This window comes from Achromobacter sp. GW823-FHT04E03, assembly GCF_058796095.1.
Map to the genome: position 1 here is coordinate 111,279 of NZ_JBXAIJ010000001.1, position 113,656 is coordinate 224,934.

Annotated in this window: 104 protein-coding genes (2 of these 104 only partly in view); 68 read left to right on the forward strand and 36 right to left on the reverse strand. The window is 66.4% G+C overall.

All coding sequences use genetic code 11. The features are described 5' to 3' along the window. The 7 genes in view from AC1RHV_RS00525 to AC1RHV_RS00555 are tightly spaced (at most 56 nt apart) and all read right to left on the reverse strand, a layout consistent with a single transcriptional unit that may run on beyond the window. Positions 1-573, reverse strand: the beginning of a protein-coding gene (locus AC1RHV_RS00525) for an MFS transporter (protein ID WP_175163930.1). 780 nt of this gene lie to the left of the window's left edge; 573 of the gene's 1,353 nt are visible here — the first part of the coding sequence; it begins with the start codon at positions 571-573; its stop codon lies beyond the left edge, outside the window. Positions 574-626: 53 nt separating this feature from the next. Then, positions 627-1,295: a maleylacetoacetate isomerase gene (maiA, locus tag AC1RHV_RS00530; RefSeq protein WP_119449485.1), complete on the reverse strand. Its 669-nt coding sequence runs from the start codon at positions 1,293-1,295 to the stop codon at positions 627-629. A 12-nt stretch (positions 1,296-1,307) separates the two neighbouring features. Continuing rightward, positions 1,308-2,342 (reverse strand): fumarylacetoacetate hydrolase family protein, encoded by a 1,035-nt coding sequence (locus AC1RHV_RS00535; protein WP_119449486.1) that lies wholly within the window; start codon positions 2,340-2,342, stop codon positions 1,308-1,310. Positions 2,343-2,398: 56 nt separating this feature from the next. Next, positions 2,399-3,358, reverse strand: coding sequence for an MBL fold metallo-hydrolase (locus tag AC1RHV_RS00540; RefSeq protein WP_054456584.1), 960 nt, complete (start codon positions 3,356-3,358; stop codon positions 2,399-2,401). Between the two features lie 32 nt (positions 3,359-3,390). After that, on the reverse strand, positions 3,391-3,972 hold the full coding sequence (locus AC1RHV_RS00545; RefSeq protein ID WP_054456847.1) for a VOC family protein: 582 nt from the start codon (positions 3,970-3,972) through the stop codon (positions 3,391-3,393). 17 nt (positions 3,973-3,989) lie between these two features. Next, on the reverse strand, positions 3,990-4,196 hold the full coding sequence (locus AC1RHV_RS00550; protein WP_054456585.1) for a hypothetical protein: 207 nt from the start codon (positions 4,194-4,196) through the stop codon (positions 3,990-3,992). After that, complete coding sequence (locus tag AC1RHV_RS00555; RefSeq protein WP_192351974.1) at positions 4,171-5,871, reverse strand: FAD-dependent oxidoreductase; 1,701 nt, start codon at positions 5,869-5,871, stop codon at positions 4,171-4,173. Before AC1RHV_RS00555 ends, AC1RHV_RS00550 begins: the two co-directional genes overlap by 26 nt. A 148-nt stretch (positions 5,872-6,019) precedes the next feature. Here AC1RHV_RS00555 and AC1RHV_RS00560 point away from each other — a divergent pair, with 148 nt between their 5' ends. From AC1RHV_RS00560 to AC1RHV_RS00575, 4 genes are all read left to right on the forward strand, one after another. After that, the gene (locus AC1RHV_RS00560; RefSeq protein WP_119449488.1) at positions 6,020-6,829 is read left to right on the forward strand and encodes a helix-turn-helix transcriptional regulator; all 810 of its coding nucleotides are present in this window, start codon (positions 6,020-6,022) and stop codon (positions 6,827-6,829) included. Positions 6,830-6,885: 56 nt separating this feature from the next. Continuing rightward, complete coding sequence (locus AC1RHV_RS00565) at positions 6,886-7,110, forward strand: LysR substrate-binding domain-containing protein (RefSeq protein ID WP_225588708.1); 225 nt, start codon at positions 6,886-6,888, stop codon at positions 7,108-7,110. A 162-nt stretch (positions 7,111-7,272) separates the two neighbouring features. After that, positions 7,273-7,458, forward strand: a complete 186-nt coding sequence (locus tag AC1RHV_RS00570) for a type II toxin-antitoxin system HicA family toxin (protein WP_119449491.1) — start codon at positions 7,273-7,275, stop codon at positions 7,456-7,458. A gap of 55 nt (positions 7,459-7,513) precedes the next feature. After that, complete coding sequence (locus AC1RHV_RS00575) at positions 7,514-7,933, forward strand: type II toxin-antitoxin system HicB family antitoxin (protein ID WP_054456849.1); 420 nt, start codon at positions 7,514-7,516, stop codon at positions 7,931-7,933. Between the two features lie 83 nt (positions 7,934-8,016). Here the strand turns inward: AC1RHV_RS00575 and argH are convergent, their stop codons facing one another. Then, a complete protein-coding gene (gene argH / locus AC1RHV_RS00580) occupies positions 8,017-9,435 on the reverse strand; it encodes an argininosuccinate lyase (RefSeq protein ID WP_054456589.1) in 1,419 nt (472 codons plus the stop codon). A 135-nt stretch (positions 9,436-9,570) separates the two neighbouring features. Between argH and AC1RHV_RS00585 the strand changes: the two genes are divergently transcribed. The 3 genes from AC1RHV_RS00585 (at position 9,571) to AC1RHV_RS00595 (ending at position 13,534) form a co-directional block, all read left to right on the forward strand. Next, positions 9,571-10,920, forward strand: coding sequence for a mechanosensitive ion channel family protein (locus AC1RHV_RS00585; RefSeq protein ID WP_119449493.1), 1,350 nt, complete (start codon positions 9,571-9,573; stop codon positions 10,918-10,920). A gap of 90 nt (positions 10,921-11,010) precedes the next feature. Next, positions 11,011-13,068 carry an NAD(+) synthase gene (locus tag AC1RHV_RS00590; protein WP_054456590.1) on the forward strand — a complete coding sequence of 686 codons (2,058 nt, stop codon included), beginning with the start codon at positions 11,011-11,013 and terminating at the stop codon, positions 13,066-13,068. 127 nt (positions 13,069-13,195) lie between these two features. Continuing rightward, positions 13,196-13,534: a P-II family nitrogen regulator gene (locus AC1RHV_RS00595; protein ID WP_013393295.1), complete on the forward strand. Its 339-nt coding sequence runs from the start codon at positions 13,196-13,198 to the stop codon at positions 13,532-13,534. A gap of 117 nt (positions 13,535-13,651) precedes the next feature. On the opposite strand, the gene gspF is transcribed toward AC1RHV_RS00595, so the two are convergent. Beyond that, entirely contained in the window at positions 13,652-14,857 is a 1,206-nt protein-coding gene (gene gspF / locus AC1RHV_RS00600; RefSeq protein WP_059374497.1) for a type II secretion system inner membrane protein GspF, read from the reverse strand. A gap of 176 nt (positions 14,858-15,033) precedes the next feature. Here gspF and gspD point away from each other — a divergent pair, with 176 nt between their 5' ends. Together gspD and gspE are read left to right on the forward strand one after the other, a co-directional pair. After that, complete coding sequence (gspD, locus tag AC1RHV_RS00605) at positions 15,034-17,391, forward strand: type II secretion system secretin GspD (RefSeq protein WP_054456591.1); 2,358 nt, start codon at positions 15,034-15,036, stop codon at positions 17,389-17,391. Next, the gene (gene gspE, locus AC1RHV_RS00610; protein ID WP_175163913.1) at positions 17,388-18,815 is read left to right on the forward strand and encodes a type II secretion system ATPase GspE; all 1,428 of its coding nucleotides are present in this window, start codon (positions 17,388-17,390) and stop codon (positions 18,813-18,815) included. The genes gspD and gspE overlap by 4 nt, the downstream gene beginning before the upstream one ends. A 3-nt stretch (positions 18,816-18,818) precedes the next feature. Here gspE and AC1RHV_RS00615 read toward each other — a convergent pair whose 3' ends face one another. The 11 genes from AC1RHV_RS00615 to AC1RHV_RS00665 form a co-directional block, all read right to left on the reverse strand. Then, positions 18,819-19,205, reverse strand: a complete 387-nt coding sequence (locus tag AC1RHV_RS00615) for a type II toxin-antitoxin system RelE/ParE family toxin (RefSeq protein ID WP_492299599.1) — start codon at positions 19,203-19,205, stop codon at positions 18,819-18,821. Between the two features lie 8 nt (positions 19,206-19,213). Next, a complete protein-coding gene (locus tag AC1RHV_RS00620) occupies positions 19,214-19,516 on the reverse strand; it encodes a type II toxin-antitoxin system Phd/YefM family antitoxin (protein ID WP_192354156.1) in 303 nt (100 codons plus the stop codon). A 72-nt stretch (positions 19,517-19,588) separates the two neighbouring features. After that, positions 19,589-20,341 (reverse strand): type II secretion system protein N, encoded by a 753-nt coding sequence (gene gspN, locus AC1RHV_RS00625; protein WP_492299600.1) that lies wholly within the window; start codon positions 20,339-20,341, stop codon positions 19,589-19,591. Between the two features lies 1 nt (position 20,342). Then, positions 20,343-20,930: a type II secretion system protein M gene (locus AC1RHV_RS00630; RefSeq protein WP_492299601.1), complete on the reverse strand. Its 588-nt coding sequence runs from the start codon at positions 20,928-20,930 to the stop codon at positions 20,343-20,345. After that, positions 20,927-21,937, reverse strand: a complete 1,011-nt coding sequence (gene gspL / locus AC1RHV_RS00635) for a type II secretion system protein GspL (RefSeq protein WP_492299602.1) — start codon at positions 21,935-21,937, stop codon at positions 20,927-20,929. Before gspL ends, AC1RHV_RS00630 begins: the two co-directional genes overlap by 4 nt. Continuing rightward, positions 21,916-22,860 carry a type II secretion system minor pseudopilin GspK gene (gspK, locus tag AC1RHV_RS00640; protein ID WP_175182102.1) on the reverse strand — a complete coding sequence of 315 codons (945 nt, stop codon included), beginning with the start codon at positions 22,858-22,860 and terminating at the stop codon, positions 21,916-21,918. Before gspK ends, gspL begins: the two co-directional genes overlap by 22 nt. Continuing rightward, positions 22,857-23,462 carry a PulJ/GspJ family protein gene (locus AC1RHV_RS00645; protein ID WP_175213206.1) on the reverse strand — a complete coding sequence of 202 codons (606 nt, stop codon included), beginning with the start codon at positions 23,460-23,462 and terminating at the stop codon, positions 22,857-22,859. The genes gspK and AC1RHV_RS00645 overlap by 4 nt, the downstream gene beginning before the upstream one ends. A 2-nt stretch (positions 23,463-23,464) precedes the next feature. Next, on the reverse strand, positions 23,465-23,866 hold the full coding sequence (gene gspI, locus AC1RHV_RS00650) for a type II secretion system minor pseudopilin GspI (protein WP_492299603.1): 402 nt from the start codon (positions 23,864-23,866) through the stop codon (positions 23,465-23,467). Continuing rightward, positions 23,853-24,341, reverse strand: a complete 489-nt coding sequence (gene gspH / locus AC1RHV_RS00655) for a type II secretion system minor pseudopilin GspH (protein ID WP_175213208.1) — start codon at positions 24,339-24,341, stop codon at positions 23,853-23,855. Before gspH ends, gspI begins: the two co-directional genes overlap by 14 nt. After that, a complete protein-coding gene (gene gspG / locus AC1RHV_RS00660) occupies positions 24,313-24,741 on the reverse strand; it encodes a type II secretion system major pseudopilin GspG (RefSeq protein ID WP_492299604.1) in 429 nt (142 codons plus the stop codon). Before gspG ends, gspH begins: the two co-directional genes overlap by 29 nt. 133 nt (positions 24,742-24,874) lie before the next feature. Further along, positions 24,875-25,309 (reverse strand): general secretion pathway protein GspC, encoded by a 435-nt coding sequence (locus AC1RHV_RS00665; protein WP_125472210.1) that lies wholly within the window; start codon positions 25,307-25,309, stop codon positions 24,875-24,877. 211 nt (positions 25,310-25,520) lie between these two features. Between AC1RHV_RS00665 and AC1RHV_RS00670 the strand changes: the two genes are divergently transcribed. Genes AC1RHV_RS00670 through AC1RHV_RS00680 form a run of 3 tightly spaced genes read left to right on the forward strand, consistent with a single transcriptional unit; the run spans position 25,521 to position 29,935 of the window. Next, positions 25,521-27,527, forward strand: coding sequence for an alkaline phosphatase family protein (locus AC1RHV_RS00670; RefSeq protein ID WP_492299605.1), 2,007 nt, complete (start codon positions 25,521-25,523; stop codon positions 27,525-27,527). An 18-nt stretch (positions 27,528-27,545) separates the two neighbouring features. Then, positions 27,546-27,728 (forward strand): hypothetical protein, encoded by a 183-nt coding sequence (locus AC1RHV_RS00675; RefSeq protein WP_054456602.1) that lies wholly within the window; start codon positions 27,546-27,548, stop codon positions 27,726-27,728. 35 nt (positions 27,729-27,763) lie between these two features. Continuing rightward, positions 27,764-29,935 carry a phosphocholine-specific phospholipase C gene (locus AC1RHV_RS00680; RefSeq protein ID WP_054456603.1) on the forward strand — a complete coding sequence of 724 codons (2,172 nt, stop codon included), beginning with the start codon at positions 27,764-27,766 and terminating at the stop codon, positions 29,933-29,935. Between the two features lie 3 nt (positions 29,936-29,938). Here the strand turns inward: AC1RHV_RS00680 and AC1RHV_RS00685 are convergent, their stop codons facing one another. After that, positions 29,939-30,841, reverse strand: coding sequence for a LysR family transcriptional regulator (locus AC1RHV_RS00685; RefSeq protein ID WP_054456604.1), 903 nt, complete (start codon positions 30,839-30,841; stop codon positions 29,939-29,941). A gap of 93 nt (positions 30,842-30,934) precedes the next feature. Between AC1RHV_RS00685 and ggt the strand changes: the two genes are divergently transcribed. The 5 genes from ggt (at position 30,935) to AC1RHV_RS00710 (ending at position 37,933) form a co-directional block, all read left to right on the forward strand. After that, complete coding sequence (ggt, locus tag AC1RHV_RS00690; protein ID WP_492299606.1) at positions 30,935-32,563, forward strand: gamma-glutamyltransferase; 1,629 nt, start codon at positions 30,935-30,937, stop codon at positions 32,561-32,563. Between the two features lie 35 nt (positions 32,564-32,598). Continuing rightward, positions 32,599-34,110 carry an ABC transporter substrate-binding protein gene (locus tag AC1RHV_RS00695; RefSeq protein WP_346547020.1) on the forward strand — a complete coding sequence of 504 codons (1,512 nt, stop codon included), beginning with the start codon at positions 32,599-32,601 and terminating at the stop codon, positions 34,108-34,110. A gap of 126 nt (positions 34,111-34,236) precedes the next feature. Beyond that, a complete protein-coding gene (locus tag AC1RHV_RS00700) occupies positions 34,237-35,181 on the forward strand; it encodes an ABC transporter permease (RefSeq protein ID WP_054456607.1) in 945 nt (314 codons plus the stop codon). Next, positions 35,178-36,056, forward strand: a complete 879-nt coding sequence (locus AC1RHV_RS00705) for an ABC transporter permease (RefSeq protein ID WP_054456608.1) — start codon at positions 35,178-35,180, stop codon at positions 36,054-36,056. Before AC1RHV_RS00700 ends, AC1RHV_RS00705 begins: the two co-directional genes overlap by 4 nt. Positions 36,057-36,073: 17 nt before the next feature. Continuing rightward, positions 36,074-37,933 carry a dipeptide ABC transporter ATP-binding protein gene (locus AC1RHV_RS00710; RefSeq protein WP_492300772.1) on the forward strand — a complete coding sequence of 620 codons (1,860 nt, stop codon included), beginning with the start codon at positions 36,074-36,076 and terminating at the stop codon, positions 37,931-37,933. 67 nt (positions 37,934-38,000) lie between these two features. Here the strand turns inward: AC1RHV_RS00710 and AC1RHV_RS00715 are convergent, their stop codons facing one another. Further along, positions 38,001-38,642, reverse strand: a complete 642-nt coding sequence (locus AC1RHV_RS00715) for a LysE family translocator (protein ID WP_492299607.1) — start codon at positions 38,640-38,642, stop codon at positions 38,001-38,003. 151 nt (positions 38,643-38,793) lie between these two features. Between AC1RHV_RS00715 and AC1RHV_RS00720 the strand changes: the two genes are divergently transcribed. Continuing rightward, complete coding sequence (locus AC1RHV_RS00720) at positions 38,794-39,330, forward strand: YaeQ family protein (RefSeq protein WP_119449507.1); 537 nt, start codon at positions 38,794-38,796, stop codon at positions 39,328-39,330. Positions 39,331-39,343: 13 nt separating this feature from the next. Here AC1RHV_RS00720 and AC1RHV_RS00725 read toward each other — a convergent pair whose 3' ends face one another. Continuing rightward, positions 39,344-40,450, reverse strand: coding sequence for a hypothetical protein (locus AC1RHV_RS00725; RefSeq protein WP_492299608.1), 1,107 nt, complete (start codon positions 40,448-40,450; stop codon positions 39,344-39,346). After that, positions 40,443-41,072 carry a hypothetical protein gene (locus AC1RHV_RS00730; protein ID WP_175182117.1) on the reverse strand — a complete coding sequence of 210 codons (630 nt, stop codon included), beginning with the start codon at positions 41,070-41,072 and terminating at the stop codon, positions 40,443-40,445. The genes AC1RHV_RS00725 and AC1RHV_RS00730 overlap by 8 nt, the downstream gene beginning before the upstream one ends. Before the next feature lie 117 nt (positions 41,073-41,189). On the opposite strand from AC1RHV_RS00730, the gene AC1RHV_RS00735 reads away from it, so the two are divergent. The 14 genes from AC1RHV_RS00735 (at position 41,190) to AC1RHV_RS00800 (ending at position 56,668) form a co-directional block, all read left to right on the forward strand. Further along, positions 41,190-42,896, forward strand: a complete 1,707-nt coding sequence (locus tag AC1RHV_RS00735; protein WP_492299609.1) for a GGDEF domain-containing protein — start codon at positions 41,190-41,192, stop codon at positions 42,894-42,896. Between the two features lie 62 nt (positions 42,897-42,958). Then, on the forward strand, positions 42,959-43,756 hold the full coding sequence (locus tag AC1RHV_RS00740; protein WP_054456615.1) for a GntR family transcriptional regulator: 798 nt from the start codon (positions 42,959-42,961) through the stop codon (positions 43,754-43,756). Between the two features lie 17 nt (positions 43,757-43,773). Next, entirely contained in the window at positions 43,774-44,979 is a 1,206-nt protein-coding gene (locus AC1RHV_RS00745; protein ID WP_119449510.1) for an ABC transporter substrate-binding protein, read from the forward strand. 2 nt (positions 44,980-44,981) lie between these two features. Continuing rightward, a complete protein-coding gene (locus tag AC1RHV_RS00750; protein ID WP_013393327.1) occupies positions 44,982-45,854 on the forward strand; it encodes a branched-chain amino acid ABC transporter permease in 873 nt (290 codons plus the stop codon). A gap of 2 nt (positions 45,855-45,856) precedes the next feature. Beyond that, on the forward strand, positions 45,857-46,828 hold the full coding sequence (locus AC1RHV_RS00755) for a branched-chain amino acid ABC transporter permease (protein WP_119449511.1): 972 nt from the start codon (positions 45,857-45,859) through the stop codon (positions 46,826-46,828). Then, on the forward strand, positions 46,821-47,576 hold the full coding sequence (locus AC1RHV_RS00760) for an ABC transporter ATP-binding protein (protein ID WP_119449512.1): 756 nt from the start codon (positions 46,821-46,823) through the stop codon (positions 47,574-47,576). Before AC1RHV_RS00755 ends, AC1RHV_RS00760 begins: the two co-directional genes overlap by 8 nt. After that, positions 47,573-48,283 (forward strand): ABC transporter ATP-binding protein, encoded by a 711-nt coding sequence (locus AC1RHV_RS00765; RefSeq protein ID WP_119449513.1) that lies wholly within the window; start codon positions 47,573-47,575, stop codon positions 48,281-48,283. The genes AC1RHV_RS00760 and AC1RHV_RS00765 overlap by 4 nt, the downstream gene beginning before the upstream one ends. 2 nt (positions 48,284-48,285) lie before the next feature. Continuing rightward, complete coding sequence (locus AC1RHV_RS00770) at positions 48,286-49,554, forward strand: 3-isopropylmalate dehydratase large subunit (RefSeq protein WP_492299610.1); 1,269 nt, start codon at positions 48,286-48,288, stop codon at positions 49,552-49,554. Continuing rightward, complete coding sequence (locus AC1RHV_RS00775) at positions 49,551-50,051, forward strand: LeuD/DmdB family oxidoreductase small subunit (protein WP_054456621.1); 501 nt, start codon at positions 49,551-49,553, stop codon at positions 50,049-50,051. The genes AC1RHV_RS00770 and AC1RHV_RS00775 overlap by 4 nt, the downstream gene beginning before the upstream one ends. A 10-nt stretch (positions 50,052-50,061) precedes the next feature. Further along, the gene (locus AC1RHV_RS00780; RefSeq protein WP_054456622.1) at positions 50,062-51,732 is read left to right on the forward strand and encodes a hydantoinase B/oxoprolinase family protein; all 1,671 of its coding nucleotides are present in this window, start codon (positions 50,062-50,064) and stop codon (positions 51,730-51,732) included. After that, positions 51,729-53,777, forward strand: coding sequence for a hydantoinase/oxoprolinase family protein (locus AC1RHV_RS00785; protein ID WP_492299611.1), 2,049 nt, complete (start codon positions 51,729-51,731; stop codon positions 53,775-53,777). Before AC1RHV_RS00780 ends, AC1RHV_RS00785 begins: the two co-directional genes overlap by 4 nt. 11 nt (positions 53,778-53,788) lie before the next feature. Then, positions 53,789-54,397, forward strand: a complete 609-nt coding sequence (locus tag AC1RHV_RS00790) for a cysteine hydrolase family protein (protein WP_054456624.1) — start codon at positions 53,789-53,791, stop codon at positions 54,395-54,397. Further along, positions 54,394-55,791, forward strand: a complete 1,398-nt coding sequence (locus AC1RHV_RS00795) for an FAD-dependent oxidoreductase (RefSeq protein WP_310534488.1) — start codon at positions 54,394-54,396, stop codon at positions 55,789-55,791. Before AC1RHV_RS00790 ends, AC1RHV_RS00795 begins: the two co-directional genes overlap by 4 nt. Before the next feature lie 13 nt (positions 55,792-55,804). Next, the gene (locus AC1RHV_RS00800) at positions 55,805-56,668 is read left to right on the forward strand and encodes an isocitrate lyase/PEP mutase family protein (protein WP_192354167.1); all 864 of its coding nucleotides are present in this window, start codon (positions 55,805-55,807) and stop codon (positions 56,666-56,668) included. A gap of 10 nt (positions 56,669-56,678) precedes the next feature. Here AC1RHV_RS00800 and AC1RHV_RS00805 read toward each other — a convergent pair whose 3' ends face one another. Then, on the reverse strand, positions 56,679-57,299 hold the full coding sequence (locus AC1RHV_RS00805) for a chorismate--pyruvate lyase family protein (protein WP_054456627.1): 621 nt from the start codon (positions 57,297-57,299) through the stop codon (positions 56,679-56,681). Between the two features lie 278 nt (positions 57,300-57,577). Between AC1RHV_RS00805 and AC1RHV_RS00810 the strand changes: the two genes are divergently transcribed. The 9 genes from AC1RHV_RS00810 to AC1RHV_RS00850 all read left to right on the forward strand — a co-directional run bounded on the left by AC1RHV_RS00810 (position 57,578) and on the right by AC1RHV_RS00850 (position 67,261). After that, a complete protein-coding gene (locus AC1RHV_RS00810) occupies positions 57,578-58,468 on the forward strand; it encodes a nitrilase family protein (RefSeq protein WP_054456628.1) in 891 nt (296 codons plus the stop codon). A 39-nt stretch (positions 58,469-58,507) separates the two neighbouring features. Further along, positions 58,508-59,674, forward strand: a complete 1,167-nt coding sequence (locus tag AC1RHV_RS00815; RefSeq protein WP_054456629.1) for a substrate-binding protein — start codon at positions 58,508-58,510, stop codon at positions 59,672-59,674. Positions 59,675-59,727: 53 nt separating this feature from the next. Then, positions 59,728-60,561 (forward strand): branched-chain amino acid ABC transporter permease, encoded by an 834-nt coding sequence (locus AC1RHV_RS00820; RefSeq protein ID WP_054456630.1) that lies wholly within the window; start codon positions 59,728-59,730, stop codon positions 60,559-60,561. Next, positions 60,554-62,383 (forward strand): branched-chain amino acid ABC transporter ATP-binding protein/permease, encoded by a 1,830-nt coding sequence (locus tag AC1RHV_RS00825; protein ID WP_192327404.1) that lies wholly within the window; start codon positions 60,554-60,556, stop codon positions 62,381-62,383. Before AC1RHV_RS00820 ends, AC1RHV_RS00825 begins: the two co-directional genes overlap by 8 nt. Beyond that, positions 62,380-63,096, forward strand: a complete 717-nt coding sequence (locus AC1RHV_RS00830; protein ID WP_082401195.1) for an ABC transporter ATP-binding protein — start codon at positions 62,380-62,382, stop codon at positions 63,094-63,096. The genes AC1RHV_RS00825 and AC1RHV_RS00830 overlap by 4 nt, the downstream gene beginning before the upstream one ends. 61 nt (positions 63,097-63,157) lie before the next feature. Continuing rightward, positions 63,158-64,321: a transporter substrate-binding domain-containing protein gene (locus AC1RHV_RS00835; protein WP_125473069.1), complete on the forward strand. Its 1,164-nt coding sequence runs from the start codon at positions 63,158-63,160 to the stop codon at positions 64,319-64,321. A 2-nt stretch (positions 64,322-64,323) separates the two neighbouring features. After that, positions 64,324-64,959, forward strand: coding sequence for an ANTAR domain-containing response regulator (locus tag AC1RHV_RS00840; RefSeq protein ID WP_054456633.1), 636 nt, complete (start codon positions 64,324-64,326; stop codon positions 64,957-64,959). Between the two features lie 33 nt (positions 64,960-64,992). Further along, positions 64,993-66,492 carry a M81 family metallopeptidase gene (locus tag AC1RHV_RS00845; protein WP_492299612.1) on the forward strand — a complete coding sequence of 500 codons (1,500 nt, stop codon included), beginning with the start codon at positions 64,993-64,995 and terminating at the stop codon, positions 66,490-66,492. A gap of 37 nt (positions 66,493-66,529) precedes the next feature. After that, on the forward strand, positions 66,530-67,261 hold the full coding sequence (locus AC1RHV_RS00850) for a pseudouridine synthase (RefSeq protein ID WP_054456635.1): 732 nt from the start codon (positions 66,530-66,532) through the stop codon (positions 67,259-67,261). Between the two features lie 67 nt (positions 67,262-67,328). Here the strand turns inward: AC1RHV_RS00850 and AC1RHV_RS00855 are convergent, their stop codons facing one another. After that, positions 67,329-68,234: a LysR family transcriptional regulator gene (locus AC1RHV_RS00855; RefSeq protein WP_054456859.1), complete on the reverse strand. Its 906-nt coding sequence runs from the start codon at positions 68,232-68,234 to the stop codon at positions 67,329-67,331. A gap of 255 nt (positions 68,235-68,489) precedes the next feature. On the opposite strand from AC1RHV_RS00855, the gene AC1RHV_RS00860 reads away from it, so the two are divergent. From AC1RHV_RS00860 to adeC, 3 genes are read left to right on the forward strand one after another with little or no spacing between them, the layout of a single operon-like run. Next, positions 68,490-69,686 carry an efflux RND transporter periplasmic adaptor subunit gene (locus tag AC1RHV_RS00860; RefSeq protein WP_054456636.1) on the forward strand — a complete coding sequence of 399 codons (1,197 nt, stop codon included), beginning with the start codon at positions 68,490-68,492 and terminating at the stop codon, positions 69,684-69,686. Between the two features lie 16 nt (positions 69,687-69,702). Beyond that, on the forward strand, positions 69,703-72,885 hold the full coding sequence (locus AC1RHV_RS00865; RefSeq protein WP_054456637.1) for an efflux RND transporter permease subunit: 3,183 nt from the start codon (positions 69,703-69,705) through the stop codon (positions 72,883-72,885). Continuing rightward, positions 72,882-74,351, forward strand: a complete 1,470-nt coding sequence (gene adeC, locus AC1RHV_RS00870) for an AdeC/AdeK/OprM family multidrug efflux complex outer membrane factor (RefSeq protein WP_054456638.1) — start codon at positions 72,882-72,884, stop codon at positions 74,349-74,351. The genes AC1RHV_RS00865 and adeC overlap by 4 nt, the downstream gene beginning before the upstream one ends. 67 nt (positions 74,352-74,418) lie before the next feature. Here adeC and AC1RHV_RS00875 read toward each other — a convergent pair whose 3' ends face one another. Continuing rightward, a complete protein-coding gene (locus AC1RHV_RS00875; protein WP_013393352.1) occupies positions 74,419-74,670 on the reverse strand; it encodes a GlsB/YeaQ/YmgE family stress response membrane protein in 252 nt (83 codons plus the stop codon). Positions 74,671-74,792: 122 nt separating this feature from the next. After that, entirely contained in the window at positions 74,793-75,407 is a 615-nt protein-coding gene (locus AC1RHV_RS00880; RefSeq protein ID WP_119449524.1) for an SCO family protein, read from the reverse strand. A gap of 247 nt (positions 75,408-75,654) precedes the next feature. Here AC1RHV_RS00880 and AC1RHV_RS00885 point away from each other — a divergent pair, with 247 nt between their 5' ends. Further along, entirely contained in the window at positions 75,655-76,407 is a 753-nt protein-coding gene (locus AC1RHV_RS00885) for a class I SAM-dependent methyltransferase (RefSeq protein ID WP_175213221.1), read from the forward strand. A gap of 50 nt (positions 76,408-76,457) precedes the next feature. On the opposite strand, the gene AC1RHV_RS00890 is transcribed toward AC1RHV_RS00885, so the two are convergent. The 4 genes from AC1RHV_RS00890 to AC1RHV_RS00905 form a co-directional block, all read right to left on the reverse strand. Further along, positions 76,458-78,524, reverse strand: coding sequence for a M3 family metallopeptidase (locus AC1RHV_RS00890; protein ID WP_492299613.1), 2,067 nt, complete (start codon positions 78,522-78,524; stop codon positions 76,458-76,460). A gap of 142 nt (positions 78,525-78,666) precedes the next feature. After that, the gene (gene folD, locus AC1RHV_RS00895) at positions 78,667-79,518 is read right to left on the reverse strand and encodes a bifunctional methylenetetrahydrofolate dehydrogenase/methenyltetrahydrofolate cyclohydrolase FolD (RefSeq protein ID WP_042793255.1); all 852 of its coding nucleotides are present in this window, start codon (positions 79,516-79,518) and stop codon (positions 78,667-78,669) included. Next, the gene (locus tag AC1RHV_RS00900; RefSeq protein ID WP_054456641.1) at positions 79,515-80,141 is read right to left on the reverse strand and encodes a response regulator transcription factor; all 627 of its coding nucleotides are present in this window, start codon (positions 80,139-80,141) and stop codon (positions 79,515-79,517) included. The genes folD and AC1RHV_RS00900 overlap by 4 nt, the downstream gene beginning before the upstream one ends. Then, entirely contained in the window at positions 80,138-81,892 is a 1,755-nt protein-coding gene (locus AC1RHV_RS00905) for a PAS domain-containing sensor histidine kinase (RefSeq protein WP_013393358.1), read from the reverse strand. The genes AC1RHV_RS00900 and AC1RHV_RS00905 overlap by 4 nt, the downstream gene beginning before the upstream one ends. A 350-nt stretch (positions 81,893-82,242) precedes the next feature. Here AC1RHV_RS00905 and aceE point away from each other — a divergent pair, with 350 nt between their 5' ends. Genes aceE through lpdA form a run of 3 tightly spaced genes read left to right on the forward strand, consistent with a single transcriptional unit; the run spans position 82,243 to position 88,419 of the window. After that, the gene (aceE, locus tag AC1RHV_RS00910; protein WP_059374398.1) at positions 82,243-84,951 is read left to right on the forward strand and encodes a pyruvate dehydrogenase (acetyl-transferring), homodimeric type; all 2,709 of its coding nucleotides are present in this window, start codon (positions 82,243-82,245) and stop codon (positions 84,949-84,951) included. A 12-nt stretch (positions 84,952-84,963) separates the two neighbouring features. Continuing rightward, positions 84,964-86,625: a dihydrolipoyllysine-residue acetyltransferase gene (gene aceF, locus AC1RHV_RS00915; RefSeq protein ID WP_492299614.1), complete on the forward strand. Its 1,662-nt coding sequence runs from the start codon at positions 84,964-84,966 to the stop codon at positions 86,623-86,625. 12 nt (positions 86,626-86,637) lie between these two features. Then, the gene (gene lpdA / locus AC1RHV_RS00920) at positions 86,638-88,419 is read left to right on the forward strand and encodes a dihydrolipoyl dehydrogenase (RefSeq protein WP_119451923.1); all 1,782 of its coding nucleotides are present in this window, start codon (positions 86,638-86,640) and stop codon (positions 88,417-88,419) included. 93 nt (positions 88,420-88,512) lie between these two features. On the opposite strand, the gene AC1RHV_RS00925 is transcribed toward lpdA, so the two are convergent. Beyond that, positions 88,513-88,707, reverse strand: a complete 195-nt coding sequence (locus AC1RHV_RS00925; protein WP_192354175.1) for a YjfB family protein — start codon at positions 88,705-88,707, stop codon at positions 88,513-88,515. A 92-nt stretch (positions 88,708-88,799) separates the two neighbouring features. Then, positions 88,800-89,654, reverse strand: a complete 855-nt coding sequence (locus tag AC1RHV_RS00930; RefSeq protein ID WP_492299615.1) for a hypothetical protein — start codon at positions 89,652-89,654, stop codon at positions 88,800-88,802. 277 nt (positions 89,655-89,931) lie between these two features. Between AC1RHV_RS00930 and AC1RHV_RS00935 the strand changes: the two genes are divergently transcribed. From AC1RHV_RS00935 to AC1RHV_RS00970, 8 genes are read left to right on the forward strand one after another with little or no spacing between them, the layout of a single operon-like run. Beyond that, entirely contained in the window at positions 89,932-93,339 is a 3,408-nt protein-coding gene (locus tag AC1RHV_RS00935) for an O-linked N-acetylglucosamine transferase family protein (RefSeq protein ID WP_192351994.1), read from the forward strand. After that, positions 93,336-94,106, forward strand: a complete 771-nt coding sequence (gene rfbF / locus AC1RHV_RS00940; protein WP_054456648.1) for a glucose-1-phosphate cytidylyltransferase — start codon at positions 93,336-93,338, stop codon at positions 94,104-94,106. Before AC1RHV_RS00935 ends, rfbF begins: the two co-directional genes overlap by 4 nt. Continuing rightward, a complete protein-coding gene (gene rfbG / locus AC1RHV_RS00945) occupies positions 94,103-95,164 on the forward strand; it encodes a CDP-glucose 4,6-dehydratase (RefSeq protein ID WP_306653273.1) in 1,062 nt (353 codons plus the stop codon). The genes rfbF and rfbG overlap by 4 nt, the downstream gene beginning before the upstream one ends. Before the next feature lie 60 nt (positions 95,165-95,224). Continuing rightward, positions 95,225-96,541: a lipopolysaccharide biosynthesis protein RfbH gene (rfbH, locus tag AC1RHV_RS00950; protein WP_054456649.1), complete on the forward strand. Its 1,317-nt coding sequence runs from the start codon at positions 95,225-95,227 to the stop codon at positions 96,539-96,541. A gap of 1 nt (position 96,542) precedes the next feature. Further along, a complete protein-coding gene (locus AC1RHV_RS00955; protein WP_192351995.1) occupies positions 96,543-97,112 on the forward strand; it encodes a dTDP-4-dehydrorhamnose 3,5-epimerase family protein in 570 nt (189 codons plus the stop codon). Continuing rightward, on the forward strand, positions 97,109-98,017 hold the full coding sequence (locus tag AC1RHV_RS00960; protein WP_054456651.1) for an NAD-dependent epimerase/dehydratase family protein: 909 nt from the start codon (positions 97,109-97,111) through the stop codon (positions 98,015-98,017). The genes AC1RHV_RS00955 and AC1RHV_RS00960 overlap by 4 nt, the downstream gene beginning before the upstream one ends. 32 nt (positions 98,018-98,049) lie before the next feature. Then, a complete protein-coding gene (locus tag AC1RHV_RS00965; RefSeq protein ID WP_225590236.1) occupies positions 98,050-98,514 on the forward strand; it encodes an acyltransferase in 465 nt (154 codons plus the stop codon). A 21-nt stretch (positions 98,515-98,535) separates the two neighbouring features. Further along, the gene (locus tag AC1RHV_RS00970) at positions 98,536-100,080 is read left to right on the forward strand and encodes an alpha/beta fold hydrolase (RefSeq protein WP_054456653.1); all 1,545 of its coding nucleotides are present in this window, start codon (positions 98,536-98,538) and stop codon (positions 100,078-100,080) included. 211 nt (positions 100,081-100,291) lie between these two features. On the opposite strand, the gene AC1RHV_RS00975 is transcribed toward AC1RHV_RS00970, so the two are convergent. Further along, on the reverse strand, positions 100,292-101,422 hold the full coding sequence (locus AC1RHV_RS00975) for a flagellin FliC (protein WP_054456654.1): 1,131 nt from the start codon (positions 101,420-101,422) through the stop codon (positions 100,292-100,294). 406 nt (positions 101,423-101,828) lie between these two features. Beyond that, the gene (locus AC1RHV_RS00980) at positions 101,829-102,584 is read right to left on the reverse strand and encodes an RNA polymerase sigma factor FliA (protein WP_054456655.1); all 756 of its coding nucleotides are present in this window, start codon (positions 102,582-102,584) and stop codon (positions 101,829-101,831) included. 431 nt (positions 102,585-103,015) lie between these two features. Between AC1RHV_RS00980 and flhD the strand changes: the two genes are divergently transcribed. The 12 genes from flhD to cheZ all read left to right on the forward strand — a co-directional run. Further along, positions 103,016-103,339 (forward strand): flagellar transcriptional regulator FlhD, encoded by a 324-nt coding sequence (gene flhD / locus AC1RHV_RS00985; protein WP_013393369.1) that lies wholly within the window; start codon positions 103,016-103,018, stop codon positions 103,337-103,339. Positions 103,340-103,371: 32 nt separating this feature from the next. After that, positions 103,372-103,953: a flagellar transcriptional regulator FlhC gene (flhC, locus tag AC1RHV_RS00990; RefSeq protein WP_192351997.1), complete on the forward strand. Its 582-nt coding sequence runs from the start codon at positions 103,372-103,374 to the stop codon at positions 103,951-103,953. A gap of 118 nt (positions 103,954-104,071) precedes the next feature. Beyond that, a complete protein-coding gene (gene motA, locus AC1RHV_RS00995; RefSeq protein WP_054456657.1) occupies positions 104,072-104,947 on the forward strand; it encodes a flagellar motor stator protein MotA in 876 nt (291 codons plus the stop codon). Positions 104,948-104,958: 11 nt separating this feature from the next. Further along, positions 104,959-105,948: a flagellar motor protein MotB gene (motB, locus tag AC1RHV_RS01000; RefSeq protein WP_054456658.1), complete on the forward strand. Its 990-nt coding sequence runs from the start codon at positions 104,959-104,961 to the stop codon at positions 105,946-105,948. Positions 105,949-105,950: 2 nt separating this feature from the next. Then, on the forward strand, positions 105,951-106,331 hold the full coding sequence (locus AC1RHV_RS01005) for a response regulator (protein WP_054456659.1): 381 nt from the start codon (positions 105,951-105,953) through the stop codon (positions 106,329-106,331). Positions 106,332-106,360: 29 nt separating this feature from the next. Further along, positions 106,361-108,481, forward strand: coding sequence for a chemotaxis protein CheA (gene cheA / locus AC1RHV_RS01010; protein ID WP_119451935.1), 2,121 nt, complete (start codon positions 106,361-106,363; stop codon positions 108,479-108,481). Between the two features lie 16 nt (positions 108,482-108,497). Beyond that, entirely contained in the window at positions 108,498-108,998 is a 501-nt protein-coding gene (gene cheW, locus AC1RHV_RS01015) for a chemotaxis protein CheW (RefSeq protein WP_054456661.1), read from the forward strand. 90 nt (positions 108,999-109,088) lie between these two features. Next, entirely contained in the window at positions 109,089-110,792 is a 1,704-nt protein-coding gene (locus tag AC1RHV_RS01020; protein WP_119451937.1) for a methyl-accepting chemotaxis protein, read from the forward strand. Between the two features lie 8 nt (positions 110,793-110,800). Next, on the forward strand, positions 110,801-111,658 hold the full coding sequence (locus AC1RHV_RS01025; protein ID WP_054456662.1) for a CheR family methyltransferase: 858 nt from the start codon (positions 110,801-110,803) through the stop codon (positions 111,656-111,658). 19 nt (positions 111,659-111,677) lie between these two features. After that, on the forward strand, positions 111,678-112,736 hold the full coding sequence (locus tag AC1RHV_RS01030; protein WP_013393378.1) for a protein-glutamate methylesterase/protein-glutamine glutaminase: 1,059 nt from the start codon (positions 111,678-111,680) through the stop codon (positions 112,734-112,736). 50 nt (positions 112,737-112,786) lie between these two features. Continuing rightward, a complete protein-coding gene (cheY, locus tag AC1RHV_RS01035; protein ID WP_013393379.1) occupies positions 112,787-113,176 on the forward strand; it encodes a chemotaxis response regulator CheY in 390 nt (129 codons plus the stop codon). Between the two features lie 8 nt (positions 113,177-113,184). Then, positions 113,185-113,656: the 5' portion of a protein phosphatase CheZ gene (cheZ, locus tag AC1RHV_RS01040; RefSeq protein WP_054456663.1), read on the forward strand. 161 nt of this gene lie beyond the right edge of the window; 472 of the gene's 633 nt are visible here — the first part of the coding sequence; it begins with the start codon at positions 113,185-113,187; its stop codon lies beyond the right edge, outside the window.

The window sequence follows — 113,656 nt, forward strand, 5'->3', positions numbered from 1 at the left end:
CACGCCGGTGGCGACGATCATGCCCAGCGGTACGCCGATCTGGGGGAAGGCGCCGAACAGCGAACGCCGGTCGCGCGGCGCGTGCTCGACCGCCATGAGCGCCGCGCCGCCCCATTCGCCGCCGGCGGAGAACCCTTGCAGCACGCGCAGCGTCACCAGCATCACCGGCGCCCAGATGCCGATCTGCGCGTAGGTGGGCAGCACGCCGATCAGCGCGGTGGACACGCCCATCAGGATCAGCGTGGCCGCCAGCACCCGCTTGCGGCCGTAGCGGTCACCCAGATGGCCGCAGACGATGGCGCCCAGCGGCCGGAACAGGAAGGCCACGCCCACCGTCGCGAAGGACAGGATCAGCGACAGCTCGGGATTTTCCTTGGCGAAGGGCGCGAAGAACAGCGAACCCAGCACCAATCCCGCGGCCTGGACGTAGATGAAGTAGTCGTACCACTCGATGGCCGAGCCGACCAGGGTGGCGGCCAGTACCTTGCGGTCGTCGGCGCTGACCAGCGGGCCGGATGCGGACCGGCGGGCGGAAGCGACGGCGGCGCCGTCGGCGGGAATTTCTGTCTGCATGGTTGTCTCCGTGGGGGAATGCGGCGATTCAGCTTCTTATTGGGAGGCGTTGCCTAGGCCGCGGCGCTCTGCGGCGCGTCGGGCTGGTTTTCCGGACGGGCCGCTACGAACGCGGGCAGGCTGGCGCAGGCCTGGACGATGGCGCGGACCCGTTCGAAGGGCGTCAGGTCCGCGCCGTAGCGCAAGGCGTTGTAGACCTGCGGGATCAGATAGCACTCGACCAGCGTGGGCGCGGCGCCCAGCGCGTAGCCGCCGTCCTGCGCCACGGGCAGCGCCGCCTCGAAGGCCTGGAAGCCCTCGGCGCACCAGTGGCGGTACCAGTCCTGGATCTGTTCGTCATCCGCGCCGAACTGGGCGCGCAGGCGCTTGAGCGCGCGCAGGTTGTTGAGCGGATGCATTTCGCAGGCGACCAGTTGCGCCAGCGCGCGGGCCTGCGCGCGCAGCGCCGGATCGGCCGGCAGCAGCGGCGCGCCGGGATGCCGCTCGTCCAGGTACTCGATGATGGCCAGCGACTGCTGCAGGCGCAGGCCGTCGATTTCCAGCATGGGCACCAGGCCGAAGGGCGCGAGCGAGCGGTAGGCGGGCTGCTGGTGCTCGCCCTTGACCATGTGCCAGGTGACCTGCCGGTAAGGCAGGCCTTTCAAGGCCAGGGCGATGCGGACCCGGTAGGCCGCGGAACTGCGCCAGTAGCTGTGCAGGGTGAGGGCAGGCGTATCGGCCATGGCGGTCTCCGGTCAGGCAGCGGCGGGCTCAGAAGCGTCGGCCGATACGGTGCCAGGCAAGGGGCGCGTGCCGGGAATGCGCACCTGCTGGTCGATGTCGCCGAACAGGCTTGCGCCCGCGTCGTCGCGCATGCCGATGCACACACGGTCGCCATGCTTGAGGAAGGGCGTGCGCATTTCGCCGTCGCGCAACTTCTCCCGCACGCGCGCCTCGACCAGGCAACACACGCCGGCCGCGTCGCTGGCATTCGAAATGGTGCCGCTGCCCACCAGCGTGCCCGCGCCCAGGCGGCGCGTGCGGGCCGCGTGCGCGATCAGTTCGCCGAAGTGGAACTGCATTTCCTCGCCCGCCTGGGGCCGGCCGATCTGTTGGCCGTTGAGCCACACCTGCATGGCGCGGTGCAGCTTGCCGCCGCGCCAGTAGGGGGCGAGCTCATCAGGCGTGACGAGCACGGGCGACAGCGCCGAGGCGGGCTTGCCCTGCAGGAAGCCGAAGCCCTTGGACAGCTCTGGCAGCACCACGTTGCGCAGGGTCACGTCGTTGACCAGGCCCAGCAGCACGATGTGTTCGAGCGCCGTGTCGGCGTCCACGCCCAGCGGCACGTCGTCGGTCACCACCACGATCTCCGCTTCCAGGTCCACGCCCAGTTCCTCGCTGGCGGCGGTGATGTCTTCGCAGGGGCCCATGAAGTCATCCGACGCGCCCTGGTACATCAGCGGATCGGTCAGGAACGAAGGCGGCATCTCGCCGCCGCGGGCGCGGCGCGTCAGCTCCACGTGGTTCAGGTAGGCCGATGCGTCCAGCCATTGGTAGGCGCGCGGCAGGGGGGCGGCGCAGCGGGCGGGGTCGAAGGGGAGGCTGGCGCCGTCGCCGGCGTTCAACGATTCGTATTCGGCCTGCAGCAGCGGCGCGGCGCGGGCCCAGTCGTCCAGCGCCTGCTGCAAGGTGGCCGCGATGTGCGGCACGGCGCGCATGCGGGTCAGGTCGCGGTTGACGATGGCCAGGACGCCGTCGCGGGCGCCGTTGGTCAGGGTGGCGAGTTTCATCTTCAGGTACTCCGTATCGGATAGGCAGGCCCGCGCCGGGGCCTTGTCGTGCGGGATCAGGCGGTGAGTTCGGCCCACATGTCGCGGTCGCGCTGGGCGGTCCAGACGCGCGGATCGGCGATGCCGCTGGCCTCGTCATAGGCGCGCGAAACATCGAAGGGAATGGCGTGTTCGTAGATGACGACGTGACCGAACTCGGGGTCCATGACGCGGCGCGTGTCCTCATAGACCTGCTTTAGGCTCTTGCCTTGCTCCACGCCCTGGCGCGCGCAGCCGTACAGCGTTTCGACCCAGCTGCGCGTGTAGCCGATGGCTTCGCGGCAGGCGGCGGGCGTGGTCAGCGCGGGGCCGCGGCCCGGCACCATCTGGCGCGGCTCCAGCGCCTGCAGGGCGTCCAGCGTGGCGGGCCAGTCGGACAAATAGGCATCGCCCGTGTACACGCCCGCGTTGAATTCCACCAGGTCGCCGGAAAAACAGATGCCCTGCGACGGAATCCAGACGATGGAGTCGCCCCGGGTGTGGCCGGCGCCCAGATGCAGCATGCGCACTTCGAGGCTGCCCAGGAACACGGTCAGTTCGCGCTCGAACACCACGGTGGGCCAGGTCAGCCCGGGTATGGTCTCGGCGGACTGGAACAGCCGCGGGAAGCGGCCGATCTCCGAGTCCATGTCGGCTTGGCCGCGTTCGACGATGAGCTCATGCGTGCCGCGGCTGGCGTACACGTTGGCTGCGCCCTCGGCGGCGAAGGCCGACGCGCCCAGCACGCGCACGGCGTGGTAGTGCGTCAGCGCCACGTGGCGGATGGGCTTGTCCGTGACGCCGCGGATCGCGCGGATCAGCGCCTGCGCCATGGCCGGCGTCGCGGTCGCGTCGACCACCATCACGCTGTCGTCGCCGATGATCACGCCCGAGTTTGGGTCGCCGTCGGCAACGTAGGCGTAGGCGTTGTCGGACAGGCGTTCGAAGGAGATCTTCTTTTCCGCCAGGTCGGCCTGGGAGGCGAAGGGTTTGCTCATGGTGTTCCTTTAATGAATGGAAAGTGGGCGGTTCAGCTGGCGTGGGCCTGGCCGCGCTGCTGGCTGCTGGTGCCGGTGGCGCCGGGCATCAGCCCGGCGGCCTTGTCGCGGGTCCAGGCGGCCAGGTCGTCATGGGCGCTGCGGCGCTTGCGGGCCACGTAGTCGTCCACGGGCAGGCGCAGGGTCAATTCGAGCCGGATGCCGTTGGGGTCGAAGAAATAGATGGAGCGGATGAAGTGGTGGTCGGTCGGCCCCACCACGTCGACGCCGTGGGACAGCAGTCGCTGGCGCATCCCTTCCAACTCGGCCTCACCGCGGATTTCCATGGCGAAGTGGTTGACCCAGCGCGGCGTGGCGGGATCGGGCTGGCTGAGTCCGTTGTCGCCCAGATCGAAGAAGGCGATGTGGGAGCCATCGGCGAATTCGAAGAACAGGTGCACGAAGGGGCAGTGCTCGCCCGTGGAGGGCACGCGTTCTTCCTTGACCACGTGCACCAGCGGCAGGCCCAGGATGTCTTCGTAGAAATGCCGGGTTTCTTCCGCGTCGCGGCAACGCCAGGCGAAGTGATGCAGGCCCTGGATGGCGGGGCAGGCAGGGGGGTGTTGCAGCGTCATGGCGCCGTCTCCGTGGTTCATGGAATGTTCAAGGCGGGCGAACCGGGCTGGCTCGCCAGCATCTCGTCGACCGCCGCCTGCACACGGGCCGCGTCGTCCACGGCTTCGATGAGCAGAAGCGACAGCCGGGCCAGGCTGTCGCGCTGGGCCGCGGGGTCGGGCACGTTGGTCAGTGCAATGAGGCGCTCGAGCAGGTCGTCAAGCTGTTGCTGGGATAGCGGCATGGCTGGCGCCTCCGGTTGAGCGGTAGAGGCCGCGGGCCTCGGGCAGGGATTCGGGACAGGCGCCGGGCGCATCCAGCGCCGCGCTGATCCAGGCCTGCACGGCCTGGGGATCGCGCGTCTCGGGCGTGGCGGCGGCCATGACGTGCTGGTCGGGGCGCAGCAGCCAGGCCTGGCCATCCAGCGTCTGGCCGAGCTGGTGCGCCAGAGCCGCGCGTCCGCGTTCATCGCACAGCGGTCCGACGGCGGCCCAGCGCAGCAGGCCGTCGTCGTCCTCTACGCCGGCCGGCAGGGCATCGCCGAACACCAGGACGGTGAACCAGGGGCCAAGCAACCCGTGCAGCGTCAGGCCGTCGCTTTGCCGCAGCACCACGTTGGGCAGCGCGCGCCCGGCCAGGACGTGCGGGCCGCAAGCCAGCGCAGATTCGGGATAGATGGCCGGCATGCACAGGCGGCCGGTGTTGATCATGCGGGCGGCGACGGCGTGGCGCGGCGCCAGGTCGATGATGGCGTCGCGCCACAGCGCGGCCGAGCGGGCCGCGCCCGGGTAGACGAAGCGCGAGGAGCGGCGCGCCTGGCGGATGTTCTCCATCGCGGCGTGCTTGCGCTCCACGCTGTAGGTGTCCAGCAGGGAGTCGCCCGCGCGGCCTTGCAGCAGCAGGGCCAGCTTCCAGCCCAGGTTGTCGGCGTCCTGGATGCCGCCGTTGCCGCCGCGCGCGCCGAAGGGCGCGACCAGGTGGGCCGAGTCGCCTGCGAACAGCACGCGGTCGTGGCGCAGGCTGTCCAGGCATTCATGGCGGTAGGCCCAGACGCCGTGCCAGGCGATGTCGAATTCCACGCGTTCGCCCAGCAGGTCCCACACGCGCTGGCGCATCGCCGCGTCCGTTGCCGCCTCGGCCGGGTCTTCGTCCGCGCGCAGTTGGAAATCCAGCCGCCAGGTGTCATCGGCCATCTTGTGGCGCCAGACCGCGCGGCCATGGTTGCTGCGCGCGTCCAGCCAGGTCCAGCGTTCCTCCGGCCAGGTGGTGTCGCGCAGCACGATGTCGATGATGATCCAGCGGTCCTCGGTCTGGTCGTAGACCCGCGGACTCAGGCCCAGCATGCCGCGCACCGCGCTCTTCGCGCCGTCGCAGGCGACGACCCATTGCGCGCGGCACAGATAGACGCCGTCGGGCGTCTCCACCTGCAGCGTCGCCGGGCCGTCCGCTTGCGGTTCGATGCCGGCGACGCGGTTCAACCAGCGCAGCTCGGCCAGCGGCTCGCGCATCAGCGCGTCCACCAGGAAGGCTTCCAGGTAGTACTGCTGCAGGTTGACGAAGCCGTTGTGGCGCATGTCGGGCTGGTCTTGCAGCGTGAATGAGGCCACCGCCATGTCGCGGCACAGCACGCGGCCCACGTTCCAGCGCACGCCCTTGCCGACCACGTCGCCGGCCATGCCGAGCCGGTCGAAGATGTCCAGCGTGCGCTGCGCCCAGACCATGCCGCGCGAGGCCAGGCCACGCACGCCGACGGTGTTGTCGTCGTCCAGCACGACCACGGGGATGCCGCGCCGCACCAGATCCAGCGCCAGCGTCAACCCGGTCAATCCGGCCCCCACGACCGCCACCGGATGCGGATCGCGGCGCGGGCGGTCCATTTCCTCGGGCCTGACGTATGGATAGATGGGAAGCTCTTTCATCGTTTTCCCTAGTTCGATGTGGTTTGTTGCAGGCCCCACTCTAGGAGCGCCGCGCGGGTCCGTCATGTCCTCACGGAAGAGGACATCGCGGCGGCGGGGGATGACCTTAGAATCGGGAAAACACGCGCAAGCGGGGGAAAACGACACCATGGAAGAGACAAACAACCCTATGCCCGCGGGCGGGGGGCCGGACCGTTGGGCCGAGTCCGCCGTCATGGACCTGGGCGGTCCGATGTTCCATGCCGCGCTGTTGCTGGCGTTGCGCGAAACCGTGGCCGCCGACCACGTGTCGCACGTGTTCTACGGCCACGAGGGCTCGGTGCAGTATTCGTCGGCCGCCAGCCTGCTCAACCAGTCCCTGATCGAATGGACCACGAATGTGTTCGTGGACAACGAGTTCTACCGGCGCGACCCCAATTACGGCCTGCTGCGCGACATGGCGTGCCGGCCCGGCCACCATCCCGACCTGGTCGTCCAGACCGCGTCGCCCGAACGCATCGCGGATGACGAGTACCGCCGCGTATTGTTCGAGCGCCCGGGCTTTGCCAGCAAGATTTCGCTCATCGGCTGCCGCGACGAGGGCATCAGCTACCTGAACCTGTATTTCTCGCACGCCCATTCGCCGGACGTAGCCGAACTGATGCGCGGGCGAGCGCCCCTGCTGATCGCGTTGGCGCGGCGTCATCACCAGTTGTGCCGCGCGGAAACGGACGCGCCGCGCGCGCCGTCCTGGTGCAGCGGACTGTCGCTGCGCGAGATCCAGGTGGCGGACTTGCTGCGCCAGGGCCATACGGCGAAGGAAGTGGGGCGCGAACTGGGCCTGTCGCCCACCACCGTGGTCACCTACAAGAACCGCATCTTCAAGAAGAACAACGTGGCCAGCCTGAAGGAGTTCCTGATCAAGGCGCCGGCCGCGCGCGCCGTGCCGGCCTGTATGCCGGAGGCGGGCGGGCGCTGAGCGTCGGGGCTGCTGCTGCCGGGTTTCGGCGCCGGCTCGCGGGCGTCGGGTAGCGCTTGCCCGCGGCCCAGGTCGACGCCGTCGCCGCCGGCTTCGGCATCGCGCAACTGGCGACCTGGCTGGCGGCCGACGCCTTGCGCGACGGTCGGGTGGTCGAGGTGCTGCCGCAATTGGCCACCGAAGGCCTGCCGCTGTACCTGGCGTGGCCGCTGGGCAAGCAGTTGCTGCCCAAGGTGGATGCGGTGGTGGAAATGCTGGGGGAGTCGCTCAGCATCGTGTAGCGGGCGGCCGCAATATCGTTTGGTCTGAGAAAGTGACGGCCCTGCGCCGCGCTGTTCCTACGTCTTCTACGCTCATGGTGGGAGGAGGACGGCTCAAGTAAACAGTTCTGTTTATTTATTCAACATTTTTGTTTATGCTCAATCAGGCCGTGACCATCGGTCATGAAATACAGCGAATTCAAGAGATGGCTGGAACGACAAGGGGCAGTGTTTGTGCCGCATAAGTCAGGCAGCAGCCATTACCGGGTTACCTTGAACGGCGTGACCACTATCTTTCCACATCATGGGTCCAAGGAAATGGGCAAGCATCTGGAAAGCGAAATCAAGAAACAGCTCGGTTTGAAATGACGCCGTGCGTCACGTGGATAGCCTTGCCTGGCACATTCATCAAACGGAAGCCCAAATGCTGACCTATCCCTATACCCTGACTCGCGACTCCAACGATACGTGGCTAGTCCGGTTTCGCGATATTCCAGAAGCGCTAGCCGTAGGGCAGGACGTCGATGAGGCGGCAATCAACGCCGAAGAGGCGCTCGAAGCTGCGCTGGAGATCTACTTCGAGGCGCGTCGCCCCATTCCCATGCCCTCCAAACCTGCCAAGGGCCAGGCGTCAGTAACCTTGCCCGCCTTGGTCACCAGCAAGGTTTTTCTGTCGAACGAGATGATTCTTCAGGGGGTGCGCAAGGCCGAGTTGGCGAGGCGCATGGGGGTTCACATGCCGCAAGTGGACCGGTTGCTCAACGTGCGACACGCATCCCGGATCGAGCAAGTCGAATCCGCTCTCGGGCAGCTTGGGCGCCGCCTGGACGTGTCGATTGCCTGAGGCTGGCAAGCCTGCAAGTCCCGCATGTCAATGAAAATCGGCCCCGCTAACGGGGCCGATCATCTTGCATCGGAAAACCAGGCTTACTCCGCCGTTTCCTGCAGCACGCGCCGGGCTTCCTCGGCCACGCGCTCGGGGGCGGTGCCGCCCACGTGCTTGCGGGCCGCGACCGAGCCTTCCAGGGTCAGGACCTGGTGCACGTCGTCGCCGATGCTGGCGTGGTAGGCCTTGAGTTCGTCCAGCGACAGGTCGGCCAGGTCGCAGCCGCGCTGTTCGCAGTCGCGCACGGCGTGGGCCACGACTTCGTGGGCGTCGCGGAACGGCACGCCGCGCTTGACCAGGTAGTCGGCCAGGTCGGTGGCGGTGGCGAAGCCTTGGAGGGCGGCGGCGCGCATGTTGTCGGCCTTGACCTTGATGCCGCCGGCCATGTCCGCGAAGATCGTCAGCGTGTCGCGCACGGTGTCGACGGTGTCGAACAGGCCTTCCTTGTCTTCCTGGTTGTCCTTGTTGTAGGCCAGGGGCTGGCCTTTCATCAGGGTCAGCAGGGCGACCAGGTGGCCGTTGACGCGGCCGGTCTTGCCGCGGGCCAGCTCGGGCACGTCGGGGTTCTTTTTCTGCGGCATGATCGAGCTGCCGGTGCAGAAGCGGTCGGCCAGGTCGATGAAGCCCACGCGCGGGCTCATCCAGAGCACCAGCTCTTCGGACAGGCGCGAGACGTGCGTCATGATCAGCGCGCCGGCGGCGCAGAATTCGATGGCGAAGTCGCGGTCGGACACGGCGTCCAGCGAATTGCGGCACACGCCGTCAAAGCCCAGGGTCTTGGCGACGCGCTCGCGGTCGATCGGGTAGGACGTGCCGGCCAGGGCGGCGGCGCCCAGCGGCAGGCGGTTCACGCGGCGGCGGCAGTCGGCCAGGCGCTCGGCGTCGCGGCCGAACATTTCGGCGTAGGCCAGCAGGTGATGGCCGAAGGTGACGGGCTGGGCGACTTGCAGGTGCGTGAAGCCGGGCATGATGGTGCCGGCGTTGTCCAGGGCCACCGTGGCCAGGGCGTGGCGCAGCTGGCGCAGCAGGTCCAGCAGGTTGTCGATTTCGGCGCGCAGCCACAGGCGGATGTCGGTGGCGACCTGGTCGTTGCGCGAACGGCCGGTGTGCAGGCGCTTGCCCGCGTCGCCCACCAGTTCCACCAGGCGCTTTTCAATGTTCAGGTGGACGTCTTCGAGGTCGAGCAGCCATTGGAAACTGCCGGCGTCGATTTCGGACAGGATCTGTGTCATGCCGCGCTGGATGTCGGCCAGGTCCTGGGCGCCGATGATGCCCTGGGCGGCCAGCATGTCCGCGTGCGCGAGCGAACCCTGAATGTCGTAGCGCGCCAGGCGCTTGTCGAAATCCACGGACGCCGTATAGCGCTTGACGAGTTCGGAAACCGGTTCCGAGAACCGGGCGGACCAGGCCTGCGCCTTGTTGGCGAACTGGTTTTGATCGGGGGAGGGAGTGTTTGCCATGATGGGCGGAATTATAGGCCCTGGCGCGCAAGGCCGCGCCGCCGGGCGCGGGTTCCGCGGGGGCGAACCCTCCGGCCCGGCCTTTGTCGGATAATCCTGGATTAGTTTCAAGACCTTAGAGCAGGAAGAGAGTCTATGCCCCTGGAATGGGAAGAGCTGGTCACCCAATTGGATACCCATCTGCCGCGCGAAGCCTGGGCGCAGACGCTGATCGGAATCGCCGCGCTGATCCTGACGGCGCTGTTCGTCCAGTGGGTCGTGGCCCGGGTCGTGCTGTTGCTGGCCCATCGCGTGCTGGTGCTGAGCGGCCGGGGCGACTGGGACAAGGCCCTGCAACGCCGCCGGGCATACCAGAACCTCTGGTACGCGGTGCCGTTCGCCGTGGTGTCGCTGGGCATAGGCCTGGTGCCGCACGTCGAGCGGGCGGTGACCATCGTCGGCCGGCTGGCGCATGCCGGCGCCTGGATCTGCGTGTTCGTGGCGTTTTCCGGGGTGCTGAGCGCCTGGCAGGATACCTATTCCGCCACCACCCGGGCGCAGACCCGTTCCATCAAGGGGTATATCCAGATCGGCAAGCTGATCCTGATGGCGGTATGCACCGTTTTGGTGCTTTCCATCCTGATCGACCGCTCGCCGCTCTGGATGATTTCCGGCCTGGGCGCGCTGTCCGCCGTGTTGCTGCTGGTGTTCAAGGACACGCTGCTGTCGCTGGTGGCCAGCACCCAGCTGACCAGCAACGACATGCTGCGCATCGGCGACTGGATCGAGATGCCGCAATCGAACGCCGACGGCTTCGTCAAGGACATCGCGCTGCACACGGTCAAGGTGCAGAACTGGGACAACACCGTCACCACGGTGCCCACCTACAAGCTGTTCTCGGAAAGCTACCGCAACTACCGCCACATGTTCGAATCGGGTGGACGGCGCATCAAGCGCACCGTGCGCATCGACTCGGCCAGCGTGCGCTTCCTGACCGACGACGAGGCGCAGCGGCTGATGCGTTTTCGCCTCTTGCATGACTACCTGCAGGCCAAGACCCACGATATCGCCCAGGCCAACCAGACCATGGGCGAACTGGCCAGCGTGCCCGCCAACCGCCGCCGCCTGACCAATATCGGCACCTTGCGGGCCTATGCGTTGGCCTATCTGAAACAGAATCCCGAGGTCCGCCAGGACATGGCGATGATGGTGCGCATGATGGAGCCCACCTCCGAAGGCATCCCGGTCGAGGTCTATTGCTTTACCGCCGTCACCGCCTGGGTCGAGTACGAGCGCATCCAGGGCGACATCTTCGACCATCTGCTGGCCATCCTGCCCGAACTGGGCCTGCGCCTGTACCAGCAGCCGTCCGGCGCCGATATCGGCGCAATGGGCGTCCACCTGCGCGAAGGCGCCTTGCAGGCCGCCCTGGCGGGCGAAGGCGGCCGTCCGGGCCTGGCCGCGCCGTCGGAACGCGGCCTGACCGACGAGAAGATGCCGCGCTAGCGGACAGCAGGCGCGGCAAGGCGTGGGGGCGGGGCCGGCGGGTGGCCCCGTGAGATAATCCAGGCGTTGAAATCCCTGGCGATAGACCCGATGTCGAACCCGTTCTTCAACCTGTATTCCCACGGCTTTGCCCGGGTGGCCGTCGGCGTGCCCGAATGCAAGGTCGCGGACCCCGCCTTCAACGCCGCCCAGACCATCGCGCTGGCGCAGCAGGCCGCCCAGGGCGGCGCGGTGCTGGCGGCGTTTCCCGAGCTGGGCCTGTCCGCCTATACCTGCGACGACCTGTTCCACCAGAAGGCCCTGCTGGACGAATGCGAAGCCGCGCTGGCCCAGGTGGTGGCGGCAACCGCTGAAATGGACATCGCCGTCGTGGTCGGCGCGCCGTTGCGCGTGGCCCATCAGCTGTTCAATTGCGCCGTGGTCGCCGCCGGCGGCCGCGTGCTGGGCGTGGTGCCCAAGAGCTACCTGCCCAACTACGGCGAATTCTACGAAGCGCGCCAGTTCAGCGCCGGCGATTGCGCCACCGCATCCGAGATCCGCCTGCTGGGGCAGACTGTGCCGTTCGGGTCCGAGCTGGTCTTCCAGATGGAAAAGCTGCCGCTGTTCCAGTTCCACGTCGAAATCTGCGAAGACGTCTGGGTGCCGATCCCGCCGTCTTCCTACGCCGCGCTGGCGGGAGCCACCGTGTTGGTGAACCTGTCGGCCTCCAACATCGTGGTCGGCAAGTCGGAGTACCGTCACCAACTGGTGGCGCAGCAGTCGGCGCGCTGCCTGTCGGCTTACATGTACACCTCCGCCGGGCGGGGCGAGTCGTCCACCGACATGGCCTGGGACGGCCAGGCGCTCATCTACGAAAACGGCGAACTGCTGGGCGAATCCGAACGCTTCCTCGGCCATTCCCACCTGCTGTTTGCGGACGTGGACCTCGAACGCCTGTCGCGCGAACGCATGCGCCAGACCACATTCGGCCAGTCCGTGCGTCGCCACCAGGACGAAGTCCGCAAATTCCGCAGCGTGGCGGTCCCCGTGAATCCGCCGCTGGAAGACGCCGAGCTGCCGCTGGAGCGGCGCGTGGCGCGCTTTCCCTATGTGCCGGCCGACCCGCAGCGCCGCGACGCCCGCTGCAAGGAGGTCTACAGCATCCAGGTCCAGGCCCTGGTCCAGCGCCTGTCGGCCAGCCGCATGTCCAAGGTCGTCATCGGCATTTCCGGCGGGCTGGATTCCACCCATGCGTTGCTGGTCTGCGCCAAGGCCATGGACGCGCTGGACCTGCCGCGCTCCAACATCCTGGCCGTCACCATGCCGGGCTTCGCCACCAGTTCGCGCACGCTGCAGCAGGCGCGCAAGCTGATGGAGGTGGTGGGGTGCACGGCTTCCGAGATCGACATCCGGCCCAGCTGCCTGCAGATGCTCAAGGACCTGGGCCATCCCTATGCCGACGGCAAGCCGGTCTATGACATCACCTTCGAGAACGTGCAGGCCGGCGAACGCACCAACCACCTGTTCCGCATCGCGAATTTCAACAACGCCATCGTCATCGGCACCGGCGACCTGAGCGAGCTGGCCCTGGGCTGGTGCACGTACGGCGTGGGCGACCACATGTCGCACTACAGCGTCAATGCCAGCGTGCCCAAGACGCTCATCACCCACCTGGTGCGCTGGGTCGCGGAATCCGGCCGCCTGGGCGACGAAGGCGCGCAGGTGCTGCTGGACGTGCTGGGCACCGACGTCAGCCCCGAACTGGTGCCGGGCGGCGCGGACGACAAGCCGGTGCAGAAGAGCGAAGACTCCATCGGTCCCTATGAACTACAGGACTTCAACCTGTACTACACGCTGCGCTACGGCTTTGCGCCGACCAAGGTGGCGTTCCTGGCGCTGGCGGCCTGGCGCGACCGCGAGGCCGGCGCCTGGCCCGAGGGCGGCCACGTGGCCCGCAACCAGTACGATCTGGCGGCCATCAAGCGCAACCTGAAGATCTTCCTGGACCGTTTCTTCCGCCTCAGCCAGTTCAAGCGTACCTGCGTGCCGAACGCGCCCAAGGTCGGCTCCGGCGGTTCGCTGTCGCCGCGCGGCGACTGGCGCGCGCCCAGCGACTCCGAGTCGGCGGTGTGGATGCGCGACGCCGAACGTATTCCCGACGAGGCCTGACCGGGATTTCCCGTCCAAGGGGGACCCGGCGTCCGGGCCCCCGCGGGTGGTATTCTCTTATCCGATGCGCCCTGCAGTCATGCCGTGTCAGGGCGACGCAACAGATCAAAAACCCAGGACGACCAACGTGAAACAAGTCACCGCCATCATCAAACCCTTCAAGCTCGACGAAGTCCGCGAAGCGCTGGCCGAAGTCGGCGTCAGCGGCCTGACCGTTACCGAAGTCAAGGGTTTCGGCCGCCAGAAAGGCCATACCGAGCTCTACCGCGGCGCCGAGTACGTGGTGGACTTCCTGCCCAAGATCCGCGTTGAAGTGGTGCTGCCCGACAGCCAGGTCGAAGCCGCCATCGAAGCCGTGGTCAAGGCTGCCCGCACCGGCAAGATCGGCGACGGCAAGATCTTCGTCACGCCGGTCGAACAGGCCATCCGCATCCGCACGGGCGAAAGCGACGAAGAGGCGCTGTAAGTTCCTGGGGACTTGCGGCTGGCCGGATCCGCCGGCAGCCGCGAGACCGCAGCAGGATATTGCGGGCTTGGCGCGGCGGGGAAGCTGCCGCACCAAGCCCGCAACGCATTTTCCAGCCTAGCGGATGAGCTGATTCATCTCCAGGATCGGGCTCATCACCGCCAGCACGATCAGCAGCACGAATCCCCCCATCAGCAGTATCAGCGCCGGCTCCAGCAAGGCCGTCATGGCCATGGCGCGCCGCTCCAGATCGCGCGACAGGTTCTGCGCGCCGCGGTCCAGCAGTTCGGGCAGGCGGCCGGTCTTCTCGCCGCTGGCGATCAGATGCACCAGCAGCGACGGAAACACCTTTTGCGCGCCCAGCGAGGCCGACAGCGACGCGCCTTCGCGCACGCGCGCAGAGGCTTCGTCCACCGCCTGGCGCAGCACATCGTTGCCCAGGGTGCGGCGCGCCGCCTCCAGCGCCGTCAGCAATGCCACGCCGCTACCTGAGAGTATCGCCAGCGTGGAAGCAAAGCGCGCGGCATTCACACCCAGCACGAAGCGTCCCGCCAAGGGCAGCTTCAGCACGCGCGCATGCCAGGCCCGCCGCGCAGCGGGCGCGCGCAACGCATACCGCCACAGCGCGACGGCCGCCGCCAACGCCGCGCCCGTCGCCACGCCCCATTCGCGCACATAGTCCGACAACGCCAGCATGATGCGCGTCAAGAGCGGCAGTTCCTGCTTGGCCTGGCTGAACGCCGACACCACCTGCGGCACCACATAGCCCAGCAGGAAGATCACGATGATCACCGACACGCAGGCCACCACCGCCGGATAGATGAACGCGGTCAGCACCTTGCTGCGTAGCGCGTTGCGCTCCTCGATGTAGTCCGCCAGCTTCTCCATCACTTGCGCGAGATCGCCCGATTCCTCGCCAGCGCCGATAAGCGCGCGATAGATCTCCGGAAAGTCGCGCGGCCGTGCGGCCAGGGCGGTCGACAGCTTGTGGCCCGCGCGCACGTCGTCGCGCACGCCGCCCAGGGTGGCGGCGATATGTTTTTTCTCGGCCTGCTCCAGCGTGGCGCTCAGGGCCGCGTCCAGCGGCAGGCTCGCGGCCAGCAGGCTGGCGAGCTGGCGCGTCAGCCAGGCGAGATCCGCATCCGACAGGCGCGTGCGCAGCGATGCGCCGAACCCTTCGGCGCGCGCCGCGAGGGACGTGGACAGCGGCAGCAGGCCGCGGCCGCGCAGCTGGTTGCGGGCGCCGCGTTCGCTGTCGGCGTCGATCGTGCCGCGCACGATCTTCCCTAGTGCGTCGGTGGCTTCGTAACGGAAGGAAGGCATCTGGAAAGCATGGCCAGCGCGCATTCAAAAAGCGCGCAAAGCCCCGAATTTAAAGGGTTTCAAGGCCGCTACGATGCCTGCGGATTATGACCGTAGTGTTGCACTGTCACCACGTATACTCCGACGCGCTTTCACGTTTTTTCACACGATTTCACGTTTCAGGCACCTATCCCGTCATGCGTCATATTGCGCAATTCAGCCTTGCGGTACTGCTCGCCGCAAGCCAGCTCGGACCCGCAGCCAGCAGGGCTCACGCTCAACAGACCGACAATCGCGTCAGTCTGAATTTCGTCGACACCGACATCCCCGCCGTGCTGCGCGCGCTGTCGTTGTTCACGCAGCGCAACTTCCTGGTGGATCCGCGCGTCAAGGGCAAGCTGACGCTGGTGTCGGACCGTCCCGTGGACAGCGCGCAGGCGTTGTCGATGCTGACGGGCGCGCTGCGCATGCAGGGTTTTGCCATCGTCGAGGTCGACGGCGTGACGCGCGTGGTGCCCGAGGCCGATGGCAAGCTGCAAGGCAGCGTGGTCGCGGGCAGCGCGCGTCCCGCGCAAGCCGTGGGCGGCGCGGGCCGCGGTCCGGTGCCAGTGTCCGCGTTTGCCAAGGGCAGCAGCGGCGAAATGCTGACCCGCGTCTTCCCGCTGAAGTACGAAAACGCCGCCAACCTGGTGCCGGTGCTGCGCCCCATGGTGCCGCCCAACAACCCGATCAACGCCTATCCCGGCAACAACACGCTGGTGGTCACGGACTACGCCGACAACCTGGAGCGGATCGCGCAGGTCATCGCGCGCATCGACGTGCCCAGTTCGATCGACACCGACGTGGTGCCGGTGCGTTCGGCCGTGGCCACCGACCTCGCCATCCTCGCCTCGCAACTGCTGGATACGCAAAGCAGCGACCCGACCCAGCGCATCGCCGTGGTGGCCGATCCGCGCAGCAACAGCGTGCTGGTGCGTTCCGGCAGCCCGGCGCGCACGCGGCTGGCGCGCGACCTCATCATGAAGCTGGACGCGCAGCAGAACCGCGCCGGCAACCTGCACGTTGTCTACATGCGCAACGCGCAGGCCACGCGCATCGCCGAGGTCCTGGGCGGGTTGCTGACGGGGCAGGCGAATTCCGCGCCCGGCGCCACGGGCGGCGCCAGCGGCGGCACGGGCGCGCAGGGCGGAGCGCGCACGCAGAACGCCGCGGCTGGCATGCCGGCCCAGGCGACAGCGGGCATGGCCGGCATGTCCGGTTCGAACACGGGAGGATTGTCGGGCGAACAGGAACGCATCTCGCGCGAAGACAACAGCACGCAGGCCGTGTCGTATTCGGCCGGCGGCGCCACCATCCAGGCCGATCCGGCTACCAACTCGCTCATCATTTCCGCGCCCGAGCCGCTGTACCGCAGCCTGCGCGAAGTCATCGACCAGCTCGACCAGCGCCGCGCGCAGGTGCTGGTGGAAAGCCTGATCGTCGAAGTCAGCGAGGCCAAGGCGGCGGAGTTCGGCATCCAGTGGATGACGGGCGCCGGCAACATCAACAGCGACGGCACCAGCTTCATCGGCGGCACCAACCTGGGCGGCAGCGGCATCACCGGCAAGGGGCCGACCACCATCGACGGCATCGGCAGCGGCCTGAGCCTGGGAGTGGTCAAGGGCACGGTCGACGTGCTGGGCAACAAGGTGATCAACCTGGGCGTGCTGGCCCGTGCCATGGAGAACACTGGCGAAGCCAACATCCTGTCCACGCCCAACCTGCTGACGCTGGACAACCAGTCGGCCAGCATCCTGGTGGGCAAGACCGTGCCGTTCGTGACCGGGCAGTACGTGACCTCGGGCAGCAACGGCAGCACCAATCCATTCCAGACGATCGAACGTGAGGACGTGGGCCTGAAGCTGAACATCCGGCCGCAGATTTCCGAGGGCGGCGCGGTAAAGCTGGACATCTACCAGGAAGTCAGCAGCATCGACGAAAGCCGCTCCAACTCCACTACCGGCATCGTGACCAACAAGCGGGCCATCGACACCAGCGTGCTGATCGACGACGGCCAGATCATCGTGCTGGGCGGCCTGCTGGAAGACAACGTCACGCTCTCCACCAACAGCGTGCCGCTGCTGGGATCCTTGCCGGTGATCGGCTCGCTGTTCCGCTACGACACGCGCAAGCGCACCAAGACCAACCTGATGGTGTTCCTGCGCCCCTACGTGGTGCGCGACGCCAACCGCACGGCGGGCGTCACCATGGACCGCTACGACTACATGCGCCGCGCGCAGGCGGCGGTGCAGCCGGGCCAGCACTGGGCGCTGCCCGACATGCAGGCGCCGATGCTGCCGCCGCCGGGCTCCGCGCCCTCGGTGTCCAACAACGCCTATGACCTGCGTCCGGAACATCAGGCTGAAACGCTGCGCCGGCCGGCGCCGGTCACGGCGCAGTCCTTCGCCGTGCGCCAGTATGCCGGCATGGAACCCGCGCGCGACGCCTCGGGCGCGATCCGCGTGTCGCGCACGCTGATGCACAGCGTGGCCGTGGACCCCGATACGCTGCTATGAGCGCGCACCCCTTGCCTTATGCCTGGGCGCGGGCGCAGCGCGCGCTGCTGTCGCTGCGCGGCGGCCAGGCCCGGCTGACCGTCAGCCCGCGCACGCCGGAATGGGCGGTGCGCGAGATCCGCCGCTGCCACGGCGACATCGAGTTGGCGCAGGTCGAGGACCAGGCGCTGGAAACCTTGCTGACCGCGGCCTACAGCCATTCGGAGGATGCGGCCTCGGTGATGGGCGTGGCCGAGAACGAGATCGACCTGGACCGCCTGATGCAGGACATGCCCGAGGTGGCGGACCTGCTGGAGGCCCAGGACGACGCGCCCGTGATTCGCATGATCAACGCGCTGTTCGCCCAGGCGGCGCGCGACGGCGCCAGCGACATCCACATCGAACCCTTCGAGACCCACTCGGTGGTGCGCTACCGGGTCGACGGCACCCTGCGCGACGTGGTGTCGCCGCGCAAGGCGCTGCACGCCGCGCTGATCTCGCGCATCAAGATCATGGCGCACCTGGACATCGCCGAAAAGCGCTTGCCGCAGGACGGCCGCATCGCGCTGCGCGTGGGCGGACGACCCATAGACGTGCGCGTGTCCACCTTGCCCACCGGGCACGGCGAACGCGCGGTGCTGCGCTTGCTGGACAAGGAAGCGGGGCGCCTGCAGCTGGAGAAGCTGGGCATGGACGCGGGCGTGCTGGGCCAGCTGGACCGGTTGATCCGCCAGCCGCACGGCATTGTGCTGGTGACGGGGCCCACCGGCAGCGGCAAGACCACCACGCTGTACGCGGCTTTGAGCCGCCTGGACGCGTCCACCAGCAACATCCTGACGGTCGAGGACCCGATCGAATACGACCTGGCCGGCATCAGCCAGACGCAGGTCAACGCCAAGATCGACATGAGCTTCGCGCTGGCCCTGCGCGCGATTCTGCGGCAGGACCCCGACGTCATCATGATCGGCGAAATCCGCGACCTGGAGACCGCGCAGATCGCGGTGCAGGCCTCGCTCACCGGTCACCTGGTGCTGGCTACGCTGCACACCAACGACTCGGTGTCCGCCGTGACCCGACTCACGGACATGGGCGTGGAACCTTTTCTGCTGGCGTCATCGCTTTTGGGCGTGCTGGCGCAGCGCCTGGTGCGCAAGCTCTGCCCGGCCTGCAAGAAACCCGCCACGCAGGACGGCGCACGCGTGTTCCATCCGGTGGGCTGCGACGCCTGCAACCATACCGGCTACAGCGGGCGTTCCGGCATCCACGAACTCTTCACGGTGGACGACGAGGCGCGCCGGCTGATCCACGAAGGGCGTGACGAACGCGAACTGCGCCGCGCGGCGGCCGCGTCAGGCATGCGCACCATGCGTGAGGACGGGCAGCGCTGGGTGGATAGCGGGCAGACCTCGCCGGAGGAAATCCTGCGGGTCACGCGGGACGCCTGACGCCTACGCCCGCCAGCGGTCCGGAAAATCGAAGGAAAGCTGGCGGTGATGGCGGATCGAGAGCAGGTAGACCTGATTCTTGATCCGGGCGTACAGCATCAGGTAGTGCGCGGACACGTATTCGCGCAGCTCCGTATCCTTGGCGAGCGCTTGGATCTGTTTGGCCAGGCGCCTGGCGCCATTGGCGGCTTCCACCGAGCACAGGGGCCTTTCCAGGAACAAGCGTCCCATGTCGGGAAAGGTCGCCAGGTTCGGGATGATCACCTCGGCCAAGTCGTCCAGCAAGGCGTCGAAAGCGCGCGGCATTCCCGCCTCCGCGAGGAAGGCTTCGATCTCTTCAAGCTGGCGCTCGAAGTGGGTGGTGAGCTTGACGCCAGGTTTCGCGGTCACGATGCCGGTCAGCGGGGAGTCTTGGCCGCGCGGCGGCGCTTGAGAGCCGACACCGCGCCTAGCGCGTCCTTGACTTTGCCGGACGCAACATCGGCCAAACCTCGGCTTGCGTCGTCGATCAACAGCAGGTGGATGCGTTCCTGTTCGAGCCGGTGGTAGTAGTCCAGCCGCTCGGCGTCGATGAGCGCAACGTAGCTTTCGCCATTCTTGGTGATGATTTTCTCAGCCCCCGACTTGACCTGATCGGCCAGCTCGGACAAATTGGCCCTGGCTTGAGACAACGGAATCACATCGGCGGACGAGATGCTCATGGCAGGCTCCCTAGGCTGGATATTTGTACATGATAACGTACGTTTTCAGCGCGCGAGCCAACCGTCCCCGATTCATGTCCCGAAGGTCGCGACATCCCCCGAACGCCGTCCCAGCGCCGATAGCAATCCGTCCAGCGCCGCCCGATCCGCCTCGCGCGCGGCGCCGGCGTAGGTTGCCTGGCCCTGGAACTTCAGGCCGCCGCGCCCGCCCGCGCTGCCCTGGCCGCTGACGTCCAGCAGGCCGCTTTCCGTACTCAACGCCAGCGTGGCGCCAGACTTGCCGCCTTGTACCCGCAGCAGATACGAGCCCACGGGCGCCACCGGCGTCAGCGCGGTGCTGGCGTTGCGCCAGCGCAGTTCGGCCATGGGGCCGGCGGGCAGGGGCGCGCCCAGCCGCAGCGGCTGCCAGCGGACTTCCAGCGTGCCCTGGGGGGCAATGGTGTTCCACGGCGCGCCCAGCGCGGACAGGATGGAGGCGGGCGCGCGCAGCGACTGGGCCGGCACGGACACGCCGTTCCAGCCGGGCGTGGCGCGCAAGGGACCTTGCAGCCAGGGGTGGGAGATATCCAGAGCGAGCACGTCCCAGCGCCATTGCCATTGCACCGGTTGCGGCAGCATGCGGCGCGCGCCAGGCGGGCCCAGCGCGATCCAGGCGCTGCCGCGCCACAAGGTGCCGCTGGCGTCGGCCAACGTGACCGGCGCCTTGTCCGGCAGCAGGGCCAGCAGCCAGCGCGCGGGCAGCACGGTGACGGCGGCCGCGGCGGCGCAGACGGCGCCGGCCAGGAGCAGGGCGGCGGAACGTTTGGAAAACGGGAAGCCGGACATCTCAGCCACGCTCCGAAGCTTGCGGCGCCATCAGGCTCACCTTGCCATTGACCAGGCCGGGCAGCGGCCGCCCGTTGACATTGGCGGCACGGGTGAGCTGCACTTCCTTGACCGCCAGGCCCCAATCGCGCGCTGCTCCGTCGAGCCAGCGCAGCAAGGCCGAAGAGGGCGCCTGCTTCAGCGTCAGCAGCACGCCCGGGCCGTGTTCTGGCTCGCCCAGCGCCCAGTGTTCCGCGGCGAGTCCGGCGCGCTCCAGCGAGGCGCCGATTTCCGCGGCGCTGGGCATGGCGCCGGCGGGCGCCGCGGATTTACGCCGCAACGCCGTGGCTTGGGCGGTCAGGTCCGCGACCGTGGCCGCCTGGCCGCGCAGCGCGGGCAATTCCGCCTGCAGTTTGCGCAGCGTGTTCAGGGGCGGTTCGATCAGGGTCACGAAGACCAGCGCGCCGCCCAGCAGCAGGCCGGCCGTGGTCACCAGCCGGCGCTCGCGCGGCGCCAGCGCCTGGTAGCGTAGTCCGGCGCGCGCCAGCGCGGGAGTCAGGGTCTTGGCCAGCGACTGTCTGGCCGCATGCAGGGCTTGCGGGAGTTTCATGGTTGCGCGCGCACGATGCGCCAGGTGGTGTCGTTGTCGCCGCGTTCGAGCTTCAGGCCCAGGGCCGCGGCTTGCTGGATCAGCGCGGGCGTCTCAGCCACGGGTTGCGACTGCTCGCCGGCATCCGCCAGTTGCAGCGTCAGCGCCTGTTCGGCGTAGCCCAGGCGGGCTACCTTGTCGGCGGCGAAGGGCAGGGCCTGGGCCGCGGCGCGCGCCAGGGGCAGGAAGTCGGCGGCATTGGCCGCGCCGCGGTTCGCCTGCAGCGCATCCAGGCCTTGCTGCGCCTGGCGCGGCGGATCCAGGACCACCGGCAGGTCGGGGAACGCGGCCAGGACCTGCGCGTGCATGCCGTTGCGCAACGCGTCGGCTTCGGCTTGCAGTTGCGAGGCGTACAGGTTCAGCCCGCCTATCCAGACCACTGCCGCTGCCGCGCCCCAGCGCCAGGCGGGGCGCCAGGCCGAGACGCGGGCCGGCGCCAGCTGGGGCATGGCCAGCGACCACGAAGGCGAGGGCGCCTGCCAGCGAGGATCGGCAGGGTCGCGCAATGGCGCCGTGGTTTCGGCCCCCAGCGCTTGCGGCGCGATGAGCGCCTGCGTGCGCAAGCCCTGCGCATTCAGCAGGCTCCAGCCGCGGCGCACGGGTTCGCGCGCGGCCCAGGCCAGCGGCACCGTGCCGTCGGTCGAGCGCGGGCCGTGGCCGATGGCCAGCGCGTCCAGGTCGCTGAGCACCAGCGGCTCCAGGGCGCTGTGCACCGCGGCGGCAAATCGGGCGCGCGCCACCGCGGGGATCTGCACGCTGGCGGCGATCACGTCGGCGGGATGCAGCACGGCTTCGCACGCGGCGTGGGGATAGGCATGGCCCAGCGCCTCAAGCGCGAGCTCGCCCTGGCGGGCGCAGCGGCCGCGCCGGTCGAACCAGGCATAGGGCAGGAGAGAGCCGGCGCCGAACTCGTCCAGCGGCGGCAGCGCGATGCGCAGGATGTTCTTCAAGGTATTTCTCTGGTCCATAAGGTGTCTGGGGCGGCGGGCGGTGAACTGCGCAGCAGCGCCTGCATGGAGATGCGCGCCCGCTCATAGGCCACGGTGCCGCTGGCCAGGAACCAGCCGCTGGTGGTGGCGACGGCGGGCGCAGGCGCTTTGACCCCCGCGCCCGCCAGGCGATTGGCGAAATCGCCGGAATTGTTGAACCAGTTGCCGCGGTCGCGCTCGCCCGCCATGGAACGCGCCTGGCTGAGCGACAGGCCGGGCACCAGTGCCGCAAGCACCTCTGCGGGCGCGGTGTTGACGTTGACGCTGGTGGAAACGGGCAGCACCGTCATCGTGCGGCGCAGCTCGTTGCGAGCCGACGGCTCCAGCGCCAGCAGGGCCGCCACTTCGTCCACGCCGCGCGGCAAAGGGGCGCGGGCGTCGGGCGCGGGCCGTCCTGGTGGCGCCGCCGGCGCATCCGCCGGCGGCGCCACGGGCTGCGCGGCCGACATGATGTCCACCATGCGCGCGGCCAAGGTGTCGGGCAGTTGCAGCGTGTTCAGCAGGCGGCGCAGCACCCGTTCCTGCTCGGGCTGCGGCACGCCATTGTTCGCCAGGTTATAGAGGTTGTACTTGCCTTGTTCGTCCTGCACGCGGCCGGAGAACACCGCGACGCGTTCGTCGCCGGGGCGTTCGATGCGCGTGTCCAGAACCGGGGTGGCCCAGATCTGGTCGCCGCGGGTGATGGATTCGCGCTTGCTGTGGTCGCGCACGATCAGGCGGGCCCAGTCTATGCCGCCCGCCAGCATGGCGCGCGCCTGCACCCGCGCCATCTCGTTTTCCACGCGCCGCGTGCTGGCGGTCTGGCGCTGGAACAGGCCGGTGGTCAAGGCCGCGACGATGGCGACGATGATGAGCGCACTGATGACCGCTGCGCCGCGTTCTGCGTTACTCGGGCGTCTCATGGCAGCTCCAGCACGCGGGTATAGCGCTCGGGGGATCCCGGGGCGCCGCGTTCCAGCACGATCTCCAGGCCGGTCGGAGCGGCGGCCTGATTGCCTTCGCCATTCACCCAACCGGTACCCGGCACCCAGGCGCGCAGCGTCAAGGCTCGCGTGCCGGGCAGCAGGAGGATGCCGTTGTCCGCCGCGGGCAGCGGACTGCGCGCCGCCGATGGCCCGCTGGCGCGCCACAGGCCGTCCTTGCGCACCTGCCATTGCACGCGCTGCCACAGGCCGTTGCCGTCAGGGTCGGGGCGCAGGATCTCGAACACGGGCCCGCCGCCTGCACGGCGCAGCAGGCGCAGGCCGCTGGTGTAGGCCTGCGCGTCCAGACCCGCCGGCTCGAAGCCGGGTCCGGTGTAGGACAGCTCCACATCGCGCGCCATCTGGCCCAGTGTGCGGACGATGGCGTCGATGTCCTCGGCCTGTTCCTCGATCCGCTCGCGCGCGCCGGACACGCTGGCCAGGCCGCGCCAGGCCATCAGGCTGACCAGCGCCATCAGCGCCAGGGCCACCAGCACTTCGATCAGCGTGAAGCCGGCTTGGGATCGGGGAGGGCGGCGCATGGCTATCTCAGGCTGGACAAGAGGCCATCCAGCTGCAGCAGTACGGCGTCCGCCTGCGCGGCGCCGGCGTCGCGCACCCTGATCGACACCTGGCGGAAGCTGCGGTTCATCGAATTCGCAAACTCCATTTCGCACTGCAAAGCCCGGCCGCCCTGAGCACAGGGCGCGCTGCGCGTGCCTGCGCGCGGCAGCGCTTGTTCCAGCCGCAACTGGGCCAGCGCGTTCTGCGCAGCCAGCAGCGCCAGCGTCTTGTCCTGCAGGGCGCGATTGTTTTCCGCCATGACGCCGGTCGCGCGCAGGGCGGCGCCCATGGCGACGGCGATGATGGCCAGGGCCACCAGCACTTCGATCAGCGTGAACCCGCGCTGCCGATCGGGCGGGCGGGGCGGCTCATTGAATTTCATAGCGGCCCGCGGCGTCGCGCTGCAAGGTGACGCGGGCATCGCCCGCGCTCAGCGTCAGCGTGACCGGCGCGGCGACCCATTCCGTGTTGAACACCAGCGGCCGGTCCGGATCGAGCCGTAGCGCCACCGGCGCCGCCGACCAGGATTGCGGGCGCAGCACCTCGTCGCGCTCCAGCCGGTCCGGCGGCAGCGGCCTGTCTTCCTCGGCGTTCGGGCCTGGCAGCCGGCCCTGGCGTTCGAACGACCAGCCCTGGCCGTTGGCGAGCCAGCGGATGGGACGGCCGTCGCTGCGGGCCTCGCTCTGGGCCACGGTGAAGGCGTCGGCCAGGCGCAGGGCGTCGCCGCGCAAGCGGTTCTCGCCGCGGCCCACGGACAGGCTCACCATGCTGGCCGCGATCGCCACGATCACCAGCACCACCAGGACTTCGACCAGCGTGAAGCCGCGTTCAGAGTTCCCAGGAGCCGATGTCGGCATCGCCGCTCTCTCCGCCGGGCTTGTTGTCGGCGCCGAACGAGAACACGTCGATATCGCCTTTGACGCCAGGGCTCAGGTATTGGTAGGGATGGCCCCAGGGATCGTTGGGCAGCTTGTCCAGGTACCCGCGCCAGTTGTTCACGCCTTCGGGCTTCTGCACCAGCGCGCGCAAGCCCTGCGAAGTGCTGGGGTAGCGGCCATTGTCCAGGCGGTACAGCTTCAACGCCTGCATGATGCCGGCGATGTCCTGGCGCGCGGCGACCTGGCGGGCCTGGTCGGGACGATCCAGCACGCGGGGGACGATCAGCGCCGCAAGTATCCCCATGATCACAATCACCACCATGATCTCGATGAGGGTGAAACCTTGCTGGCGGGCAAGCCCGCGCGGTAACTGACGCACTTGATGACTCCGGTCTTTCAGTAGGAGCGGAGGATTGTGGACATGAAATATGACAGCAATAGTGACGGCGCGGCCAAATGCGGGCAGGTCCGGTCTGCGCCCGGGGCGCGCGTCGCAGCGCCTGCGGTGCGGCTCACTTTTCGCGCGATATGCCGGCGGGAGCGGGCAGGGCGGCCGGGGCCGGCAGGCGGCTGGCGCGCCCAGCCTGTTCCACCGTCACCGCGTCCGCGGCGACTTCGCGCAGCACGATGCCGGGGGCCACTTCGCCGCCCGCGCGCCAGGCCAGCGGCGGACCGCCGTCGATGCTGAGCACGGCGGCGCCATCGGCGCCTGCGGCGATCACGCCCAGCACGGTGATCTGTGTGCGCATGGCCTCGTCCTTGCCGAACCACAACGCCACGGGCGTGTTGTCGGCAGCGCGCGGCGCTTGCGCCGACACCGCGGGAGGCAGGGCGCCAGCCTTGGGCGCAAGCAGGATCGACGCCCATACGCCCAGGCCGGCGGCCAGGGCCAGCACGGCGAGTATGCGGAATGCGGCGGGCAGGGTCGGGCGCAGGAACAGGGGCATGGATTGAACGTGCGTGGCGGGTTGAGACCGCGCCGACTATAGCCGCCGCACATGACAAGCCCGCGATGCGCGGCGCCTGCGCCATGGCTGCGCGCAAAAGAATCCTGATCCGTCGATCAAGGTTTCTCTTCTTTGCTTCACGGGGCTTTCACCTTGGCTGGCCATCATGTGGCCCTGCATAAAACCCTGTTCATGACTAGAGAAGAGAAGCATGCAAGCATTGAATTGGAGAAGATGGTGCGCGGCCCTGCTGGCGACCAGTGCCCTGGCGGGCTGCGGCGGCAGCGACGATGACGACGACACCGAAGCGCCGCCGACCCAGCCGCCTGTGACCCAGCCGGACCCGACGCCCGCCGACAAGGTGCTGTTCATCGGCGTCGACGGCCTGACCTATGACGCGATGCGCCGCGGCGTGGCCGACAAGGCCTTGCCGAACCTCGCGCAGCTCAACGCCACGCGCGCCTGGACCGGCGGCGTGACGGACGCGCCCACGCAGCAGCCCACGTTGCTGGCGCCGGGCTGGGCGACGCTGCTGACCGGGCAATGGGCCGACCAGCACGGCGTGCGCTACAGCGTGCAGGGCGAAACGCTGCAATCGCCGACCCTGTTCCAGCGCATCAAGCAGGCGCGCCCCGAAGCGCGCACCGCCGCCGCCTTCAATTCGACCGTGGTGGCCGGCCTTATCGCCGGCCAGCGCGACGCGGGCTATCTGCAGTCGCTGACCGACTGCGCCGGCGCGGACGATTGCGTCGCCGCCCAGGCGCGCGACCGCATCACCGAAGGCTATGACGTGGTGGTGGCGCAGTTCGGCGCGCCGGAACGGATTGCCTCGGAGAACGGCTTCGGCTCGGCCTATGACAGCGCGATCCGCCAGGCCGACGCCGCCATCGGCGCGCTGACCAAGCAGATCGCCGACCGCAAGGCGGAGCACCCCGGCGAGAAGTGGCTGGTGATCGTGGCTTCCAGCCACGGCCTGGGCAAGACCGGCGCCAGCGACGGCCGTCCCATGTCCTCGAACAAGACCATCCTGTTGGCCGCCAACCAGCCTGCGCTGCTGGGCGGCAGCGCCGACGACGCGTCGTTCGACGGCCTGTGGGACAACAACTGGTACGCGCTGCCCAGCGCGGCCGATGTGGCGCCGACGGTGCTGGACCACCTGAAGGTCCTGCCTGCCGCCGCCAAGTACGACATGGCGGGCACCTCGCTTGCCGGCAAGCTGGCACTGCGCCACACCGCGGCCCGCACCTCGACCGACAACAAGAGCGTGACGCTGAGCTGGGTGCGCGTGGGCGAGCCGGCCGGCGACATCGTGGTCAGCCGCGACGGCGTGGAGATCGCACGCGTGGCCGGCACGGTGGCCGAGTATGTGGACAAGGGCTTCAAGTTCGACACCGAGGGCGTGCACACCTTGAACTACAGCGTGGCGGTCGGCAACGCGGTCAGCGCCGCGCGCACGACCGTGGCCTACACCAAGCCGCTGCCGCTGCTGGCTTCGCTGCGCACTGGCCTGACGATGCTGTTCCCGTTCGAAGGCAATATGACCGACATCGCCGCGGGCGGCGGAGCCATCACGCCGTTCGACGGCACGCAGGCGCCGGCCTATGCCGACACGGGCGTGTTCGGCAAGATGTTCAAGAACGACCGCAGCGCGGCGGCCCTGGGCGGCTTCAAGCTGGACTATCCGGCAGGCATGCTGGACGCGGCCCAGGCCTTCACCATCGGCTTCTGGTACCAGTCCGACGGCACCGCCAACGACCGGTCCATCCTGGGCAACAAGGACTACAACTCCGGCGGCAACCCTGGCATCACCATCGCGCAGTGGGCAGGTCCGGTGTTGTATTTCAACCTGGCTGGCGGCGGCTCGCGTGTCGACATCAACAACGTCAAGTTCACCCCGAACAAGCCGGTCTACGTTGCGATGACCGTGAACAAGACGGCCAAGACCCTGACGGCCTCCGTCTACGACAGCGAACTGGGCTTCTCGCAGCGCACCATCGGCACGGGCTCGGTCGACCTGACCAAGATCGCTGGCGTCTACGGGCCGCACCTGGGCCTGAACGAAGACGGACGCGGCACCTATGGCGTCTGCTGCGCCGGCACCAAGGGTCCCTACACGATGTATTTCGACGACCTGGCGTACTGGTCGCGCGCGCTCACCGAAGCTGAAGTGAAGTCGCTCGCCCTGTCCGGCAAGTCCGTTTCCGAACTGTTTCCCTGATGTACCGAGGATAAAAAAATGAGCATGTCCATGATCTTGCGCGGTTTCCTGCGCCTGGGCGCGGTGCTGATGCTGAGCGCCACGCTGGCTGCCTGCGGCGGCGATGACGGCGACGACGACGGTGGCAAGGACCCCGGCACCGGCCAGCCCGAAACGCCGAAGCCCGAGCCCGTCAAACCCGAATTGCGTTGCGCGCCTTGAGCGGCGCTCCCTCCAGATCCATAGGAATAGAATCCGTGACGTTCGATAAAGACCAGGTCCACGCCGGCAAGCGCCGCTTCCTGCGCAACGCCGCCGCCTCGACCGCAGGCCTGACCGCGCTGTCGATGTTCCCGCCGGCGATCCGCCGCGCGCTGGCCATCCCCGCCAACAACCGCACCGGCACCATCAACGACGTCGAGCACGTGGTCATCCTGATGCAGGAAAACCGCTCCTTCGATATGTACTTCGGCACCTTCAAGGGCGTGCGCGGCTTCGGCGACCGCATCACCATTCCGCTGCCTGAAAAGCGCTCGGTCTGGGAGCAGAGCAACGGCACCCGCGTGGTGATGCCGTATCACCTGGACAGCAGCCAGGGCAACGCCCAGCGCGTGGCCGGCACGCCGCACGACTACGTGGACGCGCAAATGGCCTGGGACGGCGGCCGCATGGACCACTGGCCGCGCTACAAGCAGAACCAGTCCATGGGCTACTACAAGAAGAAAGAGGTGGAGTTCCAGTTCGCGCTGGCCGAAGCCTTCACGCTGTGCGACGCCTATCACTGTTCTACCCACGGCGGCACCAACACCAACCGCCTGTTCCACTGGACTGGCACCAACGATCCGCTGGCCCTGGGCAACGGCCCTTCGACCCGCAACCAGTGGGACAGCCTGGGCGCTTCGTCCACCGGCTGGACCTGGAAGACCTATCCCGAGCGCCTGCAGGAAGCCGGCGTCAGCTGGAAGGTCTACCAGAACCTGCCCGAAAACTTCGGCGACAACCCGCTGGCCGGCTTCAAGCAATACCGCCGCGCCAACGAGCTGGCCGGCAACAGCGCCAACGGCGCGCCCTATCCGGCCTGGACGCCGTCCATGGACGCCGCCAACCCGCTGTACAAGGGCACGGCCAACACCATGCCCGACGGCGGCTTCCTGAAGGCGCTGCGCGAGGACGCCGTCAACGGCACGCTGCCGCAGGTGTCGTGGATCGTGGCGCCCGCCACGTATTCCGAGCACCCCGGCCCGTCCAGCCCGATCCAGGGCGCCTGGTACATCCAGGAAACGCTGGACGCGCTGACGGCCAACCCCGAGGTCTGGAGCAAGACCGTGCTGCTCATCAACTTCGACGAGAACGACGGCTATTTCGACCACCTGCCGCCGCCCGCCGCGCCCTCGCTGAACCCGGACGGCTCGATGGCCGGCGCCTCCACCGTCAACACCGACCTGGAGCGCCATACCCATGCCTCCGCCCAGGACGCCGCCGACGACCGCGTCTACGGCCCGGGCCCGCGCGTCCCCATGTACGTGGTGTCGCCGTGGAGCCGCGGCGGCTGGGTCAACTCGCAGGCATTCGACCACACTTCGGTGCTGCGCTTCCTGGAAGCCCGCTTCGGCGTGGCCGAGGACAACATCAGCCCCTGGCGCCGCGCGGTGCTGGGCGACCTGACTTCGGCCTTCAACTTCGCCACGCCCAACAACGAAAAGCTGCCCGACCTGAACCTGCTGACCCGCGCGGGTTCGGACAGCGAGCGCAGCGCGCAGGAAGCGCTGAAGGCCGTGCCGCTGCCCGATCCCAGCACCCAGGCCAAGCCGGTGCAGGAGCAGGGCGTGCGCTATTCCCGCGCCTTGCCCTACGAACTGCACACCAGCGCACGCGCCCAGCCGGACACGGGCGCCATGCGCCTGGTGTTTTCCAATACGGGCAAGCAGGCGGCGGTGTTCCACGTCTATGACCGCCTGCACCTGGACCGCCTGCCGCGCCGCTACACGGTAGAGCCGGACAAGCAGCTGGAAGGCAACTGGGACACGGCGGCCGACGGCGGCAAGTACGACCTGTGGGTGCTAGGCCCCAACGGCTACCACCGCCATTTCGCGGGCGACCTGGCCCAGGCCCGCACGTCGGCGCTGGCGCCGGAGATCCGCGTCTGCTACGAAATCGCCAAGGGCGACGTCTACGTCAGCTTCATCAATGGCGGCAAGAATCCCTGCACCTTCGAAGTCGCGCCCAACGCCTACTACGCCAACCACGAGCGCTGGAAGTTCACGGTGCCCGCGGGCGGCCAGGTCGAACAGCACTGGGCGCTGGAAGGCAGCCAGGGCTGGTACGACTTCACCGTGCGCCTGGCCGAAGATCCTGCCTATCTGCGCCGCTTTGCCGGCCGCGTGGAAACCGGCCGCCCGTCGGTGACGGACCCGGCGATGGGGCTGTAAGCCTCAGGCGGCGGTCTGCGGTTCGCGCGCCTGGAACGCCTGGGCGCAGGCCTCGCAGATCGCCGCCGTGATGCCCTGGCGTGCATGCTCGCGCCGCTCCAGCATGCCGATGGCGCGCGCCATCGGTCCCAGGTCCTGGGGCAGGGTCAGAATCCGCAGTTCCGGGCTGTGCTGCCAGTTGGAGCCGTTGATCAGCGGCAGCAGCGTCACGCCGACCTCCTGGCGCACCAGCTCGACCAGGGTCTCGATGGCGTTGAGTTCCAGGTATTCGTTCAGCGGCACCGCCAGGCGGCGCAGCAGCCGGTCTATTTGCAGGCCGGTGCGCTGGGTGCGGTCAAAGCGCAGGAAGGGGTTCTGCGCCAGTACCTGGCGCGCGTCTTCACCCGGCGCCGAGCGCGGCGCGATGACGACCAGCTGCTCTTCATATAGTGCGGTCCAGCGGGTGCTGGCCATCTTGCGCCCGGCCTCCACCAGGAAGGCCGCGTCCAGCTCGCCGTCCTCGACCTTGCCCGCCAGCTCGCTGGCCTTGCCCGACAGGATGCGCACGTCCAGCTTGGGGTGCTGCTTCTTCATGCCCGACACGACCTTGGACAGGGTCCCCATGCACGACACGATGCTGCCCACGGCGACCGACCCGGCCAGCTCGCCGGGCACGGTGCGCGGCAGCCGCATGCGGTCGTAAAGATCCAGCAAGTGCTTGATTTCCGGCAGTAATTCCCGGCCGGCGGCATTCAGGATGGCGAGCCGTCCGCTGCGGTCGAAGAGTTCGCGGCCCAGTTCCGTTTCCAGGGAGCGCATCTGGAAGCTGACCGCGGCCTGGGTCAGCGCCACCTGTTCGGCCGCTTCGGAGAAGGAGCCGTGGTGCGCGACCGCCAGGAAAGTGCGCAGAAAACGGATGGTACTCACAAAAATCTCTTTTATGACGGAACAAAATTTCAAATTGATTTAATTAAACCACGGGAGTAACTTCGGCCGCTTACCCGTTATGAGACTAGCCACATGAAATCCTTCGACTGGGGCAACCCGTATCCTTCCGTCCGCATTCCGCTGTTCGCCCGCAACGTGGTGTCCACGTCGCATCCGCTGGCGGCGCAGGCAGGGTTGCGCATGCTGCTCAAGGGCGGCAATGCCGTGGACGCCGCCATCGCTGCGGCCGCCACCATCGTCCTGGTCGAACCCGTGTCCTGCGGCCTGGGCGGCGACTGTTTCGCCATCGTCTGGGACGGCAAGGAATTGCACGGCCTGAACTCCTCGGGCGTGGCCCCCGCGGCCTGGAGCACCGAATACTTCAAGCGCAAGCACGGCGTGGGCGCCGACGGCCTGGCGATCCAGCCCAAGCGCGGCTGGGACGCCGTGACGGTGCCGGGCGTGGTGGCCGGCTGGGCCGCGCTGCATGAAAAACTGGGCAAGCTGCCGTTCGAGCAATTGTTCGAACCCGCCATCGAGATCGCCGAGCGCGGCTACGCCGTGCCGCCGGTGGTGGCGCACAAGTGGGCCGCAGCCGCCGAAGAGCTCAAATCGCAACCGGGCTATGCCCAGGCCTTCCTGCCCGAGGGCCGCGCGCCCAAGGTCGGCGAACACTTCCGCTTCCCGGACGCCGCCAACACGCTGCGCCGCATCGCCGCTTCCAAGGGCCGCGACTTCTACGAAGGCGAACTGGCCGAGCGCATCGCCGCCTTCAGCCAGGAATGCGGCGGCGCCATGACCCGGGAAGACCTGCGCAACTACCGCCCGGAATGGGTCAAGCCCATTTCCAAGTCCTACCGCGGCTACGAGCTGCACGAGATCCCGCCGAACGGGCAGGGCATCGCCGCGCTGATCGCGCTGGGCATCGTCGAGCGCTTCGACATGGCCGACATTCCGGTGGACTCGGTACAGTCGCAGCACATCCAGATCGAAGCCATGAAGCTGGCCTTCGCCGACCTGTACAAGTACGTGGCGGACCCGCGTTCCATGCAGGTGACGCCGGAACAGATGCTGTCCGACGCCTACCTGGACAGCCGCGCCAAGCTCATCCGCCTGGACCGCGCCACCCATTTCGAGGCGGGCCGTCCGCACGCCGGCGGCACCATCTACCTGACCGCCGCCGATGAAAACGGCATGATGATCTCGTTCATCCAGTCCAACTACATGGGCTTCGGCTCGGGCGTGGTGGTGCCGGGCACCGGCATCAGCATGCAGAACCGCGGCGTGGGCTTCTCGATGGATCCGAAGTCGGCCAACGTGGTCGAAGGCGGCAAGCGTCCGTTCCACACCATCATCCCGGGCTTCCTGACCCGCGGCGGCAAGCCGGTCATGAGCTTTGGCGTGATGGGCGGCGACATGCAGCCGCAAGGCCACATGCAGACCGTGGTGCGCATGCTGGACTATCACCAGAATCCGCAGGCCGCCTGCTGCGCGCCGCGCTGGAAGGTCAACCGCGATTTCACGCTGGACATCGAGACCAATATGAAGGCTTCCACCATTGCGGGCCTGAAAGACCTCGGGCATGCTTTGAAGTCGGTCGACGATCCGTACATGGATTTCGGCGCGGGCCAGTTCATCTGGCGCATGTCCGAAAACGACAACGAGCTTGGCTACGTCGCCGCCAGCGACAGCCGGCGCGACGGTCAGGCGGTCGGCTTCTAATACGCAATAGCGCAGCCACAAGGGGAATCTAAATAATGAAACGCTTGACCTTGACCTTCGGCGCCAGCCTGCTGGCGCTGGCCGCGGGCGCGGCTTCCGCCCAGAACATCCGGATCGGCCTGCAGGAAGATCCGGACGTGCTGGACCCGCACCGGGCGCGCACGTACGTGGGCCGCATCGTCTTCACCTCGCTGTGCGACAAGCTGATCGACATCGATCCCAAGCTGCACTTCGTGCCGCAACTGGCCACCTCGTGGTCGTTCAGCCCCGACAACAAGGTGCTGACCTTCAAGCTGCGCGAGGACGCGCTGTTCCATGACGGCTCCAAGTTCGATGCCGCCGCGGCCAAGGCCAACCTGGAACGCGCCATGTCCCTGCCGGACAGCCTGCGCAAGGGCGAACTGGCCTCGGTCGAAAAGGTCGACGCGCCTGATGCCACGACGCTGGTGCTGACGCTGAAAAAGCCCGACGCCACCCTGCTGGCGCAGCTGTCCGACCGCGCCGGCATGATGCTGTCGCCCAAGACCTTCAGCGACGACGTGGCCGCCGTGGGCCGCAAGCCCGTGTGTTCCGGTCCCTACAAGTTCGTCGAACGCATCCAGAACGACCGCATCGTGCTGGAGAAATTCGACCAGTACTACGACGCCAAGGATTTCGCCTTCAAGCGCGTGACCTTCCTGCCGATCCCGGACACCACCGTGCGCCTGTCCAACCTGCGCGCGGGCGACCTGGACATGCTGGAGCGCCTGAATCCCTCCGACGTGCCGCAGGTCAAGAGCGACGCCAGCCTGACCTTCGCGCCGGTGGCCGGCCTGGGCTTCCAGCAGTTCATGTTCAACGTCGCCAACGGCAAGCGCGCCGAGGACAATCCGTTCAAGAACAAGCTGGTGCGCCAGGCGTTCCAGTACGCCATCGACCGCAACGCCATCAGCGAAGTGGCCGGCGGCGGCATCTTCGATCCGGCGCAGCAGCCGTTCCCGCCCGCCAGCCCCTACCACAGCGACAAGTTCCCGCCGACCAAGCGCGACGTCGCCAAGGCCAAGGCGCTGCTCAAGCAGGCGGGCTTTGACCGCGTGAAGGCCGAGGTCATGTTCGGCAACAACACCACCACGTCCTCGATCGCCGAGATCGTGCAGGCCATGGCGTCCGAGGCGGGCTTCGACCTGTCGCTGCGCCCGACCGAGTACGCCGCGCTGCAAAAGGAATCGGCCGGCGGCAACTTCCAGGTCGTGATGCTGGGCTGGTCGGGCCGGGTCGATCCGGACGGCAACATCCACGCCTTCGTCACCTGCAAGGGCGCGCTGAACGATGGCCACTACTGCAACCCGGAAGTGGACAAGCTGCTGAACGAGGCCCGCACCGTGCCCGACGAGGCCAAGCGCAAGGCTATTTACGACCAGGCCCAGACCATCATCCAGGACGAATTGCCCGGGGTGTATAACTACTACCAGCCCTGGCCCTTCGCCATGGCCAAGAAGGTCAAGGGCTTCACGCCTTATCCTGACGGCATGATCCGCCTGAAAGGCGTGACCTACGCGCAGAAGTGATCGCGGCGCGGCAGTCAAGCGCCGCGCCAGCCGGACGCGCCTTGCGCGTCCGGTTGTCGTTTGCGGCGGCAGGGCGCGGTTTATCCTGCGCGTCCCGTCCGCCGTTCCTGTCTTACGGTTTCTCATATGCTTAAACTCATCTTGCGCCGCGTGCTCGTCGCGATACCGACACTGATACTGGTGTCGATGATCGTCTTCATGCTGCAGAAAATCCTGCCCGGCGACCCGGTGCTGACACTGGCCGGCGAAGAGCGCGATCCCGCCGTCCTGGACTACCTGCGGGACAAGTACCGCCTCAACGATCCGCTGCCCGTGCAGTACGCCGCCTGGGCCGCGCAGGTCGTGCAAGGCGACCTGGGCAAGTCGCTGCGCACCGACGTACCCGTCACCACGCTGATCGGCCAGAAGCTGCCGGTCACGCTGCAATTGGCCGCCATGGCCATGTTCTTCGCGCTGCTGATAGGCATCCCCATGGGGATCGTCGCCGCGGTGCGCAAGGGCAAGCCCATCGAAATGGGGGCCAACATCGCCGCGCTGTCCGGCATGTCCATCCCCAATTTCTGGCTTGGCATCATTCTCATCATGGTGGTGTCGGTGCAATGGAAGCTGCTGCCGGCCTCGGGCTACGTGTCGCCGTCCGAGGACTTCTGGCTGTCGATCAAGACCATGCTGATGCCGTCCCTGGTGCTGTCTACGGCCATCGCCGCGTATCTAATGCGCCATACCCGTTCGGCCATGCTGGAAGCCTTGTCGGCCGATTATGTGCGTACCGCCCGCGCCAAGGGCGTATCTCCGCGCAGCGTGGTGCTGCGCCATGCCTTGCGCAATGCGCTGATGCCTATTGTCACGCTGGTGACGCTGCTGTTCGGGGAACTGTTGGCGGGCGCCGTGCTGACCGAGCAGGTCTTCACGATCCCGGGCTTCGGCAAGCTGGTGGTCGACGCGGTCTTCACGCGCGACTACGCGGTGGTGCAGGGCGTGGTGCTCTGCGTGGCGGTGGGTTTCATCATCATGAACCTGCTGGCCGACATCCTGTACATCCTGGTCAATCCCCGCCTGAGGCACTCATGAGCGCAATTCCTGCAACGGCCGCAGCCGTCACGCCGCCCCGCAGCCGCAACCGCGCCTGGGGCAAATTCAAGCGCAACCACATCGCCATGCTGGGCCTGGGGATCGTGCTGTTCTTTGTCGTGATCGCCATCCTGGCGCCGCTGATCGCCAGCCACGATCCCTTCCAGACCAGCTTCACCACCATCCGCAAGGCGCCTTCGGCGTCCTACTGGCTGGGCACGGATGAATTGGGCCGCGATATCTTCAGCCGCATGGTCTATGGCGCCCGCGCCTCGCTGATGGCGGGCCTGGTGTCGGTCCTGATCGCGCTGGCGGTGGGCGTGCCCTTCGGTCTTGCCGCCGGCTATTTCGGCGGCTGGACCGACAGCATCATTTCCCGCGCCACCGAGGCGCTGCTGGCCATTCCCTTCCTGATCCTGGCCATCGCGCTGGCCGCCTTTCTCGGCCCCAGCCTGACCAACGCCATGATCGCAATCGGCGTCTCGGCCGCGCCCAAGTTCATCCGCCTCACGCGCGGACAGGTGCTCGCAGTCAAGAACGAGGATTACGTGCAGAGCGCGCGCGCCCTGGGCGCGTCCGACCTGCGCATCATCGGCCGGCACGTGTTCCCCAACGTGATGCCGCCGCTGATCGTGCAGGCCACCATCACCATCGCCACGGCCATCATCGCCGAGGCCAGCCTGTCGTTCCTGGGCCTGGGCCTGCAGCCGCCGAACCCGTCCTGGGGCTCGATGCTGAACACCGCCAAGAACTTCATGACCCAGGCGCCCTGGATGTCCATCTTCCCCGGATCGGCCATTTTCCTGGTGGTGCTGGGCTTCAATCTGCTGGGCGACGGCCTGCGCGACGCGCTCGATCCGCGTCAGGAAAAGTAATCACCATGGCAACAACAATGGACCCCAAGCGCGTCGTCCAGGTCAACGACCTGACCGTGCGCTTCAAGACCCCCGAGCGCACCGTCGAAGCGGTGCGCAAAGTCTCCTTCCACGTCGACCGCGGCGAAACCCTGGCCATCGTGGGCGAATCCGGCTCGGGCAAGTCGGTGACCTCGCTGGCGCTGATGCGCCTGGTCGAGTATGGCGGCGGCCGGATCGTCAATGGCGGCATGTTGCTGCGCCGGCGCAACGGCGAAGTGCTGGATCTGCTCAACGCGCCCGACAGCACGCTGCAGCGCGTGCGCGGCGCGGACGTGGCGATGATCTTCCAGGAGCCCATGACGTCCCTGAACCCCAGTTTCACGGCCGGCAACCAGATTGCCGAAGCCCTGCAGCTGCACCAGGGACTGGACGCCGCCGCGGCCCGCGCCGAGACGCTGCGCATGCTGGAGCGGGTGCGCATCCCCGAAGCCCGCGCCATCCTGGACCGCTATCCGCACCAGTTGTCGGGCGGCATGCGCCAGCGCGTCATGATCGCCATGGCCCTGTCGTGCAAGCCCCAGTTGCTGATCGCCGACGAACCGACCACGGCCCTGGACGTGACCATCCAGGCCCAGATCCTGCAGCTGATCCGCCAGTTGCAGGAAGAAATGGACATGGGCGTGATCTTCATCACGCACGACATGGGCGTGGTGGCGGAAGTCGCCGACCGCGTGCTGGTCATGTACCGCGGCGACAAGGTCGAAGAGGGCAGCTCGGACGAGGTCTTCGCCCGCCCGCAGCACGCCTATACGCGCGCGCTGCTGTCGGCGGTGCCGCGGCTGGGCGCCATGCAAGGCACGGACGAACCCGCGCCGTTCCCGCTGCTGCGCGTGGACGACCCCACGGCGCGACCGCAAGCCGCCGCCGCGCCCGTCGCGGCTGCGTCCACCGTGCGCCGCGAGAACGGCCCGGTGCTGAAGGTGCGCGACCTGACCACCAGCTTCGACATCACCGGCGGTATCCTGGGCCGGGTGCAGAAGCGCGTGCACGCCGTGGAGAAGGTCAGCTTCGACCTGTATCCGGGCGAGACCCTGTCGCTGGTGGGCGAGTCCGGCTGCGGCAAGACCACCACCGGCCGTTCGCTGCTGCAGCTGGTCAAGAGCAAGGCCGGCAGCATCGAATTCGACGGCAAGAACATCGGCGCGCTGCGCGGCAGCGCCATGCAGACCCTGCGTCAGCACATCCAGTTCATCTTCCAGGATCCGTTCGCCTCGCTGGATCCGCGCATGACGGTGGGCTATTCCATCATGGAACCGCTGCTGATCCACGGCGTGGCGCGCGGCAAGGCGGCCCAGGACCGGGTGCGCTGGCTGATGGACAAGTGCGGCCTGCTGCCGGAAATGATCGACCGCTATCCGCACGAGTTCTCGGGCGGCCAGCGCCAGCGCATCTGCATCGCGCGCGCGCTGGCGTTGAACCCCAAGGTGGTGATCGCCGACGAATCGGTGTCGGCGCTGGACGTGTCGATCCAGGCGCAGATCGTCAACTTGTTGCTGGACCTGCAACGCGAGCTGGGCGTGTCGTTCCTGTTCATCTCGCACGACATGGCGGTGGTCGAGCGCGTCAGCCACCGGGTGGCGGTGATGTACCTGGGCCAGATCGTCGAGATCGGCCCGCGCCGGGCCATCTTCGAGAACCCGCAGCATCCCTACACCAAGAAGTTGATGGCGGCGGTGCCCATCGCCGACCCGCAGCGCCGCCACCGCGAGCGCTCGCTGCTGGTCGACGAGATCCCCAGCCCGATGCGCAAGCTGGGCGACGATCCGCTGGTCGAGCCGCTGGTCGCCGTGGGCGAGGGCCATTTCGTGGCCCGCCATTCGATCGGGGTCTATTGAGGCAGGTGGCCGCCCGCTGGCAGCCGGTGGCCGCTTGCATCCCCCCGCTGCGCGCGGGGGGCCGAAACTAGCGCTTTTCCAGCGCCAGCTTCAGCCCGAAGGCGATGAAGACCGCGCCCGTCATGCGGTCCAGGCCGCGCATCACGGCCGGCCGCGACAGCCAGCGCGCCAGCGGGCGCGTCGCTGCCACCAGCACGCCAAACCACAGTATCCCCAGCATCGCGTGGATGCCTGCCAGCAGCAGGCTGAAGCGCAGCACGTCCGCGCCCGCGGGAATGAACTGCGGCAGGAAGGTGATGTAGAAGATCCCGATCTTGGGATTGAGGACATTGGTCAGGCAGCCGCGCATGAACCAGCCGCCAGCGCTGGCTGCCGCGGCGGGGGCGGGCGGCGCGGAATCGGGTGCGGCCTGCTTGCCTGGCCGGGCGCCCCACAGCAGTTTCACGCCCAGATAAAACAGATACAGCGCCGCGCAGATGCGCAGCGTGTCGTAGGCCAGGGTCGATACCAGCAGCAGCGATCCCAGGCCGAATGCCGCCACCACGCCCCAGGCCAGGCATCCGGCGGCGATACCCAGGCCAGCCATGAGCGCGCGGCGGCCCCCCTCGACGGCGGCGGTGCGCAGCACCAGGGCGGTATCCATGCCGGGCGTGACGGTCAGGATGGCGGCGGCCAGGGTAAAGGCGAGCAGGGCTGCGGTGGCGGTCATGGGCGGGATCCGGTGGCGGGCGCGGCGAAGCGGAGCCGCTCAGTGTAGCGCCGCCGGGCCGGCGCCTGCAGCCGTCTGTGGACGTGCCGCAGCGCCGCAGGCGTTATCATGGCGGCCTTCAGCAATTCGCTACATTCACCGGATTTACGCCATGGCCCTGCGCGCCACCATCTACAAGGCCGAGCTCAACGTCGCCGACACCGACCGCCACTACTACGGCAGCCACGCGCTGACGGTCGCCCGCCATCCCTCGGAAACCGACGAGCGCATGATGGTGCGGCTGGTCGCCTACGCCCTGCACGCGCAGGAAGAGCTGGCCTTCACCAAAGGCCTGAGCGACACCGACGAACCCGACCTGTGGGTCAAGGACCTGACCGGCGCGGTCAAGCTCTGGATCGAAGTCGGTCAGCCCGAAGAACGCCGCATCCTGCGCGCCTGTGGCCGCGCCGACGAAGTCATCGTCTATTGCTACGGTGGTTCCGCCAGCAAGATCTGGTGGGACGGCGTGAAGAACAAGCTGGAACGCACGCGCAACCTCAAGATCGTGAACCTGCCCTCGGAACAGACCCGTGCGTTGGCCCAGCTGGCCGAGCGCACCATGCGCCTGAATGCCAACATTTCGGACGGCGTGGTGTATTTTTCGGCCGACAAGGGCGAGGTCAGCGTCGAACCGGAAGCCTGGCGCTAGGCTCCCGGCCGCCTCAGTCGCAGGCGTCGGCGGCCTGATTCGCGGGATCGGCGCAGGCGCGCCAGCGGGCCTCGTCCATCGCAGGCAGCAGCAGCACCCGGCTCATCAAGTCCGAGTACCAGAAGATCCTGCCAGGCTTGTCGCGCATGGCCTGCCAGACGCGCGCCTGCGCGTCCGCCGCAAGCAGCGCGCGGCCTTGCGCATCGGTCACGCCCTGGGCCAGGATGGTCTGCGTGTCCGGATTCCAGGACTGCATGTCCGTGTCGTCCAGCGGCACGTCGTCGGCGATGCTGACGATGCGCCAGTCATTGCCCGGCACCTCGGTGGACAGCTGGTTCAACTCTTCCCGGTGCACCGGATAAGGGCGGGAGTCAGGGGAGGCGTGCGCGACATGGGCGTAGGATCTGGCGCCATCCCCGGGGGAATGGCGGCGCACATAACGTTGGTCCGGCTTGCCCTGGGCATCATAGGTCTGGACCTGGAACGCGCCGCCTTGCGCGGCGATATCGATGGCGCGCAGCAGGCGGCCCGCGGCGTCGCGCGCATAGAACCGGCCGGCGGCCGGTTGTTGCTTGTCTTCGCAAGCCTCATTGGTGAAGGCGGTCAGCGCGCCCCGGGCATCGCGTTTCAGGCAGGCCTGGCCGCTTGCCTCGTAGGTGGCGGGCCGGCGGACCGCGGTCTGTTCGTACTCGACCACCCGCGTCAGGGCGCCGGCGCCGTCGTACTCCAGGGTGTAACCGCCCGACAGAAAGGGTGGGCCGTCGCCGCGCCGGGGAAGTTCATAGGATTCCGCGCGGCACAGCCGGCCATTGCCGTCGAAATACAGCCTGGCGGGCGCCCGAGAGACGTTGTCCAGCCGGTAAGCGGACCAGTCGACCTTGTCCATCCAGGTCCGGGGCAGTGGATCTCCGGTTTCGTCGACCCATACCGGTTGGTTGCGTGCGGCAATGCGTTCGCCCTGTCGGCCCAGCAGGACACGGTCGCCGCCCAGGCCGACCGAGACGGGAACCGCCTTCAGCGGCACGGGCGCGGTGAAATCGACGGCGGCCGGGCCGCAGGCCGCGAGGGCTGGGCCGGCGTGCGCGATGACCGCCAGCAGCAGGACCAGTCGCCTAGGCATATTGCAGCGTATCCATGAACCTCACCAGCTCCCAGAATTCCTTGGACACGCCGCCCAGCCGCAGCTTGCCGTCATGTTCTTCGAACAGCAGGAAGGGGTAGGCGTCGCGCTCCAGGGTGCCGGGCGCGGGCAGGCGGTAGGGTTTGAAGTGCTCGGGGTCGTTGAAAAAGGATTCCAGACGGCCGCCGCCATCCACGTGCATGTAACGCACGCGCAATACTTGTTTCTGATACTTGGCCTGCGTTTCCGGGTAGTCTCCGCCGTCGCCCGCCACCACGGCGTCGGCCAGGGCGGCCAGGAAGACACGTTGCAAGCCTGCGTAGTGGATCTCGCCGCTGGTGGAGTCGCCCGGCGCCTGCGCCAGCGTCCTGACCAGCTGGGTGCCGCGGGAACCCGGCACGATGGTCTTCGCGAACAGGCTGTCGATGTCGGCCTTTGCCGAATCGGGCGATTGCCGCAGACGCTGGAGGTCGGCGCGGAAGTCTTCCAGCCATTGCCGGTAACGGGCGTTCTCCGCCTGGCGATCGAACGCCTGGGCGTGGGCCAGGCCGCCGTGAAGGGTGATCAGCAAGGCCAGCAGCAGTAGCCAGGCGCGTTGCAGCACGCGGGTAGGGTGTTCCATAGGCCGGTGATCATATCGTTCAAAATGATGCTATTTTGGTGCAGAGCGTGACAAAATGTCAGACATGGCCACCGGCATGGCCATGTTTATGAATCTCGTGTTGAGTCAGGTCCAGACATGCCAGCAACAGGTGACGTTCCTCCTGCAAGCGCGCCGGCCGGCGGCGCGGAAAATGTGCAAGCCGGGCTCGACGGCCCCCTGGACCGGCTCGTCCGCTTGGCCAGGCGGCAGTTCGGCGTGGACATGGCGCTGGTCGCCTGCAGCGACGCCGATGGCGTCTGGCAGGCCCAGGCGGGCGCCTTGCCCGCAACCGCGGCCGGTACGCTCCCTTTCTCCGTGGATTGCCCGCTGCGCGCCAGCGATGGCCGCCGGCTGGGCACGTTCCGGCTGCTGCATGCCCAGCCGCGGGATTTCGGCGACGAAGACCTGGATGCCTTGCACGATTTCGCCGAGCTGGCCGTCGCGGCCGTCGAGAAGCGCGAGGCCCTGGCGGCGGAGCGGGCGGCGGAAGACGGCTGGCGTACCGAGGCGCGCAACCTCTCCATGGCCATCGCAGGCAGCGGCACGGGGATCTGGGATCGCAACGTCGTAACCGGCGAAATCACCTATTCGCCGGGCTGGAAGGCCCTGCTGGGCTACGCCGAATCCGAAGTCACCAACCGCATCGAAGACTCCTACAAGCGCCTGCACCCAGACGATGCCGACTATGTGCGCGCCGCCATGCAGGCGCATTTCGAGGGCAAGACCGAGAGCTACGAGGTCGAGCACCGCATCCTCTGCAAGGACGGCAGCTACAAGTGGATCTGCAGCCGCGGCAAGGTCGTCAGCCGCGACGCGGAGGGGCGGGCCTTGCGCATGATGGGCACCACCACTGACATCAGCGCCATGCGCGCGATGTCGGAGCGCCTGCGGCGCACGGCGGACCTGCTGGTCAACCTGACCGACGCCGTGCCGGGCATGGTATTCCAGTGCGGCCAGCGGCCCGGAGGCGGGTCGCGCTTCCTGTACGTCAGCGCGGGCATCTGGGACATGTTCGAACTCACGCCTTACGAGGTGCGCACCAGCCCCGCGGCGATCGAGCAGCGCGTCCATCCCGAGGACCTGGCGACCTACCACGCCTCGCTGCAGGCCGCGGCCGCGGCGCAGACGCCCTGGCACCTGGAGTTCCGGGTGTGCCTGCCGCAGCAGGGCCTGCGCTGGCGCCAGGGCGACGCCAGTCCGCGCAAGGCGGCCGACGGCACCGTGGTCTGGCACGGCTTCGTGACCGACATCACCGACCGCAAGCGCGCTGATTTCGAACTGCGTGAACTCGCCGCGACCGACGCCCTGACCACGCTGCCGAACCGCCGCCACTTCATGTCGCGCATCGCCGCGGAACTGGCCCGGATCAAGCGCCAGGGCAGCGATTGCGCCGCCGTGCTGATGTGTGACCTGGACCATTTCAAGCGCATCAACGACACCTGGGGCCACGCCATTGGCGACGGCGTGCTGCAGCACTTCGCCAACACGCTGCGGGCCCAGCTGCGGGCGGTCGACCTGGTGGGGCGCATCGGCGGCGAGGAATTCGCCGTGGTGCTGCCGGATACCGACATCGAGCGCGCGCACGCCTTCGCCACGCGGGTGCAGCAGCGCATCGCGGCGGCGCCGTTTTCGCTGGGCGACGACCGTCATATTCCGCTGACGGTCAGCATCGGCATCTCGACCATGCACACCATGGACGCGGACGCCGAACTGGCGCTCAGCCGCAGCGACCGCGCCCTGTATTACGCCAAGCAGCGCGGGCGTAACCGGATCGAATCCGCGCCCTCAGTGTTTTCCCGATAGAACAACCCTCAAAGCCATTTGTTCCATTGACGGTACATTAGGACACTCCTAGAGTTCCCGTCATGGGAACCTCATTACCTCTGCCGAAGTACCACCAGATCTACCTCGTCCTGCGCGAACAGGTGCAGGAAGGGCGCTTCGATCAGGACGGCGTGCCAGGCGAGCACGCGCTGGCCGACCAGTTCGACGTGGCCCGCATCACCATCCGCAAGGCCATGGAGATGCTGGTGGCCGACGGGCTGGTGTCGCGCCGGCCCGGCCTGGGCACCTGGCCGCTGCGCGCGCCGGCGACTCCGGCCAGCGCGCCCAAGGCCAATCCGCCGCAGAAGGCCCATCTGACCGGCCTGCTGGAAAACATCGTCAACATGGGCCTGCGCACCTCGGTGCAGGTGCTGGACAGCGCCCTGGTGTCGGCGCCGCCCGTGGTGGCCGAAGCGTTGGACCTCGCGCCCGGCGCGCCCGTGCACAAGAGCCTGCGGGTGCGCAGCACCGAAGCCGGGCCGCTGTCCCACATCACGACCTACGTGCCGCAGGCCGTGGCCGATTTCACGCGCGAAGACCTGGAGCGCGAACCCCTGCTGATGTTGCTGGAAGCGGCCGGCGTGGAGTTCGGCGGCGCTACCCAGACCATTTCGGCGCGGCTGGCCGATGCGCAGGTGGCGCGCCATCTGGACGTGGCCGTGGGCTCCGCGCTGCTGGCCGTGACGCGCATCGTGCGCGACGTGAACGAGCGGCCCGTGCAGCTGCTGCAAGGCCTGTATCGCCCCGATCGCTATCAGTACCAGTTGCAGCTGTCACGCGTCGGCAGCATCGACGCCAAGGTATGGGTCAGCGAAGAGCTGTCCGCCCAATTCCATTGAACTCTCGGAGATCGCCCATGAATTCGCGCCGCACTTTCCTCTATCAATCCGCCGCCGCAGCTGCCCTGGTGTCGGCGCCATGGGTGGTACGCGCCCAGGGCGCCAAACCCGTCAAGGTCGGCATCCTGCATCCGGTGACGGGGGCGCTGGCCTATTCGGGCCAGCAATGCCGCCTGGGCGCGCTGCTGGCGATCGAGGACATCAACAAGGCCGGCGGCATCAAGTCGCTGGGCGGCGCGCCGCTGGAAGCCATGCTGGGCGACGCGCAGTCGCGCCCCGAGGCGGGGTCGGCCGAGGTCGAGAAAATGAACGAGGCGGGCGTGTCGGCCATTGTCGGGGCCTATGCGTCGGCGATCTGCCTGGCCACCACGCAGACCGCCGCCAAGTACAACCTGCCGCACGTGGTGGACGTGGGCGTGGCCGACCAGATCGTCGAGCGCGGCCTGAAGAACACTTTCCGTTTCGGCCCGGGCTATCGCGCCTGTAGCGAACGCGCCATCACCGACCTGGCCGCGCTCAACGACGCGGCAGGCAAGCCCGCCAAGACCGTGATGATCGTGCACGAGGATTCGCTGTTCGGCACCGGCACCGCGGCGCTGCTGTCCAAGGCGCTGCCGCAGCATGGCTTCGAGGTCAAGGACGTGGTCAAGCACCCGAACCCCACCCGCGACTTCAACAACATCGTGCTGCGCATGAAGTCCCTCAATCCGGACATCGTGATCCCGGCCAACTACTACAACGAATATGCCTTGCTGCTGCGCGCCATGAAGCAGCAGAAGGTGCAGCCCAAGGCGATCTACTCGGTGCTGGGCGGCGCGGCCTCCAGCTACAAGTTCCTGAAGGAATTCCCCGACATCGCCAATGGCATCCTCGACTGCAACCACTGGTTCAACCCCAAGGATGCGCGCGTGGCCCCGTTGAAGGCGCGCGTCGAAGAGAAGGGCGCCTACTTCAGCTACGAGGTCTTCATGACCTACACCTCGGTGCTGCTGCTGGCCGACGCGCTGGAACGCGCCAAGTCGGCCGACCGCGCCGCCATCATCGACGCGCTGGCTTCCAGCACCTTCTCGGACCACATCATGCCCTACGGCCCGACCAAGTTCGTGAACGGCCAGAACACCGGCGCGCAGCCCCTGCTGACGCAGGTCATCGGCGGCGACATCAAGGTCGTCATCCCGGCCGACTACCGCCAGGCCGACGCCATCTTCCCGCTGAAGGCCTGAGCGTGCTCGATCCCGCCATCCTCTTTTCGTCGGTGCTCAACGGCCTGACCACGGGCGCGGTGTACGCGCTGATCGCCCTGGGCCTGACCTTGATCTACGGCGTGCTGCACATCATCAACTTCGCCCATGGCGCGGCGCTGATGGTGGCGCTGTACGCGGTGTATCTGCTGAAGGACCGCCTGGGCATCGACCCGTACGCCGCCTTGCCGCTGGTGGTGGCGGGCATGTTCGCGCTGGGCTACGCCTTGCAGCGTTACGTGATCAACCGCGCCAGCCACGGCAAGGACGAGAACATCCTGCTGGTGACGCTGGGCCTGGCCATCGTGCTGGAGAACCTGGCGCTGGTGTGGTTCAAGTCGGATACGCGCACCATCGACACGGCCTACACGCTGTCCACCGTGGAGATCGGGCCGGCCATGATCGCCTTGCCCAAGGTCATCGCCTTCTGTGGCGCGCTGGCGGTGGCGGCGGTGCTGTTCTGGATCATCCGCAGCACCGACCTGGGCCGGGCGATCCGCGCGGTGGCCAAGGAAAAGCAGGGCGCCAAGCTCATGGGCATAGACGTGGAAAAGGTCTATGCATTGTCGTTCGGCATCGGCATGGCCTGCCTGGGCGCGGCGGCCTGCTTCCTGCTGCCGGCCTACTACGTCAATCCGCAGGTCGGCGGCGGCTTCGTGCTGGTGGCCTTCACCATCGTGGTGCTGGGCGGCATGGGCAGCTTCGTGGGCGCGCTGGTCGGCGGCCTGCTGATCGGGGTGGTGGAGTCCATCGGGGGCCTGTTCCTGGGCGACTCGCTGGGCCAGATGGGCATATTCGCGATCTTCATCGCGGTGCTGCTGTTTCGCCCGCAGGGGCTGTTCGGGGCGAGGGGCTGAGCATGGGCAAGGATCTTTTGACTATCGCGCTGTTCGGCGCGGCGCTGGCGGCCGCCGCCACGCTGACCGAATCGGGCGTGGCGCTGACGTTCGTCATGATGTCGCTGTACGCGGCCCTGTTGTCGCAGGCCTGGAACATCCTGGGCGGCTATGGCGGCCAGCTGTCGTTCGGCCATGCGCTGTTCTTCGGCGTGGGCGCCTATGCCCAGGCGCTGGGGCAGCTGAACCTGGGCATCAATCCCTGGCTGGCGCTGCCGATGGCCATCGCGCTGGGCGCACTGGTCGGGCTGGCGGTGGGCGGGCTGACGTTCCGCTATGGCCTGAAGGGCTCTTACTTCGCGCTGGTGACGCTGGCGTTTGCGGAAGTGTTCCGCATCCTGGCGTTGTCGGTGTCGTTCACCGGGGGCGGCGTGGGCCTGATGGTGCCGTTGCAGGAGGGCGTGGCGAACATGCAGTTCGGTTCGCGCCGCGGCTACATCTACCTGCTGCTGGGCTTCGTGCTGCTGGCGCTGGTGGTCACGGCATGGCTGCGCCATTCGCGCTTCGGCGCCTACCTGCAAGCCGTGCGCGACAACGAGGACGCGGCGCGCGCCATCGGCGTGAATCCGCTGCGGGTCAAGCTCGGCGGCATCGCGCTGTCTGCGGCCTTCATGAGCGCCGCGGGCGCCTTCTACGTGCAGGTGTTCCAGTACATCGATCCGGGCATCGCCTTCGGCTCGGCCGTGTCGGTGGAGGCGCTGGTCGGCGCCATCGTCGGCGGCCTGGGCACCTTGTGGGGGCCGGTGCTGGGGGCGGTCACGCTGCATGCGCTGAGCGACCTGACGCGCAACCTGTTTGGCGAACTGCCGGGCATCAGCATGGTCATCTACGGCGTGGTGCTCATCGTGATCGTGATGTTCCTGCCCCGCGGCATCACCGGCAGCGGCCAGGCTTTGGGCCGGCTGTTCAGTGCCAAGGAGCGCGCCCGTGTCTGAGATCCTGCTGCAAGCGCGCAATCTTTCCATCACTTTCGGCGGCCTGAAGGCGGTCCAGGATGTGAGCCTGGACGTGCGCCAGGGTTCGCTGACGGCCCTGGTCGGTCCCAACGGCGCGGGCAAGACCACGCTGTTCGGCCTGCTGTCGGGCTTTCTCAAACCCGGTTCCGGCTCGGTGCATTTCGCCGGCGCCGACATCACCGGCCGTCCGCCGCACGAATCGGCGCGGCTCGGGCTGACCCGCACCTTCCAGATCGTGCAGCCCTTCGGCGCGCAGACGGTGCGCCAGAACATCGCCGTGGGCGCGCACTTGCGCCTGGGCAATCGCCGCGAGGCGCTGCAAGCGGCCGAAGAGGTTGCGGCGCGGGTCAATCTGGGGGCCTTGCTGGACCGGCCGGCGGCGGATCTGACGGTGGCCGGCCGCAAGCGCCTGGAGCTGGCGCGCGCGCTGGCCACGCGGCCGCGCCTGCTGCTGCTGGACGAAGTGTTGGCGGGGCTCAACCCCAGCGAGATCGACGAGATGATACCGGTGGTGAAGAAGCTGGCCGAAGACGGCGTGACCGTGCTGATGATCGAACACGTGATGCGCGCGGTGATGAGCCTGGCCGAACATGTATGGGTGCTGGCGCAGGGCCGCCTTATCGCCTCGGGCACGCCGGGCGAGGTCACGCGCGATCCGGCGGTGGTCGAGGCCTATCTGGGCCAGGGCGCGGCGGCCAGGCTGGCCGCGCAGGGAGCGCCGGCATGAGCGCGCTGCTGGAAGTCCAGGGATTGCGCGCCGGCTACGGCCGCATGGAAGTACTGCGCGGCGTCGACCTGCGGGTCGACCAGGGCGAGATCGTGGTGCTGCTGGGCAGCAACGGCGCGGGCAAGTCCACGCTGAACAACACGGTCTGCGGTCTGTGCCGGCCCTGGGGCGGCACGGTCCGCTTCGAGGGCCAGGACCTGACCGGCCGCCATTACCGCGACGTGGTCAAGGCCGGGCTGATCCAGGTGCCGGAAGGCCGGCGCGTGTTCCCCAACCTGAGCGTCCGCGAAAACCTTGAACTCGGGTCATTCACCCGGGCGCGCGAGCGCCGCGCCGCCAATCTGGAGAAGGTGCTGCACATCTTCCCGCGCCTGCGCGAACGCCTGGCGCAACTGGCTGGCACCATGTCCGGCGGTGAACAGCAGATGCTGGCCATCGGCCGCGGCCTGATGGCCGAGCCGCGCCTTCTGATCCTGGACGAGCCATCGCTGGGCCTGTCGCCGCTGATGGTCGAAGAGCTGTTCGGCCTGATCGCGCGCCTCCATGGCGAGGGGCTGGCGATCCTGCTGGTGGAGCAGAACGTGGGGCAGTCCCTGGAGACGGGACAGCGCGCCTACGTGCTGGAAAACGGGGCGGTGCGCTATAGCGGCGCCTGTCCGGAACTGATGGCCAGCGACGACGTGCGCCGGGCCTATCTCGGGATGTAGCCATGGCCGAGCCTCAAACGCTGGCGCAGAAGCTGATCGCGGCGGCCTGTGGCCGTGCTTCCGTTGCCGAGGGCGAAATCGTCACCTGTGCGGTCGACCTGGCCATGTTCCATGATTCCAGCGGTCCGCGCCGCCTGCAGCCCATGTTGCAGGAACTGGGCGCCACGCTGTGGGATCCATCCAGGATCGTGCTGGTCATAGACCACTACGTGCCCGAATCCGATGACGAGTCGCGCCGCATCGTGCGCATCGCGCGCGATTGGGCGGCCGAACAGCGGTTGCCCAACGTCTATGACTCGCTCGGCATCTGCCACGTGGTGGTGCCGCAGCATGGGCATATCCGCCCCGGCATGTTCTGCGTGGGCGGGGACTCGCATTCGCCTACCGGCGGGGCATTCGGCGCCTACATGTTCGGCATCGGCAGCACCGAGATGCTGGGCGTGGCCGTCACCGGGCAGATCTGGGTGAAGGTGCCGCAAACCCTGATGATGCGCTGGAGCGGCTGGCTGGCGCCGGGCGTGACCGCCAAGGACATGATGCTGCACATGATAGGCCGCTACGGCATGAACGGCGGCCGCTACCAGGCGGTGGAATTCTGCGGCGAAGCGGTGCGCGCCTTGTCGATGCAGGAACGCATGACCCTGTCCAACATGAGCGCGGAGCTGGGCTCGCAGGTCGGCCTGATTGCGCCGGATGCCACCACCGTTGCCTACCTGCGCGAGGCAGGCGTCACGGACGAGATCGATCTGGCGCGCTGGCGCAGCGACGAAGGGGCGCAGGCCGAATGGCACGATTTCGATGCCGCGGCGCTGGCGCCGCAGGTCGCCGCGCCGCACAGCCCGGCCAATGCGCGCGACGTGGACCAGTATGGCGACGTGCCGCTGCAAGTGGCCTATATCGGCGCCTGCACCGGCGCCAAGCTGGAGGACCTGCGCGCCGCGGCCAGCGTGTTGCGCGGCCACCGGCTGGCCGCCGGCATGCGCCTGATGGTGGCGCCGGCCAGCCGGCAGGACCAGCGCCAGGCCGAGGTGGAAGGGGTGATGCAGGCGCTGCGCGATGCCGGCGCGGACGTGCTGGCCACATCCTGCGGAGCCTGCGCGGGCTACGGCGGGTCCATCCCCGACGGCGCCAGCGTCATCGCCACCACGGCGCGCAATTTCAAGGGGCGGATGGGCTCGGAGACGGCCCAGGTCTATCTGGCTTCACCCTATACGGTGGCGGCATCGGCGATCGCCGGCCGCATCGCCGATCCGCGGGAGTTCATGGCATGACCGAGCAGTCCGTGACGCACCGCGTCTGGCGCGTGGGCGCAGATATCGACACCGACGCGCTGGCGCCGGGCGCGTATATGAAATTCGGCATCGACGAGATCGCGCGCCACTGCCTGCAGCGCGTTCGGCCCGAGTTCGCCGCCGGCGCGCGGCCGGGCGACGTGCTGGTGGCCGGTCCCAACTTCGGCATCGGCTCCTCGCGCGAACAGGCTGCCGCGGCGCTGGTGCGCCTGGGCATCGCCGCGGTGGTCGCGCCGTCCTTCAACGGCCTGTATTTCCGCAACGCCTTCAACGTGGGCCTGCTGCTGTTGACCTGCCCACAGGCCGAAACCCTGCAAGAGGGCGAGCGCATCGCCCTGGATCCCGCCGCCGGCCGCATCCGCCGCGCCGCGGGAGAACCTGCGGAACTGCATTGCGACACCGTGCCCGCCTTCCTGCTGGAAATGGTGCAGGCCGGCGGACTGCTGAATTTGCTGAAACAGCGCAAGACTCATTAGGAACCACATCATGCTTGACCCCGTCACACTCGCGGTCCTGAAAGGCCGCCTGGAACAGATCGCCGACGAGATGGACGCCACGCTGTACCGCAGCGCGTTCAACCCCATCATCGCCGAGGCCCACGACGCCTGCCACGGCATGTACGACGCCGCCACCGGCGCCACGCTGGTGCAGGGCAAGTCCGGCCTGCCGGTATTCGTGGGCGCGATGGCATTCGCCGTCAAGGCCGCGGCCAAGGCGGCCGCCGAGCGGGGCGGCATGGTCGACGGCGACGTCTGGCTGTTCAACGATCCCTACGAAGGCGGCACCCACGCCAACGACTTCAAGCTGGTGCGTCCGGTGTTCCGCGGCGGCAAGCTGTTCTGCTTCCTGGCCTCGGCGGCCCACTGGCATGACGTCGGCGGCGCGGTGCCGGGCAACTACAACCCCGCCGCCACTGAATGCTGGCAGGAAGCCGTGCAGATTCCGCCGGTGCGCATCGTGCGCGCGGGTGTGCTCGACCTGGACGTGCTGGCCATCCTGAAGGCCAATACGCGCCTGCCGGACAGCCTGTGGGGCGACCTGAACGGTCAGTTGGCGGCGCTGGAACTGGGCGCGGGCCGGCTGGATGGCCTGCTCGACGAATACGGCGACGCCACCGTGCTGGAATCGCTGGACACGCTGCGCGAACGGGCGCGCCGCCTGATGCGCGACCATATCTCGCGCCTGCCCGACGGCGAGTACGCCTTCGAAGACATGCTGGACAACGACGGCGTGCGCGACCAGCCGTTGCGCATCGCGCTCAATCTCATAGTCCAGGGCGAGCGTCTGACGCTGGATTTCACCGGTACCTCGCCGGCCTGCGCCGGGCCGGTGAACATCTCCCGCGCCACGGCGATCGCGGCCTGCTACGTGGCCCTGAAGCACCTGTTCCCGGACGTGCCGGCCAACGCCGGAGTGCTGGACGCGGTGGACGTGGTGCTGCCGGACGGCCTGGTGATCTCGGCGGACCGCCCGCGTCCGGTCGGCGGCTATACCGAAACCATCCTGCGCATGATCGACGTGATCTTCTGCGCCATGGCCCAGGCCGAGCCGGCGCGCGCGCTGGCGCAGGCCTACGGCACCATCAATGCCTTGTCGATCGCCGGCTACCGCAGCGACCCCGCCCGGCGCGGCCAGCGCTGGGTGATGTTCAGCTTCTTCGGCGGCGGCCACGGCGGCCATTCAGACGGCGACGGGCTCAGCCACGGCAATGCGCCCATCTCTACGGCCACCATTCCGCCGCTGGAGATCCTGGAGGCGGCCTATCCCGTGCGTTTCACGCAATGGGCGCTGCGGCCCGATTCGGCGGGCGACGGCCAGCACCGCGGCGGGCTGGGCGCCATCTATGAAATCGAACTGCTGGAAGACAGCGCCGAAGCCTTCATCTTCGGCGAGCGCGGCAAGAGCGCGCCCAAGGGCATCGCAGGCGGCAGGGAAGCGGCGCTGAACGTTTTCCGCTATCAGCAGGACGGCGGCTGGCAGACCCCGCCCATGCGTTCGAAGATGCTGGGCATCCAGCTCCAGCGCGGCGACCGGGTTCGGCTGGAAACGCCCGGGGGAGGCGGCTATGGCGAGCCTGCCGCGCGTACGCAGGCGGCGCGCGAGCATGACCGCAAGATGGGCTATGTAAGTGGAAATCTGAAGGAGCAGTCGGCATGAGCGCGGCACAAGGCTTGGTCGTAGGCGTGGACGTGGGCGGCACGTTCACCGATATATTCGTGCTGGACGAGGCGGGCGGCAGCGCCCGCGTGGTGAAGGTGCCTTCCACCCGCGGCGAGGAAGCGCGCGGCTTCATGAACGGCATTGCCCGCGTGGCCGATGGCGCGGACGCCATCGCCACCATCGTGCACGGCACCACGGTAGGCACCAACGCGCTGCTGGAGCGCAAGGTGGCGCGTACCGGCATCATCACCACGGCAGGTTTTCGCGATGTGCTGGAAATGCGCCGTCGCGACCGGCCCCAGACCTGGGGCCTGCGCGGCAACTATGAGCCGGTGGTTCCGCGCGACCTGCGCCTGGAAGTCGAGGAGCGCGTGCTGGCCGACGGCACCATCGACACGCCGGTAAACCTGGCCCAGGTCGAGGCCGCGGCCCGCCAACTGCTGGAGCAGGGCTGCGAGGCGGTCTGCCTCTTCTTCGTCAATGCCTATGCCAATCCGGCCAATGAGGCGCAGGCCGCGGCCTGCGTGCGCGCGCTCTGGCCCAACGGCAACGTCACCGCCGCGACCGAGGTGCTGCCCGAGATCCGCGAATTCGAGCGCTGTTCCACGGCCGTGCTCAACGCCTCGCTGCAGCCGGTGGTCGGCGGCTATCTGACCCGGCTGGAAGCGGATCTGAAGGACAACGGCTTCGGCGGCGAACTGCTGGTGGTGCAGAGCAACGGCGGCGTGATGTCACGCCAGACCGCTTGCGACGTGCCGGTGCGCACCGCGCTGTCGGGCCCGGCCGCGGGTGTCATCGCCTGCGCTGCGATCGCGCGCGCCGCGGGCTTTCCCAACGTGGTCAGCGGCGACATGGGCGGCACTTCCTTCGACGTGTCGCTGGTGGCGGACGGCGAGGCCTCGCTGTCGGCGCAGACCGCCATCGACTTCGGCATGGTGGTGCGCGCGCCCATGATCCAGATCGAAACCATAGGCGCGGGCGGCGGCTCGATTGCCAGCGTGGACGCGGGCGGCCTGCTGCAGGTGGGTCCCGAATCCGCCGGCAGCGTGCCAGGGCCGGCCTGCTATGGCCGGGGCAACACCCGTCCCACCGTGACCGACGCCAACGTGCTGCTGGGCCGCATCGCGGCCGAGCGCCCGCTGGGCGGTGGCCTGCTTGCCACCATGGACGTGGCGCTGGCGCGCGCCGCCATCGAGGAACACGTGGCCAGGCCGCTCGGCCTGGACGTGCATGCCGCTGCCGAGGCCATCCTGACCGTGGCCAATGCCAAGATGGCGGGCGCGATCCGCGTGGTGTCCATCGAGCGGGGCCACGACCCGCGCAAGTTCGCCTACATGCCGTTTGGCGGCGGCGGCGCGCTGCACGTCTGCGCCATGATGAACGAAGTGGACGCGGCACGCGGCATCGTGCCGCGCTACCCCGGCGTGACCTCGGCCCTGGGCTGCGTCATGGCCGACATGCGGCATGACGGCGTGCAGACCCTGAATGTGGCGTTGGCCGCGCTGGACGCCGATGACCTGCTGGCCCGCATCGACGGCCTGGCGCTGGCCTGCCAGGAGAGGCTGGATTCCGCGGGCGTGAGCTTCGAGGGCATACGCGAGAGCATCGAACTGGACATGCTGTACGTGGGTCAGAGCCATACGGTGCGAGTGGAAGTCGGCCGTGATGAACTGAACCGCGCCGGCATCGGCGCCGCCTTCGAGCGCGCTTACCGCGCTGCCTTCGGCCGCAGCCTGGACGGCATCGCGGTGCGCATCCTGAACCTGCGCTATGCGCGCATCGGCCAGCGCCCCAAGTTCGATCTGGCGCTGCTGGCGCCGACCAGCACCGCGATGCCGGACGCGCTGGGCACGCAGCCCGTCTTCCATGGCGGGCAATGGCATGACGCCGTGCGCTATGCGCGGCTGGACCTGCCGGTGGGCGCAGAGGTGGCGGGACCCGCCATCCTGGAGCAGCCCGACACCACGATCTGGATCGAGCCCGGCTTTGCCGGCCAGGTCGATTCCCTGGGCAATCTGCTGATCGCCCGCCAGGCTTCCTAGGAGCAGAGCCCATGTCAGCCTTCGATCCCCGCAGCACAGCGCTGGTCGTCATCGATCTGCAGAACGATTTCCTCGCGCCCGGCGGCGCCTACGACCGCGGCGGCGCTGTCAGTCCGCAGGCGCGGGCCTTGCCCGCCCGGGTCGCGCCCGTGGCCCGCAAGCTCAAGGAGCGAGGCGGCTTTGTGGCGGCCAGCCAGTTCACGCTATGGCCGGACGCGCACGGCGAACCCATGATCTCGCCGCATCTGCGGCAGTTGCGCCCGTTCCTGCGCAAGGGCGATTTCGTCGCCGGCTCCAAGGGGCAGGCCAACGTCGCCGAACTGGACGGACTGGTGGACGTGTCGGTCTGGAAGGTGGCGTATTCCGCCTTCTTCAATACCCAGCTGGACTGGGTGCTGCGGCGCGCGGGCATCTCGAACGTGGTGATCGCCGGCATCGTCACCAATGGCGGCGTGGCCAGCACCGCGCGCGACGCCCACATGCGGGATTATCACGTGGCGGTGCTGGCCGATGGCTGCGCCGCGCCCACGCCGGCCATGCATGATGCCGCGCTGGCGGATTTGCGCACCGTGGCCGATGTGCTGTCCTGCCAGGAATTCCTGGACAGGCTGGCCTCGTGAGCGCGCCGCAAGTCCTGCGGGGTGCAGCGCCTGGCGCGGACGCGATGCACGTGCCGGTGGCCATCATCGGCGCGGGCGCTTGCGGCCTGACCGCCGCGCTGCGCCTGGCCGATGCCGGCATCGAGACCGTGCTGATCGAGCGCGACGCCGCGCCCAGCGGCTCCACCGCCTTGTCGTCCGGCTTCATCCCGGCAGCGGGATCGGCGGCGCAGCGGGCCGCCGGCATCGAGGACGACGCGCAGCGCTTTGCCGCGGATATCCAGGCCAAGACCGGCGGCACGGCCGCGCCGCAGCTGGTCGATGCCTACACGGGCGCGGCAGCCGCCGCGATCGACAACCTTGCGCGCCACGGCCTGGATTTCCAGGTGCTGGACGGCTTCCTGTACCCGGGCCACAGCGCCCGCCGCATGCACACTTTGCCCGAGCGCACGGGCGCGGCCCTGGTGGCCGCGCTGGAGCGCGCCGCCACCGCAGCCGGAGCCTATCTGCTGACCCGCGCCCTGGCGCGGCAGATCTGGACGGACGAAGCCGGCCGCATCACGGCGGTGGGCTGCGAGCGGCCGGACGGCTCCATCGACGTGATCGGTTGCGACGTGCTGATCCTGGCCTGCAACGGCTTTGGCGGCAACGCGGCGATGGTGGGCAAACATCTGCCGGCCATGCGCGAGGCCGTCTACGGCGGCCACGTCGGCAACGACGGCAGCGCGATCGAATGGGGAGTGCAGCTGGGCGCGCGCCTGGCCGACCTGGGCGGCTACCAGGGGCATGGCTCCTGGGCCACGCCGCAGGGCGCACTGATCTCCTGGGCGGTGATGATGGACGGCGGCGTGCAGATCAATGGCGCGGGGCGGCGCTTTCATGACGAGACGCACGGCTATTCCGAGGCCGCGGTGCATGTGCTGGCGCAACCGGGCGGCGTGGCCTGGAACGTATTCGACGACCGCACGCTGGCGCTTGCGCGCGGCTTTCCGGACTTCGTCCAGGCAGAGACGGGTCAGGCGCTGAAGACCTGCGCCGACGTTGCTGCGCTGGCGGGGGTGATCGGCTGCGACGAAGCGACGCTGCGCGCGACGCTCGCAAGCGTGGCCCCCGACGCCGCCGATCCGTACGGCCGGCGCTTCGAGCGGACGCTGCAGGCGCCGTATCACGCCGTCAAGGTGACAGGCGCGCTGTTCCATACGCAAGGTGGCCTGGACATCGACGCGGATTGCCGCGTGCTGGACCAGATGGGCCATGCCTTGCCCAATCTGCTGGCCGCAGGCGGCGCGGCGCGCGGCGTGTCGGGCAACGACGTGTCCGGCTACCTGTCCGGCAATGGCCTGCTCAGCGCAGTGGCGGGCGGCCATATCGCCGCGGCGACCGCCGCATCCCTGCTGGGCCGCGAGCTTTCCTAGGATTTTCCAGACCATGCAAATACAGAATCTGCAAGCACAGCTGGCCGGCGGCGCCGTGCTGGCTCCCGGCGTCTACGATGCCTTGTCCGCGCTGATCGCCGAACAGGCGGGCTTCGGCGCGCTATACCTGTCGGGCGCGTCCATCGCATACACGCGGCTGGGCCGCTCGGATATCGGCCTTACCACGTACAGCGAGGTCGAGGACACGCTGGCCCGCATCACCGAGCGGGTGGCCACGCCCGTTATCGTCGACGCCGACACCGGCTTCGGCAATGCCCTGAACACGCAGCGCACCGTGCGCGGCCTGGAGCGCGCCGGCGCCGCCATGATCCAGCTGGAAGACCAGACCTTTCCCAAGCGCTGCGGCCATCTGGACGGCAAGGCCGTGATCCCGGCCGCCGAGATGCGCGGCAAGCTGCGGGCCGCGGTGGATGCCCGCGCGCATGCGTCCACCCTGATCCTGGCGCGTACCGACGCGCTGGCAGTGGAGGGACTGGAAGCGGCTATGGACCGCGCGGAATCGTATCTGGAAGCGGGCGCGGACGCGCTGTTCATCGAGGCATTGCGCACGCCGGAGCAGATGCAGGCGGCGTGCAGCCGCTTTGCGCACCGCGTGCCGCTGCTGGCCAACATGGTCGAAGGCGGCAAGACCCCGGTTCAAAGCGCCGATGCGCTGACCGCGCTGGGATTCCGCATCGTCATCTTCCCGGGCGGCACGGCGCGCGCGGTGGCGCACACGCTGCAGGGATACTACGCCAGCCTGCGCCAGCATGGCACGACCGCGCCCTGGCGTGAGGGCATGCTGGATTTCGACGGCTTGAACGCTGTGATCGGCACGCCCGAACTGCTGGAGCGCGGGCGCCGCTACGAAGGCTGAGGCCGGGGTGTCAGCGCGGCGTGCGCTGATGCGGCACCAGCGGCGGCACCGGCTGATCGGCGACCAGCTCCCAGAACGCCGGCAGGAAGCACTCGGCCACCAGCAGCGGCTGGCCCTGGCGCCAGAACACCGAGCGGCGCGCCCAGATGCGTCCGCCATCGCGGTCGCGCTGGCCGGCCGGCAATACGTCCAGCGCGGTGGCATGGAACGGCACCGGCGAGGCCAGCCGGCGGCAGGCAAACGGCGAACGCTCGACCGTGCTGTCGTGGTAAAGCATGTCCGCCAATGGCCGGGTCAGGAGGCGGCGCATGCCTTGCCAGGCGCCGTGAGAGGCGCGCAGCGGCGTCAGGCTGCGCGCGGGCACGCTGTCCACGCCATTGACCGACATCAGCACCTCGCGAATCCACACCGGCGTGCCGGGTGCGAGGCCCATCGCCCGGGCTTCGTCCGGCGGCGCGCCGTCCGCGTATTCGGCCAGCACGCGCAGGCGCACCTGGCCAACCTGGCGCAAACCGGCGGTCAGCGCGCCGGGGCGGAACAGCCAGTGGCGCGGGGCAGGAGGCAGGATGGGAGGCGCGCTGGCCAGCCAGCCAGCGGCAAGGGGAGGGTGGTGTGCTGCGGGTTTGCTCATGGCTGCGTATTATGCCAAGCCGGGCGGGACGACCCAATGCGTCGCAATGACGCAGTGCCGGACTCCCGCCGGAATATCGTCCGGGAAAGCACTTATTGTCCCAGGAACCCGCGTCTCCCTATCATTCGCACACGGTCAACATTGACCTGAATGGCTTGCAGTACCCCGCAGCAATGATTGCTGCCTGAACATACAGTCTTGGCTATAGAAGCCCCCGACTTGCACGCAATGCGTGGTCGGGGGCTTTTTCGTTTTCAATTTCTGAATATGGAGCTCGCATGCAAGCGTCGGAACCGCAACGTTCTCCCGCCGCCGTGACCTGGGTGGCCAGCGTGCAGATGGAGCCCGCGATCGGCGAAACCGCCGCCAACATCGCGCGTTCCATCGAACTGGTGGAGCAGGCCGCGGCCCAGGGCGCGCGGCTGGTGGTGCTGCCTGAACTGGCTAACACGGGATATATGTTCGAGAGCCGCGAGGAGGCCTACGCCCTGGCTGAACCCGTGCCGGAAGGCCCGAGCTCGCAGGCGTGGATCGCGTTGGCGCAGCGCCTGGGCATCTATCTGGTGGCGGGCATCGCGGAGCGCGCCGGAGGGCGTCTCTACAACTCCGCACTGGTCGCGGGTCCGGATGGCTATCTGGGGACCTATCGCAAGCTGCATCTGTGGGGCGACGAGAACCTGTATTTCGAGGCGGGCGACCTGGGATTGCCGGTGTTCGATACCGAGCTGGGCCGCATCGGCGTGGCCATCTGCTACGACGGCTGGTTTCCCGAAGTCTACCGGCTGCTGGCGGTGCGCGGCGCGGACATCGTGGCGGTGCCGACCAATTGGGTGCCGATGCCGGGGCAGACCCGCGACGGACCGGTCATGGCCCATGCGCTGACCATGAGCGGCGCCCACAGCAACGGCTTGACAGTGGTGTGCGCGGACCGCGTCGGCACCGAGCGCGGCCAGCCCTTCGTGGGCCGCAGCCTGATCGTGGGGTCCCAGGGCTGGACGGCGGCGGGACCCGCCAGCATCGACCAGGAGGAGGTGCTGCTGGCGCCCATAGACCTGAAGGCGTCGCGCCGTGCGCGCCAGTTGAACGATTTCAACCATGTGCTGCGCGACAGGCGCCGCGACATCTATGACGAGCAGTTGGGCGCCGCCGCAGGCCCGCGGCAACGCTGAACGACGGTCCACGGCCGTACCCCCCCAAGGAGAAAACCCATGAAGAGCCTATTGAATAGCTGCCGGATCCGACTGTCGTTTGTCGCACTGCTGGCTGGCGCCGCCAGCGCGCACGCGGCCGAACCGCTGCGCATCGGCGTGCCCGTCGGCCTGTCCGGCGCCAACAGCGTGGTCGCGCCGGGCGTGGTGCAGGCCTCGCAACTGGCGGCCGACGAGATCAATGCGGCCGGCGGCATCCTCGGCCGCCAGATCGTGCTGGAGATCGCCGACGATGCCTCGGGCGCGGTCGGGGCGCAGAAGGCCTACGACACCCTGGTGTTCCAGAAGAAGGTCGATGCCATCATCGCCATGGAAACCAGCGCGGCGCGCAACGCCGCGCTGCCCATCGTGTCGCGCGGCAAGGTGCCCTATATCTACACGTCATTCTATGAAGGGCGGTCGTGCAACCGCTGGCTGCACGTGAACGGCTGGGTGCCGGAACAGCAGGTCGCGCCGGTGGTGGACCACTTCATGCAGGACCGCAAGGCCAAGACCTTCTTCCTGGTGGGCAGCGACTACGCCTTCGGCCGCGGCATGCTCAAGTTCACGCGGGAATACATCGAAAAGCAGGGCGGACGCGTGGTGGGAGAAGAGTACCTGCCGATCGACGGTTCCGACTGGACGCCGGTGGTCTCCAAGATACGCTCGGCCAACCCGGACGCGCTGATCAGCTCGACGGCGGGCGGCGGGCCCAACGTCAGCCTGGCCAAGCAGGTCAAGGCTGCTGGCCTGGCCATGCCCTACGGCAATCTGGCGATCGACGAAGGCACGGCCAAGACCATGGGCGACACGGCAGTGGGCATGTACATGTCGGCCTCGTACCTGACCAGCATCGACACGCCGCAGAACCGCAAATTTCTGGACGCCCTGAAGGCGAAGTTCGGCAACGACGCCAAGACCGCCAACGAATTCTCCGCGCCGCAGTATGAAGCCTTCTACCTGTACAAGGCGGCCGTCGAAAAGGCTGGCGGCACCGATGCGCCCAAGGTGGTGCAGGCGTTGAGCGCGGTCACGTTCGATGGCCCGCGCGGCCCGGTGACCATGGACCGCCAGCGCCACGCGGCGCTGACCATGCGCCTGGGGCAGGTGCAGCAGGACGGTTCCATCAAGATCCTGCAAACCTTCGACAAGGTCGACCCGGGCGCGCAGTGTCCGGACCTGAAGTGACGGCCATGCCATGACAAGCGCCGCCGGTCCTGCCGGCGGCGCCGGAGAGCGATATGGGTTTGCTGCTGGACATCCTGAGCACGGCCGCCATGCTGTTCATCGTGACGGCCGGGCTGATGATCATCTTCGGCGTGATGAAGATCGTCAACTTCGCGCACGGCGCGATTCTTACGCTGGGCAGCTACGCCAGCCTGGTGGTGACGCAACTGGGGCTGAATCCCTGGCTGGCGCTGCCGTTCGCGTTGGCGGTCGGCGTGCTGGTGGGCATGGGCGTGGAACGGCTGATCGTGCAGCCGCTGTACAAGCGGCCGCTGGACGCCATCCTGGCCACCTGGGGACTGGGCATCGTGATCGGCCAGCTCATCACCATGGCCTTCGGGCGCGAAGTGAAGTTCGCCGATTCGCCCATCCACGGCGCCGTGTCCTTTCTTGGGACGGAGTATTCGGCATACCGCCTGTTCCTGGTGCCGGCGGCATTGCTGATGTATGCCGCGATGACCCTGCTGCTCAGCGGCACGCGCTTTGGCGTGCGGACCCGGGCGGTCATCATGAACGAGGATCTGGCGCGTGGCCTGGGCATTAACGCCGAGCGCATCCGCTTCACCACATTCGGCCTGGGCGCGGGGCTGGGCGCGCTGGCGGGCGCGCTGATCACGCCCCTGTCCAGCGTCGACCCGAACATGGGGCTGCCGTGGCTGGTCAGCGCCTTCATGCTGGTCATGGTGTCGGGCCATTCGATCACCGCGCTGCTGCTGACCTGCCTGCTCTATGGCGCCTGCCAGGTGCTGGTGAGCGTCTACGTCAGCCCGATCCTGGGCGGCGTCACCATCGCCGTCCTGGCCGCGCTGACGCTGCGTCTGCGTCCTCAAGGATTCGCCCATGACTGACCGCGCATTGATCCCTCAAACGCTGGCTGGCGCCGCTGACGACGCCTCGGCGCAAAAGACCGCGCGCAGCCGCAGCCTGCTGGGCCTGGCCGGGCTTTGCCTGGTCCTGACCGCGGCGGGTCCCTGGCTGTTCGACACCTATTTGCTGAACGTGCTGATCAAGGCGCTGTTCTTCGCCGTGGCGGCGGTTACCGTGGACGTGCTGTGGGGCTACACCGGCTACCTGACTTTCGGCCAGTCCGCCTTTTTCGGGGTGGGCGCGTACGCCGCGGGCCTGGCCTTCACGCACTACGGATTCTCGCCCGCGATTGCCGCGCTGGCTGCCTTGGCCGCGGTGGGCGCCGCGGCGCTGCTGGCGCTGGTGACGGGCTGGCTGTCGTTCTACCGTGGGGCCTCGCCATTCTTCGCCACGGTGATTTCGCTGGTGCTGCCCATCGTGCTGATGCAGCTGGTGCTGTCCGGCGGCACCTACACCGGCTCTTCATCCGGCCTGACGGGCTACGAAACCTTCGACCTGTCGCTGGAGGCCTGGTACGTGATCGCGGCAGGCGGCCTGTCGGCGGTGGCGCTGCTGGCCTGGGTAGTGGTGCGCAGCGACGGCGGCCGCGTCCTGGTGGCGCTGCGCGACAACGAGGCGCGGTGCAGCTACCTCGGGTTGAACACCGCCCATTGGCGCATCGCGTTGCTGGTGGCCTGCGGCGCGGTGGCAGGCCTGGCGGGCTTCGGCTATGGCGCGTTCAGCGGCGTGGTGGCGCCGGAGCTGACGGGCTTCGTCTTCGGCACGGAACTGATCATCTGGGTCGCGCTGGGTGGGCGCGGCACCATCTGGGGGCCGGTGCTGGGAGCCATCCTCATCAACGTCGCGGGCTCCTATCTCAGCGGCAACATGCCGTTCGTCTGGCAACTACTGCTGGGCGTGACCTTTGTGCTGGTGATCCTGCTGCTGCCGCGCGGGCTGCTTCCCCTGCTGACCGCGCCCTGGCGCGCAAGGGCAGGGCGCGCGGCCATGCCCGCGCTGGGCGAGCGCGTCGTCCCTGCGCGGCAGGCCGGCGGCGCGGCCCAGGCCTTGAGCCTGGCGGGCGTGTCCAAACACTTCGGGAGCCTGAAGGTGCTGGAAGGCATAGACCTGCAAGCCCGCGGCGGCGAACTGCTGGGGCTGATCGGCCCCAACGGCGCCGGCAAGACTACGCTGATGCGCTGTATCGCGGACGGCGCCGAACGTTCCCAGGGCAGGCTGGAACTCTATGGCCACGAAGTGCTGCGCCGCGATGGTCCTGAACAATGCGTGCGCCACGGACTGGGCCGAAAGTTCCAGAACGCCAACGTGTTCGACACGCTGACGGTGGCCGAAAGCCTGCGCATCGCGACCACGCTGCGCGAACGGCCGTCTTGGTGGCGCCGATCTTCCACGCTGGATCTGCCGCCCTATGCGCTTGAAACGTTGCGCGTGACCGGCCTGGACCAGTGCCTGGACCGTGTGGCGCGCGACCTGTCGCACGGACAGCAGCAGGCGCTGGAACTGGCGATGGTGCTGGCGCTGGAACCGGGCATCGTGCTGCTGGACGAGCCGACGGCCGGGCTGAGCAAGGCCGAACGCCTGCAGATCGGCCACGTGCTGTCGTCCCTGGCGCACCGTTATGGCCTGTGCTGCCTGCTGGTGGAACATGACCTGGATTTCGTCAAGGAGATCGCAACGCGCATCGTGGTCCTGCACCAGGGCCGCATCGTCATGGACGGAGGATTCCGCGAGGTCGTGGAATCCGAACTGGTGCGCACCATTTACGCCGGCAGCGCGCCGGCCGCGCAAGGAGCAGGGCAATGACGAGCATCGCAGCGCCGGCGTTGCGCATGGAAGCGGTATCCAGCGGCTACAAGAGGGCCATGGTGCTGCATGACGTGTCGCTCACGGTCGAGCGCGGCGCCTGCGTCGCGCTGCTGGGCAAGAATGGCATGGGCAAGAGCACCTTGCTCAAGACCGTCATGGGCTATCTGCCCAAGCAGCGCGGGCGGGTCAGCGTGGGCGGAGTCGACGCCACCCGGCTGCGGCCGCACGAAGTGGCGCGCTGCGGCGTGGCCTACGCCGCCCAGGAACAGCCGCTGTTTCCTGACCTGAGCATCCGCGACAACCTGCGCCTGGGGCTGCCGCGCGACCAACTCTTCGACGAACGCTTCGCCGAGATTGCGGAGCTGTTTCCGGTGTTCACGAGCCGCCTGCGCCAGCACGCCGGCACCCTGTCGGGCGGAGAGCAGAAAATGCTGCTGGTGGCGCGCGGCCTGATGCAGCGGCCCGCGCTGCTGCTGTTGGACGAGATTACGGAAGGGCTGCAGCCCTCGGTGATCGAGCGCCTGGGCCGCGCGCTGAACTGGGAACGCGAGCGGCATGGCACGACGATGTTCATCGTGGAGCAGAACGTGGCGTTCGCGCTGGACGTGGCCGATCGCTACCTGGTGCTCAAGCAGGGCAGCATCGTCGATGAAGGCGAGGCTGGCGCGCCGGAGGCGGCGGGCAATATCATTGCTCATCTGAAAGTATGAAGGCCACGCGGCCCGGATTCGCCATGACGCACACGCGCACTACCCGTTCAAGGATTCCCTCATGAGTACGCCCCAGGACAAGCACGCAGAGCGGCCGGGCTGGCGCATCGGCGTGCTTTATTCGCGCAGCGGCGTCACCGGAACCACGGAATCGCAGCACTTCTTCGGCACGGTACTGGCGGTGGAAGAGATCAACGAACTGGGCGGCGTTCTGGGGCGGCCGCTGGCGCCGGTAGTGTACGACCCGCGCAGCGACGCCGAAGAGTACCGCCGCCTGGCGGCCAGGCTGCTGCTGGAAGACGAGGTCAGCGTCATCTTTGGCGGCTGCACCTCGCACTGCCGCAAGGCCATGCTGCCGGTGGTCGAGCGCAGCAATTCCCTGCTGTGGTACGGCTCGGTCTACGAAGGCTTCGAGTATTCGCCCAACGTCATCTACACCGGCGCGGCGCCGAACCAGGGCAGCATGCAGCTGGCTGCATACCTGATCCAGAACTGCGGTTCGCGCATCTTCCTGGTGGGCGCGGACTATATCTACCCGCGCGAGACCAACCGCATCATGCGCGAGACGGTCGAGGAGCATGGCGGCGAGATCCTGGATGAAACCTATCTGCCGCTGGGCTGCGACGACAGCGAGATCAACGACGTGGTGGCGGACATCCGCCGCATCCAGCCCGACGTGGTGTTTTCCACCTTGATCGGCTCCGATGCGCAGCGCTTCTACCAGCGCTACCACGAGGCTTGCCAGGCCGAGGGCGCAGCCACCGCGCACATCCCCATCGCCAGCCTGACCATGGCGGAGTCGGAGGTGGCGGAGATCGGACCACGGCGCTGCGTGGGCCACATCACCGCTGCGACCTATTTCAATACGGTGGATACGCCCGCCAACGCGCATTTCCTGGAACGCTGGCGCGCCCGCTTCGGCGACCATCCCGCCAGCGTCTATGCCGAGACCTGCTATAGCCAGATGCACCTGTTCGCACGTGCCTTGCAGCGCGTGGGCAGCATGGACACCCGCAAGCTGGTGCAGGCGGTGCATCAGGTGCAGTTCGACGCGCCGGACGGGCAGATGTCCGTGCTGGCGGAAAACAACCATAGCGTGCTGACGCCGCGCATAGGCGTGTGCCGCGAGGACGGTCGCTTCGACATCGTCTGGGAAAGCGACGAACCCGTGAAGCCGGACCCGTACCTCACCGCGTTCGGCCTGGACGAGTTCTGGTTGAAATAGCCATGGACCATAGCCTACGCCGCCTCTACGAGGACCTGCGCAGCGTGGCCGTCGCCGTGGTGTATCCGCCCGGCGAGGATCGCGACCTGCTGGTCGAACAGCTCAAGCGCATCGGTTGCCGCATCCATCTGCACTGGCCGTTTCCGGATGGCCCGCCCGCAGGGGTGGACGTCATCTTCTTCCAGGTATCGCAATGCGGCCGCAACAGCGCCGCCTGGACGGCCAGCGAGGTCGAGGCCACCCTGATCGCCTTGTCCGAGTACGAAACCCCGACCACGTTGAAGCAATTGCTAAAGACCAATGCGCACGGCGTGCTGACGCGGCCGTTCCGCTCGGCGGGCGTGCTCAGCACGCTGGTGCTGGCGCGTTCGGCCAAGCAGTTCCAGAGCCGCCAGCAGTCCAAGATCAACAAGCTGGAAAGCACGATCAAGGCGCGACGCGTCATCGAGAAGGCCATCCGCGTGCTGATGGACCACCAGCGCCTGGACGAGCGCGCCGCCTATGAGCACATGCGTACCCGGGCGACGGGCCTGCGCGTAAGCGTCGCGGAAGTGGCCGCGATGATCGTCGAGGCCAGCGAGGCCATGGAAAAGCTTGGCCTGGGGGCCTTGCGCCCGGGGCCGTCCCAGAACAACTGAACACACTGAATGCGCATGCAGAGGAGCCGGACAATGAAGGTCATGATCGCCCGCCTGAACCACGAGACCAACACGTTCTCGCCGGTGCCCACGCCGCTGTCCGCGTTCGGCAATGACGGTCCCGCCTTCGGCGCCCAGGCTTATGCCGAGAACAAGGGCAAGCGCACGGCCATGTCGGCCTTCATCGATATTGCCGAGGCCAACGGCGCGACCGTGGTCACGCCGGTTTCCGCGACTGCCTACCCCAGCGGCCCGGTGTCGGCGGATGCCTACAGCCGACTGTGCGACGCGATCGTGGCCGGCGCGCAGGGCTGTGGCGCCATCCTGCTCGATCTGCATGGCGCGATGGTGGCCGAGACCACCGACGATGGCGAGGGCGACTTGTTGGAGCGCCTGCGGCGGCGCACGCCGGACGTGCCCATCGCCGTGGCGCTGGATCTGCACGGCAATGTCACGCCCAAGATGATGGCCAACGCCGACGTGGTCGTCAGCTTCAAGACCTACCCGCATGTGGACATGTACGAGACCGGGGAGCACGCGGGCCGTATCCTGTATGACTGGCTCAACGGCGGTCCGCGCCCGGTCATGGCTTGGCGCCGCCTGCCGCTGATGACGCACACCCTGCGCAGCGCCACGGCCCAGGGCGCCATGCTCCGTGCGGTGCAGGCGGCTCGGCGCGCGGAAGCGGACGGCATGCTGGGCGTCTCCGTGCTGGCGGGCTTCGCCCTGGCTGACATCCCCAACCCATGCCTGAGCGTGGTCGTGGTGGGCTCCGGGCCGCAGGAGCAGGCGGAACGGGTCGCAAGCGAAATGGCGCAGGCCATCTGGGCCGAGCGCGACGGTTACTTCTACGACAGCGAACCCCTGGGCGAGTCGCTGGCCCGCGCGGCGCAACTGGCCCGTGGCGCGGACAAGCCCGTGCTTCTGCTGGATCATGGCGACAACTGCATGTCCGGCGGCACCTGCGACACCATGGAGGTGCTGACAGCCGCGGTCGACGCCGGCCTGACGGGCATCATTGCGGGCCTGTACTGTGACCCCGAGGCCGTCGCCGCGCTGATCGCGGCGGGCGAGGGCGCGCAGGTGGAGCTGGCGGTGGGCAACAAACGGCCGATTCCGGCCATCGGCCGCCCGGCGGCGCCCGTGTTGCTGCGCGGGGTGGTCCGCGCCGTGACCGGCGGCGAATATGTCATTACCGGTCCGACGTACACGGGGCAGACGGCATGCATGGGCCGCAGCGCGGTGCTGGACATAGGCGCTGCGCAATTGGTGATCACCGAGAGAACGCACGAGCCCTGGGACCTGGGCGTGTTCGAGAGCATGGGGCTGGACCCGCGCCGGGCGCGCTTCGTGCTGGTGAAGTCCCGCATGTATTGCCGCCCTGTGTTCGAACCTATCTCCCAGGCGCTGGTGGAATGCGCCAGCGCGGGCGTCACGAGCTCGGACTTCGCGCTGTTTCCCTATCAGCGGCGCAGCCGGCCGCTCCATCCGCTGGATCCGATGGCGCCGTCGGACTACGACCCCGCGGCATGAAGAGTGTGGCGCATGGCGTCCGCATACAATACCGGCCATGGAAAAAGTACGTATCTCCAAGCTCATGTCCGAGCGTGGGCTGTGTTCGCGCCGCGAGGCCGACACCTATATCGAGCGCGGCTGGGTCCGCGTGGACGGCGCCGTGGTGTCCGAACTGGGCGCGCGGGCCTACCCTGACCAGGTCATCACCCTGGAACGCGCCGCGCAGGCGCGCCAGACCTCGCGCGTCACCATCCTGATCAACAAACCCGTGGGCTACGTCTCGGGCCAGGCGGAAAAGGGCTACACGCCCGCCGTGGCCCTGATCGACTCCCGCTCCCGCTTTGCGGGCGACCGCGCGCCGCAGCGTTTTGAGCGTTCGCACCTGGACGGGCTGGCCGTTGCCGGCCGCCTGGACATCGATTCCCAAGGCCTGCTGGTGCTGACCCAGGACGGCCGCATCGCCAAGCACCTGATCGGCGAAGATTCCAGCGTGGACAAGGAATACCTGGTGCGGGTGCAGGGCAACCTGTCCGACAACGGGCTGGCGCTGCTGAACCATGGTCTGTCCCTGGACGGCAAGGCGCTCAAGCCGGCACAGGTGCGTTGGCAGAACAGCGACCAGCTGCGTTTCGTGCTGCGGGAAGGCAAAAAACGGCAGATCCGGCGCATGTGCGAACTGGTCGGCCTGAAGGTAATCGGCCTGAAACGCGTGCGCATCGGACGCGTGTCGCTAGGCGACCTGCCGCTGGGCCAATGGCGCTACCTGCGTGAAGACGAGCGCTTCTGATTGGTCGAATTGACCGACAGGTGTTGTCGGTCAGTCCTAAATTTTTCAGTCTGTTTCCGGCTTCCGTTTATTTCATGAAAGCGGGAGTATTCTTCGCTTGCCCGACGTCGCCCAGGCGCTCCATCAGGAATTCGATGAAGATCCGGGTCTTGGCGGGCAGCAGCCGTGTCTCCGTCACCGCGTAGACCGGGAACGGACCCAGTTGCCAGTCGGGCAGCACTCGCTGCAATTGGCCGGACTGCTGTTCGGCCAACTGGTCGCCCAACAGCACCACGATGCCCGCGCCCAGCAGGGCCAGGCGCCGGGCCATGGCGACGCCGTTGACGGAAAAGCGGTTGCCGGGCGTGAATTCGATGTGCTGCTGGCCGTCGGTCAGGGGCCAGCGGGTCACCTGCCCGGCGCCCTTGGCGCGGAACTCTATGCACTCGTGGCGGGTCAAGTCGCTGGGATGCCGCGGTTCTCCGTGCTTCTCCAGGTATTCGCGCGAGGCGTACAACTGGGCCGGCAGCATGCCCAAGAGCCTCGCAATCTGTGACGAATCGGGCAGTTCGCCGATTTCGATCGAAACATCGCAGGTCTGGAATACGCGCTGCGCGTGGTCCGGGTTGGCCAGGTCCAGGAAAAACGTGACGTCGGGGTAGCGGCGGGAAAATTCCATGAACGATTCAGCCAGGAAGTCCGTGCCGAAATCCGCGGGCATGTTCACCCGCAGCGGCCCGGCCGGCGTATCGACCAGCTTCTGCAGTTCCTCATGGGCGATCTGCGCCTCGGCCACGATGCGCTGGCAGCGGTCGAAGTACAGCCGGCCCGCGTCGGTCAGTTCGACCTTGCGCGTGGTGCGGCTGAGCAGCCGCAAGCCGACGGAGCGCTCCAGCTCGGCCACCTGGCGGGACAGTGTCGATTTCGGCACGCCGAGCATCGCCGCCGCGCGGCTGAAGCTGCGTGTTTTGGCGACTTCGACGAATAGTTCCATGCCTTGCAAGCGTTTCATGGCGGAATTTTGTCATATTCAACGGTAAAGCCATTGTCCCATAAATGGAATGATGTTTTCTCAACATGCCTCTTTGTTTCTGGGGCGGGATAACGCAGAATGCGAGTTCTGCAATGCAGCAATGCGACAAAGCCCAGCCTGCGTGTTCGAGGCAAATCCACCCAATCGATGCGCACGGAACGCTCATTACGCGATCCGGGGCGGGCTTTTTTTTTGTTGAAATCGGGAATGCAATCTATGGATAAGAAAAGCGCTATGTGGCGCAGCGCGGCAGTCGTCACGCTGACGGCATCGGCCCTCACGCTGGCCGCTTGCGGCAAGAAGCAAGACGCTCCCCAGGCGGGCAAGCCCCAGGTAACGGTCGTGACGCTTGCCACGCAGCCGGTTTCGCTGACCACCGAACTGCCTGGCCGCACCTCGCCGTTCCGCGTGGCCGAAGTGCGTCCCCAGGTCAATGGCATCGTCCAGAAGCGCCTCTTTACCGAAGGCGGCGAGGTCAAGGCGGGCCAGCAGCTCTACCAGATCGATCCCGCCCTCTACCAGGCCAGCCTGGACAGCCAGAAGGCCGCCTTGGCGCGCGCCCAGGCGCAGCAGAAGACGGCCGCGTTGCTGGCCGAACGTTACAAGCCGCTGGTCGCCACTCGCGCCGTCAGCCAGCAGACCTACGACAACGCCGTCGCCTCGCGCGATCAGGCCGCCGCCGACGTGCTGTCGGCCAAGGCGGCGCTGGACACGGCCCGCATCAACCTGGTCTACACCAAGGTGCTGTCGCCCATCGACGGCATCATCGGCCGTTCGGCGGTGACCGAAGGCGCGCTGGTCACGGCCAACCAGACCACGGCCCTGGCCGCGGTGCAGCAGATCGATCCCATCTACGTCGACGTGACCCAATCCAGCGTCCAGCTGCTGCGCCTGCAGAACGCGCTGGCCAGCGGCCTGCTGAAAAAGGCCGATGGCGAGCAGGCCGCGCTGGTGACGCTGACCCTGGAAGACGGCTCGCAGTACAGCCAGCCGGGCAAGCTGCAGTTCTCCGAAGTCACGGTGGACCAGGGCACCGGTTCGGTCACCTTGCGCGCGGTGTTCCCCAATCCGGAACGCCGCCTGTTGCCGGGCATGTTCGTGCGCGCCCGCCTGGCCGACGGCGTCGCCGCCGACGGCCTGCTGGTGCCGCAGCGCGGCGTGACGCGCAACCAGCGCGGCATCCCGACGGCGCTGGTGGTCAACGCCAAGAACCAGGTCGAATTGCGCGAACTGAAGACCGACCGCGCTATCGGCGACAAGTGGCTGGTCACCGACGGCCTGGCCGCCGGCGACAAGGTCATCGTGGAAGGTCTGCAGATGGTGCGTCCGGGGGCTGAAGTCGTCGCCACCGAAGCCAGCGCCGCGCAACCGGCGCAGCAGCCGCAAGCAGCCGCCGCGGCGGCCAAGCAGTAGTAGTCAGGAGCCTTGCATGGCAAAGTTTTTTATCGATAGACCGGTCTTCGCATGGGTGATCGCGATCGTGCTGATGATGGCCGGCGCGCTGTCCATCCTGAAGCTGCCGGTTTCCCAATACCCCAACATCGCGCCGCCAGCCATCGGCATCGCGGTGACCTACCCGGGCGCGTCCGCGCAGACCGTGCAGGACACCGTGGTGCAGGTGATCGAGCAGCAGATGAACGGCCTGGACGGCCTGCAGTACATCTCCTCGGAAAGCAACTCCGACGGCAGCATGTCCATCACCCTGACCTTCACGCAGGGCACCAACCCTGATACCGCGCAGGTCCAGGTGCAGAACAAGCTGTCGCTGGCGCAGCCGCTCCTGCCGCAGGAAGTGCAGCAGCAGGGCATCCGCGTCACCAAGGCCACCAAGAACTTCCTGATCGTGGCGGGCTTCGTGTCCACCGACGGCTCGATGACCAAGGACGACCTGGCCGACTACGTCGCCTCGTATGTCCAGGATCCCATCAGCCGCACGCAGGGCGTGGGCGACTTCCAGCTGTTCGGCTCGCAGTACGCGATGCGCATCTGGCTGGATCCCGCCAAGCTCGTCAACTACGGCTTGACCACGGTCGACGTCGTGGCGGCGATCAAGGAACAGAACGTGCAGGTGTCGTCCGGCCAGCTGGGCGGCCTGCCGTCCGTGCGCGGCCAGCAACTGAACGCGACCATCATCGGGCCTTCGCGCCTGGAAAAGGCGGAAGACTTCGGCCGCATCCTGCTCAAGGTCAACGCCGACGGTTCGCAAGTGCGCCTGGGCGACGTGTCCAGCATCGAGCTGGGCGGCCAGACCTACGCCATCGACAGCTTCTACAACGGCAAGCCGGCCTCGGGCCTGGCGGTCAAGCTGGCGCCGGGCGCCAACGCGCTGGATACGGCCCAGGCGGTGCGCGACACCATCAACAACCTGAAGCCTTACTTCCCGCCGGGCATGGACGTCGTCTATCCGTACGACACCACGCCGTTCGTCAGCCTGTCGATCCATGAGGTGTTCAAGACGCTGATCGAGGCCATCATCCTGGTCTTCCTGGTGATGTACCTGTTCCTGCAGAACTTCCGCGCCACCATCATCCCGACGCTGGCAGTGCCGGTGGTGCTGCTGGGCACGTTCGGCGTGCTGGCGGCGTTCGGCTACTCCATCAACACGCTGACCATGTTCGGCATGGTGCTGGCCATCGGCCTCTTGGTGGACGATGCCATCGTGGTGGTGGAAAACGTCGAGCGCGTGATGGCCGAAGAGGGCTTGTCGCCCAAGCAGGCCACCCGCAAGTCCATGTCGCAGATCACCGGCGCCCTGATCGGCATCGCCATGGTGCTGGCGGCCGTGTTCATTCCCATGGCCTTCTTCGGCGGGTCCACGGGCGTGATCTACCGCCAGTTCTCCATCACCATCGTGTCCTCCATGGTGCTGTCGGTGATCGTGGCCATCGTGTTCACGCCGGCCTTGTGCGCGACCTTGCTCAAGCCCATCCCCAAGGGCCATCATGGCTCGAAGAAGGGCTTTTTCGGCTGGTTCAACCGCACGTTCGAGCGCAGCAGCAACGGCTACGCCAATACCGTCGCGCGCGGCTTGAACCGCAGCAAGCGTCTGATGGTGATCTACCTGGCGCTGGTCCTCGCCATGGGCTGGATGTTCACGCGCATTCCGACCGCGTTCCTGCCGGATGAGGACCAGGGCATTCTGTTCGCCCAGATCCAGACGCCTGCTGGCGCCACGGCGGAAGCCACCAAGGCCGTCATCGACGACGCCACCAAGTACTTGCTGAACGAGGAAAAGGACGCCGTCACCTCGGTGTTCGCGGTCAATGGCTTCAACTTCGGCGGCCGCGGCCAGAACGCGTCCATCCTGTTCATCAAGCTGCGCGACTGGGAAGAACGCGGCGACGCCCGCCTGAAGGCCGGCGCCGTGGCGGCACGGGCCAACGCGCACTTCCGCAAGACCGAGCGCCGCGGGCAGTTGTTCGTGGTGCCGCCGCCGTCCGTGATGGAACTGGGCAACGTCACCGGTTTCGACTTCCAGTTGATGGACCGCGCAGGCGTGGGCCACGAGAAGCTGCTTGCCGCGCGCAACCAGTTGCTGGGCGAAGCCGCCAAGAGTCCGGTCCTGCAGGGCGTGCGCCCCAACGGCATCGAAGACGCGCCGCAGTACCAGCTGGACATCGACCGCGAGAAGGCGCGCGCTCTGGGCGTGGCGGTCTCGGACATCAACAGCACGCTGGCCACGGCCTGGGGTTCGTCGTACGTCAACGACTTCATCGACCGCGGCCGCGTGAAGAAGGTGTTCGCGCAGGGCGAGGCGTCGTCGCGCATGCTGCCGGAAGACCTGGACAAATGGTACGTGCGCAACAAGGCGGGCGACATGGTGCCGTTCTCGGCGTTCGCCAAGGCCACCTGGAGCTACGGTCCGCAAAAGCTGAACCGCTACAACGGCGTGCCGTCGTACAACATCCAGGGCCAGGCGGCGCCGGGCTACAGCTCGGGCGCGGCGATGGAAGAAATGGAACGCCTGGCGGGCAAGCTGCCGGTGGGCGTGGGCTTTGAATGGACCGGCCTGTCGTTCGAAGAACGCCTGTCCGGCGCCCAGGCGCCCGCGCTATACGCGATTTCGTTGATCGTGGTGTTCCTGTGCCTGGCGGCGCTGTACGAAAGCTGGACCATCCCGTCGGCGGTGATGCTGGTGGTGCCGTTGGGCATCATCGGGGCCTTGCTCGCCACCATGCTGCGGGGCCTGTCCAACGACGTGTACTTCCAGGTGGGCCTGCTCACAACCATCGGCCTGGCGGCCAAGAACGCGATCCTGATCGTGGAGTTCGCCAAAGAGCACTACGAGCAGGGCGCCAGCCTGACGGAATCGGCCATCCACGCCGCGCGGCAGCGCCTGCGTCCCATCCTGATGACGTCGCTGGCGTTCATCCTGGGCGTGACGCCGCTGGCGATCTCGTCGGGGGCGGGTTCGGGCAGCCAGAACGCCATCGGCACGGGCGTGATCGGCGGCATGCTGACCGGCACCTTCCTGGCCATCTTCTTTGTTCCGGCCTTCTTCGTGATCATGCTGCGCGTCTTCAAGGTCAAGCGCATGAGCGAAAACGTCGACGAGCACGACACCAGCGCCAATGGCACGCAGGGCGTCTCGACGGAGGGCCAACCGCAATGACATTCCCGATGAGAACCTTGCTGTCTGTTTCCCTGGCGGCGGCCCTGGCGGGCTGCTCGCTGGCCCCCACCTACGAGCGGCCGGACGCGCCGGTCGACGCGGCCTATCCCACGGGTCCGTCCTACCAGGCGGCCCAGCCGGCCGACGCGGGCGGCCTGATGACGGCCGACATCGGCTGGCGCGATTTCTTCGGCTCGGACCCGCTGCTGCAACAGCTGATCGAGCAGTCGCTGGCCAACAACCGCGACCTGCGCGTGGCGGCCCTGAACGTCGAGGCGGCGCGCGCCCAGTACCGCATCCAGCGCGCCGACCTGATGCCCAGCATCGGCATCGCCGGCCAGGAAACGGCCCAGCGTTCGCCGGCCGATCTGTCGCCCAGCGGCCGCGCCACCACCAGCCACAGCTACCAGGTCGGCGCCGCCATGTCGGCCTGGGAGCTGGATCTGTTCGGCCGCATCCGCAGCCTGAGCGACAAAGCGCTGGAATCCTATCTGGCGCTGGACGAAACCCGTACGGCGACCCAGCTGACGCTGATCGCCGAAGTGGCCAACGCCTACCTGACCCTGCGCGCCGACCAGGAACTCGTCGGCCTGACGCGCGACACGCTCAAGAGCCAGCAGGATTCCTTCAAGCTCACGCAGCAGAGCTACGACCAGGGCTTGTCCACGGCGCTGGACCTGAGCCAGGCGGAAGTGTCGCTGCGCACCGCCGAGCGCAACCTGTCGCAATACACGCGCCAGGCCGCGCAGGACCGCAATGCGCTGGTCCTGCTGGTGGGCCAGCCGCTGTCGCCCGAGCTGACGGCGGCGCTGGATAACGCGGTCAAGCTTGACGATGCCATGCTGCCGACCACCTTGCCCGCCGGCCTGCCGTCGGACCTGCTGGCCCGTCGCCCGGACATCCGCGCGGCCGAGCACCAATTGAAGGGCGCCAACGCCAATATCGGCGCGGCGCGCGCCGCCTTCTTTCCGACCATCAGCCTGACAGGCTCGGCCGGTACCGCCAGCGCCAGCCTGGGCGGGCTGTTCGAAGGCGGCTCGGGCGCCTGGAGCTTCGTGCCCCAGATCACCGTGCCGATCTTCGCGGGCGGCTCGCTGCTTGCCGGCCTGGATCTGGCCAAGGTGCAGAAGAACATCCAGGTCGCGCAGTACGAGAAGTCGATTCAGACGGGTTTCCGCGAAGTGGCGGACGCCCTGGCCGGGCGCGGCACCCTGGACGAGCAGATCCAGGCGCAGCGGCTCCTGGTGGCCGCCAACCAGCGCGCCTACGACGCCTCGGATCAGCGTTTCCGCCAAGGCATCGACGACTACCTGAGCGTGCTGGATTCGCAGCGCTCCCTGTACAGCGCGCAGCAGGCCCTGGTGGACACGCGCCGGGCCAGGCTGTCCAACCTGGTTACGCTGTACAAGGTGCTGGGCGGCGGCTGGACCGAACGCACGGTGACCGCGCAGGCCCAGCAGCAATAAGGGCAGACGGAAAAAAAACGGGCCGATCGAAAGATCGGCCCGTTTTCATTTCAGGTCCAGCAGAACGTCAGGCGCGTTTCTTGGCGATCAGGCCCACCACGAACAGCACGACGATCGCGCCGACGACCGATCCGATCCACCCGGCGGGTTCGCCCGGCGCGTACCAGCCTAGCGATTGGCCCAGGAATCCGGCGACGACCGAACCGACGATACCCAGGATGGTGGTCATGATGATCCCCATGTTCTGGTCTCCGGGCATGATGGCGCGGGCGATCAGGCCCACGACGAACCCGACGATGATCATGATGATTATGCTCATGCGCGTACTCCTTGCTGGAAGTAAAAGGGGGCAGTGTGGCTAGATGATACTCACGCCCCGCGCGTAGCGGCTGTAACAACTGGTGTATGGGGCGCACGGGCAACATTGCGCCCCGCCGGCGCTCAGGAAGTCAGGTCGATCAACTGGCGCACGTCCTTGGTCATGGCCTCGATGCTGTCCGTGTCCGATGCCAGCAAGCGGGCCTTGCCGTCCTTGTCGAATATATACACGCCGCGGCTGTGCGTGACCTCGTACATATTGGCGTCGTCGCCCGGGCGCGGCTTCTCTATCTGGTAGGCCACGCGATAGCGGCGCGCCAGGTCGGCAATCTGCTTTTCATCGCCGGTCACGCCGATGGCGTTGTTGTTGAAGGCATTGACGTAGGCCTGCAGGATGTCCGGCGTGTCGCGGTGCGGGTCCACGCTGACGAACAGGATCCGTACATCGCGGGCCTTGTCGCCCAGGTTCTGCAGCACGGCCGTCAACTGCGCCATGGTGGTCGGGCAGATGTCGGGGCAACTGGCATAGCCGAAGAACAGCAGCACCGTCTTGCCTTTCAGGTCGTCGCTGCTGACCATCTTGCCGCCTGCGCCGGGCAGCGAGAACTTCAGGTCGGGCAGGTGTCCCTTCACGTTGTACAGGGTCCAATCGACGTTCCTGTCGCCGCAGGCAGCGAGAAACACGCACAGGGTCAGCAGCAGGCTGCGCAGGGCGCGGCCGGAAATGAGGTGTCGCATGAGTCCAAGGGCCGGTAGAGGGTAAACCTTTTGATTCTACCCGCAAGGCGCGGGCAGGGCAGGGTGCGGGGGCGGGCGGACCTGGGGCCGGCTTGTCCTGGCGCAAGCCGCGGGGCCGGGACCGGCCGTCCGACTTGTAAAGCTTTGTCTGGTTATTGTTTGGAAGTGGCGAATTCGCCAGACCGGATGCCATGGCTGCCGCTACATTCAGGACCGTGTCAGATTTCAGAATCCAGAGGCGCCACATATGGACATGCCGGTCAGGAATTCCCTGGGCTACCCCTACTATCCCTACTACCCCGTCGTGCTCGACATCCTGCGCAGCCGCCTGGCGGATTCGGTGCTGGACGCGCCCTGCGGCACGGGCTGGCTGGGCGACATGCTGCCCGCCGCCAGCGGCCGGCAGGTCGATATCGACGGCGTGGGCCTGTGGGAGTTTCCGCAGGCCGGCGGCTACCGCCGCGTGACGGAGCACGACCTGGAAACGCCGTTGACGGTTGCCGAACCCTATGACGCCGTGGTCTGCTGCGAGGCGATCCATCTGCTGACCAACCCCGGCGTGCTGATGCAGAGCCTTTACCGCGCGCTGCGCCCGGGCGGCACCCTGATCGTCACCACGCCCAACACCTGGTACTTCCGTTCGCGCCTGCAGTTCCTGCTGCGCGGCTTCCATTCCGGGTTCCGGCCCATGGTGGGACGGCAGCGCGGCGAGGATTACGTCACGTACTTCCCCTGGAGCTTTCCGCAGCTGCACCTGCTGTTCCAGCACTACGGTTTCAGGGACATCAGCTTGCACGATGTGGACGAGATCAAGCCCAAGCGCATGGTGGAGCATGTACTGGCCGTGCCGTCGCGCCTGTATTACGGCCGCCGGCTCAAACAGGCGCAGGACGAGGAAAGCCGCCGCTATTGGAAGCAGGCCGGTTCCGACCAGTCCGTGCATGGACGCTGGCTGGTGATGTCGGCGCGCCGGCCAGTCGACGACGCCGCCGCAACATAGCAAACGGCCCGCCAGGGCGGGCCGTCGGGTAGCGACCGGGAAGCGGACGCTCAGGCAGGCGTCATGCCGCTATGGCGCAGCAGGGCGTCGATGCGAGGCGCACGTCCGCGGAAGGCGGCGAAGGACTCGGCCGCCGGGCGCGAACCGCCTACTGCCAGCACTTCGCGCCGGAAGCGTGCGCCCGTTTCGGGATCCAGCGTGCCCAGCGCGTTGCCGGCCTGGCGGGCCGCCGCCTCTTCGAAGGCCTCATAGGCGTCGGCCGACAGCACCTCTGCCCACTTGTAGCTGTAATAGCCCGCGCCGTAGCCGCCCGCGAACAGGTGCGAGAAGGCATGCGGCAGACGGTGCCAGGCGGGCGGGAACAGCACGGCCACTTCCTGGCGCACTTCCTGCAGCAGTGCCAGCACTTCGGCAATCGACGCGCCCTGGGCGCGGTCATGCATCAGCATGTCGAACAGCGCGAACTCGATCTGGCGCACGGTCTGCATGCCGCTCTGGTAGTTGCGGGCGGCGACCAGGCGGTCGTAGAGCGCGCGCGGCAGGGGCTCGCCCGTGTCCACATGGGCGGACAGCTTCTGCACCACCGCCCATTCCCAGCAGAAGTTCTCCATGAACTGCGAGGGCAGCTCGATGGCGTCCCATTCCACGCTGGCGAAGGCCGCCGCGCCGGGCTCGTCCACTTCGGACAGCAGGGCATGCAGCGCATGGCCGGTTTCATGGAACAGCGTGATGACGTCGTCGTGCGTCAGGACGGCGGCTTTGTCGCCGTTGGGGCGCGAGAAATTGCAGGTCAGGTAGGCGATGGGCGTCTGCACCTTGCCAGCCACGACGCGGCGCGTGCGTTCGCTGTCGACCCAGGCGCCGCTTTGCTTGCCGGCGCGGGCGTACAGGTCCAGATACAGATAACCGATGAGTTCGCCCTTGGGGCTTTCCACGCGCACGCCGCGCACGTCGCCATGCCAGGACGAGACGGGCGTTTCAGCCAGGCGCACATCGAACAGGGTCTCGATGACCTCGAACAGGCCCGACAGCACGCGCGGCTCGGTGAAATACTGCTTCACCTCGTCTTCGGAGTAGGCGTAGCGCGATTCGCGCAGGCGCTCGGAAGCGTAGGCCACGTCCCAGGGCTGCAGGTCGTCCAGGCCCAGTTCGCCGGTGGCGTAGGCTTTCAGTTCAGCCAGGTCGCGCTGGGCGTAGGGCTTGGCGCGCGCGGCCAGGTCGCGCAGGAACACGGTGACTTCCTGCGCGTCGCGGGCCATGCGGGTCTGCAGGCGCAGCGCGGCGAAGGTGCCCAGGCCGAGCAGGCCGGCTTCCTCGGCGCGCAGGGCCAGCAGCTCTTCGATGAGCGGCGAATTGTCGAACTTGCCGTCGCCGTGTTCCGACGCCACGGTGCCGTAGCCGCGGTACAGCGCCTCGCGCAGCGTACGGTCCTGGGCGTACTGCATCACCGGCAGGTAGCACGGCATCTTCAGCGTGAGCTTCCAGCCCGGCTTGCCGTCTTCCTCGGCCGCGGCGCGGGCCGCGGCCTGTACGTCGGCCGGAATGCCGGCCAGGCGGGCTTCGTCCTCGACCAGCAGCGCCCAGGCGTCGATCGAGTCCAGCACGTTTTCAGAGAACTTCTGCGAGGCCTGGGCCTCGCGGTCGGAAATGGCGGCGTAGCGTTCGCGGTCTGCGCCTTGCAGCTCCACGCCGCTCAGGCGGAAGTCGCGCAGGGCCATTTCCACGATGCGGCGGCGCACTGGCGTCCAGGACGCGAAATCGGGGGCGGCGGCCAGGCGCTGGTACTGCTTGTACAGGCCTTCGTGCAGGCCGACCCAGGTGGAGAATTCGGTCACCAGGGGCAGGGCGGCGTTGTAGGCTTCGCGCAGTTCCGGGGTGTTGACCACGGCGTTCAGGTGGCCGGCGACCGACCAGGCGCGCCACAGGCGCTCCGAGGCCGTGTCCAGCGGCTCAACCACGGCTTCCCAGGTGGGCGCCAGCGCGGGATCGGCGGCGCGGCCCACGGCCTGGCGGGCGATGCCCAGCAGTTCCTCGACCGCCGGCACGATGTGTCCGGGCTTGACGGCCGCGTAGTCGACGAGGTCGGAGACAGGGGCGAGCAGGGGGTTCTGGGTCATGGTGTTACAGGCTGGGAAGAGGTGAGCAGCGCCACGAGGCGCCGGCAAGGGCATGAGAATCAGGTGAGGGCGATCTGCCCGAACGCAAGGGCAGATCGCAATCCCCGTCCCGCGGCCTGGCCGGCCGCGGGTACGCCGGCCGTCAGGCTGCGGCGCGTTCGGCCGCTTCGATGGTGTTGACCAGCAGCATGGCGATGGTCATGGGGCCCACGCCGCCCGGAACGGGCGTGATGGCGCCGGCCACTTCCTTGGCCGAGGCGAAGTCCACGTCGCCGCACAGCTTGCCGTCGGCGCCGCGGTTGATGCCCACGTCGATGACGACCGCGCCGGGCTTGATCATCGAACCGTCGATCATGCCGGGCTTGCCGGTGGCGACCACCAGCACGTCGGCGCGGCGGGTCTGGGCCGCCAGGTCGCGCGTCTTGGAATTGCAGATGGTGATGGTGGCGCCGGCCTGCAGCAGCAGCATCGCCATGGGCTTGCCGACGATGTTGCTGGCGCCCACGATCACGGCCTCGGCGCCGCGCAGCGTCACGCCTTCCGATTCCAGCATCTTCATCACGCCATAGGGCGTGCAGGGGCGGAACAGCGGCTGGCCGGTCATGAGCAGGCCGGCGTTGCTGATATGGAAGCCGTCCACGTCCTTCTCGGCCGCGATGGCCTCGATGACCTTGTGCGAGTCCATGTGCTTGGGCAGCGGCAACTGCACCAGGATGCCGTGGATGGTCGGGTCCTGGTTCAGGATGGCGATGCGGGCCAGCAGTTCGGCCTCGGTCATGTCCGCGGGGTACTGCTCCTTGACGGAATGCAGGCCGGCCTTTTCGCAGGCGGCTACCTTGTTGCGGACGTACACCTGGGAAGCGGGGTCTTCACCCACCAGCACCACGGCCAGGCCGGGGCGCGTGCCCTTGGCGGCCAGGGCCGCAACGCGTTGGGCAGCTTCTTCGCGAATGCGCGCCGACAGGGCCGCGCCGTCGATAATCCTTGCCGTCATGCCGTCGCCTCGGGTTTGGCCAAGGCCACTTTCATCAAATCAGCTACGGTGGTCACTTCAAGTTTTTCCATGATGTTGGCGCGGTGCGCCTCTACGGTCTTGATGCTGATGCCCAGGTCGTCGGCAATCTGCTTGTTCAAGCGGCCGGCGACGATGCGCTCCAGCACCTGCTGCTCGCGCGCGGTCAGGCGCGCCAGCATGGCTTCGTGGTCTTTCTGGGCCTGGTGCTTGCTCACGCGCTGCGTGGCCTGCTCCAGCATGCGCGCCACGATCTCGCGCAAATCGGATTCATTGAACGGCTTTTCCAGGAAGTCGACCGCGCCTTTCTTCATGGTGGACACGGCCATCGGTACGTCGCCGTGGCCGGTGATGAACACGATGGGCAGCGGCGCATTTCGGGCGATCAGCTGCTCCTGCAGTTCCAGGCCGCTCATGCCGGGCATGCGCACGTCGGCGATCAGCACGCCGATCTGGCTGGCGTCGTAGTCTTCCAGGAAGGACTCGCCGCTGGCGTAGGCGCGAACGCGATAGCCATTGGCCTCCAATAGCCAGCGCAGCGAATCGCGGACCGCTTCGTCGTCGTCAACAATGAAAACCGTGCTCGACAGGTGGGGCGTGTTCATGCGTGCAACTCCTCGGACTGATCGTTCTGGGCCTGCGACTGGGGTGCAGCGCAGGGCAGGGTAAAGCGGAAAATGGTGCCACCGGCGGGATTGGGATCCGCCCACAAGCGGCCGTGGTGCGATTCAATAATGGTACGGCAGATGTTCAGCCCCATGCCCAGGCCCTGGGTCTTGGTGCTGAAGAAGGGTTCGAACAGGCGTTCGGGTTCGGCCAGGCCGTGGCCGCGATCGACCACCGCGACCTCGATGTGCTGTTCATGCAGGATCACGGCGACCTTGAGTTCGTCGGATTCGCTTTTTTCCATGGCCTCCAGCCCGTTCTTCAGCAGGTTCAACAGCACCTGCTCGATCAGGATGGGGTCGGCCAGCACGTCCGGCGCGTTGGACGGCACGAAGCGGTCGATGCGGATACGGCGCTTGCGGGCGTCGATCTCGGCGAAACCGATGGCATTGTCCACGATCCGGCTGATGGCCACGCGCTGGCGGCGGGGCTCGCTGCGCTTCACGAATTCGCGGATGCGGCTGATGATCTTGCCGGCGCGCTCGGCTTGCGAGGCGGCCTTTTCCAGGGCCGGCAGCAGCATGTTGGGGCTGGTGTGGCCGGCCTTGACCAGGGCGACGGCGCCCATGCTGTAGTTGGCGATGGCGGTCAGCGGCTGGTTCAGTTCATGCGCCAGCGAAGACGCCATTTCGCCCATGGTGGTCAGGCGGCTGGTGAGCTGGATCTTTTCCTGCTGCACGCGCGAGGCTTCCTCGTGCACGCGGCGCTCGGTGATGTCGCGCGCCACCTGCATGCGCACGCGGCGGCCGTCGGTCCAGGCCAGCATGCGGTGGTGCACTTCGAACCAGCGCTGCACCGAGGGCGCGAAGACTTCCACGGATTCGTCGGTGAAGCGGCCGCGGCGGCCGGCCAGCAGCTCGTCGTGGCCGCCGGTCTGGGCGCCGAACACGCGGCGGTAGGTGCGGTTGGCGAACAGCAGTTCCAGGCCGTCGTGGGTGTCGGCGGTGACCGAGATGGCGTCGTCCAGGCCTTCCAGCACCGTCATGAAGCGCTCGTGCGCGGCGGTCAGGGCCTCGCGGATGCGCTTGGGCTCGGTGATGTCGGTCATGGAGGTCATCCAGCCGATCTGATTGCCGTTGGGGTCCAGTAGCGGGGACACATACATACGCGCCGTGAATCGCGATCCGTCGCGGCGCTGCGCCTCGACCTCCAGGCCGCTGCTGGGCGTCTTGCCGGACATCAGCACGTCCAGGGTGTGCTGATGCTGTTCATGGCGGCCCGGCACCCAATAAGGGAAGGGCGGGCTGCGGCCGATCAGGTCGGCCTCGTTCCAGCCGATCATGCGGCAGAAGGCCGGGTTCACGTAGGCGATGCGGCCTTCCATGTCCAGCACGCGCATGCCGGTGGACATGGAGTTCTCCATGGCGCGGCGGAATCCGGTTTCGGCGATCAGGGCGGCTTCGGCCGCCGAACGGAAACGGGTATAGCGCCACAGCATCAGCAGGCTGATGACGATCACACAGGACAGGGCCAGCACTACCCAGATCAGGCGCTGCTGGCGCATTTCCTGGTCGATGGTGACAAACATGACACTGTCGTCATGGATGCGCTGCAGCCAGAAAAACACCGCCATCACACAGATATAGAGGATCAGCACCATTGCTGGCGTGACCCAGTACACCCCGCGTCGGCGAGTGCGGGCGTGATCGTGGAACGGCGTAGGAATATTGGACTTGGGCGCGCTGGACATGGAATTCGGGCCGGATAGACCGCGCATTTTAGTGCGTGTTGGCAGGGATTTGCCGGGAATCGACTCGTCCTTTTGGAGTACCTAAGTAAAAGTATGACGCCAAAGCGTTCAGCTGGCTTTAAATTTTCCGCATTATGAAATGCCGTACCGCAACATGAAATTTTTCTTGCGACCGGTTAATCTTCTTTCTTAGAATGCCGGCTGATAGGGAACCGACCCAGTAGCAGGTCTCTAGAACAACCCGACCCCATGCCTTGCATGGTAGCCCGGATGATCCCGGCTACCATGCAATGTCCGCGAGTAGATAAGTAAGCGGGTGCGGTCACGAACATTCCAACAGGAGACACACGATGTCCTCTTACGCCCAGGCTGGCGCCGTACAGGCTGCCAACGACGAAGACACCCTTGAAACCCAGGAGTGGCTCGAAGCCCTGGCGGCTGTCCTTGATCGTGAAGGACCGCAGCGCGCCCACTATCTGCTCGAACGTCTGATCGACGAAGCCCGCCGTTCCGGCGCGCATATCCCGTTCTCGCCCAACACCGCCTACGTCAACACGATTCCCCCCGGCCTGGAGCCGGCGCACCCGGGCAACCTGGAGCTGGAATCGCGCATCCGTTCGTACGTGCGCTGGAACGCCATGGCCATGGTGGTCAAGGCCAACAAGCACAATCCGCCGGACGGCGGCGACCTGGGCGGCCACATCGCCTCCTTCGCCTCGCTAGCCACCATGATCGGCTGCGGCCAGAACCATTTCTGGCACGCCGAAGACGAAAACCACGGCGGCGACCTGGTCTACTTCCAGGGCCACACCTCCCCCGGCATGTACGGCCGCGCCTACCTCGAAGGCCGCCTGACCGAAGACCAGCTGAACCACTTCCGCCAGGAAGTGGACGGCAAGGGCCTGTCCTCGTACCCGCATCCCAAGCTGATGCCGGACTTCTGGCAGTTCCCGACGGTGTCGATGGGCCTGGGCCCGCTGATGGCCATCTACCAGGCCCGCTTCCTGAAGTACCTGCACGCCCGCGGCATCGCGGACACCAGCAAGCGCAAGGTCTGGGTGTTCTGCGGCGACGGCGAAATGGACGAACCCGAATCCCTGGGCGCCATCGCCTTGGCTGCCCGCGAAAAGCTGGACAACCTGATCTTCGTCATCAACTGCAACCTGCAGCGCCTGGACGGTCCGGTGCGCGGCAACGGCAAGATCATCCAGGAACTCGAAGGCGACTTCCGCGGTTCGGGCTGGAACGTGATCAAGCTGATCTGGGGTGGCTACTGGGATCCGCTGCTGGCGCACGACAAGGAAGGCATCCTGCGCAAGATCATGGAAGACACCGTCGACGGCGAGTACCAGGCGTACAAGGCCAACGACGGCAAGTTCGTGCGCGAACACTTCTTCGGAAAGCATCCGAAGCTGCTGGAAGCCGTGTCGCGCATGAGCGACGAAGACATCTGGCGCCTGAACCGCGGCGGCCATGACCCCCACAAGGTGTACGCCGCGTTCAACGCCGCCGCCACCCACGAGGGCCAGCCCACCGTCATCCTGGCCAAGACCATCAAGGGCTACGGCATGGGCCACGTCGGCCAGGCCAAGAACCCGACCCACCAGCAGAAGAAGCTGGAGCTGGACTCGATCCGCGAATTCCGCGACCGTTTCGGCATCCCGATTCCGGACGACCAACTGGCCGACCTGCCGTACTTCAAGCCGGCCGAAGACTCGCCCGAAATGAAGTACCTGCACGAGCGCCGTGCCGCGCTGGGCGGCTACCTGCCGCGCCGCCGCGCCAAGGCCGACGAACATCTCAAGGCCCCGGCGCTGGACGCCTTCAAGGCCGTGCTGGAGCCCACCGCCGAAGGCCGTGAAATCTCGACCACCCAAGCCTTCGTGCGCATCCTGAACCAGGTGCTGCGCGACAAGGAACTGGGTCCGCGCGTCGTGCCGATCCTGGCCGACGAATCGCGCACCTTTGGCATGGAAGGCCTGTTCCGCCAGATCGGCATCTACGCGCCGGAAGGCCAGAAGTACACCCCGGTCGACAAGGACCAGGTCATGTACTACAAGGAAGCGGCCGACGGCCAGCTCCTGCAGGAAGGCATCAACGAGGCGGGCGCGATGAGCTCCTGGATTGCGGCGGCCACGTCGTACTCCTCGAACAACCGCATCATGATCCCGTTCTTCATCTACTACTCGATGTTCGGGTTCCAGCGCATCGGCGACCTGGCCTGGGCGGCCGGCGACATGCAGGCGCGCGGCTTCCTCCTGGGCGGCACCGCCGGGCGCACCACGCTCAACGGCGAAGGCCTGCAGCACGAAGACGGCCACAGCCACATCCTGGCGTCGACCATCCCGAACTGCGTCTCGTACGACCCGACCTTCGGCCACGAACTGGCCGTGATCATCCAGCATGGCCTGAAGCGCATGGTGGAAGACCAGGAAAACGTCTACTACTACCTGACGGTGATGAACGAAAACTACCCGCAGCCCGGTCTGACCCAGGGCGACGAGGAAGGCATCATCAAGGGCATGTACAAGCTCAAGTCGCACGGCAAGGGCAAGAACCGCGTGCAGCTGATGGGCTCGGGCACCATCCTGCGCGAAGTCATGGCCGCGCAAGAACTGCTGGAAGCCGACTGGGGCGTGGCTTCGGACCTCTGGAGCGTCACCAGCTTCACGGAACTGCGCCGCAACGGCCTGGACGCCGAACGCCACAACATGCTGCACCCCGACGAGAAGAAGCCGCAGGTGGCTTACGTCACGGAACAGCTGGCCAAGACGGAAGGCCCGATCATCGCGTCGACCGACTACATGAAGCTCTTCGCCGACCAGATCCGTCCGTTCGTGCCCAAGGGCCGCGAGTACAAGGTGCTGGGCACCGACGGTTTCGGCCGCTCGGATTTCCGCTCGAAGCTGCGCGAGCACTTCGAAGTGGATCGCCACTTCGTCGTCGTCGCCGCGCTGCGCGCGCTGGCCGACGAAGGCAAGGTGCCGGTCGCCAAGGTGGCCGAAGCCATCAAGAAGTACGGCATCAATCCGAACAAAGCCAACCCGCAATACGCCTGAGGGTAAAGAGACATGAGCAACATCGTGCAAATCAAGGTTCCCGACATCGGCGACTTCAAGGAAGTGGAAGTCATCGAAGTGCTGGTGGCGGTGGGCGACACGATCAAGGCTGAACAAAGCCTGATCACCGTCGAGTCCGACAAGGCCTCGATGGAGATCCCCGCGTCGCAAGGCGGCGTGGTGAAGTCGATCAGCGTGAAGGTGGGCGACAAGGTTGCCGAAGGCACGGTCGTGCTGGAAGTGGAAGCGTCGGGCGCGGGCGAGGCTGCGGCCCCCGCGGCTGCGCCGGCCAAGGAAGAGGCTCCCAAGGCCGAAGCCCAGGCTGCCGCGCAGCCGGCCGCTGCTGCCGCTGCCGCCGCACCGGCCACCTCCAGCGGTCCGGTGAACATCGAAGTGCCCGACATCGGCGACTTCAAGGAAGTCGAAGTCATCGAAGTCATGGTCGCGGTGGGCGACACCATCAAGGCCGAGCAAAGCCTGATCACCGTCGAGTCCGACAAGGCCTCGATGGAAATCCCCGCCTCGCAAGGCGGCGTGGTCAAGGAAGTGAAGGTCAAGGTCGGCGACAAGGTTGCCAAGGGCTCGGTCGTGGTCGTGGTGGAGGGCGCCGCGCCCGCCGCCGCTGCCGCCGCAGCCCCGGCTCCGGCCGCCAAGGCAGAGGCCGCTGCCGCGCCCGCCGCCAAGGCCGAAGCGCCTGCGCCTGCCGCGCAGCGTCCGGCTCCGGCCGCCGCGCTCGAAGACGCCAACCTCAAGCCCGGCCAGCTGCCGCACGCGTCCCCCTCGGTGCGCAAGTTCGCGCGCGAACTGGGCGTCAACCTGAGCAAGGTCAAGGGCTCCGGTCCCAAGGACCGCATCACCGCCGACGACGTGCGCGGCTTCGTCAAGCAGGCGCTCGCCGCTGGTCCGGTGGCCGCTGCCGGCGGTTCGGCCGATGGCGCCGCGCTGGGCCTGTTGCCGTGGCCGAAGGTCGACTTCACCAAGTTCGGCCCGATCGAAGCCAAGCCGCTGTCGCGCATCAAGAAGATCTCCGGCGCGAACCTGCACCGCAATTGGGTCATGATCCCGCACGTCACCAACAACGACGAAGCGGACATCACCGACCTGGAAGCGCTGCGCGTCACGCTGAACAAGGAAAACGAGAAGTCGGGCATCAAGGTCACGATGCTGGCCTTCCTGATCAAGGCCGTGGTCGCGGCCCTGAAGAAGTTCCCCGAGTTCAACGCTTCGCTGGACGGCGACAACTTGGTGCTCAAGCAGTACTACCACATCGGCTTCGCCGCCGACACGCCCAACGGGCTGGTGGTGCCGGTGATCCGCGATGCCGACAAGAAGGGCATTCTGCAGATCGCCCAGGAAATGACCGACCTGTCCAAGAAGGCGCGCGATGGCAAGATCTCGCCCGCCGAAATGCAGGGCGGGTGCTTCTCGATCTCGTCCCTGGGCGGCATCGGCGGCACCTCGTTCACGCCCATCATCAACGCCCCTGAAGTGGCGATCCTGGGCGTGTCGCGCTCCTCGCACAAGCCCGTGTGGGACGGCAAGCAGTTCGTGCCGCGCCTGATCGTGCCGCTGTCGCTGTCGTACGACCACCGCGTCATCGACGGCGCCGCGGCCGCGCGCTTCAACGCCTATCTGGGCGCCTTGCTGGCCGACTTCCGCCGCATCGCGCTGTAAACGGGGAGCCCCATGAGCAATACCGTTCAAATCAAAGTGCCGGACATCGGCGACTTCAAGGAAGTGGAAGTCATCGAAGTGCTGGTGGCGGTGGGCGACACGATCAAGGCTGAACAAAGCCTGATCACCGTCGAGTCCGACAAGGCCTCGATGGAAATCCCCGCGTCGCAAGGCGGCGTGGTGAAGTCCATCAACGTCAAGGTCGGCGACAAGGTTGCCGAAGGCACGGTCGTGCTGGAAGTGGAAGCCGCCGCCTCGGGCGCTGCCGCCGCGCCGGCCGCCAAGGAAGCTCCCAAGGCTGCCGAGGCGCCCAAGCAGGCAGCCGCTCCCGCTGCGGCGCCTGCCGCCGCGCCCGCCGCGGCCAGCTTCAAGGGCGCGGCCGACGGCGAGTACGACATGCTGGTGCTGGGCGCCGGCCCCGGCGGCTACTCCGCCGCCTTCCGCGCCGCCGACCTGGGCCTGTCCGTGGTCCTGGTGGAGCGCTATGACACCCTGGGCGGCGTCTGCCTGAACGTGGGCTGCATTCCGTCCAAGGCGCTGCTGCACAACGCCGCCGTCATCGACGAAGCCCGCGAACTGGCCGCCCACGGCATCAGCTTCGGCGAGCCCAAGATCGACCTGGACAAGCTGCGCGGCTACAAGGACAGCGTGGTCGCCAAGCTGACCGGTGGCCTGGCCGGCATGGCCAAGGCTCGCAAGGTCACCGTGGTGCACGGCGTGGGCGAGTTCGCCGACCCCAACCACCTGACCGTCAAGGCCGCCGACGGCAAGACCCAGACCCTGCGCTTCAAGCAAGCCATCATCGCCGCCGGCAGCCAGTCGGTGAAGCTGCCGTTCCTGCCCCAGGACGACCGCATCGTCGACTCCACCGGCGCCTTGTTGCTGCGTGAAGTCCCCAAGAAGATGCTGATCATCGGCGGCGGCATCATCGGCCTGGAAATGGGCACGGTGTACTCCACGCTGGGCGCGCGCCTGGACGTGGTGGAAATGCTGGACGGCCTGATGCAGGGCGCCGACCGCGACCTGGTCAAGGTATGGCAGAAGAAGAACGCCTACCGCTTCGACAACATCATGTTGAAGACCAAGACCGTGGGCGCGGAAGCCAAGAAGGACGGCATCTACGTCAGCTTCGAAGGCGAGGGCGCGCCCAAGGAGCCGCAACGCTACGACCTGGTGCTGCAAGCCGTGGGCCGCAGCCCCAACGGCAAGAAGATCGGCGCTGACAAGGCTGGCATCGCCGTGACCGACCGCGGCTTCATCGAAGTCGATCGCCAGATGCGCACCAACGTGCCGCACATCTACGCTATCGGCGACATCGTCGGCCAGCCCATGCTGGCGCACAAGGCCGTGCATGAAGGCCACGTTGCCGCCGAAGCCGCCGCAGGCCAGAAGTCCTTCTTCGACGCCCGCGTCATTCCGTCGGTGGCCTACACCGATCCGGAAGTGGCCTGGGTCGGCCTGACCGAAGACGAAGCCAAGAAACAGGGCATCAAGATCGAGAAGGGCGTGTTCCCCTGGGCCGCCTCCGGCCGCGCCATCGCCAATGGCCGCGACGAAGGCTTCACCAAGCTCATCTTCGACGCGGAAACGCATCGCATCCTGGGCGGCAGCATCGTCGGCACCCATGCGGGTGACCTGATCAGCGAACTGGCCCTGGCCGTGGAAATGGGCGCCGACGTCGTCGATATCGCCAAGACCATCCACCCGCACCCGACCCTGGGTGAGTCGGTGGGCATGGCCGCCGAAGTTGCAGAAGGTGTTTGCACCGACTTGCCGCCGATGAAGAAGAAGTAATGCGCAGGAGGGCGGTCATGCCGCCCGCGCAATGCAAAAGCGCCGGCCCTGGACAGGGACCGGCGCTTTTTTTGTGTGCGTATGGCGCGGCGTTCAGGCGTGCGTATCGATGCGCGAACCCAGCGTGGCGTCTACTGCCAGCACCGGCAGCGACTGCATCAGCGTCAAGGCCGTGTCCGCTTGCGCATTGAGCGCCTTCTTCAGTACGCGGGCCTGTACTTCCTGCATGACATTCGCGTCCTGCAGGGCCAGGGCGGTATTGACGGTGTTGCTGATCGATGCGTCCATGCTTGGGGTGTCCTAGTGTTTGGAGGGTGGCTTGAGTCGGTATTGGATTATCGCGTGGACTGCGCCCGGATGCACGGGATTCGTGGCGGTCCTCACGGTCGATTCGGGCATTCCTTGATGGTGCCCCACGCGCGATTGGGCTCGCAGAACTGCCGGCGTGCGGCCCAGGCGCAGTCGGGGCGATCGAAGAACCCCAACGTCGCGCAACGCGCCATCTCGTTTTTCAGTTCTTCCACCCAGGCCATGGGGTCTACGGCGGGGATCTCAGTCATCCGCAGGGTAGACGTGGGTGTAGTGTTCATCGTGTCCGCCGCTGCGGGCGGCGCCGGGGCGTGCTCGGGTTGCGCCTGCGAGGCGGGTTGCTGCTCAGCAGGGGCGGGCTGCGGCGCTGGGTTGGGCCCAGGTTGCGGTTCTGGCGAACCTGGGCCCGAATCCGAATCGGAGTCCGAATCTGAAACGGGTGTTGGCATCGCCGCCGGCGTCATTTCCGGGTGACCGAATACAGGTTCGGCGTTCGCAGGCGGTGCCGGCGTCAGAGGTATCCGTACCGGGCCGGCAGCCGTGGAGCCCGAAACTGTCGTATTCGGCGAGCTCCATGACACCACCAGCAAAACCAGCGCGCCATAGATTGCCAGCGTATACAGCACGGTCAATGTGGCATATCCCACGCGTTTACCCGTGATCGGCCGCGCGTCTTCGCGTCCTACCAGGGCGCGCCAGCGGACCAGTGCAGCGCCAGGCGCCGATATTAACCACCAGAACATCCGCCGTAGCGGACCGGGTTCCTGCGGAGTGGGCGCGGCCTGCGCCTGCGCCACCAGCAATTCGCGCAAGGCGCGGTTCTCTTCGCGCAGACGCAGGGTCTGCTCATCCATCGGCGCCTGGGCATCGGGATCCGGAATGCTGCTGTGCTGCGTAGCGAGTGGATCGGGAGGCGTCGCGGTCATGTTGTGAAAATTATTGATACAAAGCGTGCAGCCGCGAGTATGAGGCAATCGGAGGAAGTGAAAAAGGGGAACAGTCCGAAAAAATGGGGCTTGATTAGGACTCGAAGGGGGATTACCGCAGGAACCGGCAAAAACCTGCGTTCTTCCAACGATTTAGCCAGCGCGGCCGCTGATACTCTCCCCACACTTGCCACAGCTACTTGCCCGATGCGGAGTTTTTTTGAACGCGCCTGAGTCCTTACCCGATGGGGGTCGCGAGGTTGCGATCGCTCCCGCCTTGGCCGACCACGCCATCAACTTCCTGAGTTCGCCGGGCCACTTGCGGGCGACGGCGCATTTGTATGGTCTTTCCAGTGTGCCACTGGATCAGGCTCGCGTGCTGGTACTCGGGTGCCGCGCAGGAGCCAATGTCTTCCCTTTTGCCGCGGCCTATCCTCAAGCTCGTGTGGTCGGGATCGACCCTGACGCCGGCCAAATCGAGCTGGCGCGTCAGCATGCCGAGGGGCTGGGCTTGGGAAACGCGGAGTTCTTTGCGGCCGATTACGCCGCGGTGACGCCGGAGTTGGGCGAATTCGACTATATCGTCGCCCATGATGTCTACAGTTTGCTGGATCGCAGCCAGGCAGTCGAAATTCTGCGCATCTGCCGCCTGAACCTGTCGTTCGAAGGCATCGCGTACGTCAATTACGACACCTACCCGGGCGCGCGCGTGGACGAGGCGGTGCGCGACGCCATGTTGCTGTACGGCCATGGTGCCGACACCGCGGAAGAACAGACTGCTGCTGCCCGCACTGCTTTGACCCTATTTTCCAACGGAATGGCATCGGGCAATCCGATGGCCGGCGCCTTCGCCGCGGCTGCCGAGATTGGCAAAGCTGATCTCGATGCCGGGTTGTTCGGTTTCTCACGCCAGGCCTATTACTTCGTGGAGTTTTCGGAACTCGTGTCCGGTTACGCCTTGATCTGCGCGGGCGATGCCGAGCCGCAAATCGAGATGGCCGACACCTATGGAGGCAATGTATCGCTTGCGCATGGATTGCTGGGTCTCGGCAAGCCGCGGGTCTTGCGGCAACAGAACCTGGACTTTTCAGTCGGCCGCCGCCATCGCCGCACGCTCATTGTGCATCAGGAGCGCGCGGAGCAGGCTTCGCCGCAGATCGATGTGGCGCGTTTGATGGAATTACGCTGGGCCGGCCGGTTCAGGCGTTGCGCGCTGGGCCTGCGCGACGTCAAGAATATCTATTTCGAAACCTCGCCAGGACAGGTGTTCTGCACCGACGATCCCGTGGTTCAGCGTGTCCTGGATGCGCTGGGTTGCGCTTGGCCCGAGTCGCTCGATGCGGCGGGCCTGGCTGACTTCGTGGCTGCGGGGCCGTCGGTGGGCGAGGGCAAGACGGCATTTGAAGCAACGCAGGCAGCGCTGCTGTATCTGGTGCGCCGCGGACTCGTGCGTTACTCGGTGGATCGCACGCCTTACGATACGATCGGGGCGGACGCCCTGGCCGTGGTTGCGCAGGCGCTTCCCGCACTTGCAGACCGCGAGCGGGGCGGGCAGGCTCCGTTGTTCAACTGGTGGCACGAGCCAGTGACCGAGACCATCGACCGGCACGTGCTGGAACTGCTGGCTCAAGGGCAGTCCCTGGCGGCGCTGGACGCCTATGTCGAAAAAGAGAAGGCCGAGTCGAAATCGAGCGGCCCGCTTGGCGAAAAGCCGGCGACTGCGCCGCAGGGTGTGTCTCTGACTCAGCAATTGCGGATGCTGCGGCGGTCCGCCTTGGTGCTTGCCGGGCCAACACGTTGGCGCGATTTCCTGGCGGATGGCCTGGAGGCCAGCAAGGGCGAGCGCCATTCATGGATGCTCTATGTGCAGGCATTGTCGAGGTGCCTGTTGCAGCAAGTACCCCTCAAGGGACTGCGGGGTGTCACCCCTGCACAGCACAGGGAGGCCGTGGAGCTGCGGAATCTCGCGTACAAGGGCAAGGTCAGCGCCGAGACCGAGGCGCAAGTGCGCCGCCTGATCAAGCAGGCTCCCCGGAACGATGCCGCGTGGGACGCGCTGTCGTGCATTGTGCGCGACAAGGGTGAGAACACTGAATCGTTGATGGCCTTGCTGCATGCGCTTCGCCTGGATCCGACGCCTGCGCACCGCTACGCCCTGCTGGCCCTGACGCTGTTGGCGCGGGATTCGTTGGATGACGCGGAGCAGAGCGCCTTGCTGGCGCTGACGATTCATCCGAAGTACGCCTCCGCGCACAACGTCCTGGGTAGCTGCTATCACAAGGCCTCGCGCTTCTACGACGCGATTTATCACTACGGGCGCGCCCTGGAAGAGGATCCTTCGGTCGTGGATTCCCACGGCAACTTGGGTGTGGTCCTGGCGGATATCGGCGATTTCGACGGGGCGGAGAAAAAGTACAAGGAAGTGCTACGCCTGGTACCGGACAATCCACAGGTCTGGGGTAGTCGGTTTTTCGGCTTGAATTATTTCCCCGATCGTACGGCCGAACAGATTTTCGAGGTCTACAAGGAATTCGAAGAGATATTTGGCAAGCCGATGCGCAAGCATTGGTTGCCTCACCGCAACGACAAAGATCCCGGACGACGGCTGCGGATCGGCTATGTCTCGCCGGATATCCGATTCCACCCCGTGACCCTGTTTCTTGAGCCCCTGATGGCTCACCACAATCCGGACGAATTCGAGGTGCATATCTACGCACACCTGGGTGTCGAGGACAAGGTGACCGAAGCGTTCAAGGGGTACGCCCAGCACTGGACGCGCACGAACGGCATGACGGACGACGCGCTGGCGCGTCGCATACGCGCCGACAAGATCGACATTCTGGTGGATCTGGCCGGCCATACCGGCAACAACCGCCTAGGCGTATTTGCGCGCAAGCCGGCTCCCGTCCAGCTCACATGGTTGGGTTTCGGATGCACGACCGGCCTGACGGCCATTGATTACATCCTGAGCGATGCTGAAATGGTGCCGCCTGGATCCGATCATTTGTTCGCGGAGAAGCCTTGGCGCTTGAGCGGCAGCAATTTTGCCTACAGGCCGAAATCCGGAATGGGTGATGCAGGGCCGCTGCCGGCCCTGGCCAATGGCCATGTTCGGTTCATCACGCTCTCCAGGGCAATCCGTTTCAACGATCATCTGATTCGCACGTGGGCGGAGATCATGCGCCGGGTGCCGTCATCCAAGCTGGTGGTGGATAGCCGCAGTTACGTGTCCCCTGGACTGAAGGAAGAGCTGGAGTCGCGGTTCGCGGTACACGGTGTGCAGGCATCGCGTCTCGAAATCGGCTTTCATTCACCTCCTTGGGACCTGCTGCGCAGCGCGGACATTACGCTAGATTGTTTTCCGCACAACTCCGGAACGACGTTGTTCGAGAGCCTCTATCAAGGCCTTCCGTTCATTACGCTGGCGGGCCGGCCCGGCGTCGGCCGTATTGGCGCGTCCACCCTGATAGGCCTGGGGCGCGGCGACTGGATCGCGTCGACCGAGGCGGAATACATCGATAAGGTGGTGGCGCTGGCCAGCGATATTCCGGCGCTCGAGCGCATACGCGCCGGACTGCGTGCCGAAATGCAGGCCAGCAGCCTCATGGACGAACCCGCTTTTGCGCGTAAGGTCGAGACGGCCTTTCGCGCCATGTTCAAACAATGGTGTGAGAAACAAGCATGAAGGCAATTATTCTTGCGGGTGGCCTGGGCACGCGCATTTCCGAAGAAACGCATGTCAAGCCGAAGCCCATGGTGGAGATCGGCGGAAAACCCATCCTGTGGCACATCATGAAGATGTACTCGGCCCACGGCGTCAATGATTTCGTGATCTGCTGCGGCTACAAGGGCTATGTCATCAAAGAGTACTTTGCCAATTACTTCCTGCATATGTCGGACGTGACGTTCGACATGGCCAACAACCAGATGGAAGTGCATCAGCGCAAGGCAGAGCCCTGGCGCGTCACCCTGGTGGATACGGGAGACGACACCATGACTGGCGGACGCCTCAAGCGCGTGGCCGCTTACGTCAAGGACGAAGACGCATTTTGCTTTACCTATGGTGACGGGGTCGCCGACGTGGATATCTCCGCGTTGATCGCGTTCCACCGCAAGCACGGACGCTCGGCGACCGTCACGGCTGTGCAGCCCCCCGGGCGCTATGGCGCCTTGAAGATGGAGAACGATCTGGTGGCGGGCTTCACGGAGAAGCCGCGCGGCGATGGCGGCCTGATCAATGGCGGTTTTTTCGTGCTCTCTCCCAAGGTCCTGCCGCTGATCGAAGGCGACCATATTTCCTGGGAAATGGAGCCATTGGAAACCCTGGCGCGCAATGGCGATCTCATGGCTTACAAGCACATGGGTTTCTGGCAACCCATGGACACGCTGCGTGAAAAGCGCATGCTGGAATCCCTGTGGGAAGCGGGCAAGGCGCCCTGGAGGGTGTGGTGATCAGCGACGCCGCCAGTTTCTGGCGCGGCAAGCGTGTCTTCCTGACTGGCCACACCGGCTTCAAGGGGGGCTGGATGGCGCTGTGGCTACGCCTGCTGGGGGCCGAAGTATGCGCCGCGTCGTTGGCGCCGCCTGTCGGTCAGACCAGCCTGTTTGAGGCGGCCGGCATCGCCCGCGTGCTGGACAGCCACATTCTCGATATCCGCGATGCGGCAGGGCTGGCTGTGCTCGTACGCCAAGCGCAACCTGAAATCGTGCTGCACTTGGCAGCCCAGCCGCTGGTCCGCGCCAGCTACCGCGAACCGCTGCAGACCTTCGACACCAACGTAATGGGGACGGCGCATGTCCTGGATGCGCTGCGCGGCCTGCCGGACGCGCGCGTGGCGCTGTGCATCACGACCGACAAGGTCTATCGCAACGAGGAATGGCCGCATCCATATCGCGAGGGCGACGCCTTGGGCGGACACGACCCCTACAGCGCCAGCAAGGCTGCCGCCGAATTGGTCGCGGCCTGTTACCGCGATGCGTTCCTGGCGCAGCAGGGTGTCGCCGTTGCAACCGCCCGGGCGGGGAACGTCATAGGCGGCGGCGATTGGTCCGAAGACCGTTTGCTGCCTGATGCCGTGCGAGCCTGGCAGGCCCAGGGCAAGCTTGAAATCCGTAATCCGGGATCGACTCGTCCCTGGCAGCACGTCCTCGAACCCCTGGCCGGATATCTGCGCCTGGCGCGAACGCTATGGGAACGTCCCAACTTGGCCGGTCCGTACAATTTCGGGCCTCCGTCGCACGAGGCGGCTACGGTGCGCGAAGTGGTCGAGCTTGCCCGCGACGCCTATGGCAGCGGCGACGTGGTTTACGGTACAGCGGTCCAGGGGCCCCACGAAGCTGGCATGCTGACGCTCGATACGTCGCGCGCGCGTTCCATTCTGCAGGTGCAGGCGCGCTGGAGCCTGTCCCGTTCAGTGGCTGAAACAATGCAGTGGTACCGCGCCCAATACGAAGGCGCGGACGCGCGCGCCTTGTGTGAGGCGCAGATAGAGGCTTACGGCCCTCCGTGACTCTGGCGTGAGTCCTCGCGACACTGCCTAGACAAGAACACCTGATTTTAGAGAAATAGCATGAGTCCTAACGAAATTCGGGCGCAGATCGCCCTGCTGGTCGACCAGTATCACGAGGCCCAGGAGCGCGAGCGCGCAGCGTTCGCTCCAGGAAAGACCGTTGTGCCGCCTTCGGGCAAGCTGATCGGCGCGGCCGAGCTCAAGTCCATGGTCGAGGCATCGCTGGACGGTTGGCTGACGACGGGCCGCTTCAATGACGCCTTCGAACAACGCCTGGCCCAGTATCTGGGCGTAAAGCACCTGATCACCGTCAACTCCGGTTCCTCGGCCAATCTGGTGGCGTTTTCCACGCTCACTTCGCCGAAATTGGGCGAACGGGCTATCCGACGGGGCGATGAAGTGATTGGCGTGGCCGCGGGCTTTCCCACCACGGTCAACCCGATTCTGCAATTTGGCGCAGTACCCGTGTTTGTGGATGTGGAACTCGGCACCTACAACGTGGACGCCAGCCTGCTGGAGGCCGCGATCACCCCGCGCACCAAGGCCATCATGCTGGCGCATACGCTGGGCAACCCGTACAACCTGGACGTGGTGACGGCCTTGTGCAAGAAGTACGGCCTGTGGCTGATCGAAGACTGTTGCGACGCCTTGGGCTCGACCTATAACGGTCGCATGGTCGGAACCTTCGGTGATATCGGCACGCTCAGCTTCTATCCCGCGCATCACATCACGATGGGCGAGGGCGGGGCGGTCTTCACGAACGACCCGCACCTGAAGTTGATCGCGGAGTCGTTCCGCGACTGGGGCCGCGACTGCTACTGCGGACCCGGCAAGGACAATACCTGCGGACGGCGCTTCTGCCAGAAGCTGGGCAGCCTTCCCGAAGGCTACGACCACAAGTACACCTACTCGCACATTGGCTACAACCTGAAGATCACCGACATGCAGGCCGCTTGCGGCCTGGCGCAGTTGGACCGGGTCGAGGAGTTCGTGACGCAGCGCAAGGCCAATTTCCGCTTTTTGAAAGAGCGGCTGGCCTCCTGCGAGGAATTCCTGATCCTGCCCGAGGCCACGCCCGGTTCCGATCCTTCCTGGTTCGGCTTCCCGATCACGTTGCGGCCCGAAGCCGAAGTGCGCCGCGTCGACCTGCTGACGTACCTGGACCAGGACAAGATCGGCACGCGCTTGCTGTTCGCCGGCAACCTGACCCGCCAACCCTCGATGGTCGGCCAGCATTACCGCGTGGCGGGCGAGCTGACGAATACGGAAATCATCATGAACAACACGTTCTGGATCGGCGTGCAGCCTGCGTTGACTCCCGAGATGTTGGACTATGCCGCCAGCCGCATCGAGCTGTTCTTCGGCGTCGGGCTCTGACATGGAAGCCAGGGCCTTGGATATTCCGGGCTGCTACCTGTTCAGCCTTCCGCGCTTTCCCGATGCACGCGGCGAATTCCGCAAGCTTTTGCACGCGCCCACGCTGACCGCCTTGGGGTTGGAAGCCGACTATGCCGAATCCTATGTATCGGTATCGCATCGCGGCGTCTTGCGGGGCCTGCATTTCCAGGCGCCGCCGTCGGATCATGCCAAGCTCGTGACCTGCCTGTCGGGCCGGGCGCGCGATGGCTTGCTGGACCTGCGGCGGGGGTCGCCGACGTTCAAACAGTCCCTGTCCTTGATCCTGGACGGCGATGAGCCGCAAGCTGTTTATGTGCCTCGAGGCGTCGCCCATGGATTTGCCGCGCACCGGGACCAGACGGCATTGCTCTATTACACGACATCGGTTCACGATCCGTTGCGGGACGCGGGTGTCGACCCGCGCAGCGCCGGCATCGACTGGTGGGCTGGCGAATCAGGCATGAAAGAACCCATCATGTCGCCGCGCGATGCGGGCCTGCCTGCGCTGGACGATTTCATCACCCCCTTTACGTACGCAGGGGCGCCATGACGTCGCGGGTACTGGTTACCGGAGCCCGCGGATACGCGGGCGGGGCGGTTGCCGCATGCTTGCGCGCTCATGGCGTGGAGGTCGTCACCGCAGGCCGGGCGCCGTCGGATGACATCCGCCTGGACTTGTCGGATCCGGACGCCGTGGCCGGCTTGGCGCTCCCGGATGGCCTGGACGCCTGCATCCATGCAGCGGCGATGCACGAGGTGGCTTGCCGCGCCAATCCGTCATTGGCCTATGTCGTCAATGTCGCGGGAACCCGGGCTCTGTTGGAGGCCTGCGCGCGCGCGGGGATCGAGCGCCATGCCTATGTTTCCACTTTCCACGTGTTCGGGCGGCCCGCGGCGCTGTTGGACGAGCTGGCGCCCGCCGTGCCGGCCAACGACTACGGACTGACCCATAGGCATGCAGAAGAGTTGTATGCCCTGGCTGCGCGGGAGCAAGGCATGTCAGTGGACATCTTGCGGCCCGCGAATCTCTTCGGGGCGCCCGCTCGCTGGACAGGCTTCGACCGCTGGACCCTGGCGCCATTTGATTTCTGCCGCCAGGCGGTGGCAAACGGCCGGATCGTCCTGCATGGGCGAGGCAAAGCGCGGCGTAACTACTTGAGTGTGGAGCATTTCGCACAGGTGCTGGCGCGGCGTTTGCCAGGCGCCGGTTCCGGCGTGCTGCATGTGGCGGGGGCTGACTGGTTGATCCGCGATCTCGCGGGCCTGGCCGCGTCTCGTGCCAAGCGGCTCCTGGGTAGGAACATTCCGGTACAGTTCGGTTCGATTGAGGAGCTGCCCGCGCCTGACTACCAATTCATATCGCGGCATGAGGCTGCGGAGGGTGGCGATGCCAATGACGCCATGGCGACTTTCTTCGACAAGACCCTGGCACATCTGATGGAAGATAAGCGATGAATCGGCTATCCGTCCTGGCAAAGATCTCCCCCTTGGCCGATATCGAGCGATCGGTGCGCGGCAATAGTGTCACGGTGGGCGACCACGTCACGATAGACAGTTTCGTGAAGATCAAATTCGCCGGCGGTGACGGTGATGTGCTCATCGGCGACCATGTCTACCTGAATTCCGGCGTGGTCATCTATTCAGGCAACGGCGTCGACATTGGCCGCGGAACCCTGATCGCCGCCAATACTACGCTGGCGCCCACCAATCACGAGTATCGCCGCAGCGATCTGACCATCATTGAGCAGCGGTTCATGCCCAGCAAAGGCGGCATCCTGATCGAAGAGGATTGTTGGATCGGCGCCAACTGCGTGCTGTTGGACGGCTGTATATTGCGGCGCGGTTGCGTCGTTGCGGCGGGGACGGTGCTGCGTGGCGAATGGCCGGAATATGCGGTGATCGCAGGCAGCCCGGCGGCGGTGATACGTCATCGCACCCCGGATGCGTATTGAAAATCTATTGGAGTAGAGCAGGTGAAAGCAAACAAGAAGACTGCGCCTAAACCCGCCACCGGCCAGACGATGAGCGTGGATGACGCCTTCGGCGTCGCAGCGCGCGCGTGGCACGAGAATCGGCTGGCGGACGCAGCTCAAATTTGCAGGCAAATCCAGGCTATCCGCCCTGACCATCAGGGCGTCAAACACTTGAACCTGGCGATGCAGCATGGCGTACACGGCCTGATTTTCACGGCGATAGGCTTGGCGGATCCTGACTTGTACAGCATCGGTGACTATTCCTATGGGGTGCCGCAACCCGTTCTGCATAATCAGCCGCAGGAGCCTGCGCGGTTGTCGATCGGAAATTTCTGCACGATCGCTCATCACGTCGAGATCATTCTTGGAGCCTACCACCGCGAGGATACCTATACGATCTTTCCCTTCTCGGTGCCACAATTTGGTACGTTGTTCGCTTCCACGAAGGATATAACGGATTACTCGACGACGCGGGGCGGCGTCACGATCGGACACGATGTATGGATTGGCGCGGGCGCGCGAATCCTGTCCGGGGTGAAGATCGGTACGGGGGCGGTGATCGCCGCTGGTTCTGTCGTGTCGCGCGATGTCGGCGACTACGAAATCTGGATGGGAAATCCCGCGCAATTTCGGCGTCGGCGTTTCGATGAAGCCGTATCTGACCGCCTGATACGCATACGCTGGTGGGATTGGCCCAAGGACCTGATCGAGCGCCACGCTCGCGAGATCATGCTTGGCACGCCCGAAGCGCTGGACGCGCTGGAGCACGGCCATGAGGAATGGCTGGGGCAGGCAAGTGCGCAGGTGGTTGCGCCGTTCGAGATGGTGCGAGGACGTTCCGGGCTGATTCGTATGCGCCGCGGCGCCGGTTGGCAAGAGGGGCGTCCGACCTGGGTTGTGCTGCACGGTTCGCTGGGCAGTATCGCCACCGTCCAAGGCTTTGAACCCCACCTGTCCGATGCGAATTTATTGTTTGTTGACTTGCCCGGCTGCGGCGCCAGCACTGCACCTCAGGAAATGTCCGTCAATGGGTTCGTGGATGAATTGCTGCCCGCGTTGCTGACGGCTGCGCCCTCGGGTTTTGGCTTGCTGGGCGTGTCGTTTGGCGGCAGTGTCTCTTTGGAAATCGCGCGTCGTACGCCGCTGTGCAAGCAGGTGGTACTCCTTGATACGCCGTTCTCGGCCGCCAAGCTCTGGCACAACCACGCATTTCTGCGCGGTGCAATTGCCGCTCGACCGGATGACCGACACTTGCGCAGCTTCGCTCTGGAAATCTACGGCGTCACGCCAACCGCAGCGGTTGAGCGGGACTATTGGCCCTTGCTGAACGGTGTTACGCAGCCGGTGACCGTGGTGACCGGCAATGTTCCGATGCATCCTCCTCGCAATATGCCGCCGGTGCCATGTTGCTTGGATGAAGACGACTTGGCGCGCCTGGCGGCTCAGGGGTGCCGGGTGGAGCGCATCGCAGGTAGCCACGACCTGATCAACGAGAATCCTGCTGCTGTGGCGGCTGTGGTCCGCTCTGTGAAGCTGGAGGCCTAAGTACCGCGCGCAGCACGTCACCGAGTCTGTAGAAGCAAGCAATGAGCAAGAGGGTGGACGAGGTGTAGCCCACCCTTTTTTGCGGCTGCTGCGCTTGTGCACTGCAAGAGACGCATATAAAAAAGCCAGCCCGAAGGCTGGCTTTCTTGTCTGGGCAAGTATGTGGAGTTGACCTGCTGCTCCACATTCCGCCTGGGACTGTCCGCTGGAATTAACGCAGCAGCGACAGAACCGTTTGCGGCACTTGGTTGGCTTGAGCCAGAACCGAGGTGCCAGCCTGTTGCAGGATCTGGGCCTTGGTCATGTTCGACACTTCCGTGGCGTAGTCGGCGTCTTGAATACGCGAACGGGCGGCGGACAGGTTGTTGATCGTGTTGTTCAGGTTGGCAACAGTCGATTCGAAGCGGTTCTGGATCGCGCCCAGGTCGCTACGCAGGTTGTCGACTTGCGACAGAGCCTTGTCGATGCCGGCCAGCGGGTTGGTCGTAGCGGCGAACGTCGAAGCCGTTGCGTCCTTGGTGCCCACGGTAACGGTGCCGCCAGCAACGCTCAGGTCCGATGCCTTGACCGACACGTACATCTTCTGGCCAGTGGTAACGCCCGGCTTCGTTGCACCAGCGGTTGCGGTGACTTCGACGAACAGGTTGCCCTTGCTGTCCTTCACCAGCGAACCGGAGGTCGGGGCGGTGGAGCCCAGATCCGTAGCGTTGCTGACGGTGACGGCTGCGCTGGCGCCAGCGGTGATGCTGCCGGCGGCAACGCTCAGGAAGCCTTCGACATCGCTGTTGGCGGCGGTGGTGACCGTGCCTTGCGGGCCGTTCAGGCTCAGCTTTTCCAGACCCAGCGACTTGGCATCGATCTTTTCCAGATTGATGGTGATCGTTTCGTTGTCGTTGGCGCCGACTTGGATCGTCAGCGTGTTGTCCTTGGCCAGAACCTTGACGCCGTTGAACTGGGTCTGTTCCGACACGCGGGTGATTTCGCCCAGGCGCTGCGAGATTTCAGCTTGGATCGAGTCCAGGTCGGTCTGCGAGTTCGTGCCGTTGGTGGCTTGAACCGACAGTTGGCGGATGCGCTGCAGGTTGTTGTTGACTTCGTTCAGCGCGCCTTCGGTCGTTTGAGCGATCGAGATGCCGTCGTTGGCGTTACGGGCGGCTTGGGTCAGGCCGTTCACGTTGGCGGTGAAGCGGTTGGCGATGGCTTGGCCAGCGGCGTCGTCCTTGGCGCTGTTGATGCGCAGGCCCGAGGACAGGCGCTCAATGGCGCTGCCCAGGGTCGATTGCGATTTGTTCAGGTTGTTCTGTGCAACCAGGGACAGGTAGTTGGTATTGATGACTGCCATGTGAGGCTCCCAAGAGAGAAAGGCTTCTTCAAACTGGGCAGCAAGGCCGCCCACTGGTGTTAACGGGAAAGTTCGTCGACTTCTTGTCTAGGAATCTCTCCGTTGCCAGGATTACGGCAGGCCAAAATCAATCTTTAGCACTATTTCGCGAAAGTCGACATTTTTCTTCCATCCGGTCGGAGGGGGGCAGGAATCCGACCCAAGTCCGACAACTACCGCCGCTACGGCGCCCTTAATGCAAGACGCCGGTCTTTGGAAGTTCGCAGACCACGCATGCCCTCGATTCTCTAACCATCGTCTCTTTAGGCGTTGCGCAATGAGAAACGGACGCGAGGTGCGCCCGTTATGTTGAGAGGCTTTAATAGTGGTCAGGGTGGGCAAAGTCGTCTCGCCACCCGGCGTCCTTCTATATCACCTGAGCAATCTGCCCGTCCTGGGGCAGTTCCTGCCAAGCCTGTTCCTTCAGCTTCGCCCGTATCCGCGCCGTCGCCTGCGACCTCAGTTGGCACACCCGTGCCTCGGTCACATTCAGGATCGCGCCGATTTCCTTCAGGTTCAGTCCTTGCTCGTAGCAAAGTGACAACAGCAACTTTTCACGCTCGGGCAGGGCGTCGATCGCGTGGATCAGCGCCTGGCGGAAGTCCCCGGCCAGCAGGGAATCCAGCGGATTGCCGCCGGCGGCGCCATGGTTCAGGGTGGCCGCCCAGTCGGATTGACCGCCAGCCGAGTCGGGCTCGGTGGTGAAGTCTTCGTAATGCACGATCTGCACGCCCTGGGCGTCGTGCAACAGTGTTTGATAGTCACCCAGGGGCATGTCGAGCTGTTGTGCAATTTCGGCTTCCGTCGGCGCTCGCATCAAACGCTGTTCGAGTTGCTGGATGGCCTGCTCGATCTTGCGCGCCTTGGCGCGCACGCTGCGAGGTAGCCAATCCTGTCCGCGCAATTCGTCCAGCATCGCGCCGCGGATGCGGGTGGTGGCGTAGGTCTCGAATTGGGCGTCGGCCGTTTCCTGGTAGCGGCGCACGGCATCGAGCAGGCCGATCATGCCGGCCTGGATCAGGTCGTCGAGCTCTACGCTGGCGGGTAGCCGGGCGAGCAATTGCAGGGCCAGCTTCCGCACTAGCGGGGCATATTCGACCAGGCTGTCATCTGCGTGAGGCATTGCGGGAGTGTCGGGCGGTGTCCATCGTGGCGCGTGGTCTGTTGTTGTCAATTTGCGACATTGTCGACAAACGCGCGGCGGCGCTAAAGCTAGGTGGATTTAGTGATCTGCAAGCTGCCATTGTCGGCAAACAACACCGTTTCATTCCTCAAAGTACGCAATGTTTTGAATGCTTATTTGCCAAATTGACGTAAATTCGTCTGAAATTTATATGTCAAGGTGTATCGGAAACGGTAAGTTGCGCAACATCAACAAAGTTTTGTCATATAAGTCATAGAAAATGACATCAGCTGTGGTAAATTTTACTTAAATTGCGAACAAATGATACATTTCGCATCAAAGCGGGATGTATCGAACGTAATGGCAACGGAATTCCGGTGCTTTTGCTTACACAAGCCCCCATCGGCGGGATAGGGAATAGGGAGTTGGGCGTGCAACAAGTCGAAAATTCATTGCTGACAGACATTCGCGAAGTGAATCTGTCCTATTTGTTACTGGCACAGCGCATGCTGCGCGACGACTACGCGGCGTCGATGTTCCGCCTGGGATTCAGCAATGAGGTTGCTGACATCCTCATGCGCCTTTCGCCGGCGCAATTGGTCAAGCTCGCAAGCTCCAGCTCGTTGCTGTGCCGCTTCCGCTTCGATGACTACAGCCTGTTGTCCGCGCTGACCCATGACGTTCTGGGTGGTGCGCTGCAGCAAGCGCACGCAACCATCCTGCTGGCCAAGCAGCCTGTCGAAGAATTGGCCTGACGGCCTGATCATTCCATCCGGAAGCACGTGTAATGGCCACCAAGAGCGTTTCGCAGGAAGCGGATGACATTCTGCTAGCCAGCTCCATGATCACTTTGGGAGCCCGGCTGCAGGTGCTGGAGGCTGAAACCAGCCTCAGCCACGACCGCCTGGCACGCTTGTACCGCGAAATCCGCGGCTGCTCGCCACCCAAGGGCATGCTGCCCTTTTCGGTTGACTGGTTCATGACCTGGCTGCCGAACATCCATTCCTCGCTCTTCTACAACGTGTATTCGTTCCTGAATACGCGCACCAGCAGCAAGGGCATACGCGCCACCATCGACGCCTATCGCCTCTATCTCGAAAACGCCGGCACCGATGCCGCCGAAGGCGCAGAGCCCGTCCTGAGCTTTACGCGCGCCTGGATGCTGGTGCGCTTTTTTGATAGCGGCATGCTGCAAATGTCCGCCTGCCGCCAATGCGGGGGGCATTTCATCGCCCATGCCCACGATCCCCAGTCGGATTTCGTGTGCGCGATCTGCCGGCCGCCACCCCGCGCCGGCAAGACCCGCGCTGCGGCCAAGGCGCGCTCCGGCACCCGCCCCGCACCCGTTGCGAATGCCACCCGGCTCTGACCGGCGGTATTCAAATACATCAAAAGCCCTGGAAAACTCCCCGTAACCCGCCTTTTTGGGTCGGGGGGAACAGGGGATCATTGACGCCAGTTTTAGACTTCGTTGGCAGGGGCCTGATGTGTTGATTGTTATCGGTTTTCTCGTGGTGGCCGTGTCGGTCGTCGGCAGCTTCATAGCGCTGGGCGGCCATTTGGGCGCGCTATACCAGCCGTTCGAGCTCACGCTGATTTTCGGGGCGGCTTTTGGTGCCTTCCTCGCCAGCAACAGCAAGAAGTCGTTGATGCTGGTCAAGTCCGCCTTGCCCGACGCCTTGAAAAGCTCGCGCTACGGCAAGGACGTGTACATGGAGCTGATGGCGCTCTTGTACGTGCTGCTGAACAAGGCACGCCGCGAGGGCCTCATGGCCATCGAGTCGCATATCGAAGACCCGGAATCCAGTCCGATCTTCAGCGAGTACCCCCGCATCGCCAAAGACGCCAAGCTGATGGAGTTCATCACGGACTACCTGCGCATCATGATCAGCGGCAACATGAGCTCGTTCGAAATCGAGACGCTCATGGATGAGGAAATCGAAACCTACCGCCATGAGCGCGAAGTTCCTGTGCGCGCACTGCAGCAAATGGCCGATGGCCTGCCGGCCTTCGGTATCGTGGCCGCCGTGCTGGGCGTGATCAAGGCACTGGCCGCCGTGGACCAGCCTCCGGCGATCCTGGGCGACCTGATTTCCAAGGCCATGGTGGGCACGTTCCTGGGTATTTTGCTGGCCTACGGCTTCGTGGGGCCGCTGGCGTCGCGCATCGAGCGCCGCAGCGATGAGGCCACCAAGGTGCTGGAATGCATCAAGACCACGCTGCTGGCCAGCATGAACGGCTATCCGCCCCAGCTGGCCGTGGAGTTCGGCCGCAAGGTGCTGTTCTCCGCAGTGCGTCCGACCTTTGGTGAGCTGGAAGAGCACGTCCGGCAAGCCAAGTCCACCGCCACCGGCAAGGCCTGACGGAGCGGGCCATGAGCACGGTAAACAACCACCGTGTGGTGATCCGCCGCAAGAAGGTCCACGGCGGCGGGCACCACGGCGGCAGCTGGAAGATTGCATACGCCGACTTCATCACGGCGATGATGGCGTTCTTCCTGGTGATGTGGCTGATCAGCGTGGTCCCGCGCGAAGAGCTCAAGGGCATTGCGGAGTACTTCCGCATGCCATTGCGCGTCGCCATTACGGGCGGGCCCAGCAGTTCGGCCGAGACCAGCGCGGTTCCAGGAGGCGGCAGGGATCCCTTGCGCAGCGAGGGCGATGTGCGCCGCGCGCAGGGCAACCGCGTCGAGGCCCAGCCCATGGGCGACGCCGAACGCCGCGAACAGCATCGCCTGGAAAATCTGAAAAAGCGGCTCGAAAACGTCATCGAGACGAGTCCGGTGCTGAAGAGCTTCAGGCCGCAGCTGCTGATCGACCTGACTACCGAGGGTCTGCGCATCCAGATCATCGACAACCAGAACCGTCCGATGTTCGCCACCGGCCGCGCGGAAGTGCAGCCTTACATGCGCGACATCCTCAGGGAACTGGGGCCGGTCCTGAATGAATTGCCCAACAAGGTCAGCATCTCCGGCCACACCGACGCCTCGCAATACGCTCGCGGAGAGCGCGCCTATAGCAATTGGGAGCTGTCGGCCGACCGCGCCAATGCGTCGCGCCAGGAGCTGGTGGCGGGCGGAATGAACGAAAGCAAGGTCCTGCGCATCCAGGGACTGTCGTCCAGCATGAGCCTGGTTAAAGATGACCCGTATGCGGCCGTTAATAGACGTATCAGCCTTGTGGTGCTCAACCAGAGCACCCAGCGGCGCATCGAAAGCGAGAACGCCGCGGCTGCGGACGTCAGCGCCAAGGATGCCCGCGAGGTAGGAACGGCGGTGGAAGCGGCGCAAGCCGCGGCCCAGGCCACGACGGCAACCAAACCAGGCGAGGCGGAGAGCAACCCGCCCGCGGAAGGGGTTCGATAGCAATGGCTGCAACGATTCTTGTGGCGGACGACTCGGCGACGATGCGCATGATCGTCCAGGCGACGTTGACGGGCGCGGGATGGAAAGTCCTGACGGCCGGCAATGGCCAGGAAGCGCTGGAATTGGCCAAGAGCCACCCGGTGGACCTGGTGGTCAGCGACTGGAACATGCCGGTCATGGGCGGTCTGGAGCTGATCCAGGGACTGCGCCAAGAGGACGAGTACCTGGACGTGCCGGTCTTGGTGTTGACCACCGAGGACGACGTGGACAGCAAGATGGCCGCCCGGGATCTGGGGGTCTGTGGCTGGCTTTCCAAGCCGGTCGACCCGGATGTGCTGGTGGAATTGGCGTCTGAACTGCTCGACGAGCAGGCCGGCGCGTAAGCAAGTTCATTTTTGAAGGCGTACGGGTCATGAGTTCTGGTTTGGACCTCAGTCAGTTTTACGAGACCTTTTTCGACGAGGCGGACGAGCTGCTCGCGCAGATGGAGCAGCTGCTGCTCGAGCTGGATGTGGGCGCGCCCGACATCGAACAGCTCAACGCGATCTTCCGCGCCGCCCACTCGATCAAGGGTGGGGCGGCCACCTTCGGCTGCTTCACGCAGCTGGCGGGCACGACCCATTTGCTGGAAAACCTCCTGGATGCGATCCGTCGCGGCGAAATGGCGCTGCGTACGGACATGATCGATATTTTCTTGGAAACGAAAGACGTGCTCAAAAGCCAACTGGATGCCTATCGGGCCTCCGAAGAGCCCGATGAAGCCGTGTTTGAGCGTATCTGCGCCGTACTGAGGCAGCTTGCGCTGGAGCATAAGGATCCCGCCGCGGCAGCCGCGCCGGCCGAGGCCCCTGCACCCGTGGCTGCGCCGGTTCCGGCCCCGGCTCCCGTGATCGCCCCGGCGCCTGCCCCCGAGCCCGCCGCGCAAGCGCCGGCAGCGGAAGCCGGCAGCTTGCCTCTGCGTGTGCGGATCACCAAGGTTTCGGACAAGGACGCCGCCTCCCTCCTCGAGGAAATGGGCAATCTCGGCAACGTCAAGGCCAGCGAACGCGCCGACGGCGCCCTGACCGTCTGGATGGACAGCACCTGCACGCCAGACGATATCGAGGCAGTATGCTGCTTCATCGTCGACGGCGACCAGCTGGAAATCAGCCGCGAGGCTGCTCCGGCGGGCGTAACGCAGGCTGCTGCTCCAATTGCGGCTGCGACGCCCGCGCCGGCTCCCGCACAGACGGCGCCCGAAGCGCCGGCCGTCGCCGAGTCGGCTGCGGCCGCCGAGGCCATCACACAGTCCACCCGCGCAGCCCGGCCCGCTGCGGCAGCTCCGGCGCACGCGGACAAGGAATCCACCTCGATCCGCGTCGGCGTCGAAAAGGTCGACCAGGTCATCAACCTGGTGGGCGAACTGGTCATTACCCAAGCCATGCTGGCCCAGACCGCATCCACGCTGGATCCGGTGCTGCACGACCGCCTGCTCAATGGCATGGAACAGCTTGAGCGCAATGCCCGCGACCTGCAGGAAGCGGTCATGTCCATCCGCATGATGCCGATGGATTACGTGTTCAGCCGCTTCCCACGCCTGGTGCGTGACATCGCCAGCAAGATGGGCAAGCAGATCGAACTGCAAACCCACGGCCGCGCAACGGAACTGGACAAGAGCCTGATCGAACGCATCATCGATCCGCTGACCCACCTGGTGCGCAACAGCCTGGACCACGGCATCGAGACGCCCGAAAAGCGCGTCGCCGCTGGCAAGGACCCCGTCGGACAGCTGGTGCTGTCGGCCCAGCACAACGGCGGCAACATTGTCATTGAAGTCAGCGACGACGGCGGCGGGCTGAACCGCGACAAGATCCTGAAGAAGGCGATCGCCCAGGGCCTGCCCGTCAACGAGAATTCGCCGGACGACGAAATCTGGCAGCTGATCTTTGCGCCGGGCTTCTCCACCGCCGAAAAGGTGACGGACATCTCCGGCCGAGGCGTGGGCATGGACGTGGTGCGCCGGAACATCCAGGACATGGGCGGCCACGTGCAGCTGTCGTGCGAGCCGGGCAACGGCACCACGACGCGCATCGTCCTGCCGCTGACGCTGGCCATTCTGGACGGCATGTCGGTGCGCGTCGGCGAGGAAACCTTCATCCTGCCGCTGAACCATGTAACCGAATCGCTGCAGCCCACCAATGACCAGATCTACTCGGTGGCGGGCAACGAGCGCGTGATGCACGTGCGCGGCGAGTACCTGCCGCTCGTCGAAATGCACCGGGTGTTCTCGGTCAGCGACGCCCAGACCGATCCCACGCAGGCCATCGCGGTCATCATGCAAGCCGAGGACCGTCGGTTTGCGTTGCTGGTGGATCACCTGATCGGCCAGCACCAGGTGGTGGTGAAGAATCTGGAATCGAATTACCGCAAGGTGCCGGGCATTTCCGCTGCCACCATCCTGGGCGATGGCAGCGTGGCCCTGATCGTCGACGTATTTGCGCTTGCGCGCGCCAACCGCGAGCGTTGGTCGCAGCCCGAAGCCATTCTGAATTGATGGAGAAATAAACCTCATGGCAGCCAAACCGCAAGCGCAAGCCGCGCGCAATGAAGATGTCGGCAGCGAGTTCCTGGTGTTCACGCTGGGCGACGAAGAGTACGGCATCGACATCCTGAAGGTGCAGGAGATCCGCGGCTACGACGCCGACACGGTCACCCGCATCGCGAATGTTCCGCCGTTCATCAAGGGCGTGACGAACCTGCGCGGCATCATCGTGCCCATCGTCGACCTGCGCATCAAGTTCAACCTGGGCCGCGTCGACTACAACGAGCAGACCGTGGTCATCATCCTGAACCTCGACCGCCGCGTCGTCGGTATCGTGGTGGATGGCGTGTCCGATGTGCTGATGCTCAATTCGGGCCAGATCCGCCCGGCGCCGGAATTCGGCGCCACTTTGTCCACCGAGTACCTGACGGGCCTGGGCACGGTGGACGAACGCATGCTGATCCTGGTGGATATTGAAAAAATGATGACCAGCGACGAAATGGCGCTGGTGGAGAAGGTCGCGTCCTGATCGGAACGGCCTGCTGGGAGGTAAAAGCGCCATATTGAACCCAATGTGGCGCTTTCCTTTAACGACTTCAATCTGGGAGTGGTTCTTGTGATGCGCAAGTTCTTCGCAAACATGACGATACGCAGCAGCCTGTTGTGGGTGCTGGCGTTTTTCTCATTCATGTTGGTGATAGGGGCCGCGTTGGGCGTGCTGTCCCTGCGCATCAGCAATGGCACCCTGGCGCAGATCAAGCAATCGCAAGAGCTGGATGACGCGGTCGGCCGCGTGGTCTCCAGCTACAAGGACACCATGACTGGCCTGGGCCGCGCGGCCGCCGCCAACTATGCGGACATCGTGAAGAGCGTGGGGCAGCCCACCTTGCTGACCCAGGGCTTGTCCTCCGAGGCGGCTGGCCTGCTGGAGCGGGCCAAGGCCTCCATGAACAAGGGGCAGGCCGAGTACGAGTATTACAAGAGCCTGGCTCGGCCCGCCGAAGCGGCCGACGCCCTGAAAGAAATCGACGAATCCTATGACGCGCTGGTCCGGCAAGGGCTGACGCCGCTGGTGGCAGCCTTGGAAAAGGCGGACATGCCTGCCTACCAGAAGCAAGTCCAGACGGTACAGGACGCTCTCGAGGGCCGGTACGCGCGCGCCATCGAAGGCTTTGATTTCTGGCGCGCCAGCAAGACGCTGGATGCGCACGAAGTGGCACAGGTGCGCTACCAGTTCGTCCTGATGGCAGTCGCCGCCGGCGGCGTGATCGCCGCGCTGCTTGTGTTCGCCACCTATGTGTTCCTGCGTCGCCGCGTGCTGCTGCCGCTGAAGGAAGCCGGTCATCACTTCGACCGCATCGCCGGTGGCGACCTCACCGCCCGCGTGGACGCGCGCAATACCAACGAAATCGGCCAGCTGTTCGCCGCCTTGAAGCGCATGCAGGAAAGCCTGACCCGCACCGTGGCGTCAGTGCGCCGCGGCGTGGATGAGATCAACGTCGGTTCGCACGAGATCGCGGCAGGTAATACGGACCTGTCCAGCCGCACCGAGCAGCAAGCGGCCTCGCTGGAAGAAACCGCGGCTTCGATGGAAGAGCTGGCCTCTACCGTCAAGCAGAACGCCGACAATGCGCGCCAGGCCAACCAGCTGGCGGCCAGCGCCTCGGACGTGGCAGAGCGCGGCGGTTCGGCGGTGTCGGAAGTGGTCCACACCATGCAGGAAATTTCGGCAAGTTCGCGCAAGATTTCCGAGATTGTGTCGGTGATCGACGGCATTGCCTTCCAGACCAACATCCTGGCGCTGAATGCGGCGGTGGAAGCTGCCCGAGCGGGCGAGCAGGGCAAAGGCTTTGCCGTGGTGGCAGGCGAAGTGCGCTCGTTGGCGCAACGCAGCGCCCAGGCGGCCAAGGAAATCAAGGGCCTGATCGAGGATTCCGTGACCAAGGTTGGCGCGGGCTCGCAGCAGGTGGAGCGCGCCGGCTCGACGATGCAGGAGATCGTGGCCTCGGTGAAGCGCGTGACGGACATCATGGGCGAGATCTCGGCGGCGTCCGAAGAGCAGTCCAGCGGCATCGAGCAGGTCAACCGTGCCGTGTCGCAGATGGACGAGGTGACGCAGCAGAACGCGGCGCTGGTGGAAGAGGCTGCAGCAGCTGCGGGTTCTCTGCAGGAGCAGGCGCAGCGCCTGGCCGAAGCGGTGTCCGTGTTCAAAATCAACGTGGGTGAGGTCATCGAGGTTCCGGCCCAGCGCCTGTCGTCGGCGCGTTCCGCCGGTGACGACACCCGCTTGCAGGCGCCTGACGCGCTTGCGCTTGGGCACTGAGGATCGCAGTGGCTACAGCAGCGGCAACCCAGGCGCCGTCCATTTCGGTGGAACGCCAATTCGATTTTCGCGACGCGGACTTTTCGCGCGTGCGCAAGATGATTCACGCCTATGCGGGAATTTCGTTGGGCACGCACAAGCGCGAAATGGTCTACAGCCGGCTTGCCCGGCGCCTGCGCGCGCTGGGCATGCAGGATTTCGGCAGCTATCTGGACCAGCTTGAAAACGAACCGAATGCGGCCGAGTGGGAAGATTTCGTCAACGCATTGACGACCAACCTGACCGCCTTCTTCCGCGAATCGCATCACTTCCCCATCTTGGCTGACTTTGCCAAACGGCGCGGCGGCCCGGTGTCGGTGTGGTGCTGTGCGGCCTCCACCGGGGAAGAACCGTATTCCATCGCCATGACGCTGGTGGAAGCGCTGGGCCCTCGGGCCAGTGCAAGTTCGGTGCTGGCCACCGATATCGACACCAATGTGCTCACCCGTGCGCGCGCGGGGGTCTACCCGGCCGAGCGCGTGGACAAAATGGATAGCGAGCGTCTGCGGCGCTTCTTCTTGAAAGGCCGCGGCGCCAACGAAGGGCAGGTCCGGGTGCGTCCCGAGATCGCCGACATGGTCCGATACGAGACGCTGAACCTGTTGGCGCCGACGTGGCAGATCAACGAACAGTTTGATGTGATCTTCTGTCGCAACGTCATGATTTATTTCGACAAACCTACCCAGGCCAGGATCCTGGAACGGTTTGTGCCGCTGCTCAAGCCCGGTGGCTTGCTGTTTGCTGGCCATTCCGAGAACTTCACCTATATCAGCCGGGACTTTCGTCTGCGCGGGCAGACTGTCTATGAATGCGCGGGCAGGTCCTGAGCGGGCCGAGGCAGCAAAAATGAAGAAAATTAGCGTTTTGTGTGTGGACGATTCGGCGTTGGTGCGTGGCCTGATGACCGAGATCATCAACAGCCAGCCGGACATGGAGGTGGTCGCAACCGCGCCCGATCCGCTGGTGGCACGCGAACTCATCAAGCGCCATAACCCCGACGTGCTGACGCTGGACGTGGAAATGCCCCGCATGGACGGGCTGGATTTCCTGGAAAAACTGATGCGCCTGCGGCCCATGCCGGTGGTGATGGTGTCGTCGCTGACCGAGCGCGGCGGCGAAATCACGTTGCGGGCCCTCGAACTGGGGGCCATCGACTTCGTCACCAAACCCAAACTGGGCATCCGCGACGGCCTGCTCGAATACACCGAGATCATCGCCGACAAGATACGCGCCGCCTCGCGCGCCAAGCTGCGCGCGCCAGCAGCGCACGCCGCGCCCGCCGCACCCGCGCCCATGTTGCGCCGTCCGCTGTCCAGCTCGGAAAAGCTGGTCATCGTCGGCGCGTCCACGGGCGGCACGGAAGCGATCCGCGAGGTGCTGCAGCCGTTGCCGCCCGACAGCCCGGCCATCCTGATCACCCAACACATGCCGGCGGGCTTCACGCGCTCCTTTGCGCAACGCCTGGATGCCCTGTGTGCGGTGACGGTCCGTGAAGCCGTGCACGGCGACCGCGTGTTGCCCGGGCACGTTTATCTGGCGCCGGGCGGTGACATGCACATGCGTCTGGGCCGCAGCGGCGCCAACTACGTGATCGAGCTTGAAGCCAGCGAACCCGTCAACCGCCATCGCCCGTCGGTGGACGTGCTGTTCAACTCGGCGGCCGTCGCCGCGGGCAAGAACGCCATCGGCGTCATCCTGACCGGCATGGGCAAGGATGGCGCGGCCGGCATGCTGGCCATGCACCGCGCGGGCGCCCACACGATTGCGCAGGACGAGGCCAGCTGCGTCGTCTTCGGTATGCCCCGCGAAGCTATCGCCTTGGGCGCCGCGGATGAAGTGGTTTCGTTGTCGGCGATAAGCGAACGCATTCTGACTCGCCTGGGCGATCGCGGGCACCGCGTCTGACGCGCAAGGCTCCCCGATCGGTCCAAGCTAAATTTTTTCTGGAGTAGAAGATGGTAGACAAGGGCCTGAAGATTCTGGTGGTGGATGACTTCCCCACCATGCGGCGGATCATCCGCAACCTGCTCAAAGAGCTGGGTTTCGAGAACGTGGATGAGGCCGAAGACGGCGCCATCGGCCTGGAAAAGCTGCGCAACGGCGGTTTCCAGTTCGTGGTGTCGGACTGGAACATGCCCAATCTCGACGGCCTGGAGATGCTCAAGCAGATCCGCGCCGACGCGGCGCTGGCCTCGCTGCCCGTGCTGATGGTGACGGCCGAGGCCAAGAAGGAAAACATCGTTGCCGCGGCCCAGGCCGGCGCCAACGGTTATGTGGTCAAGCCTTTCACGGCGGCGACGCTGGAAGAGAAGCTCAACAAGATCTTCGAGAAAATCGCCGGTTGAGGTGAGCCATGAGCACGACGGAACATGAGAGCCCGGGCGAATCCCCCGACCTGATCCACCGCATCGCGTCGCTGACGCGCATGCTGCGCGACAGCATGCGCGAACTGGGGCTGGATCAGGCCATCAAGGACGCAGCCAACGCCATTCCCGATGCCCGCGACCGTCTGCGCTACGTGGCGCAGATGACGGAGCAGGCCGCCAACCGCGTCTTGAACGCCACCGAGCAGGCCGGCCCCATCCAGGATGGCCTGTCGCGCTCGGCGCAGGCGCTGGATGCGCGCTGGCAGCAGTGGTACGACCAGCCCCTGGAATTGCCCGAGGCGCGCGAGCTTGTGAAGGACACGCGCGCCTACCTGCAGGATGTGCCGAAGCAGGCGCAGCAGACGCAATCCCAGCTGATGGAAATCATCATGGCGCAGGATTTCCAGGACCTCACGGGCCAGGTCATCATGCGCATGATGGACGTGGTCGGCGCGATCG

What these genes read in the sequence shown, in the direction of transcription:
- maiA (WP_119449485.1), bottom strand. Translation starts at nt 1,295, where the DNA reads ATGGCCGATACGCCTGCCCTCACCCTGCACAGCTACTGGCGCAGTTCC.
- AC1RHV_RS00535 (WP_119449486.1), bottom strand. Translation starts at nt 2,342, where the DNA reads ATGAAACTCGCCACCCTGACCAACGGCGCCCGCGACGGCGTCCTGGCC.
- AC1RHV_RS00540 (WP_054456584.1), bottom strand. Translation starts at nt 3,358, where the DNA reads ATGAGCAAACCCTTCGCCTCCCAGGCCGACCTGGCGGAAAAGAAGATC.
- AC1RHV_RS00545 (WP_054456847.1), bottom strand. Translation starts at nt 3,972, where the DNA reads ATGACGCTGCAACACCCCCCTGCCTGCCCCGCCATCCAGGGCCTGCAT.
- AC1RHV_RS00550 (WP_054456585.1), bottom strand. Translation starts at nt 4,196, where the DNA reads ATGCCGCTATCCCAGCAACAGCTTGACGACCTGCTCGAGCGCCTCATT.
- AC1RHV_RS00555 (WP_192351974.1), bottom strand. Translation starts at nt 5,871, where the DNA reads ATGAAAGAGCTTCCCATCTATCCATACGTCAGGCCCGAGGAAATGGAC.
- AC1RHV_RS00560 (WP_119449488.1), top strand. Translation starts at nt 6,020, where the DNA reads ATGGAAGAGACAAACAACCCTATGCCCGCGGGCGGGGGGCCGGACCGT.
- AC1RHV_RS00570 (WP_119449491.1), top strand. Translation starts at nt 7,273, where the DNA reads ATGAAATACAGCGAATTCAAGAGATGGCTGGAACGACAAGGGGCAGTG.
- AC1RHV_RS00575 (WP_054456849.1), top strand. Translation starts at nt 7,514, where the DNA reads ATGCTGACCTATCCCTATACCCTGACTCGCGACTCCAACGATACGTGG.
- argH (WP_054456589.1), bottom strand. Translation starts at nt 9,435, where the DNA reads ATGGCAAACACTCCCTCCCCCGATCAAAACCAGTTCGCCAACAAGGCG.
- AC1RHV_RS00585 (WP_119449493.1), top strand. Translation starts at nt 9,571, where the DNA reads ATGCCCCTGGAATGGGAAGAGCTGGTCACCCAATTGGATACCCATCTG.
- AC1RHV_RS00590 (WP_054456590.1), top strand. Translation starts at nt 11,011, where the DNA reads ATGTCGAACCCGTTCTTCAACCTGTATTCCCACGGCTTTGCCCGGGTG.
- gspF (WP_059374497.1), bottom strand. Translation starts at nt 14,857, where the DNA reads ATGCCTTCCTTCCGTTACGAAGCCACCGACGCACTAGGGAAGATCGTG.
- gspD (WP_054456591.1), top strand. Translation starts at nt 15,034, where the DNA reads ATGCGTCATATTGCGCAATTCAGCCTTGCGGTACTGCTCGCCGCAAGC.
- gspE (WP_175163913.1), top strand. Translation starts at nt 17,388, where the DNA reads ATGAGCGCGCACCCCTTGCCTTATGCCTGGGCGCGGGCGCAGCGCGCG.
- AC1RHV_RS00620 (WP_192354156.1), bottom strand. Translation starts at nt 19,516, where the DNA reads ATGAGCATCTCGTCCGCCGATGTGATTCCGTTGTCTCAAGCCAGGGCC.
- gspN (WP_492299600.1), bottom strand. Translation starts at nt 20,341, where the DNA reads ATGTCCGGCTTCCCGTTTTCCAAACGTTCCGCCGCCCTGCTCCTGGCC.
- AC1RHV_RS00630 (WP_492299601.1), bottom strand. Translation starts at nt 20,930, where the DNA reads ATGAAACTCCCGCAAGCCCTGCATGCGGCCAGACAGTCGCTGGCCAAG.
- gspL (WP_492299602.1), bottom strand. Translation starts at nt 21,937, where the DNA reads ATGGACCAGAGAAATACCTTGAAGAACATCCTGCGCATCGCGCTGCCG.
- gspK (WP_175182102.1), bottom strand. Translation starts at nt 22,860, where the DNA reads ATGAGACGCCCGAGTAACGCAGAACGCGGCGCAGCGGTCATCAGTGCG.
- AC1RHV_RS00645 (WP_175213206.1), bottom strand. Translation starts at nt 23,462, where the DNA reads ATGCGCCGCCCTCCCCGATCCCAAGCCGGCTTCACGCTGATCGAAGTG.
- gspI (WP_492299603.1), bottom strand. Translation starts at nt 23,866, where the DNA reads ATGAAATTCAATGAGCCGCCCCGCCCGCCCGATCGGCAGCGCGGGTTC.
- gspH (WP_175213208.1), bottom strand. Translation starts at nt 24,341, where the DNA reads ATGCCGACATCGGCTCCTGGGAACTCTGAACGCGGCTTCACGCTGGTC.
- AC1RHV_RS00665 (WP_125472210.1), bottom strand. Translation starts at nt 25,309, where the DNA reads ATGCCCCTGTTCCTGCGCCCGACCCTGCCCGCCGCATTCCGCATACTC.
- AC1RHV_RS00670 (WP_492299605.1), top strand. Translation starts at nt 25,521, where the DNA reads ATGCAAGCATTGAATTGGAGAAGATGGTGCGCGGCCCTGCTGGCGACC.
- AC1RHV_RS00675 (WP_054456602.1), top strand. Translation starts at nt 27,546, where the DNA reads ATGAGCATGTCCATGATCTTGCGCGGTTTCCTGCGCCTGGGCGCGGTG.
- ggt (WP_492299606.1), top strand. Translation starts at nt 30,935, where the DNA reads ATGAAATCCTTCGACTGGGGCAACCCGTATCCTTCCGTCCGCATTCCG.
- AC1RHV_RS00695 (WP_346547020.1), top strand. Translation starts at nt 32,599, where the DNA reads ATGAAACGCTTGACCTTGACCTTCGGCGCCAGCCTGCTGGCGCTGGCC.
- AC1RHV_RS00700 (WP_054456607.1), top strand. Translation starts at nt 34,237, where the DNA reads ATGCTTAAACTCATCTTGCGCCGCGTGCTCGTCGCGATACCGACACTG.
- AC1RHV_RS00705 (WP_054456608.1), top strand. Translation starts at nt 35,178, where the DNA reads ATGAGCGCAATTCCTGCAACGGCCGCAGCCGTCACGCCGCCCCGCAGC.
- AC1RHV_RS00710 (WP_492300772.1), top strand. Translation starts at nt 36,074, where the DNA reads ATGGACCCCAAGCGCGTCGTCCAGGTCAACGACCTGACCGTGCGCTTC.
- AC1RHV_RS00715 (WP_492299607.1), bottom strand. Translation starts at nt 38,642, where the DNA reads ATGACCGCCACCGCAGCCCTGCTCGCCTTTACCCTGGCCGCCGCCATC.
- AC1RHV_RS00720 (WP_119449507.1), top strand. Translation starts at nt 38,794, where the DNA reads ATGGCCCTGCGCGCCACCATCTACAAGGCCGAGCTCAACGTCGCCGAC.
- AC1RHV_RS00725 (WP_492299608.1), bottom strand. Translation starts at nt 40,450, where the DNA reads ATGCCTAGGCGACTGGTCCTGCTGCTGGCGGTCATCGCGCACGCCGGC.
- AC1RHV_RS00730 (WP_175182117.1), bottom strand. Translation starts at nt 41,072, where the DNA reads ATGGAACACCCTACCCGCGTGCTGCAACGCGCCTGGCTACTGCTGCTG.
- AC1RHV_RS00735 (WP_492299609.1), top strand. Translation starts at nt 41,190, where the DNA reads ATGCCAGCAACAGGTGACGTTCCTCCTGCAAGCGCGCCGGCCGGCGGC.
- AC1RHV_RS00740 (WP_054456615.1), top strand. Translation starts at nt 42,959, where the DNA reads ATGGGAACCTCATTACCTCTGCCGAAGTACCACCAGATCTACCTCGTC.
- AC1RHV_RS00745 (WP_119449510.1), top strand. Translation starts at nt 43,774, where the DNA reads ATGAATTCGCGCCGCACTTTCCTCTATCAATCCGCCGCCGCAGCTGCC.
- AC1RHV_RS00755 (WP_119449511.1), top strand. Translation starts at nt 45,857, where the DNA reads ATGGGCAAGGATCTTTTGACTATCGCGCTGTTCGGCGCGGCGCTGGCG.
- AC1RHV_RS00765 (WP_119449513.1), top strand. Translation starts at nt 47,573, where the DNA reads ATGAGCGCGCTGCTGGAAGTCCAGGGATTGCGCGCCGGCTACGGCCGC.
- AC1RHV_RS00770 (WP_492299610.1), top strand. Translation starts at nt 48,286, where the DNA reads ATGGCCGAGCCTCAAACGCTGGCGCAGAAGCTGATCGCGGCGGCCTGT.
- AC1RHV_RS00775 (WP_054456621.1), top strand. Translation starts at nt 49,551, where the DNA reads ATGACCGAGCAGTCCGTGACGCACCGCGTCTGGCGCGTGGGCGCAGAT.
- AC1RHV_RS00780 (WP_054456622.1), top strand. Translation starts at nt 50,062, where the DNA reads ATGCTTGACCCCGTCACACTCGCGGTCCTGAAAGGCCGCCTGGAACAG.
- AC1RHV_RS00785 (WP_492299611.1), top strand. Translation starts at nt 51,729, where the DNA reads ATGAGCGCGGCACAAGGCTTGGTCGTAGGCGTGGACGTGGGCGGCACG.
- AC1RHV_RS00790 (WP_054456624.1), top strand. Translation starts at nt 53,789, where the DNA reads ATGTCAGCCTTCGATCCCCGCAGCACAGCGCTGGTCGTCATCGATCTG.
- AC1RHV_RS00800 (WP_192354167.1), top strand. Translation starts at nt 55,805, where the DNA reads ATGCAAATACAGAATCTGCAAGCACAGCTGGCCGGCGGCGCCGTGCTG.
- AC1RHV_RS00805 (WP_054456627.1), bottom strand. Translation starts at nt 57,299, where the DNA reads ATGAGCAAACCCGCAGCACACCACCCTCCCCTTGCCGCTGGCTGGCTG.
- AC1RHV_RS00810 (WP_054456628.1), top strand. Translation starts at nt 57,578, where the DNA reads ATGCAAGCGTCGGAACCGCAACGTTCTCCCGCCGCCGTGACCTGGGTG.
- AC1RHV_RS00815 (WP_054456629.1), top strand. Translation starts at nt 58,508, where the DNA reads ATGAAGAGCCTATTGAATAGCTGCCGGATCCGACTGTCGTTTGTCGCA.
- AC1RHV_RS00820 (WP_054456630.1), top strand. Translation starts at nt 59,728, where the DNA reads ATGGGTTTGCTGCTGGACATCCTGAGCACGGCCGCCATGCTGTTCATC.
- AC1RHV_RS00825 (WP_192327404.1), top strand. Translation starts at nt 60,554, where the DNA reads ATGACTGACCGCGCATTGATCCCTCAAACGCTGGCTGGCGCCGCTGAC.
- AC1RHV_RS00830 (WP_082401195.1), top strand. Translation starts at nt 62,380, where the DNA reads ATGACGAGCATCGCAGCGCCGGCGTTGCGCATGGAAGCGGTATCCAGC.
- AC1RHV_RS00835 (WP_125473069.1), top strand. Translation starts at nt 63,158, where the DNA reads ATGAGTACGCCCCAGGACAAGCACGCAGAGCGGCCGGGCTGGCGCATC.
- AC1RHV_RS00840 (WP_054456633.1), top strand. Translation starts at nt 64,324, where the DNA reads ATGGACCATAGCCTACGCCGCCTCTACGAGGACCTGCGCAGCGTGGCC.
- AC1RHV_RS00845 (WP_492299612.1), top strand. Translation starts at nt 64,993, where the DNA reads ATGAAGGTCATGATCGCCCGCCTGAACCACGAGACCAACACGTTCTCG.
- AC1RHV_RS00850 (WP_054456635.1), top strand. Translation starts at nt 66,530, where the DNA reads ATGGAAAAAGTACGTATCTCCAAGCTCATGTCCGAGCGTGGGCTGTGT.
- AC1RHV_RS00855 (WP_054456859.1), bottom strand. Translation starts at nt 68,234, where the DNA reads ATGGAACTATTCGTCGAAGTCGCCAAAACACGCAGCTTCAGCCGCGCG.
- AC1RHV_RS00860 (WP_054456636.1), top strand. Translation starts at nt 68,490, where the DNA reads ATGGATAAGAAAAGCGCTATGTGGCGCAGCGCGGCAGTCGTCACGCTG.
- AC1RHV_RS00865 (WP_054456637.1), top strand. Translation starts at nt 69,703, where the DNA reads ATGGCAAAGTTTTTTATCGATAGACCGGTCTTCGCATGGGTGATCGCG.
- adeC (WP_054456638.1), top strand. Translation starts at nt 72,882, where the DNA reads ATGACATTCCCGATGAGAACCTTGCTGTCTGTTTCCCTGGCGGCGGCC.
- AC1RHV_RS00875 (WP_013393352.1), bottom strand. Translation starts at nt 74,670, where the DNA reads ATGAGCATAATCATCATGATCATCGTCGGGTTCGTCGTGGGCCTGATC.
- AC1RHV_RS00880 (WP_119449524.1), bottom strand. Translation starts at nt 75,407, where the DNA reads ATGCGACACCTCATTTCCGGCCGCGCCCTGCGCAGCCTGCTGCTGACC.
- AC1RHV_RS00885 (WP_175213221.1), top strand. Translation starts at nt 75,655, where the DNA reads ATGGACATGCCGGTCAGGAATTCCCTGGGCTACCCCTACTATCCCTAC.
- AC1RHV_RS00890 (WP_492299613.1), bottom strand. Translation starts at nt 78,524, where the DNA reads ATGACCCAGAACCCCCTGCTCGCCCCTGTCTCCGACCTCGTCGACTAC.
- folD (WP_042793255.1), bottom strand. Translation starts at nt 79,518, where the DNA reads ATGACGGCAAGGATTATCGACGGCGCGGCCCTGTCGGCGCGCATTCGC.
- AC1RHV_RS00900 (WP_054456641.1), bottom strand. Translation starts at nt 80,141, where the DNA reads ATGAACACGCCCCACCTGTCGAGCACGGTTTTCATTGTTGACGACGAC.
- AC1RHV_RS00905 (WP_013393358.1), bottom strand. Translation starts at nt 81,892, where the DNA reads ATGTCCAGCGCGCCCAAGTCCAATATTCCTACGCCGTTCCACGATCAC.
- aceE (WP_059374398.1), top strand. Translation starts at nt 82,243, where the DNA reads ATGTCCTCTTACGCCCAGGCTGGCGCCGTACAGGCTGCCAACGACGAA.
- aceF (WP_492299614.1), top strand. Translation starts at nt 84,964, where the DNA reads ATGAGCAACATCGTGCAAATCAAGGTTCCCGACATCGGCGACTTCAAG.
- lpdA (WP_119451923.1), top strand. Translation starts at nt 86,638, where the DNA reads ATGAGCAATACCGTTCAAATCAAAGTGCCGGACATCGGCGACTTCAAG.
- AC1RHV_RS00925 (WP_192354175.1), bottom strand. Translation starts at nt 88,707, where the DNA reads ATGGACGCATCGATCAGCAACACCGTCAATACCGCCCTGGCCCTGCAG.
- AC1RHV_RS00930 (WP_492299615.1), bottom strand. Translation starts at nt 89,654, where the DNA reads ATGACCGCGACGCCTCCCGATCCACTCGCTACGCAGCACAGCAGCATT.
- rfbF (WP_054456648.1), top strand. Translation starts at nt 93,336, where the DNA reads ATGAAGGCAATTATTCTTGCGGGTGGCCTGGGCACGCGCATTTCCGAA.
- rfbH (WP_054456649.1), top strand. Translation starts at nt 95,225, where the DNA reads ATGAGTCCTAACGAAATTCGGGCGCAGATCGCCCTGCTGGTCGACCAG.
- AC1RHV_RS00955 (WP_192351995.1), top strand. Translation starts at nt 96,543, where the DNA reads ATGGAAGCCAGGGCCTTGGATATTCCGGGCTGCTACCTGTTCAGCCTT.
- AC1RHV_RS00960 (WP_054456651.1), top strand. Translation starts at nt 97,109, where the DNA reads ATGACGTCGCGGGTACTGGTTACCGGAGCCCGCGGATACGCGGGCGGG.
- AC1RHV_RS00975 (WP_054456654.1), bottom strand. Translation starts at nt 101,422, where the DNA reads ATGGCAGTCATCAATACCAACTACCTGTCCCTGGTTGCACAGAACAAC.
- AC1RHV_RS00980 (WP_054456655.1), bottom strand. Translation starts at nt 102,584, where the DNA reads ATGCCTCACGCAGATGACAGCCTGGTCGAATATGCCCCGCTAGTGCGG.
- flhC (WP_192351997.1), top strand. Translation starts at nt 103,372, where the DNA reads ATGGCCACCAAGAGCGTTTCGCAGGAAGCGGATGACATTCTGCTAGCC.
- motB (WP_054456658.1), top strand. Translation starts at nt 104,959, where the DNA reads ATGAGCACGGTAAACAACCACCGTGTGGTGATCCGCCGCAAGAAGGTC.
- AC1RHV_RS01005 (WP_054456659.1), top strand. Translation starts at nt 105,951, where the DNA reads ATGGCTGCAACGATTCTTGTGGCGGACGACTCGGCGACGATGCGCATG.
- cheA (WP_119451935.1), top strand. Translation starts at nt 106,361, where the DNA reads ATGAGTTCTGGTTTGGACCTCAGTCAGTTTTACGAGACCTTTTTCGAC.
- cheW (WP_054456661.1), top strand. Translation starts at nt 108,498, where the DNA reads ATGGCAGCCAAACCGCAAGCGCAAGCCGCGCGCAATGAAGATGTCGGC.
- AC1RHV_RS01020 (WP_119451937.1), top strand. Translation starts at nt 109,089, where the DNA reads ATGCGCAAGTTCTTCGCAAACATGACGATACGCAGCAGCCTGTTGTGG.
- AC1RHV_RS01030 (WP_013393378.1), top strand. Translation starts at nt 111,678, where the DNA reads ATGAAGAAAATTAGCGTTTTGTGTGTGGACGATTCGGCGTTGGTGCGT.
- cheY (WP_013393379.1), top strand. Translation starts at nt 112,787, where the DNA reads ATGGTAGACAAGGGCCTGAAGATTCTGGTGGTGGATGACTTCCCCACC.